At 65.4% G+C, this 113,550-nt stretch carries 105 protein-coding genes and 1 pseudogene (1 of these 106 only partly in view); 54 read left to right on the forward strand and 52 right to left on the reverse strand.

Going from position 1 to position 113,550, the window contains the following annotated elements; translation table 11 throughout:
• On the reverse strand, window positions 1-266 hold a 266-nt coding region (locus tag MUU56_RS27465; RefSeq protein ID WP_244770459.1), incomplete at its 3' end, for a GntR family transcriptional regulator.
• A gap of 233 nt (window positions 267-499) precedes the next feature.
• On the opposite strand from MUU56_RS27465, the pseudogene MUU56_RS27470 reads away from it, so the two are divergent.
• The 15 genes and pseudogenes from MUU56_RS27470 to MUU56_RS27540 all read left to right on the forward strand — a co-directional run.
• Window positions 500-805: pseudogene (locus tag MUU56_RS27470) on the forward strand (amino acid ABC transporter permease); the annotation flags it as partial.
• A gap of 33 nt (window positions 806-838) precedes the next feature.
• Entirely contained in the window at window positions 839-1,717 is an 879-nt protein-coding gene (gene dapA, locus MUU56_RS27475) for a 4-hydroxy-tetrahydrodipicolinate synthase (protein ID WP_244770461.1), read from the forward strand.
• 63 nt (window positions 1,718-1,780) lie between these two features.
• Window positions 1,781-3,013: an NAD(P)/FAD-dependent oxidoreductase gene (locus tag MUU56_RS27480; protein WP_244770462.1), complete on the forward strand. Its 1,233-nt coding sequence runs from the start codon at window positions 1,781-1,783 to the stop codon at window positions 3,011-3,013.
• A 36-nt stretch (window positions 3,014-3,049) separates the two neighbouring features.
• Window positions 3,050-4,519, forward strand: coding sequence for an aldehyde dehydrogenase family protein (locus tag MUU56_RS27485; RefSeq protein WP_244770463.1), 1,470 nt, complete (start codon window positions 3,050-3,052; stop codon window positions 4,517-4,519).
• Window positions 4,504-5,547 carry a proline racemase family protein gene (locus tag MUU56_RS27490; RefSeq protein WP_280531200.1) on the forward strand — a complete coding sequence of 348 codons (1,044 nt, stop codon included), beginning with the start codon at window positions 4,504-4,506 and terminating at the stop codon, window positions 5,545-5,547. The genes MUU56_RS27485 and MUU56_RS27490 overlap by 16 nt, the downstream gene beginning before the upstream one ends.
• Window positions 5,544-6,296, forward strand: coding sequence for an SDR family NAD(P)-dependent oxidoreductase (locus MUU56_RS27495; RefSeq protein WP_244770464.1), 753 nt, complete (start codon window positions 5,544-5,546; stop codon window positions 6,294-6,296). Before MUU56_RS27490 ends, MUU56_RS27495 begins: the two co-directional genes overlap by 4 nt.
• Before the next feature lie 5 nt (window positions 6,297-6,301).
• Window positions 6,302-7,054 (forward strand): SDR family NAD(P)-dependent oxidoreductase, encoded by a 753-nt coding sequence (locus MUU56_RS27500; protein ID WP_244770465.1) that lies wholly within the window; start codon window positions 6,302-6,304, stop codon window positions 7,052-7,054.
• Between the two features lie 273 nt (window positions 7,055-7,327).
• A complete protein-coding gene (locus MUU56_RS27505; RefSeq protein ID WP_244770466.1) occupies window positions 7,328-8,287 on the forward strand; it encodes an ABC transporter substrate-binding protein in 960 nt (319 codons plus the stop codon).
• Between the two features lie 46 nt (window positions 8,288-8,333).
• Complete coding sequence (locus MUU56_RS27510) at window positions 8,334-9,317, forward strand: ABC transporter permease (RefSeq protein ID WP_244770467.1); 984 nt, start codon at window positions 8,334-8,336, stop codon at window positions 9,315-9,317.
• Window positions 9,317-10,075, forward strand: a complete 759-nt coding sequence (locus tag MUU56_RS27515; protein ID WP_244770468.1) for an ATP-binding cassette domain-containing protein — start codon at window positions 9,317-9,319, stop codon at window positions 10,073-10,075. The genes MUU56_RS27510 and MUU56_RS27515 overlap by 1 nt, the downstream gene beginning before the upstream one ends.
• 13 nt (window positions 10,076-10,088) lie before the next feature.
• Entirely contained in the window at window positions 10,089-10,748 is a 660-nt protein-coding gene (locus MUU56_RS27520; RefSeq protein WP_244770469.1) for an orotidine 5'-phosphate decarboxylase / HUMPS family protein, read from the forward strand.
• The gene (locus MUU56_RS27525; protein WP_244770470.1) at window positions 10,733-11,239 is read left to right on the forward strand and encodes an SIS domain-containing protein; all 507 of its coding nucleotides are present in this window, start codon (window positions 10,733-10,735) and stop codon (window positions 11,237-11,239) included. Before MUU56_RS27520 ends, MUU56_RS27525 begins: the two co-directional genes overlap by 16 nt.
• Before the next feature lie 7 nt (window positions 11,240-11,246).
• Entirely contained in the window at window positions 11,247-12,128 is an 882-nt protein-coding gene (locus MUU56_RS27530; protein WP_244770471.1) for a PfkB family carbohydrate kinase, read from the forward strand.
• A 121-nt stretch (window positions 12,129-12,249) separates the two neighbouring features.
• Window positions 12,250-13,284, forward strand: coding sequence for a LacI family DNA-binding transcriptional regulator (locus MUU56_RS27535; RefSeq protein WP_244770472.1), 1,035 nt, complete (start codon window positions 12,250-12,252; stop codon window positions 13,282-13,284).
• Between the two features lie 403 nt (window positions 13,285-13,687).
• On the forward strand, window positions 13,688-14,050 hold the full coding sequence (locus MUU56_RS27540) for a hypothetical protein (RefSeq protein ID WP_244770473.1): 363 nt from the start codon (window positions 13,688-13,690) through the stop codon (window positions 14,048-14,050).
• A 71-nt stretch (window positions 14,051-14,121) separates the two neighbouring features.
• On the opposite strand, the gene MUU56_RS27545 is transcribed toward MUU56_RS27540, so the two are convergent.
• The 9 genes from MUU56_RS27545 to bglB form a co-directional block, all read right to left on the reverse strand.
• Complete coding sequence (locus tag MUU56_RS27545) at window positions 14,122-15,012, reverse strand: alpha/beta hydrolase family protein (RefSeq protein ID WP_244770474.1); 891 nt, start codon at window positions 15,010-15,012, stop codon at window positions 14,122-14,124.
• Between the two features lie 12 nt (window positions 15,013-15,024).
• Entirely contained in the window at window positions 15,025-15,783 is a 759-nt protein-coding gene (kduD, locus tag MUU56_RS27550; RefSeq protein WP_244770475.1) for a 2-dehydro-3-deoxy-D-gluconate 5-dehydrogenase KduD, read from the reverse strand.
• A 13-nt stretch (window positions 15,784-15,796) separates the two neighbouring features.
• On the reverse strand, window positions 15,797-16,843 hold the full coding sequence (locus tag MUU56_RS27555; protein ID WP_244770476.1) for an ABC transporter ATP-binding protein: 1,047 nt from the start codon (window positions 16,841-16,843) through the stop codon (window positions 15,797-15,799).
• A gap of 9 nt (window positions 16,844-16,852) precedes the next feature.
• A complete protein-coding gene (locus tag MUU56_RS27560) occupies window positions 16,853-17,905 on the reverse strand; it encodes a carbohydrate ABC transporter permease (protein ID WP_244770477.1) in 1,053 nt (350 codons plus the stop codon).
• Entirely contained in the window at window positions 17,902-18,876 is a 975-nt protein-coding gene (locus tag MUU56_RS27565) for a carbohydrate ABC transporter permease (RefSeq protein ID WP_398432865.1), read from the reverse strand. The genes MUU56_RS27560 and MUU56_RS27565 overlap by 4 nt, the downstream gene beginning before the upstream one ends.
• Window positions 18,877-19,135: 259 nt before the next feature.
• On the reverse strand, window positions 19,136-20,404 hold the full coding sequence (locus MUU56_RS27570) for an ABC transporter substrate-binding protein (RefSeq protein WP_244770479.1): 1,269 nt from the start codon (window positions 20,402-20,404) through the stop codon (window positions 19,136-19,138).
• Window positions 20,405-20,481: 77 nt separating this feature from the next.
• A complete protein-coding gene (locus tag MUU56_RS27575; RefSeq protein WP_244770480.1) occupies window positions 20,482-22,965 on the reverse strand; it encodes a hypothetical protein in 2,484 nt (827 codons plus the stop codon).
• The gene (gene kduI, locus MUU56_RS27580; RefSeq protein ID WP_244770481.1) at window positions 22,962-23,798 is read right to left on the reverse strand and encodes a 5-dehydro-4-deoxy-D-glucuronate isomerase; all 837 of its coding nucleotides are present in this window, start codon (window positions 23,796-23,798) and stop codon (window positions 22,962-22,964) included. The genes MUU56_RS27575 and kduI overlap by 4 nt, the downstream gene beginning before the upstream one ends.
• Window positions 23,795-24,895: a beta-galactosidase BglB gene (gene bglB / locus MUU56_RS27585; protein ID WP_244770482.1), complete on the reverse strand. Its 1,101-nt coding sequence runs from the start codon at window positions 24,893-24,895 to the stop codon at window positions 23,795-23,797. Before bglB ends, kduI begins: the two co-directional genes overlap by 4 nt.
• 110 nt (window positions 24,896-25,005) lie before the next feature.
• On the opposite strand from bglB, the gene MUU56_RS27590 reads away from it, so the two are divergent.
• The 3 genes from MUU56_RS27590 (at window position 25,006) to MUU56_RS27600 (ending at window position 28,286) form a co-directional block, all read left to right on the forward strand.
• The gene (locus tag MUU56_RS27590; protein ID WP_244770483.1) at window positions 25,006-26,052 is read left to right on the forward strand and encodes a LacI family DNA-binding transcriptional regulator; all 1,047 of its coding nucleotides are present in this window, start codon (window positions 25,006-25,008) and stop codon (window positions 26,050-26,052) included.
• A 116-nt stretch (window positions 26,053-26,168) separates the two neighbouring features.
• Window positions 26,169-27,404, forward strand: coding sequence for a cysteine desulfurase-like protein (locus tag MUU56_RS27595; RefSeq protein ID WP_244770484.1), 1,236 nt, complete (start codon window positions 26,169-26,171; stop codon window positions 27,402-27,404).
• A 60-nt stretch (window positions 27,405-27,464) separates the two neighbouring features.
• Window positions 27,465-28,286 (forward strand): helix-turn-helix transcriptional regulator, encoded by an 822-nt coding sequence (locus MUU56_RS27600; RefSeq protein ID WP_244770485.1) that lies wholly within the window; start codon window positions 27,465-27,467, stop codon window positions 28,284-28,286.
• 36 nt (window positions 28,287-28,322) lie between these two features.
• Here MUU56_RS27600 and MUU56_RS27605 read toward each other — a convergent pair whose 3' ends face one another.
• Entirely contained in the window at window positions 28,323-29,435 is a 1,113-nt protein-coding gene (locus MUU56_RS27605) for an aminotransferase class I/II-fold pyridoxal phosphate-dependent enzyme (protein ID WP_244770486.1), read from the reverse strand.
• 186 nt (window positions 29,436-29,621) lie between these two features.
• On the opposite strand from MUU56_RS27605, the gene MUU56_RS27610 reads away from it, so the two are divergent.
• From MUU56_RS27610 to MUU56_RS27630, 5 genes are all read left to right on the forward strand, one after another.
• Complete coding sequence (locus MUU56_RS27610) at window positions 29,622-30,434, forward strand: transporter substrate-binding domain-containing protein (RefSeq protein WP_244770487.1); 813 nt, start codon at window positions 29,622-29,624, stop codon at window positions 30,432-30,434.
• 66 nt (window positions 30,435-30,500) lie between these two features.
• Window positions 30,501-31,196, forward strand: a complete 696-nt coding sequence (locus MUU56_RS27615; protein WP_244770488.1) for an ABC transporter permease — start codon at window positions 30,501-30,503, stop codon at window positions 31,194-31,196.
• Complete coding sequence (locus MUU56_RS27620; protein WP_244770489.1) at window positions 31,193-31,885, forward strand: ABC transporter permease; 693 nt, start codon at window positions 31,193-31,195, stop codon at window positions 31,883-31,885. Before MUU56_RS27615 ends, MUU56_RS27620 begins: the two co-directional genes overlap by 4 nt.
• The gene (locus tag MUU56_RS27625; RefSeq protein WP_280531202.1) at window positions 31,885-32,622 is read left to right on the forward strand and encodes an amino acid ABC transporter ATP-binding protein; all 738 of its coding nucleotides are present in this window, start codon (window positions 31,885-31,887) and stop codon (window positions 32,620-32,622) included. The genes MUU56_RS27620 and MUU56_RS27625 overlap by 1 nt, the downstream gene beginning before the upstream one ends.
• 8 nt (window positions 32,623-32,630) lie before the next feature.
• Window positions 32,631-33,413: an inositol monophosphatase family protein gene (locus MUU56_RS27630; protein WP_244770490.1), complete on the forward strand. Its 783-nt coding sequence runs from the start codon at window positions 32,631-32,633 to the stop codon at window positions 33,411-33,413.
• A gap of 143 nt (window positions 33,414-33,556) precedes the next feature.
• Here the strand turns inward: MUU56_RS27630 and MUU56_RS27635 are convergent, their stop codons facing one another.
• The gene (locus tag MUU56_RS27635) at window positions 33,557-33,862 is read right to left on the reverse strand and encodes a hypothetical protein (protein WP_244770491.1); all 306 of its coding nucleotides are present in this window, start codon (window positions 33,860-33,862) and stop codon (window positions 33,557-33,559) included.
• 145 nt (window positions 33,863-34,007) lie between these two features.
• On the opposite strand from MUU56_RS27635, the gene MUU56_RS27640 reads away from it, so the two are divergent.
• Window positions 34,008-34,538 (forward strand): dihydrofolate reductase family protein, encoded by a 531-nt coding sequence (locus tag MUU56_RS27640; protein WP_244770492.1) that lies wholly within the window; start codon window positions 34,008-34,010, stop codon window positions 34,536-34,538.
• A gap of 59 nt (window positions 34,539-34,597) precedes the next feature.
• Here the strand turns inward: MUU56_RS27640 and MUU56_RS27645 are convergent, their stop codons facing one another.
• Both MUU56_RS27645 and MUU56_RS27650 read right to left on the reverse strand, forming a co-directional pair.
• A complete protein-coding gene (locus MUU56_RS27645; RefSeq protein WP_244770493.1) occupies window positions 34,598-35,665 on the reverse strand; it encodes a linear amide C-N hydrolase in 1,068 nt (355 codons plus the stop codon).
• Window positions 35,666-35,741: 76 nt separating this feature from the next.
• Window positions 35,742-36,182: a hypothetical protein gene (locus MUU56_RS27650; RefSeq protein WP_244770494.1), complete on the reverse strand. Its 441-nt coding sequence runs from the start codon at window positions 36,180-36,182 to the stop codon at window positions 35,742-35,744.
• Between MUU56_RS27650 and MUU56_RS27655 the strand changes: the two genes are divergently transcribed.
• Window positions 36,168-37,256 (forward strand): metal-dependent hydrolase family protein, encoded by a 1,089-nt coding sequence (locus tag MUU56_RS27655; protein ID WP_244770495.1) that lies wholly within the window; start codon window positions 36,168-36,170, stop codon window positions 37,254-37,256. The genes MUU56_RS27650 and MUU56_RS27655 overlap by 15 nt on opposite strands.
• 90 nt (window positions 37,257-37,346) lie before the next feature.
• Entirely contained in the window at window positions 37,347-38,114 is a 768-nt protein-coding gene (locus MUU56_RS27660) for an opacity family porin (RefSeq protein ID WP_244770582.1), read from the forward strand.
• Window positions 38,115-38,242: 128 nt separating this feature from the next.
• Here MUU56_RS27660 and MUU56_RS27665 read toward each other — a convergent pair whose 3' ends face one another.
• The 7 genes from MUU56_RS27665 to MUU56_RS27695 form a co-directional block, all read right to left on the reverse strand.
• Complete coding sequence (locus MUU56_RS27665) at window positions 38,243-39,748, reverse strand: aldehyde dehydrogenase (RefSeq protein WP_244770496.1); 1,506 nt, start codon at window positions 39,746-39,748, stop codon at window positions 38,243-38,245.
• 21 nt (window positions 39,749-39,769) lie between these two features.
• Window positions 39,770-40,558: an ABC transporter permease gene (locus tag MUU56_RS27670; RefSeq protein ID WP_244770497.1), complete on the reverse strand. Its 789-nt coding sequence runs from the start codon at window positions 40,556-40,558 to the stop codon at window positions 39,770-39,772.
• 10 nt (window positions 40,559-40,568) lie between these two features.
• The gene (locus tag MUU56_RS27675; protein ID WP_244770498.1) at window positions 40,569-41,435 is read right to left on the reverse strand and encodes an ABC transporter permease; all 867 of its coding nucleotides are present in this window, start codon (window positions 41,433-41,435) and stop codon (window positions 40,569-40,571) included.
• On the reverse strand, window positions 41,432-42,541 hold the full coding sequence (locus tag MUU56_RS27680; protein WP_244770499.1) for an ABC transporter ATP-binding protein: 1,110 nt from the start codon (window positions 42,539-42,541) through the stop codon (window positions 41,432-41,434). The genes MUU56_RS27675 and MUU56_RS27680 overlap by 4 nt, the downstream gene beginning before the upstream one ends.
• 75 nt (window positions 42,542-42,616) lie before the next feature.
• Complete coding sequence (locus tag MUU56_RS27685) at window positions 42,617-43,675, reverse strand: ABC transporter substrate-binding protein (RefSeq protein ID WP_244770500.1); 1,059 nt, start codon at window positions 43,673-43,675, stop codon at window positions 42,617-42,619.
• 27 nt (window positions 43,676-43,702) lie between these two features.
• Window positions 43,703-45,103 (reverse strand): sigma 54-interacting transcriptional regulator, encoded by a 1,401-nt coding sequence (locus MUU56_RS27690; RefSeq protein WP_244770501.1) that lies wholly within the window; start codon window positions 45,101-45,103, stop codon window positions 43,703-43,705.
• Window positions 45,100-46,269 carry a PAS domain-containing protein gene (locus tag MUU56_RS27695; protein WP_244770502.1) on the reverse strand — a complete coding sequence of 390 codons (1,170 nt, stop codon included), beginning with the start codon at window positions 46,267-46,269 and terminating at the stop codon, window positions 45,100-45,102. Before MUU56_RS27695 ends, MUU56_RS27690 begins: the two co-directional genes overlap by 4 nt.
• Window positions 46,270-46,652: 383 nt before the next feature.
• On the opposite strand from MUU56_RS27695, the gene aztD reads away from it, so the two are divergent.
• On the forward strand, window positions 46,653-47,882 hold the full coding sequence (gene aztD, locus MUU56_RS27700; protein WP_244770503.1) for a zinc metallochaperone AztD: 1,230 nt from the start codon (window positions 46,653-46,655) through the stop codon (window positions 47,880-47,882).
• A 141-nt stretch (window positions 47,883-48,023) separates the two neighbouring features.
• On the opposite strand, the gene MUU56_RS27705 is transcribed toward aztD, so the two are convergent.
• From MUU56_RS27705 to MUU56_RS27725, 5 genes are all read right to left on the reverse strand, one after another.
• Window positions 48,024-49,046 (reverse strand): carbohydrate kinase family protein, encoded by a 1,023-nt coding sequence (locus MUU56_RS27705; protein WP_244770504.1) that lies wholly within the window; start codon window positions 49,044-49,046, stop codon window positions 48,024-48,026.
• A complete protein-coding gene (locus MUU56_RS27710) occupies window positions 49,043-50,074 on the reverse strand; it encodes a beta/alpha barrel domain-containing protein (RefSeq protein WP_244770505.1) in 1,032 nt (343 codons plus the stop codon). Before MUU56_RS27710 ends, MUU56_RS27705 begins: the two co-directional genes overlap by 4 nt.
• A gap of 23 nt (window positions 50,075-50,097) precedes the next feature.
• On the reverse strand, window positions 50,098-50,865 hold the full coding sequence (locus tag MUU56_RS27715; protein WP_244770506.1) for an ATP-binding cassette domain-containing protein: 768 nt from the start codon (window positions 50,863-50,865) through the stop codon (window positions 50,098-50,100).
• On the reverse strand, window positions 50,865-51,851 hold the full coding sequence (locus MUU56_RS27720) for an ABC transporter permease (protein ID WP_244770507.1): 987 nt from the start codon (window positions 51,849-51,851) through the stop codon (window positions 50,865-50,867). The genes MUU56_RS27715 and MUU56_RS27720 overlap by 1 nt, the downstream gene beginning before the upstream one ends.
• Window positions 51,852-51,944: 93 nt before the next feature.
• Window positions 51,945-52,916, reverse strand: coding sequence for a substrate-binding domain-containing protein (locus tag MUU56_RS27725; protein WP_244770583.1), 972 nt, complete (start codon window positions 52,914-52,916; stop codon window positions 51,945-51,947).
• A 448-nt stretch (window positions 52,917-53,364) separates the two neighbouring features.
• Between MUU56_RS27725 and MUU56_RS27730 the strand changes: the two genes are divergently transcribed.
• Window positions 53,365-54,609, forward strand: coding sequence for an ROK family transcriptional regulator (locus MUU56_RS27730; RefSeq protein WP_244770508.1), 1,245 nt, complete (start codon window positions 53,365-53,367; stop codon window positions 54,607-54,609).
• Between the two features lie 66 nt (window positions 54,610-54,675).
• Here MUU56_RS27730 and MUU56_RS27735 read toward each other — a convergent pair whose 3' ends face one another.
• From MUU56_RS27735 to MUU56_RS27790, 12 genes are all read right to left on the reverse strand, one after another.
• Window positions 54,676-55,008 carry a TonB-dependent receptor domain-containing protein gene (locus MUU56_RS27735; protein ID WP_244770584.1) on the reverse strand — a complete coding sequence of 111 codons (333 nt, stop codon included), beginning with the start codon at window positions 55,006-55,008 and terminating at the stop codon, window positions 54,676-54,678.
• Complete coding sequence (locus tag MUU56_RS27740) at window positions 54,954-56,423, reverse strand: NAD-dependent succinate-semialdehyde dehydrogenase (RefSeq protein WP_244770509.1); 1,470 nt, start codon at window positions 56,421-56,423, stop codon at window positions 54,954-54,956. Before MUU56_RS27740 ends, MUU56_RS27735 begins: the two co-directional genes overlap by 55 nt.
• Entirely contained in the window at window positions 56,420-57,190 is a 771-nt protein-coding gene (locus tag MUU56_RS27745) for a TSUP family transporter (RefSeq protein WP_244770510.1), read from the reverse strand. Before MUU56_RS27745 ends, MUU56_RS27740 begins: the two co-directional genes overlap by 4 nt.
• Before the next feature lie 2 nt (window positions 57,191-57,192).
• Entirely contained in the window at window positions 57,193-59,184 is a 1,992-nt protein-coding gene (locus MUU56_RS27750) for an alpha-glucosidase (RefSeq protein ID WP_244770511.1), read from the reverse strand.
• Between the two features lie 11 nt (window positions 59,185-59,195).
• Window positions 59,196-59,960 carry an SDR family NAD(P)-dependent oxidoreductase gene (locus MUU56_RS27755; protein WP_244770512.1) on the reverse strand — a complete coding sequence of 255 codons (765 nt, stop codon included), beginning with the start codon at window positions 59,958-59,960 and terminating at the stop codon, window positions 59,196-59,198.
• A 3-nt stretch (window positions 59,961-59,963) separates the two neighbouring features.
• The gene (locus MUU56_RS27760) at window positions 59,964-60,848 is read right to left on the reverse strand and encodes an SMP-30/gluconolactonase/LRE family protein (RefSeq protein ID WP_244770513.1); all 885 of its coding nucleotides are present in this window, start codon (window positions 60,846-60,848) and stop codon (window positions 59,964-59,966) included.
• Window positions 60,849-60,858: 10 nt separating this feature from the next.
• The gene (locus MUU56_RS27765; RefSeq protein ID WP_244770514.1) at window positions 60,859-61,662 is read right to left on the reverse strand and encodes an HpcH/HpaI aldolase family protein; all 804 of its coding nucleotides are present in this window, start codon (window positions 61,660-61,662) and stop codon (window positions 60,859-60,861) included.
• 11 nt (window positions 61,663-61,673) lie between these two features.
• Window positions 61,674-63,407, reverse strand: a complete 1,734-nt coding sequence (gene araD, locus MUU56_RS27770) for an L-arabinonate dehydratase (protein ID WP_244770515.1) — start codon at window positions 63,405-63,407, stop codon at window positions 61,674-61,676.
• Window positions 63,404-64,258, reverse strand: coding sequence for a carbohydrate ABC transporter permease (locus MUU56_RS27775; protein WP_244770516.1), 855 nt, complete (start codon window positions 64,256-64,258; stop codon window positions 63,404-63,406). Before MUU56_RS27775 ends, araD begins: the two co-directional genes overlap by 4 nt.
• 3 nt (window positions 64,259-64,261) lie before the next feature.
• Window positions 64,262-65,197 (reverse strand): carbohydrate ABC transporter permease, encoded by a 936-nt coding sequence (locus MUU56_RS27780; protein WP_244770517.1) that lies wholly within the window; start codon window positions 65,195-65,197, stop codon window positions 64,262-64,264.
• An 80-nt stretch (window positions 65,198-65,277) separates the two neighbouring features.
• Window positions 65,278-66,513 (reverse strand): ABC transporter substrate-binding protein, encoded by a 1,236-nt coding sequence (locus MUU56_RS27785; RefSeq protein WP_244770518.1) that lies wholly within the window; start codon window positions 66,511-66,513, stop codon window positions 65,278-65,280.
• Between the two features lie 40 nt (window positions 66,514-66,553).
• Window positions 66,554-67,630 carry an ABC transporter ATP-binding protein gene (locus MUU56_RS27790; protein ID WP_244770519.1) on the reverse strand — a complete coding sequence of 359 codons (1,077 nt, stop codon included), beginning with the start codon at window positions 67,628-67,630 and terminating at the stop codon, window positions 66,554-66,556.
• A 240-nt stretch (window positions 67,631-67,870) separates the two neighbouring features.
• Here MUU56_RS27790 and MUU56_RS27795 point away from each other — a divergent pair, with 240 nt between their 5' ends.
• On the forward strand, window positions 67,871-68,911 hold the full coding sequence (locus MUU56_RS27795) for a LacI family DNA-binding transcriptional regulator (protein ID WP_244770520.1): 1,041 nt from the start codon (window positions 67,871-67,873) through the stop codon (window positions 68,909-68,911).
• 170 nt (window positions 68,912-69,081) lie between these two features.
• Here MUU56_RS27795 and MUU56_RS27800 read toward each other — a convergent pair whose 3' ends face one another.
• On the reverse strand, window positions 69,082-70,191 hold the full coding sequence (locus MUU56_RS27800) for a Gfo/Idh/MocA family protein (protein WP_244770521.1): 1,110 nt from the start codon (window positions 70,189-70,191) through the stop codon (window positions 69,082-69,084).
• A gap of 261 nt (window positions 70,192-70,452) precedes the next feature.
• Here MUU56_RS27800 and MUU56_RS27805 point away from each other — a divergent pair, with 261 nt between their 5' ends.
• The 6 genes from MUU56_RS27805 (at window position 70,453) to MUU56_RS27830 (ending at window position 77,901) form a co-directional block, all read left to right on the forward strand.
• Window positions 70,453-71,700, forward strand: a complete 1,248-nt coding sequence (locus tag MUU56_RS27805) for an ABC transporter substrate-binding protein (protein ID WP_244770522.1) — start codon at window positions 70,453-70,455, stop codon at window positions 71,698-71,700.
• A 252-nt stretch (window positions 71,701-71,952) separates the two neighbouring features.
• A complete protein-coding gene (locus MUU56_RS27810; RefSeq protein WP_244770523.1) occupies window positions 71,953-72,978 on the forward strand; it encodes a BMP family protein in 1,026 nt (341 codons plus the stop codon).
• Between the two features lie 124 nt (window positions 72,979-73,102).
• Window positions 73,103-74,629 (forward strand): ABC transporter ATP-binding protein, encoded by a 1,527-nt coding sequence (locus MUU56_RS27815; RefSeq protein ID WP_244770524.1) that lies wholly within the window; start codon window positions 73,103-73,105, stop codon window positions 74,627-74,629.
• Window positions 74,619-75,668: an ABC transporter permease gene (locus MUU56_RS27820; RefSeq protein WP_244770525.1), complete on the forward strand. Its 1,050-nt coding sequence runs from the start codon at window positions 74,619-74,621 to the stop codon at window positions 75,666-75,668. The genes MUU56_RS27815 and MUU56_RS27820 overlap by 11 nt, the downstream gene beginning before the upstream one ends.
• Before the next feature lie 2 nt (window positions 75,669-75,670).
• The gene (locus tag MUU56_RS27825; protein WP_244770526.1) at window positions 75,671-76,612 is read left to right on the forward strand and encodes an ABC transporter permease; all 942 of its coding nucleotides are present in this window, start codon (window positions 75,671-75,673) and stop codon (window positions 76,610-76,612) included.
• Window positions 76,609-77,901: an amidohydrolase family protein gene (locus tag MUU56_RS27830; protein WP_244770527.1), complete on the forward strand. Its 1,293-nt coding sequence runs from the start codon at window positions 76,609-76,611 to the stop codon at window positions 77,899-77,901. Before MUU56_RS27825 ends, MUU56_RS27830 begins: the two co-directional genes overlap by 4 nt.
• A 12-nt stretch (window positions 77,902-77,913) precedes the next feature.
• Here MUU56_RS27830 and MUU56_RS27835 read toward each other — a convergent pair whose 3' ends face one another.
• The 5 genes from MUU56_RS27835 to MUU56_RS27855 all read right to left on the reverse strand — a co-directional run bounded on the left by MUU56_RS27835 (window position 77,914) and on the right by MUU56_RS27855 (window position 83,841).
• The gene (locus MUU56_RS27835; protein ID WP_244770528.1) at window positions 77,914-78,795 is read right to left on the reverse strand and encodes a dihydrodipicolinate synthase family protein; all 882 of its coding nucleotides are present in this window, start codon (window positions 78,793-78,795) and stop codon (window positions 77,914-77,916) included.
• Window positions 78,796-78,821: 26 nt separating this feature from the next.
• Window positions 78,822-80,441 (reverse strand): ABC transporter ATP-binding protein, encoded by a 1,620-nt coding sequence (locus tag MUU56_RS27840; protein ID WP_244770529.1) that lies wholly within the window; start codon window positions 80,439-80,441, stop codon window positions 78,822-78,824.
• Window positions 80,434-81,357 (reverse strand): ABC transporter permease, encoded by a 924-nt coding sequence (locus tag MUU56_RS27845; protein WP_244770530.1) that lies wholly within the window; start codon window positions 81,355-81,357, stop codon window positions 80,434-80,436. Before MUU56_RS27845 ends, MUU56_RS27840 begins: the two co-directional genes overlap by 8 nt.
• Before the next feature lie 11 nt (window positions 81,358-81,368).
• The gene (locus tag MUU56_RS27850; protein ID WP_244770531.1) at window positions 81,369-82,283 is read right to left on the reverse strand and encodes an ABC transporter permease; all 915 of its coding nucleotides are present in this window, start codon (window positions 82,281-82,283) and stop codon (window positions 81,369-81,371) included.
• Between the two features lie 88 nt (window positions 82,284-82,371).
• Window positions 82,372-83,841 (reverse strand): ABC transporter substrate-binding protein, encoded by a 1,470-nt coding sequence (locus MUU56_RS27855; protein ID WP_280531207.1) that lies wholly within the window; start codon window positions 83,839-83,841, stop codon window positions 82,372-82,374.
• A gap of 367 nt (window positions 83,842-84,208) precedes the next feature.
• On the opposite strand from MUU56_RS27855, the gene MUU56_RS27860 reads away from it, so the two are divergent.
• The 3 genes from MUU56_RS27860 to MUU56_RS27870 are packed head-to-tail and all read left to right on the forward strand — an operon-like array spanning window position 84,209 to window position 87,478.
• Window positions 84,209-85,402, forward strand: coding sequence for a sialidase family protein (locus MUU56_RS27860; RefSeq protein WP_244770533.1), 1,194 nt, complete (start codon window positions 84,209-84,211; stop codon window positions 85,400-85,402).
• On the forward strand, window positions 85,399-86,355 hold the full coding sequence (gene pdxA / locus MUU56_RS27865; protein WP_244770534.1) for a 4-hydroxythreonine-4-phosphate dehydrogenase PdxA: 957 nt from the start codon (window positions 85,399-85,401) through the stop codon (window positions 86,353-86,355). The genes MUU56_RS27860 and pdxA overlap by 4 nt, the downstream gene beginning before the upstream one ends.
• A 4-nt stretch (window positions 86,356-86,359) precedes the next feature.
• Window positions 86,360-87,478, forward strand: coding sequence for an iron-containing alcohol dehydrogenase (locus MUU56_RS27870; RefSeq protein WP_244770535.1), 1,119 nt, complete (start codon window positions 86,360-86,362; stop codon window positions 87,476-87,478).
• 164 nt (window positions 87,479-87,642) lie between these two features.
• Here the strand turns inward: MUU56_RS27870 and MUU56_RS27875 are convergent, their stop codons facing one another.
• The 4 genes from MUU56_RS27875 to MUU56_RS27890 form a co-directional block, all read right to left on the reverse strand.
• Window positions 87,643-88,344 carry a FadR/GntR family transcriptional regulator gene (locus MUU56_RS27875; protein WP_244770536.1) on the reverse strand — a complete coding sequence of 234 codons (702 nt, stop codon included), beginning with the start codon at window positions 88,342-88,344 and terminating at the stop codon, window positions 87,643-87,645.
• 3 nt (window positions 88,345-88,347) lie between these two features.
• A complete protein-coding gene (locus MUU56_RS27880) occupies window positions 88,348-89,376 on the reverse strand; it encodes a four-carbon acid sugar kinase family protein (protein WP_244770537.1) in 1,029 nt (342 codons plus the stop codon).
• Between the two features lie 489 nt (window positions 89,377-89,865).
• A complete protein-coding gene (locus MUU56_RS27885) occupies window positions 89,866-90,321 on the reverse strand; it encodes a DUF3597 domain-containing protein (protein ID WP_244770538.1) in 456 nt (151 codons plus the stop codon).
• Between the two features lie 178 nt (window positions 90,322-90,499).
• Window positions 90,500-91,378 (reverse strand): LysR substrate-binding domain-containing protein, encoded by an 879-nt coding sequence (locus MUU56_RS27890; protein ID WP_244770539.1) that lies wholly within the window; start codon window positions 91,376-91,378, stop codon window positions 90,500-90,502.
• 154 nt (window positions 91,379-91,532) lie between these two features.
• Here MUU56_RS27890 and argH point away from each other — a divergent pair, with 154 nt between their 5' ends.
• The 8 genes from argH (at window position 91,533) to MUU56_RS27930 (ending at window position 99,987) form a co-directional block, all read left to right on the forward strand.
• A complete protein-coding gene (gene argH, locus MUU56_RS27895; RefSeq protein ID WP_244770540.1) occupies window positions 91,533-92,987 on the forward strand; it encodes an argininosuccinate lyase in 1,455 nt (484 codons plus the stop codon).
• Window positions 92,984-93,850, forward strand: coding sequence for an amino acid ABC transporter permease (locus MUU56_RS27900; protein ID WP_244770541.1), 867 nt, complete (start codon window positions 92,984-92,986; stop codon window positions 93,848-93,850). The genes argH and MUU56_RS27900 overlap by 4 nt, the downstream gene beginning before the upstream one ends.
• A 14-nt stretch (window positions 93,851-93,864) precedes the next feature.
• On the forward strand, window positions 93,865-94,635 hold the full coding sequence (locus MUU56_RS27905) for an amino acid ABC transporter ATP-binding protein (RefSeq protein ID WP_018099103.1): 771 nt from the start codon (window positions 93,865-93,867) through the stop codon (window positions 94,633-94,635).
• A gap of 29 nt (window positions 94,636-94,664) precedes the next feature.
• On the forward strand, window positions 94,665-95,492 hold the full coding sequence (locus MUU56_RS27910; protein ID WP_244770542.1) for an ABC transporter substrate-binding protein: 828 nt from the start codon (window positions 94,665-94,667) through the stop codon (window positions 95,490-95,492).
• Between the two features lie 64 nt (window positions 95,493-95,556).
• On the forward strand, window positions 95,557-96,963 hold the full coding sequence (locus MUU56_RS27915) for an MmgE/PrpD family protein (RefSeq protein ID WP_244770543.1): 1,407 nt from the start codon (window positions 95,557-95,559) through the stop codon (window positions 96,961-96,963).
• Between the two features lie 12 nt (window positions 96,964-96,975).
• Window positions 96,976-97,845 carry a polysaccharide deacetylase family protein gene (locus tag MUU56_RS27920; protein WP_244770544.1) on the forward strand — a complete coding sequence of 290 codons (870 nt, stop codon included), beginning with the start codon at window positions 96,976-96,978 and terminating at the stop codon, window positions 97,843-97,845.
• A 325-nt stretch (window positions 97,846-98,170) separates the two neighbouring features.
• Window positions 98,171-98,995 carry an ABC transporter substrate-binding protein gene (locus tag MUU56_RS27925; RefSeq protein WP_244770545.1) on the forward strand — a complete coding sequence of 275 codons (825 nt, stop codon included), beginning with the start codon at window positions 98,171-98,173 and terminating at the stop codon, window positions 98,993-98,995.
• A 14-nt stretch (window positions 98,996-99,009) separates the two neighbouring features.
• Complete coding sequence (locus tag MUU56_RS27930; RefSeq protein ID WP_244770546.1) at window positions 99,010-99,987, forward strand: NAD(P)H-quinone oxidoreductase; 978 nt, start codon at window positions 99,010-99,012, stop codon at window positions 99,985-99,987.
• 41 nt (window positions 99,988-100,028) lie between these two features.
• Here MUU56_RS27930 and MUU56_RS27935 read toward each other — a convergent pair whose 3' ends face one another.
• The 3 genes from MUU56_RS27935 to MUU56_RS27945 all read right to left on the reverse strand — a co-directional run bounded on the left by MUU56_RS27935 (window position 100,029) and on the right by MUU56_RS27945 (window position 102,525).
• Window positions 100,029-100,529, reverse strand: coding sequence for a GNAT family N-acetyltransferase (locus MUU56_RS27935; protein ID WP_398432820.1), 501 nt, complete (start codon window positions 100,527-100,529; stop codon window positions 100,029-100,031).
• Between the two features lie 115 nt (window positions 100,530-100,644).
• Window positions 100,645-101,301, reverse strand: a complete 657-nt coding sequence (locus MUU56_RS27940; RefSeq protein ID WP_244770586.1) for a pentapeptide repeat-containing protein — start codon at window positions 101,299-101,301, stop codon at window positions 100,645-100,647.
• A gap of 225 nt (window positions 101,302-101,526) precedes the next feature.
• Window positions 101,527-102,525, reverse strand: coding sequence for a helix-turn-helix transcriptional regulator (locus MUU56_RS27945; RefSeq protein ID WP_244770547.1), 999 nt, complete (start codon window positions 102,523-102,525; stop codon window positions 101,527-101,529).
• Between the two features lie 107 nt (window positions 102,526-102,632).
• On the opposite strand from MUU56_RS27945, the gene MUU56_RS27950 reads away from it, so the two are divergent.
• From MUU56_RS27950 to MUU56_RS27985, 8 genes are all read left to right on the forward strand, one after another.
• On the forward strand, window positions 102,633-103,889 hold the full coding sequence (locus MUU56_RS27950) for an MFS transporter (RefSeq protein WP_244770548.1): 1,257 nt from the start codon (window positions 102,633-102,635) through the stop codon (window positions 103,887-103,889).
• Window positions 103,886-105,883, forward strand: coding sequence for a TonB-dependent receptor (locus tag MUU56_RS27955; RefSeq protein WP_244770549.1), 1,998 nt, complete (start codon window positions 103,886-103,888; stop codon window positions 105,881-105,883). The genes MUU56_RS27950 and MUU56_RS27955 overlap by 4 nt, the downstream gene beginning before the upstream one ends.
• 10 nt (window positions 105,884-105,893) lie before the next feature.
• Entirely contained in the window at window positions 105,894-107,048 is a 1,155-nt protein-coding gene (locus tag MUU56_RS27960) for an FAD-dependent monooxygenase (protein ID WP_244770550.1), read from the forward strand.
• Between the two features lie 123 nt (window positions 107,049-107,171).
• Window positions 107,172-107,999, forward strand: coding sequence for a helix-turn-helix transcriptional regulator (locus tag MUU56_RS32880; protein ID WP_244770551.1), 828 nt, complete (start codon window positions 107,172-107,174; stop codon window positions 107,997-107,999).
• A 108-nt stretch (window positions 108,000-108,107) separates the two neighbouring features.
• Window positions 108,108-110,213: a TonB-dependent receptor gene (locus MUU56_RS27970; protein ID WP_244770552.1), complete on the forward strand. Its 2,106-nt coding sequence runs from the start codon at window positions 108,108-108,110 to the stop codon at window positions 110,211-110,213.
• Window position 110,214: 1 nt separating this feature from the next.
• The gene (locus MUU56_RS27975; RefSeq protein ID WP_244770553.1) at window positions 110,215-111,477 is read left to right on the forward strand and encodes an MFS transporter; all 1,263 of its coding nucleotides are present in this window, start codon (window positions 110,215-110,217) and stop codon (window positions 111,475-111,477) included.
• A 12-nt stretch (window positions 111,478-111,489) separates the two neighbouring features.
• Window positions 111,490-112,122: a class I SAM-dependent methyltransferase gene (locus MUU56_RS27980; protein WP_244770554.1), complete on the forward strand. Its 633-nt coding sequence runs from the start codon at window positions 111,490-111,492 to the stop codon at window positions 112,120-112,122.
• Window positions 112,119-112,400: a cupin domain-containing protein gene (locus MUU56_RS27985; RefSeq protein ID WP_244770555.1), complete on the forward strand. Its 282-nt coding sequence runs from the start codon at window positions 112,119-112,121 to the stop codon at window positions 112,398-112,400. The genes MUU56_RS27980 and MUU56_RS27985 overlap by 4 nt, the downstream gene beginning before the upstream one ends.
• A 19-nt stretch (window positions 112,401-112,419) precedes the next feature.
• Here MUU56_RS27985 and MUU56_RS27990 read toward each other — a convergent pair whose 3' ends face one another.
• On the reverse strand, window positions 112,420-113,550 hold the 3' portion of the coding sequence (locus MUU56_RS27990) for an NAD-dependent succinate-semialdehyde dehydrogenase (RefSeq protein ID WP_244770556.1). 306 nt of this gene lie beyond the right edge of the window; only the last 1,131 of its 1,437 coding nucleotides appear in the window; the start codon falls outside the window, past its right edge — the gene reads right to left on this strand; its stop codon occupies window positions 112,420-112,422.

Below are 113,550 nucleotides of genomic sequence, written 5' to 3' on the forward strand. Positions count from 1 at the left end.
TCGACATATTTCGGAAAGCTCGCCACCTCGATCGGCGCGACGATGGTGCTGCGATTGGAGAGCGTCACCACCAGCTCTTCGCCGGCAAGCCGGATCAACGCTTCGCGGATCGGCGAGCGGGACATGTCGAAACGTTCGGCCAGTGTCGTCTCGTCGAGCAGCTGGCCGGGCGGCAGGGTGAGCGCCAGGATTTCGGTGCGCAGCGTGTCGTACACGCTCTTCGAGCCCATGCCACGCACGCGTTTCGCTTCAATTTCCTCAGACACTTAACGTCCCTTTCCGCATTTCGTGCCCATTGGGCCAGAAAATCAGCGTCGCAGCAATCGTAAAATACCCACTTGACTTTGTCGACACGGAGGCGACATAATTCATAAAGTCGACACGAAGACGACAGAGAAGGGCTGTAGAAAAACCGGCCGAAGCCGACGGGAACTGCGCTTTCAGCGCTCAAGATTGGGGAAATGCACATGCTTCGAAATGTGATGATGTCCGCTTTGCGGTCGACGCCGGCGTGGCGCCGGGGCTTTCCCCCTTCGCGTGCACGACGAGCGTCGTTCTTCCGCAGGCCGTGCTGTGCGCCGCGCCGACGCTCTTGTCCAATTGCGTCAGCCTCTTCAAGGAAAGAGCTCTCTCGGTGGTCGGCATGGCTGACCTGATGTTCGTCGGTCGGACCATTTCCAACACCACGGCCCGCACCATCGAGGTGCTGACCACCGTCGCCCTTGTCTGCTTCGCCATTGCCTTCCCGCTGACGCGGGCCGTCACGGTCATTGAACAATGCATCCTCAATCGGCTGGCCGCCTGACGCGCCCACCCCGATCCTCGAATGGAGACTCTCATGAAACTCTCAGGCGTCATGCCCGCCCTCGTCACCCCCTTCGATGCCAATGGCCGTGTCGATTTCAAGGCCTTCGAAAAGCTGCTCACGCATCTGCGCGAGGCCGGGGTAACCGGCTGGGTGCCGAACGGCTCGACCGGAGAATATTTCAGCCAGTCGAAGGAGGAGCGACGCGATGTTCTCCAGTTCGTCAAGGACTTCGCCAGGTCGGGCGAAACCCTGATCGCCGGCACCAATGCACCGGCCACGCGCGAGGTCATCGAACAGACCACCATGGCAAAGGACATCGGCTACGACACGGTCCTGCTCGCGTCGCCCTTCTACACCCGCCCGACCCAGGCCGAGCTCATCAGGCACTACGAGACCGTGCTCGCTGCCGTCGACGTCAATCTCGTGCTTTACAGCTATCCTGCCAAGGACGGGTCGGACATCAGCTTCGAACTGATGGATCACTTCGCCGACAATGCGCGCGTCGTCGGCATCAAGGAGAGTTCGGGCGTGCTGCAACGCGCGATCGATATCGCCAGCCGCTACGAGGGCAGGATCCAGCTCGTCTCTGGTTCTGACGACATCGCGCTCGACTTCATGTTCTGGGGCGCGGAGAGCTGGATATGCGGTCCGGCAAACTGCATGGCAAAGGCCTGCTGCGATCTCGACCGGGTCTACAGGTCGGGGGATCTCGGCAAGGCCCGGGAGATGATGAAGACCCTTTACCGGGCGATGAACATCCTCGAATCCGGCAAGTTCGTCCAGAAGATCAAGTACGGCTGCGAATTGCAGGGCCTGCCGGTCGGCGAATGCCGCGCGCCCCTCGGCCCGCTGACGGATGAGGAAAAGGCCGAGTTCCGTGCGGCCATGCAGCCGATCCTAACCTGGTAAGCCGGCGCGGCCGGGCGGATGGGCCGTCCGGCCAACGTGAAGCCTGACGGAGCGAGGATACGCATGACCACCGTGGTTGTCGGCGCAGGGATCATCGGCACGGCCATCGCCTACGAACTGCAAAAGCGCGGCCGGCCGGTCGTTCTCCTCGACAGGGACGAGGTCGGGCGCGGCGCGTCCTACGGCAACATGGCCTCGATTGCCGTGACCGAGTTCATGCCGGCCTCGCGCCCCTCGATCTGGCGGCAGATTCCGGGCTGGATGCTCGATCCGGAGGGGCCGGTGCGCATTCGCCCTGGCTATATGCCGAAGCTCCTTCCCTGGTTCTTGCGTTTCGTCGCCGCCTCGCGGCCGGGCAAGCTGCGACGTCTCGAAGCCGAGGGGGCGGTTCTGTGCAGGCGCGTCTATGACGACCTCTTGCCCCTGCTGCGGGAAACGGGACTGGAAGGCGAGTTGACGGAAGAAGGCTGCCTTTCACTCTACAGCGACGAGGCGGAGTTCCGTGCCGACCGCGAGCATATCGAAATCCTGGAGCGCTTCGGCTTCCCGCACCGGCGGCTGACGGGCGCGGAGGCGCGTGAACTGGAACCGGAACTGTCGGGCAGCATCGGCATCGCCGTGCTCTTCCCCCAGAACCGCAGCCTGCGCGACCCGTTCCGTCTGGTGAACAGACTTGCGCAGCGCTTCGCCGCGCTCGGTGGTGAAATCCGGCGCGGCGCGGTGGCGGGCTTCGAGCGGTCCGGCCGCATCGCCGCCGTGCGGCTTGCGGACGGCGGTCGCATCGTCGCCGATGAGGTCGTGATCTCGGCAGGCGCCTATAGCGGCCTGCTTTCGAAAATGCTGGGAGAACCGATGCCGCTGGAGACCGAGCGCGGCTATCATACGCAGATCATGTCGCCGGGTATTTCCATGCGCCATTCGATCATCTGGCCGGCCCGGGCGTTCATGGTCACGCCGACGGCGGGCGGCATCCGTGTCGGCGGGACGGTGGAAATGGCGGGCCTTGATGCCGCGCCCGACTACCGCCGCTCGAAGGTGACCGTGCGCCGGGCGCAGTCGGCGTTGCCGAACCTGCGCTGCGAGAAATTTTCCGAATGGATGGGCCATCGCCCCGCCTTTCCCGATACTGTGCCGGTCATGTCGGCTTCGGCAAGGACGCCGGGCGTCTTCTATGCCACCGGCCACGGCCATCTGGGCGTCACCTATGCTGCGACGACCGCGCGTCTGATGGGCGACCTCATCACCGGTGCAACGCCGCCCGTCGACATGCACCCCTATCGGGTCGACCGCTTCTGAAGGCGGCCGATCAAACTTATCCCATGTGAGGACACCATGCAGAACAAGCTTTTCATCGATGGCCAATGGGTCGCTCCGGCCGACGGAACCATGCTCCCGGTGATCGATCCGGCAACCGAAGAGGTCTTCCACCACATCGCCGCCGCCGGCGCGGCGGAGGCCGAGGCGGCCGTGAAGGCGGCCCGCGAGGCCTTCGACAACGGACCCTGGCCGCGCCTTTCCGGCAAGGAACGCGCAAAATACCTCCGCGCCATGGCGCAGGGCATCCGTGGCCGGCTGCCGGAACTGGCGCGCATGGAGACCCGCGACAACGGCAAGCCGCTTGCCGAATCCGAATGGGACCTGGCTGATGCCGCCGGCTGCTTCGATTTCTATGCCGATCTTGCCGAGGAGCTGGATGGCGAGGTGGAAGAGGTGAAGCTGGCGGATGCGCGTTTCGTCTCCAAGGCCGTGCGCGAGCCGCTCGGCGTCGCCGTCGCCATCGTCCCCTGGAATTACCCGCTGCTCATGGCCTCGTGGAAGGTCGCGCCGGCGCTTGCGGCCGGCTGCACGGTGATCCTGAAGCCCGCCGAAACCACCTCGCTGACGGCGCTGGAGCTCGGCGTCATCGCCGAGGCCGCCGGCCTTCCGAAGGGTGTTCTGAACATCCTTTCCGGCAAGGGTTCGGTCGTCGGGCAGGCGCTGGTCGAGCATCCCGCCGTCGACAAGGTCGCCTTTACCGGCTCGGGGCCGGTCGGCGCGCGCATCATGGCCGCCGGCGCGAAGGACATCAAGCGCGTCAGCCTGGAACTCGGCGGCAAGTCGCCCTTCGTCGTCTTCGCCGACAGCGATATCGAGAAGGCCGTCGAATGGATCATGTTCGGCATCTTCTGGAACCAGGGCCAGGTCTGCTCGGCCACGTCGCGGGTTCTGGTTGAGGCCCCGCTCTATCCCAAGCTGCTGGAACGGCTGGTGGAGGAAGCGGGGAAGATCACGATCGGCAACGGCCTCGACGCCGGCACGCTTCTTGGCCCGCTCGTCAACAAGGGCCAGTACGAGGATGTGCTTCGCCATATCGACCGCGCCGTCGAACAAGGGGCGACCGTCGCCTGCGGCGGGCGGCATGACGGTTTCGACAAGGGCTTCTGGGTTGCCCCGACGATCCTCACCGGCATGGCGCTCGACAGCGATGCCTGGGTGGAGGAGATCTTCGGCCCGGTCGTCTGCATCCGCCCCTTCGAGACGGAGGAAGAGGCGGTCCGCCTTGCCAACGATTCGCGCTTCGGCCTCGCCGCCGCGGTCATGTCGGCGGACGATGAACGCTGCGAGCGCGTCGCGGCCGCCTTCCGCGCCGGCATCGTCTGGATCAATTGCTCGCAGCCGACCTTCACCGAGGCGCCCTGGGGCGGCTACAAGCAGTCCGGCATCGGCCGCGAACTCGGCCGTTGGGGCCTCGACAACTATCTGGAGACAAAGCAGATCACCCGCCTCGTCAGCGACGAGCCCTGGGGATGGTACCTGAAGTGACCTTCGACAAGGCGCTCGATATCCTGCTCGTCCATTGCCAGGGCGAAAGCGGCAATGTCCTCGTCGATGGCGCGCCCGATATTCCGGGCGCGACCATCCTCGACAAGATGAACCACCTCAATGAGGTGGACCCGTCGCTGCGTCTCTTCCTGACGCGCGAGCCACGGGCGCAGGTCGTCCACACGACAAACCTGCTCCTGCCGCCGACCCGGCCGGATGCCGATGCCGCCTTCATCGTGCTGCAGCCGGACCGCGCCCATCCGATGTCGGGTTCCAACTGCATCTGCGTGGTGACGGCGCTGCTGGAAACCGGCCGTGTCGCGATGACGGAGCCGGAAACGGTCGTCCGGCTGGATACGGCAGCCGGGTTGATCGTCGCCCGTGCACGATGCGAGAACGGCCGCTGCCTGTCGGTCAGCCTCGACAATGTGCCGGCCTTCGTCCAGCAGCTCGATGTCGTGATCGATACGCCGAAATGGGGGCGGATCACCGGCGACATTGCCTTCGGCGGCGTCTTCTATGCCCAGATCGACGTGGGTCGGGTGGGATTGCGCATCGTGCCGGAGGCGGCCCGGGCTCTGGCCGAAGCGGGTACGGAGATCAAGGCGCTGCTGGCCAGACAGGTGGCGGTGAACCACCCGGAGATCCCCGGCCTTACCGAGATCGCCTATGTGATGTTCCGCGACTACCAACCTGACGGCTCCGTCGTCACCTGCACGACGCTGAAGCCGGGCCGGGTGGATCGCTCCCCCTGCGGCACGGGCTCCTCGGCCAACCTTGCGATCCTGCACGCGCGGGGCCAGGCCAAAACCGGCGACAAGCGGGTTTCGCGCAGCATCATCGGCGGAACCTTCACGGCGGAAATCCTGGGTGAGACGACGGTCGCCGGTCGTGTCGCAGTGCTGCCGCGCATCACCGGCCAGGGCTACGTCTTCGGCCGCCAGCAGCTGCGGCTCGATGCGCAGGATCCTTTTGCCCGGGGATTTGCCATGTCGGACACCTGGGGTCCGCAAGTGGGGGAATTATGAAGCTCTCCGGGCAATCCATCCTCGTGACCGGCGCGACGGGTGCCATCGGGCAGGCCATCTGCCATGCCCTCGTGGCGGATGGAGCCAATGTCGTCGTGCACTACGGTCGCAACCGCGAGGCCGCGGAAGCACTCGTGAAGAGGCTCGATGGCAGGGGCTCGTGCGTGTCAGCCGATCTGTCGGATCCGGCTGGACCGCAGGCCTTGTGGGATCAGGCCCTGGCCGTTGCCGGCCGGCTGACGGGCCTGGTCAACAATGCGGGTATCCGCTCAGAGGTCGCGATCGATGCGCCCATGGAGGAATGGCAGCGCGTCTGGGCGCGCGAGATGCGGGTCAACTTCCTGTCGACCGTCGATCTGTCGAAGCTTGCCATTCAGCATTTTCGTGCGCATGGCGGCGGTCGGATCGTCAACATGGCGAGCCGGGCCGGCCAGCGCGGCTACATCTCCGGCGCCATGGCCTATGGCGCCTCGAAGGCCGCCCTGATCAACCTTACCAAGTCCATCGCGCAGAGCCATGGGCATGAAGGCGTTACCGCGGTCGCGCTGGCGCCCGGCTGGGTGCGCACCGAAATGGCCGAAGCCTATATCGCCGAGCACGGCGAAGCCGCGGCTTTGGCCGGCATTCCGATCGCCCGGATGGCCGCGCCGGAGGAGATCGGCGAGATCACCGCCTTTGCCTTCCGTTCCTCACTGGCCTCGCTCAACGGCGCCGTGCTGGATGTGAACGGCGGCAGCTATATGAGGTAAGTCCCATGCGCTTCAGGAACAGGATTGTCATCGTCACCGGCGCCGCCGGCGGCATCGGAGCTGCGATCAGCACCCGCTTCGCCGCCGAGGGGGCCACGGTCATCGTCACGGACATGAATGGCGAAGGCGCGGAAGCGACCGTCGCTGAGATCGCGGCCAAAGGTGGCAGCGCGCGTGCGCTGGCCAGTGATATCTCGACGGCCGAAGGCTGCGGGGCGATCATCGAGAACGTCATCACCAGGGAAGGGCGCATTGATGTGCTCTGCAACAATGCCGGTATCAACCGGCGCGGCAATCTCCTGTCGCTGACGCCGGAGGACTGGCGGGTGAGCTTCGCGGTCAATGTCGATGCGATGTTCCACCTGTGCCAGGCGGCGCTGCCGCACATGATCGCGGCAGGCGGCGGCGCCATCGTCAACACGGCTTCCCAATGGGGGCTTCATCCGGCGCCGAACCACATCGCCTACAATGTGACGAAGGCGGCGGTGGCGAGCTTCACGCAGAACCTTGCCCGCGACTATGCGCCGGACAGGATCCGCGTCAATGCCGTCTGCCCTGGTGAAATTCATACACCCATGCTGGAGGCGGGCGTGAAGCGCTCCGGGCGTACCATCGCCGATCTCGACAGGCTTGTGCCGTTCGGCCGCATCGGCAAGCCCGAGGAAGTCGCCGCTCTCGTCGCCTTTCTGGCATCCGACGAGGCGGCCTTCATGTGCGGCTCGCTGGTGGAGATTACGGGCGCGCAAGCGGTAGCCTGACCGGAAGCGGACCGAAGACCTTCGCCGCTGAGACCGATCGGATCGGCGGCTCATCCCTTCAAGACCGTCCATGTGCGAGTTGACGATGGCGCGGATATGCCCGGTATCCTCAGCTCCATCCCTCTCCAAAGAGGCTTGGTACAGGAATCTCGGCGTCCTTCCATAGTGAAGACCATTCCGAGTTAATGAGATCGATCTCTTTTTTGGTTGACAGGCCGATAAAGCATGATATCTCTCGATGAGATCGATCTCATTTTCACGGAGGAGAGAAAAATGAGCCGCATCCGTCGCATGGTGATTGCTGCAGCCGTATCCGTGCTTGCCATTGGCGCGCACGCCGCAAATGCACAGGACAAGCTGAAGATCGCCTTCATTCCCGGCATTGCTTCCGACCCGTTCTTCCTGGCGATGGAAAAGGGCGCCCGCGCGGCGGCTGACAAGCTCGGCGTCGAACTCGTCTGGCAGGGCAGCGCTTCGGAATACTCGCCGCAGTCTCAGATGCCGTTTGTCGATGCGGCGCTTGCCGACGACATCGATGCGCTCATCCTCGTGCCGACCGATCCGGACTCGCTGCAGCCGGCCGTCGTGCGGGCGGAAGCCGCGGGCATTCCCGTCATCACCGTCGACACGACGGTCTCCGACCAGGCCTATCTGACCGCGCATATCACCGGCGACAATGTCGACGGCGGGCGGCAGGCGGCCAAGACGCTGGCGGAGCAGATCGGCGGCGAGGGCAAGGTCTTCATCATGTCGGGTTCGCCGGGTGCGACGACCAACACGTTGCGCGAACAGGGCTTCCGTGAGGAGTTGGCCTCGAATTTCCCGAAGATCGAGATCGTCGGCCGCGAATATGCCAACAGCCAGCCGGCCAATGCGACCTCCGCCGTCAACACCGTGCTGCTGAACCATCCCGATCTCGCCGGCATCTTCGCGATCGACGGCACGAGCGGTACGGGTACGATCGCCGCACTGCGCAACAACAATGCCGTCGGCAAGGTCAAGCTCGTCGGCTACGACGCCTACAAGGCGCAGGTCGACGCGTTGCAGGAGGGTGTCTTTACCGCGCTCGTCGCCCAGCAGCCTGCCAAGGAAGCCGAGCTGGCCCTCGAATATGCCAAGGCGAAAGTCACCGGCGAGGGGGCCGACAAGATCGAGAAGTCCGTGGTCATTCCGAATGTGGTCATGACCAGGGAGAACTTCGCGGAGACCGGCTCCTCCATGTACTCGGAGTAAGCCGGCGGCCTTCCCCACGTCCCGCGCGGAGATCTACGAAATGGACATGCAAGGAAAGTTGGCCCGCCTGAAGGCGACCGGCCTGCGGCAGGATGTCGTTCTGTTGCTGCTGTTCTGCGTGATGGTGCTTGCATTCTCGCTTGCCAATCCCCGGTTCTTCTCGATCCGGGCCATGGCGAACATCCTTCAGGATTTTTCGCCCGTCGTCCTGATGGCGATCGGCCAGACCTTCGTGATCGCATCGAGGGGCATCGATCTTTCCGTGGGCTCCGTTCTCGGGCTGGCGGGCGTCTCCATGGCGCTCGTCATCCGCGCGGCGAACGAGGCGGGCCTCGATCCGTGGCTGGCGATCTCGCTGGGGCTGGCGGTCGCGGTGGGCGTCGGCGTCGTGGCCGGGTTGATCAACGGGATCCTGATCACCTATTGCCGGCTCGTGCCCTTCGTGGCGACGCTGGCGACGATGGGCGCGGCGGCCGGCATGAGCCTCGTCCTCACCGGCGGCACGCAGATCGCCGGCGCGCCGAAGGAAGTCATCCTCCTTGGCAACGCCACCTATCTCGGCGCGCTGACCGTGCCCGTCATCGCCGTTTTCGTCATCATCGTGGTCTCCTGGGCCTTCCTGTCCCGGGCGCGGTTCGGCCGCTGGACCTATGCGATCGGCTCCAATCCCTTCGCAGCCCGCGGCGCCGGGATCGATGTCGAGCGGCATCTCATCAAGCTCTATCTGCTTTCCGGTGTCCTGGCGGCGCTTGCCGGCGCGTTCGTCTACTTCCGGCTCGGATCCGGTTCGCCGCTCTCCGGGCGGGGCGGCGAACTGAATGCCATCGCGGCGACGGTGATCGGCGGCGTCAGCCTGCTCGGTGGCACCGGCAAACTGACGGGCGTCGTCATTGGCGCGCTGATCACGACGGCGGTGCTGAGCGGTCTCATCCTGATCGGTGTCCAGCCCAACTGGCAGCAGATCGTCGTGGCAGCGCTCATCGCGCTCGCCGTCGGAATCCAGGGACTTGGCGCCAGGGGAGGCCGCTGATGGAAAACGCTTCCGTTCTCTACGAAGTCCGCGGCGTCGGAAAGCGCTACGGCGGCGTCGTGGCCCTCGACAATGTCGACTTCACCCTGCGCGCCGGCGAAGTGGTCGGTCTTGTCGGCGACAACGGCGCGGGCAAGTCGACCCTGGTCAAGGTGCTTTCCGGGGCGCACGAGCCAGACAGCGGCGAGATCTACCTCGACGGCCAGCGCCGGGTCTGGAAATCGCCGCACGACGCGCTGGAAGCAGGGGTGGAGACGCTCTACCAGGATTCCGGCATCGCGCCGGACCTCACGGTGGCGGCGAATGTCTTCCTCGGCCGCGAGATCGTGCGAAAGGGCTTTCTCGGCAAACTTGGTTTTCTCGACGAAAAGGCCATGCGCCGCGATGCCCATGCCGAACTCGAGCGTGTCGGCATTGCCGTGCCGGCGAGCGATCGCCCGGTCGCGCGTCTTTCCGGCGGCCAGCGCCAGGCCGTCGCGATCGGCCGGGCCGTGGCCTGGGCGAACAAGGTCATCATCCTCGACGAGCCGACCAACCATCTGGGCGCGCGCCAGGCGGGAGAAGTGCTGGAGATCATCCGCCATGCCCGCACGAAGGGCTTCGGCGTCATCTTCATCTCCCACACGCTGCCGCATGTGCTGGAGGTGACGGACCGCATCGTCGTGCTGCGCCTCGGCCGGGTGGTCGCGGACGCTCCGTCCTCCTCGTTCACGCCAGACAGCCTGCTGAAGGCGATCACCGGTCTTGGCCAATCCTGAAGGGAACAGCTCAATGCTGCTGCAAGTCGCGCTCGACAAGCCCGAGCATCTCGCAATCCTGCCCGCCCTCACGGGCGTCGCCGACATCATCGAGGTTGGCACCCCGCTTCTCAAGCGCTTCGGCATCGCCGCCATCACGACGGTGCGCGAAATCTGCCCCGGCGTGCCCGTTCTCGCCGACACCAAGACGGTCGACGGCGGTTCGTTCGAGGCGAACATGGTGTTCGGCGCCGGCGCGTCCTTCATGACCGTCCTGTCCTGCGCCTCCTCGGCGACGCATGAGACAGTCGGCAAGTGTGCCACCGCCTTCGGCGCGTCCGTCATCGTCGACACGATCACGGAATCCGGCAAGCCTGTGCTGCTGCCGCCCGATTTCGTTCTGCCGGAAGGTTTTGCCTATGTCGCCGTTCATTCGCCGACGGACGCCCGCCTCGCCGGCGACAGCTCGACCGGCCATATCGACGCCGTTGCCGCCATGCACGCGCGCGGCTTCCGCGTCTCGCTCGCCGGAGGGATAGGCCCGGCGACGCTGGAATCGGTCATCGCCGTCAAGCCCGAGATTCTCGTCGTCGGCAGCGCCATCACGGAATCGGAAACCCCTGGAAAGGTAGCATCATGGATCAAGGAACGGCTCCCGGAACAAGGCCTTGGCTGGCCGTGGGACAAGAAATAGGCGAACTGCTCGAACGCATCGACCCGCAGGCCTTCGCCGCCGTCGCCGATGCCTTCCGCGAGGAAGGGCGCCGGTGGTTCTTCTCCGGCCAGGGGCGCTCGGGGCTTGCCGCCCAGATGGCGGCGATGCGGTTCATGCATCTCGGCAGGCCCGTGCATTTCGTCGGCGAGGTGACGGCACCTTCCGTGCGCAACGGCGACGGCCTGCTGATCATCTCGGGCTCAGGCGAGACGCCTGTCAGCCTCAGCTACGCGAAGATCGCCAAGGCCGAGGGGGCCAGGGTGATAACGCTGACGCATAAGCCCAAGGGGACGCTTGCCGGCATCGCCGACGTCGTCCTGCCGGTTCCCGTGAGCGAGACGAAGCAGTTCGGGGGGAGCCTCTTCGAGCAGGCGTGCCTGCTGCTTCTCGATGCGGTGGTCATGCAACTCGCGTCCGGCATGGCAGACGCCCACGGGACGATGGCCTATCGGCACACCAATCTGCAGTGAGCCTCGCATGCACGGTGTCGTAACCATCGGCGATTGCATCGTCGACGAAGTCCGGGCCGAGGGGCGGGAGCCCGAGCGGTTCGCCGGCGGGGCGGGGCTCAACCTCGCCGCCGGCATCGCACGCCTCGGCCTGACCTCGACGCTTGTCACGCGTGTCGGCCAGGATCGGGACGGATACTATCTCCTGCGTTATGCGCGGGAGCGTGGAATCCGCATCGTCAACACGCCGACGGTGGATCCGACGGGTGTCGTGAGCTCGACCCGGTCGAATGGCGAGCCGAGCTATGCCTTCGCGCCGGCCATGTACCGCCGCCGGATCGCGTTCGGGGTGGAGGCACTGCATGCGCTGTCGAATGCCGCCGCCGCAGTCGTCAACTCGTATCCGCTGGACAACCCCGCATATGCCGACGATCTGGTGCAGGCCCTTTCCGTCGTGCCGGGCCTGCGGATCGCCGATCCCAATCCCCGTCCGCGCTTGATTTCCTCTCTATCCGCCTATCGCCAGGGCTTCGAGACGGTTCTCCGCGTCGCGAACCTCGTGAAGCTCAGCGATGAGGATGTGCAGCTTCTCTATGGAACGGACTGGCCGTCGGTGGGTGAACATCTGTTCGGCATGGGGGTCGAAACCATCCTGTTCTCCCATGGCGCAAACGGAGCAACATTGGCCGACCGGTCGGGCCTTCGTGTCGAGGTTCCGATCGCGAGCAGGCCGGAACCGATCATCGATACGATGGGAGCGGGGGATGCGACGTTGGCAAGCCTCGTTGCGTCCATCCTGCGAGGCGGCCGGTCGGCCGGCGAGGAGGCCTGGCGGGTGTATCTTGCCGACGCGATGATGGTTGCAGCCGCGACGTGCCGGCGGGCGGGCGCCGAGCTGGTCCTTCCATAGATTGTGCGCGTCCTCCGGCCCCGGTTTTCCATGTCGGGGCCAATCCATTATGTGATATCGACAGCCGGTCGAGAAATCGGGACGTGAGATGACGCAGGCACCGAGTGAGAAGGCAGCGAGATTGATCGACGTAGCGCAACGCGCCAAGGTGTCCCGCGCCACGGCCGCCCGCGCCCTCGGCGGCTACGGCCTTGTCACGCAGGCGACCCGCGAACGCGTCATGGCGGCGGCGGCCGAGCTGAACTACCGGGTGAACGAGCTCGCCCGGTCGATGCGATCCGGCCGCTCCCTGACGATCGGCGTCGTCGTCGCCGACATCTCGAACTCGTTCTTCACCAGTGCGATCCGCTCCATCATCGAAACGGCCTCCAAGGCTGGCTACCAGATACTCGTCCTCAACACGGACGACGACCTCGAGCGTGAGCGTGATGCCGTCAGGGTGCTGATCGAGAAGCGTGTCGATGGGCTGATTGTCGTGCCGGCCTCGCAGAACGAGACCGAGCATCTGATCGTTCAAAGCGAGCCGGAAGTACCGGTCGTGCTGCTCGACCGGCGGGTCGATTCGCATGAAATAGACTTCGTCACCACGGACGATCGCGCGGCCGCGGGCGCGGCGGTCCGGCATTTCGCTGCTGCGGGTCACAAGCGGATCGGTTTGCTGGTGGCCACGGCCAGTGTCGAAAAGTACAGCCTGACCATGCCCGCCCATGTGGTCGGCACGGTTCTGGATCGCGTGGAAGGGGCGAGGGCTGCACTTGCCGGGCTGGGATTTGTGACGAAGCCCGAATGGAGCCGCTACTGCCACAGCAGCGTGGAGACCGCACATGAAGCAATGGCCGAGATCCTTTCAGGCCCCGAACCACCGACGGCCATTCTCGCCACGAACGAGGAAATGGCCCTGGGCGCGCTGGGAGCGGCCCAAGAACTCGGATTCCAGGTCCCCGAGGATCTCTCGATCATCGCTTTTGACGATGCCCCATGGGCTGTCGTGTTCCGGCCGCCGCTGTCCGTCGTAAGACGACCGGTCGCCAAGCTCGGCGCGACTGCGGTGGAACTGTTGCTCAAGAAGATCGAGGACGGCTCGTATCGGGATTCTCAGGTCCTGGAGGCAGAGCTCGTCGTTCGGCGCTCGGTGGCCGCGCCACCGGGTCGGTAGGCGCGAAGACTTCGGGCTTTCGTTGCCGGCAAGCGCTTGAGCGCGGGCTGCTCAGATTTAGCCCTTCTGGACGGTAGGCTTGCTGTGTTTAAGCAGCAGGCAAGGCGCGGCTGACGGACATGGTTGTTTTCGCGCGGTGCCTGGCCCATTCTACAGTCGTCGCGGCAGTAACATGGCCGGCCGGCGGCCGAGGAACGAGGAGGCGATAACGCGATGGGCATCCTGCTCCAAGGCGCTGTGGCAGTTGTTTTCTCGATGCTCCTGTTGTTCCTGCTCCTGCTGATCTGGCCGCGCCGCGCGGGCCTTCGCAGGATACTGGGCGGCGGCAGTGCCGGCGGGTCGAATGCAGGCGCCTTTGGTGCCTCCCCGGATGGTTGCAGCGGCCACGACAGCGGCGGAGGGGATGGATGCTGAAGCGGGTTCTTCCGCCAGACCCGTCCGGCTGCCGATGCCCAATCGGACAGAAAGCCCGATGAGACAGCTTTACCATGTCGGCACCTGCCCGCTCTGCAACCAGGGGCGGCTCTGGCTTCAGAAGAACCTGACGACGTCGGCGATCTATGCGCATTGCGAGGAGTGCGAGCAGGGATACCTGTCTCCGGAGGATATCAAAATCGCAAGCGGCGGTTTCCTGACCTTGATGGAAGACTATGAAACCGAGGATCCGACCGGCGAGGATGTCGAGAATTCGGTATGGGCCAGGGTGGTGACATTCGTGCAGTCCAGCGGCACGGGCGCGGCAACACCGAAAGACCCCTCACGTTAAGTCCGCAATACGCACTTGTCCCGCTTCCAGGAAAGCATAGGCCCTCAGTTGGACCTACTCGCCTTCTGCACTCAAAGATGTTCCTTGAAGAAATCCAGCACCGCCGCGCGCATGCGCGCTGTTTCGCGGTGACCGATGCCCGTCTCCGTGAGAAGCGCGAGACGCCCGCGGACGGCGGCGCGGGAATAGGCGGCGGCGGTCTCGCGGAAGGCACGCTCGACGGCGAGCGGCGGGGTCAACCGGTCTTCCGAGCCGATGCAGATGAGTTGGGGACGCGGCGCGACGCGTCCGGCGATCTCGCCGGTCGAGGTTTCCGCAAGGAGCCCCGGCATGGTGAGGTAGTGGCCATGCAGGTCATGTGCGCCGGTTCCCACCAGCGTCGCGAAATCGGCGTAGCAGCACAGATGCGCCACCGCGGCGACGCGCGTGTCGAGGGCGGCGAGGAAATAGGCGAGCGTCGCGCCCATGGAAAGGCCTGTCATGCCGATACGGGCAGGATCGACATCCGGCCGTGCGGCAAGCCAGGTGAGGGCGGCCGCCTGCTCCCCCAGCATCTGGCCGAACAGTGTCCGCCCCTGCCAGAGCGCCGCCTTGGCTGCCGCGCTTTCCGTCACGCCTGTGCGTTCGCCAAAAGTCGGCATGTCGATGCAAAGCGTCATGTAACCCTCGCCTGCCAGCACCGGCCCCGGCGGGTCCAGCAGAGCAGGGCGGCCCTCCGTCAATTCGCTGGCGCCCATCTCGTAGCGGTTGCCGTGGGCGTGGGCATAGAGGATGGCGGGACGCGCCCCTTCGCTTGAGAGCGGCCGGGCCAGCAGCCCCCGCACGGCGGTGCCGTCGGACAGACGGAAGCGCAGGTGCTCGATAGCATGGTCCTCGTGCGTCTCGACACGGCTTTCCTCCAGCCGCAGCTCGGTTTCGGCAAAGCCGATGAGAGACCGGAGCCGTTCGGAGGAGATCGGCATGATAGGGCACCCCTACCGGACGAGCCAGCCGCCGTCGACGGGCAGCACCGTGCCCGTGACATAGCCGGAAGCGGGCGAGGCGAAGAACAGGACGGCCGTGTCGAGATCGCCGGGACTGCCCCAGCGGCCCATGGGAATGCGGGCGGAGATCTGGGCGCTGCGGTCCGGGTCGCCCCGCAGCGCTTCGGTATTGTCGGTCGCCATGTAGCCGGGAGCAATGGCATTGACGGTGATGCCATGCGGGGCGAGTTCATTCGCCATCGCCTTGGTGAGGCCGGCAATGCCGTGCTTGGAGGCCGTATAGGCCGGCACGCGGATGCCGCCCTGGAAGCTCAGCATGGAGGCGACATTGACGATGCGGCCAGGCCGCTTCGTCGCCACCATGTGGCGGGCCGCGGCCTGTGACAGCCGGAAGGCGGCCTTGAGGTTGACGTCGATGACGCTGTCCCAGTCGTCCTCGGCATAGTCGAGCAGATCGGCGCGACGGATGATGCCGGCATTGTTGACGAGAATGTCGATACCGCTGGCCGTCGCGACGGTCTCGGCGATGACGGCGCCGGCATCGAACGGTTTCGAGAGATCGACCGTCATGGCATGGAAGCGGCGGCCTGCCGCGGCCACCCGCTCAGCCGTCTCCGGCATGGCGGAGGAGCCGAGCGCGACGATATCCGCGCCGGCCCTTGCGAGCGCCAGCGCCATGGCCTTGCCGAGACCGGTGCGCGCGCCGGTGACGAGCGCGACCTTGCCCGTGAGGTCAAACAAGGTGTTCAAGGCGCAGCCCCTTTTAGTCAAAGAGATGGATGGGCGCGGCGGCCAGCGAGAGATCGATACTTTCGCCCGGCGCAAGGTCGTGTTGCCCCGGCGCGACGACGAGGATCTTTTGCCCCGAAAGATCGGCATGCAGCACCGTCTCGGCGCCGAGCGCCTCGACGAGGGTCAGCTTTGCCGAAAGGCTGCTTTCGCTGCGGCCGAGCGTGATGTGGTGTGGGCGCACGCCGAGCGTCACGCGCGCGCCGGCCATGCCGGTCGAAGGCAGTTCCAGCTTCTGGCCGCCGGCCAGTGCCACGACGCTCCGGCCCGGTCCGGCCGCCTCGACCGTGCCTTCGAGAAAGTTCATGTGCGGCGAGCCGATGAAACCGGCGACGAAACGGTTGGCGGGGCGGTTGTAGAGGTCGAGCGGCGTGCCGACCTGCTCGATGCGCCCGGCGCGCAGCACGACGATGCGGTCCGCCAGCGTCATCGCCTCGACCTGGTCGTGGGTCACGTAGATCATCGTGGCGGCAAGCCGGGCGTGGAGGGCCGCAAGCTCCGCACGGGTGGAGCCGCGCAGCTCCGCGTCGAGGTTCGACAGCGGCTCGTCGAGCAGGAACGCGACGGGCCGGCGCACGATGGCCCGGCCGATGGCGACGCGCTGGCGCTGGCCGCCCGAGAGCTGGCCCGGTCGGCGGTCGAGGTAGGCCTCGATCTCCAGCATGCGCGCGGCCTCGGCGATGCGGGCGGCGATCTCGTCCTTCGGCATGCGGGTGTTTTCGAGGCCGAAGGCGAGGTTCTGGCGCACGCTCATATGCGGATAGAGCGCATAGGACTGGAAGACCATGGCAAGGCCGCGGTCGGCGGCCGGCACGGTGTTGACCACCTTGCCGTCGATGGCAAGGTCGCCGCTGGTCGGCCGGTCGAGCCCGGCGATCATGCGCAGCAGCGTGGACTTGCCGCAACCCGACGGGCCGACGAAGACGACGAACTCGCCGTCTTCGATCTCCAGGTTGACGTCGTGGATGACGTCGACGGCGCCGAACGATTTCTTCACATTGGTGAGCTTGATATGGCCCATGGAGCCCCCCTATTTCAGTCCGGTGCCGGCGATGCCGGTGGTGATGAAGCGCTGCAGGAAGATGAAGACCAGCACGACCGGGATCATGGTCACGACGGTCATGGCGAGGATGAAGTGCCATTGCACGTTCAGTTCGCCGGAATAGATGCTGAGGCCGACCTGCAGCGTGTAGAGCTCCTTGCGCGAGAGCACGATGAGCGGCCACAGGAAGTCGTTCCAGCGCCAGACGACGGAGAAGATCGCCAGCACCGCCAGCGCCGGCGCCGTCAGCGGCAGGATGATGCGCCAGTAGATCTGCCATTCGGAGGCCTTGTCCATGCGCGCGGCGTCGACCAGCTCGTCCGGAATGGTAAGCATGTACTGGCGCAGGATGAAGACGCCGGTGGGCGTCGCCACCGTCGGCAGGATCACGCCCCAGAGGTTGTTGAAGAGGCCGAGCGCCGAGACGATGGAATAGAGCGGCACCATGATGACCGAGAGCGGCACCATCAGCGTGGCGAGGATCAGCAGCATCGCCATCGTGCGGCCGCGGAACTCGTATTTGCTGAGCGCGAAGGCGGCCATGGAGTTGACGACGAGCGTGATCAGCGTTGCCGTCACCGTTACGAAGACGGAGTTCCAGAGGTAGCGCACGAAATCGAAATGGGTGAAGGGCTCGGTGTAGTTGTCCGTCGCGAAGGACATTTCCCTGACCGGCGTGCGCTTGGCGATGTTGACCTTGACGATCTCGCCGGGATCCTTCGGGTCCACCATCTGGCTGACCACGCCGATGCGGCGCACTTCCGCCAGCACCGCCGTCGAGCCGTCCTCCAGCGTCGCCTCGTAGAGGTCGAGCGGCTTGTCGTAACCCTCGACCGTCACCTTCTGCGTGACATAGGGAAGGATGGTGGGCGGGAACTCGGCAAGCGCGGCAGGCGACTTGAAGGATGAGCCGACCAGCCAGACGGCCGGACCGAACATGACGAGGAGGCCGCCGATAAGCCAGGCCCAGGTGACGATATCGGTCCAGTGCCAGCCCTTGCCGCCCCTTCGGCGCGTGAGGAAGCGTACGATCCCGCTCATTTGCGGCCTCCCTTCTTTTCGGAGCGGCCGAGGCCGAGCTGAAGCAATGTGAGCACGACGAGCACGGCACCCATGAGGATGGAGGCAGCCGCGGCAAGGCCCGGATTGCGCAGCTGCGCGGCAAAGCCCGTCTCGTAGATATATTGCGTGAGATAGAGCGTGCTGGTGCCCGGCCCGCCGCCGGTCAGGACATAGACTTCATCGAAGATCTGCACGGCACGGATGAGGACGAGCACGACGACGACGAGCAGGTTGGGCATCAGGAGCGGCAGCGTGATGCGCCAGAAGGCCCGCGCCGGACGGGTGCCGTCCATTTCGGCGGCCTCGTAGAGGTCCTTCGGGATCGCTTGCAGGCCGGCGAGCAGGATGAGGGTGTAGAAGCCCATATGCGCCCAGATCGACACGCCGATGGTGGCGGCGAAGGCCCAGTTGCGGTCGTTGAGCCAGACATGGGGGTCGAAGCCGAGCCCGTAGAGACCGAAATTCAGAAGGCCCTGACGCTGCAGGATCCACTTCCAGATGAGGCCGACGACGACGGGCGACAGCAGCACGGGGAAGAAGAAGACCGCCCGCCAGAAGCTGCGCGCCGCAAGGTCACGGTTGAGGATGAGGGCCGTCACGAGCGAGACGAGGATCATCAGCGTGACCTGGAGCACGACGAACCAGGCGGTGTTCTTCACCGCGGTCCAGAACGTGTCCTCCGCGCAGCTGCCCGGATCGAGATAGCTGCGGCAGTCGAAGAGCCGCGCATATTGCCCGGCCCCGACGAAGGTGCGGTCGGGCAGGAAGAGTGCCGTGCCTCCGGTCATCGAATAGGCGAAGTTGATGAAGAAGGGCAGCAGCACGAAAATACCGAAGATCAGCATGTTCGGCATCAGGAAGAAGGCCGCCATGCCGCCGATGCCGGTCGCCCGCTGCAGCCAGCGCAACGGCGCATCGAGAATGCCCATGAGGAAATGTATCGGCGCCATGACAAGCGCGCCCAGGCTGGATTTGCCGGAATTGTGCGTTCTCATTCTGTCCCTCCCATGCCGGCGAGATCGCCCGGCGGCGGTAAGGCCGGGCTCCATCTGCGGCGAGCGGCGGGGGAGGCGCCCCGCCGCAGATGGCGGCCCATGCCGCCGGCATCGCGTATCCGCGCCTGTCCTGCCGGCGGCGCTCCGTTCCGGTCCTCAAGCATTCCCGCATTTCCTCGAATCGCGAAAAGGCTCTAACGCTTTTGGAAGTGCCCTAGAGGCCGGAATCCTTCACCTTGGCGGCGATATCCGCGTCGATGCGGGTGAAGGCTTCCTCCACCGGCATTTCGCCGGCCGCCGCCTGGCTGATGCGCGTGACCATGGCGCCGTAGAACGTATCGGACCAGAACCAGCCCGGCAGCTTCTGCGCGAGATCGGAGAGCGAGCCCGTGGCGGCGACGAAGGCATTGAGTGCCTCCTTGGCCTGCGCGTCGTCAGTCTTGAAGTCGAGCCCCTTGGCGAGCAGTCCCTTGTGCGCGGGCAGGAACAGCGTGCGCTCGGAGAATTCCTTCACGATGTCCTCGCGGGCGAGGTAGTCCATGACCTTGGCCACTTCCGTCGGGTTCTTGGTGTATTTGATGGCCACCAGGCCCGCGCCGCCCGGCATGCCGGTGCAGTTGACAGGTCCGCAGGGGCTGCCCGTCGCCACCCAATCGAAGTTCGAGCCGATCTTCGTCGAGAAGTTCGGCACCTGCCAGGAGCCGGAATAGTAGTAGACGAGCTGGCCGTTGATGAAGTCGTCGGCGGCCGCGCGGTAGGTGGAACCGGCCGCGGAGACCCAGACGTCCTTGCTCATCGTGCCGTCCTCGATCCAGCCGATGAATTTCTTCAGGAAGTCCTTGGTGCCCTGGTCGAGGGGAGCCGGCTTGCCATCGGCGCCGATATAGTTCGCGCCATAGGAAAGGACCGGGCCGGTCAGGCGGTGGCCGGAGCGGTCGAGCGCCATGGCAAAGGGCACCTGCTGGTTCTCGGCGACCGCTTTTGCGGCTTTTGCCCAGTCGTCCCAGGTGGCATCCTTGCCGGGAATGGCAACGCCTGCCTGCTCGAACAGCGTCTTGTTGGCAAAGCCGCCGGCGAGCGTGATCTGCGTCATGAAGCCGGAAATCTGGCTGGAGCCGTCAGGGCGCATCCAGTCTGCCTGCGCACCGAAATTCTCGTCCCAGTAGGCGGCGTCCGCGACGAGCGGACGCAAGTCCAGCCAGTGCTGGCTCTGTGCCTTGAGGTTGGTGACACGGGCGATGTCGGGGCCGTCGCCGGCTTCGAGCTGCACCGGGAGCTGCTCGCGCACGACGCTGTAGGAGACGTTGTCGAGGATGACGTTGATCCCCGGATTCTCCTTCATGAAACGGTCGACGAGATCCTTCAGGACCTCGCCTTCGACGCCGTCGGAATACCACATGATGCGCACGTCGCCGGCCAGCGCCGACGTGGATGCCAGAAGCCCGGCGGCGAGCGCCGCCAGAATGGTCTTGGTCTTCGTCATGGTCGTTCTCCTCCTAGAGACGGGCCTCCCGCCCGCCATGTTCCAAACCGCCTGCCTCATGCAGGCGGGCATGCCGGCTATGCTGCCGATAGCATTGTCGTCGTGCCGGCGACGGTGAATGTCCCGGGCACGATGGTGCGGCCTTCCGCCTCGGTGGAACCGTCCGCGCGGAACCGTACGGCGCCATATTGGGGGTCATCGATGACGAACGTGCCGTCGGCGTCCTCATGTACCGTAAGGGCGGAGAACCATCCTTCGACGGAGGCGAGGTCGGAGGCCTCGCACACGCGTATGATCCACCTTGTCTTGCGGCCGCGCTGGCGCAGCTCCACATTGGCCGAAGGCCCTTCCTTGACGCTCTCGAAGGGTGCGCTGCCCTTGAGGAACAGAGCACCGGCGCCGCTGCGGGCAAGCGCGATGTTGCCGACAATGCGGCTCTCGTCGAACTCGGCGACCGGGAACCAGGCGTGGCTGAAGTCGGCCTGTTCGTCGACCGTGGTGAAATCCAGCACGGCAAGCCCGCGATACTGGTGGGTGCGGGGAACGGCGCCGCAGCCGCCCCAATAGGACGGACGGCCGTAGCCGAACTGGATCGTCTCGCCGGGATGGTTGATCCAGACGGCCGCTTCCGGGCTTTTGCCGAGGCGCAGGTGCAATACCGTTTCCTGGTAACCCCATTCGTTCCAGCGGTAGTGCGCGGTCGAGCCCATGGCGAAGGCACGTCCCTTGTAGTGATAGAGCGCGGCGAAGCGGTTCTCGCCCTGCGAGAAGCACCATTCCTGGTGCGCCTCGGCCTGATGGTTGGCGATTGCGGAGAACTCCTCGGGCACGACGAGGCCGTGGTCGCGCAGGCAGACGGCGAGCTGCGGCAGCGCATGGACGCGCCGGCCATACCAGCCGCGGCGCCAGAGCAGGCGCGCGACGGCGGAGAGCTCCAGCGAGCGGCCGGCGCAGAGCGTATGCTCGTAGGAACGCCCCTGCGCGGCGGTGACCATGCCGTGATGGGCCGAGCGTGCGATGATCTCGCAGAGCCGGACGATGCCCTTTCTGGCGCGCTCGGCGATGTCGGCATCGGGGGCGAGGGCGGCAAGCGCCGTCAGGCCCTTGAGATCGATCGGGAAATAGGGGGCGGAGTTGAACTCCGCCATCTCCCAGGCCTCGAAATGGTCGAGCCAGGCACGCACCCGGGCCGCGCCGACGGCCCGCTGCTCGGCCCCCTTGCGGCCGGAGCGAACGAAGGTCGCTTCGGCATGCAGGTCGCCGGCGAGATAGGCCGACGTGTGGAAGAGCAGCGCGTGGTTTTCGGAGAAGTACCACTGCACGTCATTGCCCGGCTCGTCCATCCAGTAGCGGAAGCCGAGGATGGCGGCGTCGATGCGTTTGCGGGTCGCTTCGCCGATATCGCCACCCCAGGCGATACGCGACCAGATGAGCGGCACCAGCGAGAAGTCGGCGCAGTCGTGGCAATCCTCGATGGAGGGCAGGATCTCCTCGATCATCGTGTCGGTATCCACCCCGCCGCGTCCGCTCGCGAGCCGCGCGAAGGCGCGTACCGTATCCCGCTCGGAAAATTCCGAGATTTCATCGAGGGTTTCCGTGATGCGGGCGGCAAGCGAGGCGGGCGCCTCGCCCTGGCGCTTCGCATGGCAGATCTCCACGCCAATCGAGCGGGCCGCGACGAAGCCGTCCGCGTCGAGCGTCACGCGGAAATGCCGGAAATCGGCGGGCAGGGCGCTGGAGGAGCCGACGAGCAGGCGGGTTTCACCGGCCCGCAGCGTGAAGCCGTAGTCGAAGCGCTCGGTGGACATGAAATCGCCCTCGACCGCGACATCGACCGTGACGTCCATCGGCAGCGGCGCGGCGAAGATCAGCGTCATGTCGCCGTCGAAATAGGCCGGCCGGTCGAAATGCATGCCGTCGAGAGCCGCTTCCACCGCATCCGCCGCTTCGCCGGGGCAGGGCACCGGCACGGCGACCGCGGCCTCCGGGCCGGAGAGGTAGTCGAGCTGGATGAAATAGCGGGCATCGCGCTCGGCGAGATCGTCGAAGAACAGGGTGACCTCGTTGAGACCGGCCTTCAGCGGCAGGTCGAACTCGGCCTTGGCTTCGAGATTGCGGCTGTAGGGCGCCATCCAGCCGGCTTCCGCGCCGTTGAGGAGGAGCACTGCGCCGCCGCAGGTCCCGAGGCGCACCCTTGCCGTGCCGGCGACGGCCGCCTCGATGAAGGTCCGCGCCCAGGTGGCAAGGCGTGTCGGGCGGAACCAGAAGCCGGAAAGATCGAGCCGTGGCGAGCCGAAGGGCAGCCACCAGCGCGCGGCATGGAACGTGCCGCGCACATCCGGCCGCGCATCGCGATAACGCTCGGCGAAGATGGTGCGGCAGGGATATTCGTGCGGAATGAAGTTCTTGTGCTTCGTCAGGAAGAAGAAGGGATCCATCTCGCCCTTCATCGGCTGGTCGGGCACGTCGAAGCGCTCCCCGGCTGTCATGCCGAGCTGCCAGTAGCGGATGGCGTCGCCCGCCGCGAGAGGCTTCTTCATATGGAAGGTCGTATCGGTCATTTCAGGTCAGCCACGGGTACGGGAGAAACGTCGTTGTATTCCTGGTTCTCGCCGGTCATGCCCCAGACGAAGGCATAGGGACCGGTCCCGGCGCCCATGTGGACCGACCAGGCGGGCGAGAGCACCGCATCGCCATTGGCGACGACGAGATGGCGGGTTTCCTCGGGCCGGCCCATCACATGCAGCACGCGGTCTTCCGGGGCGAGGTCGAAGTAGCAGTAGGCCTCCATGCGGCGCTCGTGCAGGTGGGGCGGCATGGTGTTCCAGACGCTGCCCTCGGCAAGGTCGGTGATGCCCATGAGGAGCAGGCAGGAGGGCGAGACCTCGGGATGGATGTACATCGCGAGCCGGCGCTTGTTGGAGCGGCGCATCTCGCCGAGATCGAGGGCCTTGGCTTCCTTGCGGGTGATCAGCCGGTGTGGGAAACCGGCGCCGGCAGGCACGGAGTTCATGTAGAAGCGGGCCGGTGCGTCCGCCGAAAGGCTGGAGGCGGTGATCTCTTTGGCACCCCGGCCGACATAGAGCACGTCGCGGTTCTCCAGCGTGAAGCGCTGGCCGTCCACCTCGATCGTGCCCGTGCCGCCGAGATTTGCGATGCCCATTTCGCGGGCGGACAGCAGGTAAGCCGTGCCGATATCCTCGCCGGAGCCGAAGGTGAGGCTCGTCGTGACCGGCATCGCGCCGCCAAGGATGAGGCGATCGACATGGGTATAGGTGAAGTTGACCCGGTCGGCGGCAAAGAGGTCCGTCATCAGGAACGCGTCGCGCAGGCGCTGCGTGTCGTAGCCCTTCACGTCATCCGGCGCCGCGCCGTAGAGTACCTTCATCGTCATGCTGCCTGTCCTTCTCTGTCGACATGTTCCAGCGCCTCGGCAAGGCAGAGGATCGCCAATGCCTGGCCGTAGCCGGTCGGCTGGATCGGGATGTCCTTGTAAAACTGGAGATCGTGGCCCATGCGCGTGCCGTAGGAGACGTTCAGCACCGTGCCGCTTTCATCGATATTGCGCATCACCGCTTCGAGCGCCTTCATGCCCGCCGCGCGCCAGGCCGGCGTTCCGAGGCCGAGGCGATAGCCCTTGAGCAAGCCGTAGCCGATGCCGGCGGTCGCCGAGATTTCCTCGTAGGAGGAGGCGTCGTCCAGCAGCGTGCGCCAGGCGCCGGACGGCGCCTGGAGGGCGAGAAGGGCATCGACCTGCGCGACCAGCACGCCCTCGAGGAATTGCCGCACCGGGCGGTCGAGTTCGGCGAGGTCGAAAAGGTCGAGCACGCCGGCGGTGATCCAGGCGTTGCCGCGCGCCCAGCGGGCACGGGCGAAATTGTGCCGGCCGTCGAAGGTCCAGCCGTGGAACCAGAGGCCGGTCTGGGGGTCGGCAAGGTAGCGCGCATGCACGAGGAACTGGCGCGAGGCTTCGTCGACGAGCTCGCGCCGGCCGCTGGCCTGCCCGTAGGAGGCCAGGAACAGCGCGACCATGTAGAGCGTGTCGTCCCACAATTCGTGGTCGTTGATCTTGTCCGAGACGTGGTGCTCGAAGCCGCCTTCCGGCGTGCGGCCCATGTCCGACAGGACGCGGTTCGCCCAGGCGTCGAGCACGGGTTGCCAGCGGGGATCGCGTGTCTTCGCCCAGAGCAGGGAGAGCCCGAGCATGGGCGCGGTCGTGTTGACGTTGAGCCCTGGCAGGCCGGCGGCGATCTGGGTGTAATACCAGTCCTCCACCAGCGTGCGCAGGTCTTCGCGGCCCGTCAGCAGCCAGAGCCGCACGAGACCATAGAGGCCGACGCCCTGGGGCCATTCCCAGCTGTCGAAACTGATGTAGTCACCGGCCGTGCCGTCGAGGTTCGGTTCATGAAAACGGCCGCTGTGCCTGAGGCCGGTCATGCCGGCGACAAGGCGATCGAGTCCGGTGCTGATGTCATGGCCGGTCAGGCCCATGGCGCTCCTCCCTGCGGTCACCGATGGACGATTTAGGGTGGATAATGCATGGTGATTTTTCTTGCGCAATCTGAAAATTTTTCTCATGACTGGTGCGAGAGAGGTGGCCGATGACTGTCAAACCCCTGCCCGGAAAACGCGGAAAGAAGAGCAAGAAGGTTCGGCTGGAGGATATTGCCGCGCGCTGCGGCGTTTCGCTCAGCACCGTTTCGCGGGCTTTGGCGGGGGAGAAGGGCGTGCGGCCGGAAATCCGCCAGCAAGTGCTGGAAGCGGCGAAGACGGCGAATTATGTCGTGCCGACGGCCGTTGCCGGACAGAAGGTCATCCTTGCCGCTTCCAGCGCCGCGATGATCGACTATGTGCGCAACCAGTTCACGCTCTACGTGCTGGACGGGCTGAAAGAACGGGCGCAGGCGCTCGGCCTCGAGATCATCACGCGACCGATCGCCGACAAGAGCGAGGAGCTGTCGCTGCTCAAGGAGGCGAAGGATGATCCGGAAATCCTCGGCCTGCTCTTCCTCACCGTCGACGACGAGGCGCTGCTGGCGGCAACGCGCGGCTTCGAAAAGCCCGTCGTGCTGCTCAATGGCGACGATCCCTTCATGCGGCTTTCGAGCGTGACCCCGTGCAACCGGTCGAGCGCGCGGCTTGCCGCCGATCACCTGATCGGTCTTGGCCACGAACGCATCCTCTTCTTCATGCGGCCCGGCCGCCGCACCATCGAGCGGCGCTACGAGGGCTGGCGCGATGCGCTGCTTCATCACGGCCTTCCCGCCGATCCCGATCTCGTCGTGCCGGTCGACGACTGGCTGCCGGAGCTGGCGACGCAGGCCATCGTCTCGCGCATCCGGGCGCGCGGGCTGGATTTCACCGCGGTGCTCGCCGCTGGCGACAGCCTTGCCGTCGGCGCCATGATGGGCGTGCAGCAGGCGGGCTATGGCGTGCCGAAGGACGTCTCCGTCATGGGCATGGACGACCTGCCGCAGGCCGCCTTCCTCAATCCGCCGCTGACGACCATGCATATTCCCATGCGCGAAATCGGCTCGGCGGCGCTCGATCTCCTGCGCGACAGCCTCGGCGGCCTGCCGTTCCCGCCGCGCCGGCTGGAGCTTGCCTGTCATCTGGTCGAGCGTTCGTCGACAGGGCCGGCCGCTTGAGGCTCCGGGCGTGTCATGCGCAAGGCGGAGGGGGCCTCATCTCCTAGGGGGATGGCGAGGCATGGCGGAAAGCGGCACACAGGGGCGACAACAGCGTTCTGCAAAGGGTGCCGCCCATGACTGCCTATCCGATCGACCTGATCCGCGCCTCCTTCCCCGCTCTGGAGAATTCCCGCACCGCCTATCTCGACAACCCGGCGGGAACGCTTGTTCCAAGAACGGTCATCGCGGCCGTGGCGGATGCGATGGCGACGGCGTCGGCCAATCTCGGCGGACGGTTCGCCGCCTCCCAGCGGGCGGATGCCGTCTGGCGCGCGGCGCACGAGGCGGCGGCGGAGTTCGTCAACGCCGCTTCCTGGCAGGAGATGGTGATCGGCCCGAACATGACGACGCTGGCCTTCCAGATGGGCCGGGTCATCGGCAAGACCTTCTCGCCGGGCGACGAGATCATCGTCACCCGCATGGACCACGAGGGCAACGTCTCGCCCTGGCTTTCCATGGCCGAGGAATACGGCCTGGTGGTCAAGTGGCTGCCGTTCAACACGGAAAGCTGGCGCATCGAGCCTGAAGACCTTGCTGCTCTTCTCACGCTGCGCACAAGGTTCCTCGCGCTCAACTATGCCTCCAACATGACCGGCAGCATCAACGACGTCGCCGCGCTGACGGCGATGGCGCGGGCGGCGGGTGCGCTCGTCTGGATCGACGCGGTGCAGCTTGCGCCGCATCGCCTGCCGGACGTGCAGGCGACCGGCTGCGATTTCCTCGTCTGCTCGTCCTACAAGTTCTTCGGCCCGCATCTCGGCGTGCTGTGGGGACGCGGCGACCTGCTGCGGGCGCTGCCGCCGCACCGCGTGCGCTGCCAGAGCGACGACATTCCGGATCGCTTCTGCACCGGCACGCCGCAGACCGAGCTTCTGGCAGGCCTGACGGCGACGATCGACTATCTCGCCTCGGCCGGGGAGGCGACCGGCAGCACGGGCACGCGGCGCGAGAAGATGGCGGGCGCCTACCAGGCCTTCGATGCCTATGAAGCAGGCCTCACGCGGCGGCTGATCGGCGGGCTGACGGCGCTGCCGGGCATCCGGCTGATCGGCATCGCCAACCCCAATCTCTTTGCCCATCGCGTGCCGACGATCTCCTTCACGCATGAGCGCGTCTCCACCCATCGCTTCGCCGATGCCCTGGCCGCCGAGGACGTCAATGTCTGGTCCGGGCACAATTACGCGCTGGAGCCGGCGCGCCATCTCGGCCTTTCCGAGGAGGAAGGGGTGGTCCGCATCGGCATCGCCCATTACAACTCCGTCGAGGAGATCGAGCGCACGCTTGCGGCAATCGACAAGCTTGTCGCTTAAGCCGGGGTGTCGTAAGGCGTATAAGTAATCGTTTTCCTTGGGAATCTTGCAGATGGCCCCATGACAGAAACCGCCGCCGCCAGTTGGATCGCGCCCTTTGCGCATGCGCTCGACCGCTACGACCAGCCCGATAGCGTGCCGGCGCTTCTGGCGGCGATCGGTTCGGTCGCCCGGTTCCATCTGGCCCTGTCGGTCGTGCACCGCAAGAACGGTGGCCCGAGCTATGTCTTCGACACGTTCTCGGGGCCGCGGGCCAAGCGCGCGGTGCAGCTCTTCATCGCCGGCACCTATCTGCTCAACCCCTTCTACAATGCCTATCTCGCGGGCCTTCCCGCCGGGGTCTACCTGATGCGCGATCTCGCGCCCGACGATTATCTCGGTTCCGATCTCTATCGCGGTCTCGACATCCGCCGCCACGAGGACGAGGAACTAGGCTACCGTACGCATGGCTGGCCTGAGGGTATGGAGGAACTGCTGATAGCCATAGAGCTGCCGAACGGGGACATGGCGGAGATCAGCCTGTCGCGCATCCGCAGCGAGGGCGGCTTCGACGCGGCGTCCATCGCCCGGCTGCGCGAGGCGCATCCGATGATCGCCGCAATCTTCCGGCGACTCTGGACACATCTTTCACGCAACGAGAATGCACCGCAGGCGCGTCCGATCGATCACCTCTTCAGCGATTTCGGCCGTGATCTCCTAAGCCCCCGGGAACGGGAAGTGGCCCTCCTCATCCTGAAGGGCCATTCCAGCGAGTCGATCAGCTATCACCTGGGCATTTCGATCGCGACGGTGAAGACCCACCGCCAGAAGCTTTACGCGAAGCTCAATCTGTCCACGCAGCAGGAACTGTTTTCGACGTTTCTGCGCAGCCTCAACCTTTGAGGCGGGGCGAACAGGCTCGCCCCCCGCCTTTTCCTTTCAACCCTTCAGGCTGTCGCGGATCGCGGCGGAGATGGCGGCGAGGCCCTTGCGCAGCTCGTCCTCGGTGGGCCAGGCATAGCCGATGCGGAAATGCCGGTCGTCCTGCTCGAACCAGCTGCCGCGGCCGACATAGGCCTGGTGGCGGCTGTAGAGGCTTTCGTGGAAGCCGGCGAGATCGACATTGGCCGAGGGCACGATGCGCGGGAAACAGACGCAGCCGCCCGACGGCTCGACCCATTCGACGAGCGGTTCTGAGGCAATCCAGTCCTTGACGATGGCAAAGGCGCTGGCGATGCGGGCATTGTTGTAGGCGAGCCATTCGTCACGCTGGCTGAGCGCGACATAGGCGATGTATTCATCCACCGTGCTGCCGGAAATGCCGATCTGCTCGCGTGCGGCGAGGAAGGTTTCCATGAGGTCGGCATCGCGCGTGATCAGCCAGCCGATGCGGATGCCGGGAATGCCGTAGGTCTTGGAGAGCGAAGAGACACTGATCACCCGGTCCGACAGGCTTGCGGCAACCGGCAGCATCGGCCCCGAGGTCATCTCGCGATAGGTCTCGTCGAAGAGGAGGCGCGTGCCCTTGCGCTCGACCAGCGCCACCAGCGCCCTCATCTCGTCCTCGGAGATCATCACCCCGGTCGGATTGTGCGGATAGGTGACGGAGACATATCTGGTCTCGGGCCGGATCGCCGCCTCGATCGCCTCGAGGTCGAGGCGATAGCCGGCCTCGAAGGTGAGGTCTACGATGCTCATGTCCGCGCCGATGGTGCGTGGCGTTTCGAGGTTCGTGGCATAGTTCGGGCGCACCACGACGATGTGGTCGCCGGCCTCGATCATCGAGGTCGCGATGATGAAGAGCGCGCCTGCTGCGCCGGCGGTCACGAGCACGTCGTCGGCCGCAAGGCCTTCCCCCGTGCCGGCGATCAGGCCGCGCAGGTCCGGCGCGCCGCGATGGTCACCATAGCACAGGAGGATGTCGTCCAGCTTCAGTTTCAGCTCGCCGAGGCGCCGGTCGGCGACGGAGCTTTCCGAGAGGTTGTAGCGGATCGTGTCGTAGCCGAGCTGTTCGGGCGATTCCAGCTCGATGGGCATGCGGACATATTTCATGGGGCTCTCCTCTGGCCTGCATGTGACAGGGCTAGATCAACCGCGCGTCACATTCCATCCTCCCCGAGGGTGATGACGGCCATCATCCCCTAGGTGGATTTCCTCGCCCTTCCGCCCGGCGCATCGTTCCCCATCGGCGGAGTGAGGACCGTCGCAAGGACTGACCTAACAAAGAAGGGGAATGCCATGAAATTCATGACCGGTCTGTTGTCTGCCGCAATCGTCGGCCTGGCGGTTGCCATGCCTGCCCAAGCCGAAACGCTGCGCGTCGGCATGGAATGCACCTACGCGCCCTTCAACTACCGCACGCCCGAGGGCGAGATGGCGGGCTACGACGTCGACGTCGCCAAGGGCATCGCCGAGCGCATCGGTGTCGATCTCGACTATGTCTGCCAGGAATGGGACGGCATGATCCCGTCGCTGCTTGCCAACAAGTTCGACCTCATCGTCGCCTCCATGTCGATCACCGAGGAACGCAAGCAGAAGATCGACTTCTCGATCCCCTACCGCGTTTCGGTCGGCCGCATCCTCGGTTCGAAGGAAGCGGGCCTCAAGCTGTTCGACGAGGCCGGCAAGCCGATCCCCGATGCCTTCAACGGCTTGCGCTTCGGCGTGGAGCGCGCCTCGACCTATGCGAAATGGGTGGAAGCCAAGCTGCCGGGTGCCGAGATCTCCCTTTATGACGGCGCCCAGCCGATGCTGCTCGACCTGCAGAACGGCCGCATCGACATCGCCATCACCAACCCGATGAAGGCCTATCTCGACTTCCTCAGCAAGGAGAACGGCGCCGGCTTCGAATTCGTCTCGCCGCCGATCGACGAGGCCGAGTATTTCGGCCCGGGCGTCGGCGTCGGCCTGCGCAAGGGCAATGACGAGCTGCTCGTCAAGATCGACAAGGCGCTGGACGAGATGATCAAGGACGGCTCTCTCGAAAAATACAGCCTGAAATACTTCCCCTTCTCCATCCATCCGTCGAACTGGAAGGGTGTCGGCCAGTAAGCATGACCTCCGGGCGCCGCGCCTGGCGCGACGCCCGATCTCGCATGAAGATTACGGAGGTATAGCATGTCGGTTCTCGACGGCTGGTGGGACGACTTCTTCTTCGGCCTGATGACGGTGTTGCAGGTCTTTTTCGTGGCCCTGGTGATTGCCGTCGCCTGCGGGCTGCTCGGCGCCTCGGCCAAGCTTTCCAAAAGCCGCATCCTGCGTGCCATCGCCCAGGCCTATACGGTGGTGTTCCGCGGCGCTCCCGAGCTCCTGGTGCTGCTGCTCTTCTATTTCGGCATGGCCATCACGCTCACCTCGATCGTGCAGGCCTTCGATCCCTCGGTGAAATTCATCGATCTTCCGCCGTTCTGGGCCGGCTCCATCGCGATCGGCCTGATCGTCGGGGCCTATATGACCGAGACCTTCCGCGGCGCCTTCCTCGGCGTCGACCGCGGGCAGATCGAGGCCGCGCGGGCGCTCAGCCTCAAGCGCCACCAGATCTTCCGCTATGTGCGCCTGCCGCAGATGTGGCGGCTCGCCTTGCCGAACTTCGGCAATCACATGCTCTCCATCATGAAGGACACGGCGCTCGTCTCCATCATCGGGCTGGAAGAAATCCTTTTCGTCGCCAAGATGGCGAACTCGCTCATCCACCGTCCCTTCCTGCTCTACATGACCGTCGCCCTGATCTACCTCGCGATGACGACGGTGATCACCTTTGCCGTCGGCTGGCTGGAGCAGCGTGCCAATCGCCACCTGAGAGGTGCCCGATGAGCTTCGACCTCTCGCTGATCGCCGTCAGTCTTCCGAAGATCCTGCAAGGCCTCGGGCTGACGCTCAACCTGCTCGCCGTCTCGACCCTGTTCGGGCTGATCCTGGCCGTCGGAATCCTGCTGATGCGGCTGTCGCGCCGGGCCTGGCTGATCTGGCCGGCCAAGGCCTATATCTACTTCTTCCGCGGCACGCCGCTGCTCGTGCAGCTCTTCGTCATCTATCACGGCCTGCCGCAGTTCGGCTTCATCAGGCAGAGCGTGCTCTGGCCGCTCCTGCGCGAGCCCTACTGGTGCTCTGTCATCGCGCTGTCGCTCAACACGGCGGCCTATGTCTCGGAAATCCTGCGCGGCGGCGTGCTCGGTGTCGACAAGGGCCTCATCGAGGCGGGCAAGGCGCTCGGCCTCAGCAAGTTCCAGCGCACGAGCCGCATCACTGCCCCCCTCGCCGTCAGGCTGGCGCTTCCGGCCTACAGCAACGAGATTGTCTCGATGCTGAAGTCCACCGCGCTCGCCTCCACCGTCACGCTGATGGAAATGACGGGCGTCGCCCGCACCATCGTGGCCGACACCTTCGCCCCATACGAGATCTTCATCGCCGCGACGATCATCTACCTCGTGCTCGTCTGGATCATCCAGACCGGCTTCACGCTGGTCGAGACCTACGCGAACCGCCATGTGAGAAAGACCTGATGGCCGATATCATTGTCCTCGAAAAGATGAACAAGTTCTACGGCACCTATCACGCGCTGAAGGATGTCGATCTCACGATCGCCAAGGGCGAGAAGGTCGTGGTTTGTGGCCCCTCGGGCTCCGGTAAGTCCACCATGATCCGCTGCATCAACCGGCTGGAAGAGCATGACAGCGGGCGCATCGTCGTGGGCGGGCAAGAGCTGACCGACGACGAGAAGAAGATCGATCTCGTCCGCCGCGAGGTCGGCATGGTGTTCCAGAGCTTCAACCTTTTCCCGCACATGACCGTGCTGGAGAACCTGACGCTCGCGCCGCGGCTGGTGCGCAAGATGGCGACGGGGGAGGCCGAGGCGATCGCCATGAAATACCTCACCCGCGTGCGCATCCCCGACCAGGCGAACAAATATCCCTCCCAGCTTTCGGGCGGCCAGCAGCAGCGCGTCGCCATCGCCCGGGCGCTGTGCATGAACCCGGAGGTGATGCTCTTCGACGAACCCACCTCCGCGCTCGATCCGGAGATGATCTCCGAAGTGCTCGACGTGATGACCGACCTCGCCCGCGAGGGCATGACGATGGTCTGCGTGACGCACGAGATGGGTTTTGCCCGCTCGGTCGCCGACCGCATCGTCTTCATGGACCAGGGCGAGATCGTCGAGGTCTCCACCCCCGCCGAATTCTTCGCAGCCCCGAAATCCGAGCGTGCCCGCACCTTCCTCGGCCAGATCCTCGCCCATTGAGAAGCACCATGACCGATCATACCGAAACCTTCCTCGCCTTTGCCCAGGCGATCGCCGACAGCTCCCGCGCCCTGCTTCTGGCGGCGACCGAAGAAGCGCCCCGCGTCGACCTCAAGCAGGATGCGAGCTTCGTCACCGCAACCGACCGGGCCGTGGAAGCACGTCTGCGCGAACAGATTCGCGCGGCCTTTCCCGATCACGGCATCATGGGGGAGGAATATGGCAGCGAGCGGCTCGACGCCGAATTCGTCTGGGTGCTCGACCCGATCGACGGCACGGCGGCCTGGGTCGCCGGCATTCCTGTCTATGGCACGCTGATCTCGCTGGCGCACGGCGGCAAGCCCCTGCTCGGCGTCATCGATCTCCCGGCGACGGCCGAGCGCCTCACCGGCATTTCCGGGCAAGGTGCGTGGCATAACGGCAAGCCGATCCGCTGCCGCAAAGGCACGGCCCTCGCCGACGCCTACATGACCTCATCGAATCCCCGCTTCATTCCCGAAGCCGACCGCGCGCCTTTTGCGCGTCTCGACGGGGCCGTGCAGTTCACCCAGTACGGCGGCAGCTGCTACAGCTATGCCTGCCTTGCCCGCGGCCGCACGGACCTTGCCGTCGATGCCGGGTTCGACGCCTATGACCTCTTTGCCCCCACCGCGATCATCGAAGGCGCCGGCGGCGTCGTCACCGACTGGCAGGGCGGCCCGCTCGACCTCGGCTGGCGGGGCTGCGTCATCGCGGCCGGTGACCGGGCGCTCCATGAAAGCGCGCTCGAGGCGCTCGCCGTAAGGGAATAAGCACCGTTTTTCACGCCGGCCTGCCCGGGCCTCACGCTGGACCATCCGCTTTCGGCGGGCCGCACCGGTCTGATGAATCGCTGGAAGCGATGACGGGGTATGTCCCTTCCAATGGAGCTTTGCCATACGGCGGAGCGGGGTCGTTAAATCCCCGACCCGTCAAGCTGCTGGGCGTCGTCGCCTTCCCAGGGGGAGGGCACGGAGGCACGGCTGAGATTGGCCGAGGGCATCGGCATCCAGCACTTCAGCTCCGGCTCGGCATATTCAATGATACGGCCGGGAGAGGAATCCGACGCGCGCCAGCCTTCCGCGCCGAACTGATCGCCATTCGACCAGTAGGCGACGTCAACTTCCGCAGGCCCCTGTTCGGACGGGCGGACTGTGACGAGGATCCGGCTCCCGTCCTTCGGCGCACCTGCCATATGGCGCCACCGGTCTGGCTCGTCCATCGTTTTCCTCCTGCCTTGCCACGGATCGAAGTGTCGCCTTGCCATCGAAAGCGGTCAACCCCATTCTTATGCGCCCAAAAACCAGTTGCAATATGAAATCAGTCAAACTAGCTTGGATCGGCTTTTCAAGGAAAAGGAGGCGGATATGGCCAAGCTCGTGTTCGGAATGAACCAGTCCCTGGACGGCTATGTCGACCATATGGCGTTCGGGCCGGACCGCACGCTCTTCCGCCATTTCATCGAGGAGGCTCGGGGGCAGGCGGGCAGTGTGTACGGCCGCCGAATGTATGAGATCATGCGTTACTGGGACGACGATCATCCCGAATGGGATGCAGAGGAACAGGCCTTCGCGGCGGCATGGCGGAACCAGACGAAATGGGTCGTCTCGCGCTCGTTGGCGTCTGTCGGCCCCAATGCCATTCTTGTTCAGGGCGATCTCGAGGGTGCGATCCGTGCGTTGAAGGCCGAACACGACGGGGAGATCGAAGTTGCCGGCCCGGACCTGGCGCAAAGCCTTACCGAACTCGGCCTGATCGACGAGTATCGAATCTACCTGCACCCCGTCGTGCTTGGTCACGGCAAGCCGTATTTCGCCGGGCCCCGGCCGCCGCTCCGCCTTCTGACCCATGAGCGGATAGGTGAGGACGTGATCAGGCTGACCTACGTTCCTGCCTGATCGGTCCCGACTGCCGGCGCTTTAATCCCTCTACGGTTGTCGGCTCGGCCATGTTCTGATCACCGCGGCCCAAGGAACGTAAATGGTTGGCTGTCCTTGAACTGATCGTTGACCATTCCGGAATGGATATGGCTCTGGTTCGGACCGAGGTCGAGTTTCCTTACCGTTCCCGTTTCTCTCGACAGATCCAGCTTCGTGAGGTCGATCCAGAATACGTTCGGCGTCACCGCGGATTCAAAGAAGTAGAGTCTGCGCTTGTGGTCGACGACCGTCCGCCAGCGTGTCGAGGAAATGTTGGGCTGGTCGGGCGTGGTGATGCCGTAGGGGACGGAGACGTTGCGGATCACGCTGAAGACGCTTGCGATCGCCTCGACGGCGTCTTCGCTTTTCGGGATGGCGTTCACATAGAACGAGGCACGCGCGAACCTGTCCGACGCGCGGTTCGTGCCGGGCAACATGACGGTCCCGCCGATCTGCTTCCAATATGCGTTGAGGGCCAGTTGCTGGTCGAAGACCGGCGAGTTTGTCATCACCTGATAATCGCGGCTGTGATGGATGACCTGCCTGCCGTCGATATATTCGATGATCGCGCTGTCGCCGCTGCCATCCGAAAGCGAGAGATGCAGCGTTGCCAGCCGCTCTTCTCCCGGCACAGTGTCGGTGACGATGGTGAAGGGGTTTTTCTCCAGCGTGGCGACAGCCTCCTCGACGGTCGCGAAATTGTCGAGGACATATTGTGCCCAGGCGGCAAGCGACAGGGCGGGCGACGTGCCGTCATAGGCCGGATAGTCGGATTCGACGAGCCACAGCACATTGGCTACGAGGCCCGCCTCGTTCATTCCGTCGGTCGTGGAAATATCGTAGCCCGAAGCGATGACGCTGCCATATTTCGAGGTCCACTTGACGGAATTCGGCCCGGCCTGCCCGGTGCGCTCCATGCCGCGCGGGAATATCCAGAGGTTTGTTCCGACATCGGTTTTCCAGTCCATGGAGCGTGCCGTGATGACTTGGCCGCCGGCACCATGGTAGACGAAACGCGTGCAGGCCTGCGCGGCCGGTGTCGTCAGCATGGCGGTGGAAAGCAGGATGGCGGCGCAGGTGGCCGAAAGCGACGTCCGCAAGCGCATCGGTTGTCCTCCGTTCCGCGATCGGGAATGCAACCTATACTAGGAGATCGTGCTTGTTGGAGGAAGTCAAATCGGCTTAACTGGTCGGCAGGCATTTGACCGGCCGCATACCGGGAAGGTGGGAGGGGATATCTTGGCGTTTCGTTTCGGAGACAAGTATCGCCACCTTGTCCATGGTGGTGCATGCGCCTGTCATGGCCAGCAGGCCGGGCAGCTTTTCGCGCGCATAAACGAAGGCCTGTCGCGCCGTTCCGTCCTGAAGGGCATCGCGGCCAGCCTTGCAGCCCCGGCGCTTGGTGCGGTGAGCCCCGCTTTCGCGCAGGCGCCCGCAAGGCCCGTACGGCTGCAAAACGTCAATATTTTCGATGGAAAGAGCAGTACGCTCCTGCAAGGGTGGGACGTGCTTGTCGAAGGCAATCGCATCAAGGCGCTGGTCCCGGTCGCGGATGCCGTTTCCGATGTGCAGGTGATCGATTGCGGCGGGCGCACATTGATGCCCGGCATGATCGACGCCCACTGGCATTCCATCCTCGCCGGCATCTCCCAGGTCGCTGCCATGACAGCGGATATCCCCTATGTGCATCTCGTTGCCGCGCAGGAAGCCGAGCGCACCGTGCTGCGCGGTTTCACGACGGTCCGGGATGTCGGGGGACCTGCCTTTGCCTTGAAGCGGGCCATCGACGAAGGCCGCATCGCCGGCCCTCGCATCTATCCCGCCGGCGCCATGATCTCGCAGACGTCCGGTCACGGCGATTTCCGCATGCGGACGGACCTGCCCCGTACGGCGCAAAGCGATCTCAGCGTGGCCGAGCGGGCGGGCATATCGGCCATCGCCGATGGCGAAGCCGAAGTGCTGCGCCGGGTGCGCGAGCAGCTCATGCTCGGCGCCAGCCAGATCAAGATCATGGGCGGTGGCGGCGTTGCCTCCGCCTTCGATCCGATCGATGCGCTCCAGTATTCCGATGCCGAAATGCGGGCGGCGGTTTCGGCGGCGGCGGATTGGGGCACCTATGTGTGCATTCATGCCTATACGTCCGCTGCCATCCGCCGCGCCCTCGACTGCGGCGTCAAGTCGATCGAGCACGGCCAGCTTGCCGACGAGGAGACGGTCAAGCGTATCGCGGGGGCCGGGGCATGGTGGAGCATACAGCCCTTTCTCGCGGACGAGGATTCGAACAGCTATCCCTCGCCGGAACAGCGCGCCCATCAGCAGCAGATCGCCGATGGAACGGCGCGCGCTGTCGAGCTCGGGCGCAAGCATCAGGTGAAAATGGCGCTTGGAACCGATATTCTCTTCAGCCCGAAGGGGACTGCGACGCAGGGCCGGCAACTCGCCAAGTTTGCGCGATGGTATGACAATGCCGACGTGCTGCGGCTGCTGACCAGTGGGAATGCGGAGCTTGCCGGCCTTTGCGGGGCACGCAATCCTTACCCGGCAAAGCTCGGCGTCATCGAGGCCGGCGCTTATGCCGATCTGCTGGTGGTCGACGGCGACCCGCTCCGGGACATTGCGCTGATCGCCGATCCCGACCGCACGCTTGTGATGGTGATGAAGGATGGGCGTATCCACAAGAACACGCTGCCGGCGTGAGAGGAGGCTTGCTTGAACAGATTGGCTGCTGCCGTTTTCCTGACGTTGTGCGCCGCGCCTGTCGCCCATGCTGCGGATGATCTTCCCGGGATGGCGACCGATCCGGCTGCGGGTGCAGCCGGGCACCCGGGCTGGGCGCTGCAGGTGACGCCTTATCTGTGGGCCACCGGTATCGAGGGGGATATATCACCCTTCCGTCGCGCGCCGACCCTTCACGTCGAGAAGTCCTTCTCCGATGTGATGGACGATTTCAATTTCGGAGGGTTCATCAATATCTGGGGACGTCACGACAACTTCGTCCTTTCCGGCGATATCATGTATGTCGATACGACGGAGAGTCACGCGACAGGCCCGCTGGCGGCTTTCCAGATTCCCGGGCTGGGCAGGATACCGGCAGGGGCGAGCGTCGATGCGGATGTCGATACGCAGGAGTTCATGGCGACGCTGCAGGGCGGCTACCGCGTCCTCGACACGCCGGAGTTCACCCTCGACGCCCTCGGCGGTGCACGCTTCTGGTACATTTCCAATGACGTGTCGGTCACGGCACGCCATCCGCTGATCGGGACGGTCACCGCCAGTCACGAAGAGAGCTTCGGCTGGGTGGATCCGATCATCGGTGCCCGCCTGTTTGTCAGCCTGACGGACAAGCTCTCGCTGCACGGGCAGGCCGATATCGGCGGCTTCGGTGCGGGATCCGACCTCACCTGGTCCGTATTGGCGACGGTGAACTACACGTTCACCGACAACTTGTCCGTTTCGGCCGGGTATAAGGTTCTGGACGTCGATTATAAACATGACGGCCATGTCTTCGACACGCGCCTCAGTGGCCCCGTGCTCGGCCTGACCTACCGGTTTTAGATCCGGAGGCCGCAAGGCAGACAAGCACACGCGGATCTTCGCCAGGGATGAAATGCCTGTCCCCGGGCAGATGTCGGGCCGCATGGGCGGCGCGAGGCGCGCCGCCTCCGGCAATCAGCTTTCAGATACTAATCCAGATTGACCCAGACGGACTTCGTCTGCGTGTATTGGGTGAGGGCTTCGAGGCATTTGTCGCGGCCGTTGCCGGTCTGCTTGTAGCCGCCCCAGATCGAGGTCATGTCGCCGTGGTCGAAGCAGTTGACCCAGACCACGCCGGCCTCGATGTCGCGGGCGAAGCGGTGCGCCTTGGAAATGTCGCGCGTCCAGACCGAGGCGGCAAGGCCGTAGATCGAATCGTTGGCGATCCCGATGGCATCATCGATCCCGTCGACCGGGATGATGGCGGCGACGGGGCCGAATATTTCTTCTCGGGCGATACGCATGCCGTTGTCGACGCCGGTGAAGAGCGTCGGCTCGACATAGGCGCCTGCCGGCGCGGGGGTGAATGTGCCGCCGCCGAAGCGCAATGCCGCGCCTTCCTTTCGGCCGATGTCGATATAGTCCAGGACACGTTTCTGGTGCGAGGCGGTGACAAGCGGGCCGATGGTCGTCGACGGATCGAGCGGATCGCCCAGCACGAAGTTTTCCCGGGTGCGGGCGGTGAAACGCTCGACGAAATCGTCGTGGATGCTCTTTTCGACCAGGATGCGCGAACCGGCATTGCAGACCTCGCCCTGGTTGCCGTAGATGCCGTTGACGGCATAGGTGACGGCGGTGTCGAGGTCGTCATAGTCACCGAGCACGATCTGCGGGGTCTTGCCGCCGCACTCCGTCGAGACGCGCTTCATGTTCGACTGGCCGGCATAGATCATCAGGAGCTTGCCGACCTCGGTTGAGCCGGTGAAACCGATCTTGTCGACGTCGTCGTGCAGCGCCAACGCCTTGCCGGCCTCCTCGCCGAGCCCGTGCACGACGTTGAGCACGCCCGCCGGCCCGCCGGCCTCGATGAAGAGTTCGGCCAGCAGGTTGGCCGACAGCGGCGATTGCTCGGCCGGCTTCAGCACGACGGCGTTGCCGGTGGCGAGCGCCGGGCCGAGCTTCCAGGCGGCCATCATCAGCGGATAGTTCCACGGCACGATGAGGCCGACGACGCCGAGCGGCTGGCGCAGGATGTAGTGCAGCGCATTCGCCGCCGTCGCCGTCACCGCGCCCTCGATCTTGTCGATCGTCTCGGAGAAGAACTTCAGCGACATGACCGAGCCGGGAATGTCGATGTTCATCATGTCCATCACCGGCTTGCCCATGTCGAGGCTGTCGAGCACGGCGAATTCCTCCGCATGCGCCTCGACGAGGGCGGAGAATTTTTCCAGCACCGCCATCCGGGCGCGCGGGTCCATGCGCGACCAGACGCCGGAGCGGAAGGCCTTGCGCGCGGCGGCGACGGCCCGGTCGATTTCGGCCGCCCCGCCGCGCGCGACCTCGGTGATGGTTTCGCCGGTCGCCGGATTGATCGTCGGAAAGGTGCGCCCATCGGCGGAAGCGACATAGGCCCCGTCGATGAAGTGTTGCGTGCGGAATGTCAGCGATCCGGCCTTGCTGCGCCAGAAGTCACGGGTGTAGGTCGAGGCGTCCATGCTTGTTCTCCCTTCCATGGATCAGGATCGCTCCCGCTCGCGCAGAAGCGTGACCGAGAGGACGATGAGGACGAAGGACACGGCGACGATCACCGTGCCGATGGCGTTGATCTCCGGCGTGATGCCGCGCCGGAGCGTCGAATAGATGTAGATCGGCAACGTCACCTCGCGCCCCGTCAGGAAATAGGTGACGGGGATCTCGTCGAAGGAGAGCGTGAAGCAGAGCAGCGCCGAGCCGAGGACAGCGCTGCGGATGCTGGGAAGCGTGACGTGGCGGAAGGTCTCGAAGGGCGTGGCGCCGAGATCGGCGGAGGCCTCGAACTGGCGGCGGTTGATCTTGGCAAGCCGCGCCATCACCTGTGAGACGACGACGCCGAGCAGCGCCGTCGCATGACCGATCACCACCGCCGTCAGGCTCTGCGGGATGCCGATCTGCTTGTAGAAGTTCAACATGGCGATGCCGGTGACGATGCCCGGCAGGCTGAGGGGCAGGAGGATGACGTTCTGGAACAGCCGCTTGCCGGGAAAGTCGTAGCGGTCGAGCGCGAGCGCCGCCGTCACGCCGATGACGACGGAAAGCGCGGTGGCGAAAAGGGCAACCCACAGGCTGTTGGCGAGCGCCCGGAGCATCTGTGCATTGGCGAGGAAGGCCTCGTACCAATGCAGCGTGAAGCCCGCGAGCGGGAAGGAGGTCACCTTGCTGTCGTTGAAGGAGAAGATCACCAGCATGACGATCGGCAGGTAGAGGAAGGTGAGGACGCCGAGGCTCACCCCCACCATGCCCTTCTGCCACCATCTCAAGCGCAGCATGCCCGCCTCCTCAAAGGTCGATCCGGCCGGCCCGGTCGAGGCGGCTGGAGAGTTGCAGGAGGATCAGCACCAGCGCGAGAACGAGCGTCGCCAGCGCGGAGCCGAGCGGCCAGTTGAGCGCGGCGCCGAACTGCGTCTGCAGGAGGTTCGCCACCATCGTCCCGTCCGGCCCGCCGACGAGCACGGGAGCGACGAAATCGCCGAAGGACAGGCAGAAGGTCATGGTCGCCCCCGCAACGACGCCGCCGAGCGACAGCGGAAAGATCACTTTCCAGAAGGTCATGAACGGCCCGACGCCTAGGTCTTCCGAGGCTTCGAGAAGGCGGCGCGGAATGTTGTCGAGCACGGTGAAGAGCGGCATCACCATGAACGGCACGAAGATATAGACGAGCGTCACCACCATGGCGGTCTGGTTGTAGAGGAAGATATCGAGCGGCGCGGAGACCAGGCCGGTGGAGACGAGCAGCGAGTTCAGCGCGCCATCCGTGCCGAGGATGATCTTCCACGTATAGGCGCGCAGCAGGTAGGACACCCACAAGGGCACGATCACCGACATGTAGAGGAGGTTGCGCACCTTCTGCGAGCGGATGGTGAAGACGAGGAAGTAGGCGAGCGGATAGCCGAGCAGCAGCGCGCAGACGGTGACGAGGGCGGCGATCTTCAGCGTGCGCAGGATGACGGTCGTGTATTGCGGGTCGGCGAGGATCTGCGCGTAGTTGCCGAACTGGAAATCCGGATAGAACAGCGGAAACTGCCGCGTCCAGAAGCCCACCGCCACCATGATGGCATAGGGCACGACCATCAGCAGCAGCACCCAGGCGAGCGGCAGCGAAAACAGGGCGGCAAAGCCCGGGAAGGTGCGGCGCGTCAACGTCATTTGCCGCCTCCCGCATCAAAGACCATCACGTCGTCCGGATCGATATGCACGGCAAGGCGGCTGCCGGCGGAAACCGTTGCCGGAAGCGCCGTGCGGGCGAGTTCGGCGAAGAGCGGTTTTCCGCCCCCCTCCGGCGCAAGTTCGATCCGCAGGCAGTCGCCATGGAAGAGCCGTTCCATGACGATGCAATCGAGAGCATTCGCGGCCCCTGTCTCCGGGCGTGCCGCCATCATCCGCTCCGGCCGCACGCCGAGGGTTACGCGGCTTCCCGTCGTCGCCCCTGCGGCTTCCCGGCGCCGGCTGCGCAGCGTGGCGCCGTTGACAAGCCGGAAGGCACATACATCGCCCTCGCGACCCAGCGCTTCGGCCTCCAGCAGGTTTGCCGCGCCGATGAAATCGGCGACATAGGGCGTTGCCGGATGGTCGTAGAGATCGGTCGGCGAACCGATCTGGGCGATGCGGCCCTCCCGCATCACGACGATGCGGTCGGAAAGGGCGAGCGCTTCGGTCTGGTCGTGCGTGACCATCAGGAAGGTGATGCCGAGTTCGCGGTGCAGCCGCTTCAGCTCCACCTGCATGCCCTCGCGCAGCTTCACGTCGAGCGCCGAAAGCGGTTCGTCGAGCAGCAGGACGCGCGGGCGGCGTACGACGGCGCGCGCCATGGCGACCCTCTGGCGCTGGCCGCCCGAAAGGGCGCCGGGCCGGCGGTCCGCCATGCCTTCCAGCCCGACAAGGGCCAGTGCCTCGGCGACGCGCCGCCGCCGCTCCGTCTTCTCCAGGCGGCCCGAGCGGACGGAGAGGCCGTAGCCGATGTTCTCCGCCACGCTCATGTGCGGGAAGAGCGCGTAGTCCTGGAACACCGTGTTGACCGGCCGGCGATAGGGCGGGCTCTCCGTCACGTCCTGCCCTGCAATGGCGATGCGGCCGTCGCTTGCCTGCTCGAAGCCGCCGATCAGCCGCAGCGTCGTCGTCTTGCCGCAGCCGGAGGGGCCGAGCAGGGTGACGAACTCCCCCTCGGCGATGGCAAGGTCGGTCTCGTGAAGGGCGACGAATGCGCCGTATCGTTTCGCAACGCCGTCAAGCGCCACAATCGGGCTGGAGGTCATCGGGTCCCCGCGTCGTGTGAACTGTCTCGTGCAACCGCGGAAAGCGCCGCCCGTCGCGACGCTTTCCGCCCGGCCTTACGGAGCCGCCTTCACGGCGTTCCAGGTCTCGAGATACTTGTCGAGACGCGCCGGCTGCTGCCACATGACGAGGCTCTTGACGAACTCGACATTGTCGACCTGCCGCTCCTTCTTGAGCGCATCGCTCATGCAGCCCTGGACGGCCTTCGGGTTGACCGGGAAATAGCCGGTGGCCTCGGCGAGACCGCACTGGCCGTCGGCCGACTGCATGAAGCTCATGAACTTGTAGGCGCAGTCCTCGTTCGGCGAATCCTTCACCAGCATCATCGAATCCATCCAGCCCTCGGCCTTCTCCTTCGGTGTGAATTCGACGACCTCGAAGCCCTTCTTGAGGTTGTTGACATCCTTGCTGGTCAGACCCGTCCAGGCGTTGGAGACATAGACCTCCTGGTTGGCCATCAGCTCCGTCAGCTCGCCGGCCGATGCCCAGTATTTGCGGATCAGCGGCTTTTGTTCGATAAGCTTGGCCTTCACGGCCTCCAGCTGCTCGTCTGTGAGGTCGAAAACGTTGTCGTAGCCAAGGTAGCGCGCTGTCCAGTAGAGCGCGGACTTGTCGTCCCACAGCGAGATCTTGCCCTTCAGTGCTGGGTCGAAGAGGACGGAAATGGAATCCGGCGTGGCTGCGAGCTTGTCCGGGCGGTAGATCAATGAGACCGAGCCCCAGATCAGCGGCACGGCCCAGGTCTCGCCATCGGCCACGACGTCGCTTTCCTTCGAGAATTCCGGATAGATGCCGTCGAAGCCCTCGACCTTCGCCGTGTCGATCGGCGCGACGAAACCGGCCAGCCGCAGCATCGGCACGGTGTCCAGCGAGGGGGTGATGACATCGTAGACGCCGCCACCGGCGGCAAGTTTGGCGGCGAAATCATCGTTCGAGCCGACATAGGAGGCCGTTACCTTGCAGCCCGAGGCCGCCTCGAACTTCGAGATGAAGCCATCGACGGCATAACCTTCCCAGGTGAGGTAGTTGAGTTCGGCAGCCCGGGCGGCCAGCGCCTGCGGCAGGAGGCTTGCGGCGGCAAGGGCGAGAATTGCGGATCTGCGCACGATCGACATGTGTGTTCCCCTTCATGTCTTTGTTGGTCATCTCGTCCGCTTCGTCTTGCGGACGAGGGTGGCGATATCGATACCGAGCGCCTTGGCGGCGCTTCTCTTGCTTCCATGCTCTGCGATGGATTTTTCCAGGACCCAGCTTTCGAAGGCCTGCACCAAGTCCCGGAAACTCGCCGGCGCGGTCTCCCCGCCGCTGGCCGAGGGAGCGGGGGAAGGACGCGGCGCGGCATCCGGGGCCACGATGAAATGTTCGGCGAGCGCAATATCCTCGGTGCTCGCCGCCGCGCGCTCGAGGATGTTGGTCAGCTCGCGCACATTGCCCGGATAGGCATGGGCGGCGAGCCGCTTCGTGAAGGCCGGGGAAAGCTGCAAGGCCGGCGTGCGCCCGGCATTCAGCCTGCGCAGGACATGTGCCGTCAGCGCGGTGACGAGCTCCGGCTGGTCGCGCAGCGTCGGCAGCTCCAGCGTTACGACGGCGATGCGGTAATAAAGGTCGCGGCGAAAAGCGCCGCTCTCGATCAGGTCCGGCAGCCCGGCATTGGTGGCGGTGACGAGGCTGATGCGCGCCTTGCGCCGCTGCATCGAGCCGAGGCGGCTGAAAGTCTGGCTTTCGAGAAAGGCGACGAGCTTCATCTGGGAGACGGGCGAAAGATCCGTCACCTGGTCGAGGAAGAGCGTGCCGCCATCGGCGGCCTCCACGAAACCGAGCTTGCCGCGCGTCGACGTATCCAGCGCCGAACCCGGCTCGATGCCGAACATCTCCGCGTCGAACTGCGCGTCGGCCAGCATGCCGCAATTGACATGCACGAAGGGCGGGGCGTCGGGTGCGCCGGCCTTGCCGATGAAGCGGGCAAGCTCCGTCTTGCCCGTTCCGGTTTCACCGGTCAGGAGAACGGCGCTACCGCGCTCGATGGCGGTCGCCGCCCGGCGGGCGATGGTGCTGAGACGCGGCGTAAGAAGGGGACCGCCGCCGCCAGCGGCCGGCAGCGGCTCGGCCTCGAAGCGGAAATGGTCACTGCGCTCGTAGCCGCGGTGATGCCGGCCGGTCTCGCGCATCGTCAGAAGCGCGCCATAGGCGCCGCCGTCCGGGGTCCGCAGGATGCCGATCGAGGCGGTGACATTGCGCTGCGAATTGAGCGTGCCGGAGACCTCGATGCGCTTGAGCTGCCGCAGGGCGCTTGCGAGCTTCTGCACCAGGGTGCCGGCGGTCTTGGCGTGTTTTGCAAGGTCCGAGCCGACGAGGTCGCCGCGCGCGAGGTTGAGCAGCAGTTCGAGCTTGCCGTTGACGAGCTTGATGGTTCCGTCGGTTTCCAGAAGGGCGACGCCATCGGGAAAGGCGTCGAGGAACGCGCCGAACTGCGGCTCGTCGATGAAGGCGGGGCGGAGGCGCCGCTGGCCGGGGGCGGTAAGGTCGTTGGCGTAGAATTTCACGAAATGGCCTCCTGCGTGGAACCCCGCGCCCTGCGGCGGCTCTTGCGCCGGGCGGTCAGCACATAGCGGCGCATCTCGCCTTCGATGCGTGCGGCCCGGAAGCGCCAGACATCCCGGCTTGCATCGGCGGCGATGACGGCAAGGTCGCACTCGCCGTCGCTGTCCTCGCCGGCAAGGGCCGCCTGCCGGAGCTTGTCGAGGGCGTGGCGCGTTTCGATGAACTGCTGCAGCGGGCGACCGAGAACCTGTTCGGCGGTGCGTCCCCAGACGCTTTCCGCCGCCGGATTGGCTGCCAGGAGCAACCCGTCCTCGGAGATGACGAGGATCGGATCCGGGACGGCGCTCAAGATGTCCTGCATCGTGTCGGCGCGGTCGGCGAGCTGCTGCTCACGCTGGCGGTGCGCACCGATGTCGCGCGTCGTGCCCCAGAGGCGCACGAGGAAGCCGTCCTTGATCGCGGCACGGAAATCGTTCTCGACCAGCATCTCGCTGTCGTCATGCCGGCGGTCGACGGCGGCGGCGCGGTCGAGCCGGTAGCCGGCGCGCACGAGATCGCGCACCATGCGGCGGTTGATCTCGGTTGCGGGGAAATAGCGCGAGACCGGCTGGACGTTGAAATCGAGCCCCTCGGGCACGCGATAGAGCCGCGCCATCGCCTCGTTGCAGGCACGCCACCGGCTCTGGTTGGAGAAGATGCGCTCGACGATCTCGTCTTCGGCCAGTGCGGTATCGACCGGCTCGAGGAATTCGATGCACCAGCAGGCCTCCGTCGCCGCGCCGATCATTTGTGAAAGGATCTCCACGCGCTCGGCAAGCTCTGGTCCGATGCCGAGCACGCTTTCCGGCAGCGGCTGCTTGATGACGGCGATCCCGCGGGCCGGATCGGGAACCACGGTGGCGATCATGGGGACTTCGCTATATTGCGGCGAATTCACCCAGACGGCGAGCCCGGAGGCGAACGGCTGGCCTTCGCGGGCGAGGCCGCGCAGCATCTGTGCCGAGGTGCTGCTGTAGATGCGCTCCAGCGGCAGGCTTTCCTTTTCCTCGAGCGAGATGGCGAGTTCGCGCGCTTCCGCCGCGTTGACGGCGCAGATACGGCCGTCGCCGTCGATCCAGTCGACCAGCAGGGCGTCGAAATGGGCGGTGCCTGGCACATGTATCTTCATTCTTCATCCCGATCCGAAGGAAACCCTCATCGCGAGGGCCGCGCCAGAAGACACGGGCAATCCCGTCACAATCGCAGCCGGAAGCAACCCTTAATCGAAAGGGAAGCGAGAAAATGCGCCGGAATACCTTCGGAAATGCGCAGAACTGCAGCATTCGCTGCGGTGTTGCGCAATGTCGCAGTCCCGCTCAACGCGCTCTGTCCGGCCGCACAGATTGAATGCAGGACATTACTGACAAGCACGTCGCCGCAGCGGCCGCGATATCCCGAGGCCGCCAGTCCCCTCGGCCCCGCCTTTGAAGACGAGGGTCTGACGGTGCTGGACAAGCAAGGTGTAACACTATAACACAGCATTGTTACGTTATTACATTAATAGGAGATTGCATGTTCCGCTCCGGTTCCGGCGTCCTTTTCGCCACCACCATCCTCGCGACCCTCACCTTTCCATTGGCAGCCCATGCCGAAGAAGAGCAGAAGGAGACCTGGCGGCTGTTCGTCGCCGATCACACCCAGCCCGTGGTTCGCGCCATCGATCTGGGCACGGACAAGGAAATCGGCCGCTTCGACCTGACTGGCTATGCCGCGCTGTCCCTGAGCGACACGGGACGCACGGTTTTCGCCGTCCAAGGTGACCAGAACGTGGTCCACGCGATCGACACCGGCATTGCGCTCTCGGACCATGGCGAACATCGGGACATCGAGATCACGGAGCCACGGCTTCTTGAAACGACGATCACCGGCGAGAAGCCCGGCCATGTGGTGGCCCATGGCGATGATCTCGCAGTCTTCTACGATCGCGGCGGCAAGTTCGACCTCCTCCAGGAAAGTGCGCTGCTGGAAGGCAAGGCGGACCTGAAGCCCTATGACACGACTGCCGCGCATCACGGCGTCGCTGTCCCGATGGGCAACCACCTCCTCGTCTCCGTGCCGAACATGGAGGCGACGGTTAAGGAAGGCGAACTGCCGCCCCGCCTTGGCCTGCGCGTACTGGACAGGGACGGCAGGCAGGTGGGCGATGTCGCGACCTGCACGGGCCTGCATGGAGAAGCGGCTTCGGCGCGCCTGGTGGCTTTCGGCTGCGCCGAGGGCGTACTCGTTGCCCGCCCGGGGGGCATGGATGGCCCGAAGCTGGAAATGCTCGCCTATGGCGGCACGCTGCCGGAGGGCAAGGTATCCACCCTGCTCGGCGGCACCTCCATGCAGTTCTTTCTGGGGAACTATGGAGAAGACAAGGTCGTCCTCATCGACGCCGATGCCAAGGAACCCTACCGCCTCGTCGAGCTGCCGCTTCGGCGGGTCGATTTCATCCTCGATCCCGCCAAGCCCCGTAACGGCTATATCCTGACAGAAGACGGCAAGCTCCATCTGCTGGACGTCGTGGATGGCGTGATCACCAGATCCGAGACCGTCACCGAGCCCTACAGCAAGGACGGGCATTGGCGCGACCCGCGCCCGCGCCTGGCGGTTGCCGGGAACCATATTGCGATTACCGACCCGCGCAAGAGCCTGGTGCGTCTCGTCGATCCAGAGACATTGAAGGAGACCCGCACCATCGCTGTCGAAGGGCAGCCCTTCGCGATCGTCGCCGCCGGCGGATCGGGCGCGTCTCACTGAGCCCATTTTGCGGGTGGGAGTGCCGGCTGGTGCCGGCACTCCGTCAAGGGACAGGCTTCGCCGGGCCTGCTGACCGCCATTTCCAAGATCGACAGGCCGAGTCCGTGTTGTATCGCAGTCGCATCCACCGTCACCGTCCGGTCAGGTGCCGCTGCGCGGCCCCCAATGCCGGGCAAGCGAAAGACATTCGCGCCAGAACAGCATGGCCCCCGTCGTCGATACGCTGCGCAGCGAGACGGCGGCGGCGGCGTGGGCGAGTTCGAGGCATTGGACCAGGGGCCACTCCTCGTGAAGGCCGTAGAGCATGCCGGCCGCAAAGGCGTCGCCCGCACCGTTCGCGCCCCTGATCTCCGCCTCCGGAATGGCGACCGAGGGCAGGATCGCGCTTTCTCCCGTGCGGGTGATGGCGATGGCGAAGGCGGGGCAGTGCACGGTCACCAGTTTCAACGCGCCGCGCTGCAAGACGGCATGTGCGGCGCGCAGGCAGGCGTCCTTGTCGGATGTGCCGTCCAGGATGGTCTCGACACCGGCGATCGCCCCGATCTCCATGTCGTTGACGATCAGGAAGTCGAGATGCGGCAGGCAGGGTGCGACGAGCCGGGCCATCAGGCCGCGGTCGATGCTCGCCAGCTCCAGGTTGGTCTGAAGCCCTGCCGCGCGTGCCTTCTTCAACACCGCCACCCAGCCGTTCGGCTCGTCTTGCCAGGGCGCGTCGAGAATGCGGTGCACGCCCGGCAGACCGAGATGCAGGTAGCGCATGCGCGTTTCGGAAAAGTCGAAATGGTCCGGCGTCAGCAGCGCCCCGGTTCCGGCGTGGAAGATGTGGGTGCGCCGATGCGAGCGCAGCGAGACATAGGCGTCGCAGAATTGCGTGGCGGCGTCGGGCGTCACCGCCATCCGGCGCGTGTCGATACCCGCTGCGGCGGCCGTCTCCCTGAGGTAGCGACCGTCGTCGTCATCCCCGACGAGGCCGATCGTCTCGACGGGGATACTCGGATCGAGGCGTTTGATGTCGAGTGCCAGGTTGCAGCTCGAACCGCCGCCGTGGCGCTCCTCCTCGAAGAGCTCGGCGAGGCCGTCCTCGCCCGGCCAGTGGCTGACCGTGCGATTGTAGTCCGCGCACCAGGTTCCGCCGGTGAGGATGCCCCGCCGTCCGCCCGTCATCTGCTCTCTTCCGGCTTGAGCACGGCTTCCGTGACGACGTTGTCTGCGGAGAGATCGCGCAGCGGCTTGATCCCGTCCCTGGAAAGGCTCGCGTGATAGGCCTTCACTGCCTCCGACGGAGAGATCGACCCGGACGCGACCTCACGCATGAAACGCACCATCGCCAGCGGATCCTCGGCGAGGTTGATCTTGCGCCCGAACAGCGCGACGCGGGCGCCGAACCGTTCGGCCTGGTGGAGAAGCTCGAAGCAGTCACGCGTCGTGCCCGCGCCACCGCCGAGGACGCCGACGATGACACTCGGATCATAGGCGGCGAGCTCGTCCAGCGCCTTGGCGCCGTTGAACGGGATTTTCAGGAACTGTGGCCGGTCCGCCTTGGTGACACCGGCGAGGCAGCGCATCAACACGTCGTTGACGTAGTGTGGAACCAGCTCGGGATCGATGCCGCACGCCACATTTGGATTGAACACTTCGAGGAAGTATTTGAAATTGTTGCGTGCCGCATCCTCGCGGAACCAATGGAAGGCTTCCAGCGCCTCATAGTCGCGGTCGAGATCGTTGTTGAAGGTGATGGAATAGAGGCCGAGATCCGTACCCGTTATCGGCGCGCCGGGCGCGGGATCGATCGTGCCGGTGGCGACGCGCGAAAGCGAGGCCGTGCGGAACGGACGCGAGGGCTGTTTTGAATAGGTCGCGCCGCGGCAGACCCAGACGTCCGTCGTGTCGTTGGCGCGGATCGCCGGCTTGACGGCGCTGCCCCTGAAGACGCCCATATCCTTCAGCGCCTCCATGTTGGAGGCGGAGGTGAGCATGATGTCGACGATGTCCTGCTCGACGATGGCGCGGATGTTCTCCAGGAATTCCGGGCGGGTATAGTGGCGCGACCAACTGCCGTCCTTCGCGCGCTTCGGCCCGCAGGAGGTGATGGACGGCCCCATGTCGCCGTCCTTGGCGTCGGCGATGATGAAATCGCTGCGGGTGTAGTTTCCGGCGCGGATGCGCGCGAGCTTCTGGTCGAGGCGGTACATGTCTTGCTCCGTTCGGGACAGGGTCAGGCGGTTGCCGCGCCGGTCATGATGGCGACGACGTCGTTCATGGAATGGGTTTTGGGGGTGACCACGGCCGCGCGCCGGCCAAGGCGCATGATGTGGATGCGGTCGGCGATGTCGAAGACGTTCGGCATGTTGTGGCTGATCAGGGCGACGGGCAGGCCGCGGTCGCGGATCGAGCGGATGAGCTCCAGCACCTGCCCCGTCTCGCGCACGCCGAGCGCCGCGGTCGGCTCGTCCATGATGACGAGCTTGCGGGCAAAGAGCGCCGCGCGCGCGACGGCGACGCCCTGCCGCTGGCCGCCCGACAGCGACTCCACCGGATTGTCGATCGCCGGCAGGCGGAACTTCAGCTCGCCCATGGCGCGGCGGGCCTCCTCGCGCATGCGCGTCTTGTCGAGGCGGCGGAAGAGGCGGCCGAGCAGGCCCGGCGCGCGCAATTCGCGACCGAGGAAGAGATTAGCGGCGATGTCGAGCGCAGGAGCGACGGCGAGGTCCTGGTAGACCGTCTCGATGCCGGCATGGCGCGCGTCGAGCGGCCCCTTGAAATGCACCGGCGCGCCATCGAGCAGGATGTCGCCGCTGGTCGGGTGCACGGCTCCGGTCAGTGTCTTGATGAGCGTCGACTTGCCGGCGCCATTGTCGCCGACGACGGCGAGGATCTCGCCGGCGCGAAGCTCGAAGTCGACGCCGTCGAGCGCGGTGACATGGCCGTAGGTCTTCACCACGTTGCGCGCTTCGAGAACGACATGCGGGGGATTGTCGGCCATCAGCTCTTCCTCCGGGACATCTGGTCGAGCGCGACGGCGATGATGACGAGGATGCCGGTCACGAGATCCTGCCAGAGCGGGTCGATGCCGGCAAGCGTCAGGCCGTTGCGCAAAACGCCGACGATGAGCGCGCCGATCAATGTGCCGATGAGCCCGCCGCGCCCGCCGAACAGGCTGGTGCCGCCGATCACCACGGCGGTGATGGAATCGAGGTTGGCGCTCTGCATGGCGTTCGGATCGGCATTGGGAATGCGCCCGAGCGCCAGCCAGGCGGCGATGCCGTAGATGAGGCCGGCGAGCACATAGACCGAGAGCAGGTGGCGGCGCACCGGAATGCCGACGAGGCGGGCGGCCTCGGCATTGTTGCCGATGGCATAGGTGTGCCGGCCCCATTTCGTCTGGTTCAGGAGATACCAGACAGCGGCGTAGAGCGTGAACATGATCAGCACGCCATAGGTCAGCACGAAGCCGCCGAGCTTCATCGTGTTGCCCGTCCAGGCGAGGAAGGGGTCACGCACCGGAAAGGCGCCGCCTTCCGAGATCAGCCGCAGCGCGGCGGTCAGGATGCCGAGAATGCCGAGCGTGACGATGAAGGGCGGCAATCTCAGGCCGGACACGAGGCCGCCCGCCGCAAGGCCGGCAGCCGTGCAGAGCAGGATGGCAAAACCCATGGAGAGCACGGGATCGTAGCCCAGATTGACCAGCTTGCCGGCGACGATGGTGCCGAGCACGCAGATGGCGCCCACGGCAAGGTCGATGCCGGCGGTCAGGATCACCAGCGTCTGGCCGATCGCCAGAACGCCGATGATGACCGTCTGCTGCAGGATGATCGACAGGTTGTGCGTGGCGAGAAAGCGGGGATTGGTCAGCGCGAAGATCACGCAGAAGCCGAGAAGGACCAGAAGCGGGCCCACCGAGGGCGTCCCCAGGATGCGGGCCTTCAGGCTCCGCGGCGTCTCGGCGTCGGAAACGGTGGCTGTGTTCATGGGCATCCCGTGCATCAGGTTTTGCGCGGCCGGTCGCCCGGTCGGGACCGCGGCGGCGCGTGGCCACGCACGGTCCCGCCGGGAGGTAGAGGATCAGTCACCCCAGCAGTTTTCAAGGCCCCAGGCGGTGTCCTTCGATTCCAGGCCCTCGACCGGCTTGTCGGTGATCAGGAAGGAACCGGTGTTGACGAACCCACTCGGCTTCTTGCCGGAGGCCGCATATTCCACCACCGCGTCGACGCCCATGGAGGCCATCTTGTAGGGGAACTGCATCACGGTTGCGGCGATCTTGCCATCCTTCACGTCGCGCACGCCGGCGCAGCCGCCGTCGATCGAGGTCAGCATCACGTCGGCCTCCTTGCCGAAGGATTTCAGCGCGGCATAGGCGCCGGCCGCGGCCGGCTCGTTGATCGTGTAGACGGCGTTGATGTCGCCGTTCTTGGAGAGCAGGTTCTCCATGCCGACCTGGCCCTTGTCCTGCGCGCCGTTGGTGATGGCCGCGCCCGCGATCGACGGGTCACCCTCGGCGATGCCGAAACCCTTCAGGTAGCCGTCATGGCGGAAGGTGTCGACCGTACCGCCGGGCGTGCCGTCCAGCATGGCGACGACCGCCTGCTTGTCGCCCATCGCCTTGCGGGCATAGGCGCCCTGCTGCACGCCGGCCTCGAAATTGTCCGTGGCGAACGTGGCGTCGACGGCGTCGGCCGGGTCCGTCGCCGTGTCGAGCGCGATGACGAGCACGCCGGCCTCGCGGGCCTTCTTGATGACGTCGAGCATGCCGGACGAGTTGTTCGGCGTGACCAGGATGCCCTTGGCTCCTGCGCTGATCAGGTCCTCGATCGCGGCGACCTGGCCCTCGTTGTCGCCGTCGAACTTTCCGGCGCGGGCGATCAGCTTGACGCCTTTCTCCGCGGCGCGGGCCTCGGCGGCCTGGCGCATCTTGACGAAGAACGGATTGACCTCGGTTTTCGTGACGAGGCCGATGATGACCTCCTCGGCGGTGGCGGAGCCTGCGCCAAGGGCAAGGCCGAGGGCGAGCCCGGCGGCGGCAAAACCGGTCCGCATGGCGGTGGAATATACGGATGCGCGAATGCGATGAAGCGACATGGAATCCTCCCAAATCCGACGATGCCGTAGAGCCCCTCCGGCTCTTTTGGCGGGCACGGCCTCTCCTCAAAGGCCGCAGGGATTAGCGCATCTCTTTTGGATGAAGTCAAATGGCTATTGCTTATCTTTTGTAAATTTCTATCCAAAATTAAATCCGCGATACCGAGGGGGCGGTTTCCGGGCGACGCGCAACGTTCTTTTTTCCGCCCAGACCAACCTTTCGCTCTCGACCTTGGCCGGCATGCCCCGCTACGCCGCGCTTTGCGGGATCAGGCGGCGCCGCACAGGCGCATATATAACGGTGATCTTATGTACATCGCCATGCATAAGTTCTCATGACGGTGGAACTGCGTGCTTTATCTCATGCGCCTTTGTCGCTAAACCGGTCTGAAAACAGGAGTTTTGCATGGTGCGCGGGGACGAGGGGCACGACAGAACAACGCTTGATGGCGCGGGGGGCATCCTTTCGCTGATCGCGACGGGCGCTGCCGCCTCGCGGGCCGAGCTGCTTGCCGCCTCCGGCCTGTCACGCGTGACGGTGACGCAGCGGCTGAACGCACTGCTTGCGAGCGGCTTGGTGCGCGAGACCGAAAAAACCCTGCCGAGCGGCGGCCGGCCGACCCGGGTGCTGGCGATCAACCCGGCGAGCGGCTTTCTGCTCGTCGCCAATATCGGCGAGACGCACATCCACCTCGCCGCCATGGACCTGACGCCGGCGATCCTTTCCCAGACGACGCTGCCCTTTTCCGTGGCGAGCGGGCCTGAGGCGACGCTGGCGCAGATCGGCGACGCTTTCGCTATCCTGACGGCGGAAACGGAAAAGACGCACGGCTTCTTCCTCGGCATCAGTCTCAGCCTGCCGACACCGGTCGATTTCAAGCGGGGCTGCGTCGTCGGCCCCTCGGTCCTGCCCGGCTGGGACGAGTTCGACATCATCGGCCGCCTCAAGGCGCGATTCGATGTACCTGTCTATGTCGAGAACGACGTGAACCTGATGACGATCTGCGAGCACAAACGCCGCGTCCCGGCGGTCGACGACATGCTCTTCGTGAAGGTCGGCACGGGCATGGGCAGCGGCATGATCGCCGGCGGGCGGCTCTTCCGCGGTGCGCAAGGCGCAGCCGGCGATATCGGCCACATCCAGTTTCTGTCCGATGACGCGCCGCTCTGCCGCTGCGGCAAGTTCGGCTGCGTGGAGGCGCGCGCCGCCGGCTGGGCGATCGCCCGCGATCTTTCGGCCCGCGGCTTTCGCGCCGAGACCGCCCGCGACGTGATCGACCTCGTCGAGCAGCGCAAGCCTGAAGCGCTGATGCTGCTGCGGGCCGCCGGCCGCACGATCGGCGAGGTCATCTCCGACGTCGTCAGCATCATCAATCCGAGCCTGATCGTCATCGGGGGCACCCTGGCGCGGGGTGGGGACCTGATGCTGTCGGGTATCCGCGAACTCGTCTACCAACGCTGTCTTCCCCTTGCCACCCGCGACCTTTCCATCGTGCTTTCCACGGTGCGCGAGGACGGCGCGCTGTTCGGCGCGGCGCATTTGCTGCTGGACGACCTTTTCGCTTCGGCAAAGGCTGACCGCTTGCTGGAGCGTTATGACTTTGCCCGGCAACGGCACGTTCCGGCGCCAAAAAGGCGGCAATCGCTCTGACAGGTCCGGATATCCAGAAGCGTTCGCTCGAACCGTCTGGCCCCGTTAAACCTGGACCAGAGAAGCCTACCGGGTTGAAAGACGACAGGGTATTGCATGAAATAGATCACCATCCCTTCCTCCGGGATTCTGGATGTTGCTGGCGACGTCGTCAACGTCCGTCTCGACCCAGTCGTAGCGGCCGGCGAAGGAAAGCACCCAGTTGTCGATCCTGACCTGGTCCTGCGCATAGAGGCCGACCTGGGTCTGGAAGACAGTCTCCAGGCTATCGGCAGAGGGGTTTCCGGCCCTCGTTGAAAGCGCTTCTTGCGAGCCGGAAAGAGATGCTTGCGCTGCCGCGATGATCAGAGCCCGGCGACGCAGACATATTTCAGTTCGAGAAAGCCCTCGATGCCGTATTTGGAGCCCTCGCGGCCGAGGCCGGACTGCTTGATGCCGCCGAAGGGTGCCATCTCGTTGGCGATCATGCCCGTGTTGACCCCTACCATGCCCGCCTCCAGCGCCTCGGCGACGCGGAAGACGCGCGCCATATCCTTGGCGTAGAAATACGAAGCGAGGCCATATTCGCTGTCGTTGGCCATGGCGATCACGTCGTCCTCGTCCCTGAAGGTGATGATCGGGGCAAGCGGGGCGAAGGTCTCCTCGCTCGCGACCTTCATCGCCTGCGTGACGCCGGCAATGACGGTCGGCTCGTAGAAGGTGCCGCCGAGGGCGCTGCGCCTGCCGCCGGCCAGGAGCCGGCCGCCCTTTTCCAGCGCGTCGGCCACATGCTCCTCCATCTTGGCCACCGCCTTCTCGTCGATCAGCGGCCCCTGCGTGGTGCCGGCCTGCGTGCCGCGGCCGAGCTTCAGTCCCGCGACCTTGGCGAGCAGCTTTTCCGTGAAGGCTTCGGCCACGTTCGACTGCACATAGATGCGGTTGGCGCACACGCAGGTCTGGCCGGCATTGCGGAATTTCGAGATCATCGCGCCCTCCACGGCCGCATCGAGATCGGCATCGTCGAAGACGATGAAGGGCGCGTTGCCGCCAAGCTCCAGCGACAGGCGCTTGATGCCGTCGGCGGCCTCCTTCATCAGCCAGCGGCCGACGCCGGTGGAGCCGGTGAAGGTGATCTTCGCGACCTTCGGGTTGTGGCAGAATTCCGCACCGATCGGCCGCGCCTCGCCGGTGACGACGGAGAAGACGCCCGCCGGGACCCCGGCCCGCTCGGCGAGCACGGCAAGCGCAAGCGCGGAGAGCGGCGTCTGTGAGGCGGGCTTCAGCAGCATGCTGCAACCGGCGGCAAGCGCGGGTCCCGCCTTGCGGGTGATCATGCCGTTCGGGAAGTTCCAAGGCGTGATGGCGGCACAGACGCCGACCGGCTGCTTCAAGACCATGATGCGCTGGCCGGCATTGGCGCCGGGAATGATATCGCCGTCGATGCGCTTGGCCTCTTCGGCGAACCATTCGAGATAGGCGGCGTTCGAGACCACCTCGCCCCTTGCCTCCGCCAGCGGCTTGCCCTGCTCCGAGGAGAGGATCAGCGCGAGGTCGTCGGCATTGTCGAGGATGAGCTGGAACCAGGCTTTCAGCACCGTGGCGCGCTCCTTGGCCGTGCGTTTCGCCCAGAGTTTCTGCGCGACGTCCGCCGCATCGATGGTGGCGGCGACCTCTTCCCGCGAGAGCGAGGGCACATCGGCGATCGGCGACCCGTCGAAGGGATCGGTGACGGCGAAGGTGCGGCCATCGGCGGCCGGGACCCAGCGTCCGCCGACAAAGGCCTTGTCGGCAAGCAGGCTCGCATCCTTGAGCGCGGTTTTGAGCGGGTGCGTCATGAAATATCTCCGAAAAGCTTGAGAAAGGCGGGACCGGCAAGGGAGATGCCGGAGAGGAAAAGCAGGCAGAAGGCGACGCGCCGGAGCCCCATCGGCGTCAGCGGCGGCGGATAGCGTCGGGCGAGCAGCGTGAAGGCCATGACGACCGGAATGCAGAGCAGCCCCCACCAGAAGGAGGCGGACGGCATGTTGCCGGCAAGCCCGACAAGCACCAGGCGCAGCAGGCCGTTGACGGCGAAGATGGCGACAAGCGTCTCGCGGATGGAGACGGCTCGCAGCGGCTGGCGGTAGAAATGATAGACCAGCGGCGGGCCGGCGGTGGAGAACAACCCGCCCATGACGCCGGCGATCGCGCCGAAGAAGACGAAGGAGCCCGGCCCAGAGGGGGTTGCGAACGGCGTGGGGCGAAGGAGAAGCTGGAGGCTGGAGAGGATGATGATCGCGCCCAGCACCAGCTTCAGCCAGTCGAGCGAGGCGGCGAGCAGCAGGCCGAGCAGCCAGTAGCCGAGAACGAGGAAGGCGAGGCTGACGAAGATGACGAGCAGGAATTCGCGCCGGGCGATATCCCGCCAGCCCTTTGCCAGCACCTGCGTCGCATTGACGAGCCCGAGGATGCCGACCAGCACGGCCGCATCCGGCAGCGGCACGACGCCGGTCAGCCCCACGCCGCCCATCATCAGCAGGCCGAGCGCGAAGCCCGTCAGCGTCTGCACATAGGAGGCGCCCGCCGCAAGCAGCAAGAGGACGACGAGGCTCGCCGTGTCCATAATCAGAGCGTCCCGATACCCGCGAAAAGGTCCGCCTGCGCCGCATCCTCGCGGTAGAACACGGCCGGCTGGCCGAGCGCGGCGGCGATGGTTACTTCACGGCCGCCTTCGTGCGTCTCGCCGCTCCAGACATGCACCCAGTTCGCGCCCTTCGGCAGGTAGACGGTGCGTTCCTCCTCGCCCGCCTTCCAGACGGGGGCGACGAGCAGGTCCGCGCCGTAGAGATAGGCGTCCTGGATGGCATAGGTGGCGCGGTCGTGCTCGTGGTGCAGGAAGAGCGGGCGCTGGACGGGCAGGCCCGTTTCGGCCGCTTCCGAGGAAAGCGCCTTGAGGTAGGGTGCAAGGTGCACGTAGATCGCCGTCATGCGGGCGAAATGGGCGAGCACCGCCTCGTCCTGGTCGATCTGCACGTTATCGCGCGGGCGGTTGCCCTCGTGGCTGCGCATGACGGGCGTGAAGGCCGCCATCTCGGCCCAGCGCATCAGCAGTTCCGGCGTGCGGACATTGCCGAAGAGGCTGGTATAGCCGCCGATATCGGAATGGTGATAGGCATTGCCGAGGAGGCCGGAGGAGAGCGCGCCGGAGATGACCGTGACGAGACCGTCATGGCGCGAGAAATCCACCGACTGGTCGCCGCCCCACAGGAGCGGGCAATGGGCCTGCACGCCGGTATAGCCGGCGCGCATGAAGAACAGCGTGTCGCCCGTCTTGCCGCGGCTTTCCACCGCCTTGGCGTTCACCTCGGCCCAGAGCGTCGGCCAGGCATTGTGCATCAGCTTGGCGTCGACGCCATTCGAAAGCTTCACGTCGATCGGCAGGTATTCGCCGAAATCCGCCATCCAGCCGGAGAGGCCGAAATCCAGCATGTTCTGGCCGATCACCCGCTCGGCGAACCAGGCAGCCGCGGCCGGATTGGTGAAATCGACCACGCCGCAATCGAACTCGCCGAAATCGACCAGCGCGGTCTTGCCCTCGGCATCCGTCGCGAAATAGCCGCTCGCTTCCGCCTCCGGGAAGAGCGAGCCGTCGACGCACAGATAGGGGTTCACATAGCCGAGGAAGCGGATGCCGTCGTCGGCAAGCTCCGCGATCTTCTGGCGCAGGTGCGGATAGCGCTCCTCGTTGCCGACCCAGTCCCAGAAGAGGCGCGCGCCGAACGTGGTGTGGCGCAGCCCCACCCAGTCCTCGCACCACAGGCCCGAAACCTTCACGCCGGCGGCGCGCATCTTCTCCAGCCGCTCGAACGAGCCCTTGCCGTCCTTGAGGCCGATGATCGCGCCCTGGTAGACCCAATCCGGCAATTGCGGCTGGCGGCCGAAGCGCAGCGAGAGTTTGCCGACGAGATCGCGGAAGGTGGCGGCGGCGAAGAATTCGATACGCTCCGGCACTTCCCAGACTTCCACCTCGTGAAAACCGTCGCGGCGGAAGTCGAAGACGGCATAGGCGGTCGTATCGACATGCAGCGCATAGCGCCGGGAGGAGATGTAGGTCGGCTGTGGATAGTTGGTGTTGTAATAGTCGCCGCCGGCCTTGCCGGTCACGTCGGACTGGAAGGTGATCTCCGTCGTCTTGTCGCGGCCGACGCCGGGTTCGGAGGTCCAGAGCGGGAAGCGGCGGCCCCGCAGGTCGAAATAGGACATCTGCTCGCCGCCGCCCCAGACATGCTCGTCCTTCTCCGCGACGGTGCGCAGCCAGAGGCGGTTGACGGAGGCATCGGGCGCTTCGAGCCGCAGGTTGTCGCCCTCCACCTTGAGGATGAGGCGCACCGGCTGGCCGGGCGCATTGGAAAGACGGATCGTCTCGCCTTCGATCTCGGCATGGGCGAGCGCCACGCGCTCCACCACATAGTCCTCGATATCGAAATTGCCGCGATACATGTCCATGCGCTCCTCGCCGCGGCCGGCGAAGAGGGCGGGATTTTCCGCGCTGTGGCTGAGGATCTTGCGGCCATCGAGGGAAAGCGTGAAGCCGCTGGCGGTCTTTTCGAGGAGCATGGTGAAAACCTTCAGTTCTGCGTGAGGCCGGCGTCGACGATGAAATTGGCGCCGGTGCAGCCGTTGCTTTCATCCGAGCCGAGGAAAAGCGCGAGGCGGGCGACATGGCCGGCGTCGAGGCGGAATTTCAGCGATTGCAGGTCGATGAACTTCTGGCTCTCCTCCGGCCCCGCCCAGAGCGCCTTCTGCCGCTCGGTGACGATGGCACCCGGCACGATGCAGTTGACGCGGATGCCATCGGGACCAAGGTCGCGGGCCAGCGTGCGCGTCATGCCGTTGATCGCGGCCTTGGCCGTCGTGTAGCCGACCATGACCGGATTGCCGCGCATCCACGACACCGAGCCCATCATGACGACGGAGCCCCCGCCCTTCCTGCGCATGCCCTTGGCGACCGCTTGCGTGGCGAAGAACTGGTGGTCGAGATTGAGCGCCAGCATGCGCCGCCAGTAGTCCGGTTCCACCTCGTCCATGCGATGGCGGTCGTCCTTGCCGGCATTGTTGACCAGCACATCGACGGCCCCATGCTTCGCCTCGACCTTCGCCACCGCATCGCGGAGCGCCGGGATATCGGTGAGGTCGCAGGCGTAAAAATCCGCGCCGGTCGCCTGCGCCGTCGCCTTGCCGGCCTTCTCGTCGATATCGAGGAAGGAGACGCGCGCGCCCTGCGCGCGGAAGGCACGCACCATGGCCTCGCCGATGCCGGAGGCGCCGCCGGTGATCAGCACGTTGCGGCCTTCGAGCGAATGGTAGCGGACGGTATCGTAGGTCATGGGCATGCCTCAGCGGGCTGGGTTGAACAGGGGCCGGGCGAGGCCGGCGACGTTGGTGCGCATGGAGAAGAGCGCGCCGGAGAGCGGGTATTCCGTCAGTTCCTCGTCGGGCCGGCCGATGGAGGCGCTGGTGCAATAGAGCGTCTTCAGGTCCGGCCCGCCGAAGGCGATCATGGTCGGGCATTTCGCCGGGACCGGATATTCGGCGAGAAGTTTTCCGTCCGGCGCATAGCGCTGCACCCGGCCGCCCTCGAAAAGCGCCGTCCAGTAGCAGCCCTCGGCATCGACCGCGCCGCCATCCGGCCGGCCCTTGTCGGTCTCGCTGCCGAAGCGGGCGAAGACCTGCCGGTTCGTTGCCTCGCCCGTCGCGGCATCGTAGTCGCAGGCATAGAGCGTGTAGCGCAGCGTGTCGGAATGATAGAGCCGCCGCCCGTCCGGCGAGAAGGCGACGCCGTTGGAGGTGAGCAGTCCTCCGGCGAGGCGCGCCAGGCCGCGCCTGTCGTAGCGGTAGAGGCTGGCAATGCCCTTCTCGCGCGTCTCGTCCACCGTGCCGGCGATGAAGCGGCCGACCGGATCGACGCCGCCGTCGTTGAAGCGGCTGATCGCCTGGTCCTCGGGATTGTCCGCGAGCTTCCTCAGTAGCTTGCCGTCCGCATCGATGAGCCAGAGGCCGGAGCGCAGGCCGGCGATAAAACCGCCGCCCTCGGCAAGGCCGATGCAGCCGACCTCCTCGGGCAACTCCATCGTGCGGAGCGCACCCGTCGCCGGATCGTGGCGGTGGATGCGGCAGCGCTTGATATCGACGAAATAGAGCGCCTGTTCGGCGACCGACCAGAGCGGGCATTCGCCGAGCGCGGCCGAAAAATCGAGGACGGGGGCGAAAGCGTGCTGCACGGCCCTGCCCTCAGTAAGCTGCCATCGGCGTGGCCGGGGCCTTCTCGACGCCCTTCATCTGGCCGAGCCATTCGCTGGCGCGGCCGGTCATCAGGGCGATGTCGGAGGCGATGGCGGCGAAATCGTAGCCGTAGCCGATGAAGCGCTTCACCATGTCCGGGTTCGGGCCGACGATGCCGACCGGCTTGCCGGCCGCATGCGCGTCCTTCGCGGCCTTCTCGATCAGCGCCTGCACCTCCGGATGGGCGATGTTGCCGATATGGCCCATGGCGGCGGAGAGGTCGCCCGGGCCGACGAACAGCGCGTCGATGCCCTCGACGGCGGCGATCTCCGGCAGGCGCTCGATGGCCTCCGGCGTTTCGAGCTGCACGATGGTGCAGATGTCGTCATTGGCGGATTTCAGGTAGTTCGGGATCGTGCCGAAGCGCGAGCCACGATGGACGGCCGCGACGCCCCGGATGCCATGCGGCGGATAGCGCGTATAGGACGCGGCGGCCTTGGCCTCCTCGGCATTCTGCACGAAGGGCAGCATGACGGTGCGCGCGCCGGCATCGAGCGCGCGCTTGACCAGCACCTGGTCGTTCCAGGCAAGCCGCACCACGGCGTCGGCCGGCGTGCAGCCGATGGCGCGCAGGATATGGGCGAGATCGGTGAACTCGACCGGCACATGCTCCATGTCGACCACGAGGAAATCGAAGCCGCCATAGCCGAGGGCTTCCGCCGTCGCGGGGGCTGCGGCCATCAGCCAGGTGCCGAGCGGGGTGGCGCGCGAAGCGTCGCCGAGCCAGGACTTGAAGGGGTTGTTGCTGCTCATGGGTCTTTCCCTCAATAGATCGGCGGTTCGGGCACGGGCTGCGTGCCGGTCAGGAAGTCGAAATCGCAGCCCTCGTGCGCCTGGCTGACATGGCGCTGGTAGAGGGCGGCGAAGGAGCGTTCGTAGATGGGGGCGGTCGGCTTCCATTCGGCGCGGCGGCGAGCCAGCTCCTCCTCGGAAACGCGCATGTTGATCGTGGCGGCGGCGACGTCGAGTTCGATCAGGTCGCCGGTCCTCACCAGCGCCAGCGGCCCGCCGACGGCGGCTTCCGGCGAGACGTGCAGGATGCAGGTGCCGTAGTGGGTGCCGCTCATGCGCCCGTCGCAGATGCGCACCATGTCGCGCACGCCTTGCTTCAGGAGCTTCTTCGGGATCGGCAGGTTGCCCCATTCCGGCATGCCGGGCGCGCCGACCGGGCCGGCATTGCGCAGGACGATCACCGTGTCCTCGGTGATATCGAGGTCCGGGTCGTCCAGCGTCCGGTTCATGGTGCGCGGATCGTCGAAGACGATGGCCGGGCCGACATGCTTCAGGAACTTCGGGTTGGCGGCGGAGGATTTCATCACCGCGCCGTTCGGCGCGAGATTGCCGCGCAGCACTTCCAGCGTCTTGCCGCGCGCAAGCGGCACGACGGGATTGTCCTCGCCGCGGATAACCTCGTCGTTCCAGCAGTCGGCGTCGGCGATGTTCTCGCCGAGCGTCCGGCCGTTGACGGTCGGCCGGTCGAGCTTCAGGTGCCGCGACAGCTTTTTCAGCATCGCATTGACGCCACCGGCGAAGTAGAAATCCTCCATGAGGTATTCGCCGGAGGGGAAGACATTGGCGACGACCGGCACCTTGCCGGCCATCTCCGCCATGTCGTCCAGCGTCAGCGATACGCCGACGCGCTTTGCCATGGCGATGAGGTGCACGGCCGCGTTTGTCGAGCCGCCGAGCGCCATGTAGGCGACGAGGCCGTTGAGGAAGCTGTCGCGGTCAAGGATCTTCGAGGGCTTCAGGTCCTCCCAGACCATGTCGACGATGCGCGCGCCGCAGGCGGACGCCATGCGCGAATGGCCGGAATCGACGGCAGGGATGGAGGAGGCGCCGGAGAGCGTCATGCCCATCGCGTCGACGATGGAGGTCATGGTGGAGGCGGTGCCGATGGTGTTGCAGGTGCCGGGCGAGCGCGTCATGCGGCTTTCGAGGTCCACCCAGTCCTCGCGGGTGATGTTGCCGGCGCGCAGCTCGTCCCAGTATTTCTTGGTATGGGTGCCGGCGCCGGTCTTGATGCCGCGCCACTGGCCGTTCGACATCGGCCCGGCGGGGCAGAAGATCACCGGGATATCCATCGAGAAGGCGCCCATCAGCAGCGCCGGGGTGGACTTGTCGCAGCCGCCGAGGAGGACGGCGCCGTCGATCGGGTGACAGCGCAGCAGCTCCTCGCATTCCATGGCGAGGAAATTGCGGTAGAGCATGGTGGTGGGCTTCACCATGACCTCGCCGACGGAGATCGCCGGAAGCTCGACGGGATAGCCGCCCATCTGCCAGACGCCGCGCTTGACGGCCTCGGCCCGGTCGCGCAGATGCGCATGGCAGGGGCTCATCTCGCTCCAGGTGTTGATGATGCCGATCACCGGCCGGCCCATGAACTCCTCGCGGCGCATGCCCATCTGCTGCGTGCGCTGGCGGTGCGCAAAGGCCCGCATGTCGTCGGCGGCGAACCAGCGCTGGCTGCGCAGTTCGGAAAGCTCGCGTTTCGTCATCCCTTGATCCCCCCGGCGGTGAGGCCCGAGACGACGCGCTCCTGGAAGATGACGATCAGCACGGCGACCGGAACAATGCCGACGACGAGGGCGGCGGAGATGACCGGCCAGGGGAAGGCGAACTCACCCTGGTAGAGCTGGATGCCCACGGGCAGCGTGCGCAGCGCCGGATTGGAATTGAAGGACAGCGCCAGCAGGAACTCGTCCCAGGCATTGACGAAGGCGAGGATGCCCGCGGTGAAGACGCCCGGCGCGCAGAGCGGCACGACCACCTTGAAGAGCGCGCCCATCCGCGTGCAGCCGTCGATCATCGCGGCGTTCTCCAGATCGCGCGGGATGCCCTCGAAGAAGGAGACCAGCATCAGCGTGCAGACCGGCAGCGAGAGTACCGTATAGGGCAGCACCAGCGCGATCCAGGTGTTGAGCAGGTTCAGCGTCCTCATGATCTCGAAGAGCGGCACGAGCAGCGTCACCAGCGGGAAGGTCGAGACCGCGATGATCAGCGACAGGATGAGGCCGCGGTAGCGCAGGTTCAGCCGCGCCAGCGCATAGGCCGCCAGCACCGAGACGAGCAGCGTCAGGCAGGTGGAGAGCAGCGCCACCATGAAGCTGTTGAACAGGAACAGATGCAACGGCTGGTCGGAAAACGCCTGCATGTAGTTCGAGAGCGTCGGGGCGTGCGGCACCCAGGTGATCGGCTTGGCGGTCAGTTCGGCTTCCGTCTTCAGCGAGGTGAAGAGAATCCACAGCGCCGGGAACATACCGTTGACGATCAGCACGCCGCCGGCGATGAGGCGCAGCGGGCGGCCGGAGAGAAGGCCGGAAAATCCGGGAGAGGCGGCGGCGCTCATGGCTTACTCCTTGGTCCGGATGGCGCGGAGATAGACGGCGGTCACGCACATCGACAGGGCGAACATCACGACGGCGAGCGCCGAGCCGTAGCCGAGGTCGAGGAAGGAGACCGTGTTCTGGTGGATGTACATGGCGAGCGTGGCGGTGGAGGTGCCGGGGCCGCCGCCGGTCATCATGTAGGGAATGTCGAAGGTCTGGAGCGCGGTGATGGTGCGGAAGATCAGCGCGACGACGATGGAGGGCTTCAGAAGCGGCAGCGTGATCTCGAAGAACTGGCGGATACGGCCCGCGCCGTCGACATCGGCGGCCTCGTAGAGCGAGCGCGGGATCGTCTGCAGGCCGGCGAGGATGATCAGCGCCATGAAGGAGGAGGTCTTCCAGATGATCGTCAGACAGATCGCGGCGAAGGCCCAGTTCGGCGAGTTGAACCAGATGATGCCTTCGAAGCCGAGGCGCATGAGCACGTCGTTGACGACGCCGTATTCGGAATGGAAGAACCAGGCGAAGATCAGGCCGGCGAAGGAGAGCGGCAGCGCCCACGGGATCAGCAGGGAAAGACGCACCGGCCACTGCACGCCGAAGGGGAGGTTGGCTAGCAGGGCCAGTGCCAGCCCGACCAGGAGGGCGCCGGGCACGGTGATGAGCGTGATGAGGACGGTGTTCCAGGTGGTTTCCCAGAACACCGGATCCTCCAGCATCAGGCTGTAGTTTTCGAAGCCGACGAACTCCGCCGGCAGGCCGGAGGTCAGCGACAGGCTGAAGAAGCTGGTATAGCCGAGGCGTAGCACCGGATAGACGATGATCAGCGCGAGGAGGATCGCGGCGGGTGCCAGCAGGACGACGGCGAGCGCCCGGTCGCCGAGATCGAGCCAGTGCGTCCAGGCCGGCGGGCCGCGGTCAGCAGGGCGTGCTGCATTGAGGGTAGAGGTCGTCGACAAAGGGCAACTCCCGGCAATTCAGGTTGGGGAGGCGGAAGGGCAGGCAAGCCGCCCTGCCCTTCCGGCGATGGCGATCGCGATCAGCGCAGGATGCGCTTGAGGCGCGCCTCGATCTGGCTCGCGCCGTCCTCCGGCGTGGTGACGCCGGCGAGCACCGCGTTGACCGTGGTGCGGATGACCTCGCTCACCTCGTTGTAGCGCGGCGTCACCGGGCGGGCCTTGGCGGTCTCGACCACCTGGAGCGCGTCGGCGAACCACGGCACAGCCTTGAGCACCTCGTCGTTCTTGTAAGCGGCCGCATAGGTCGGCAGCAGCGAGCCGTTGGCGGCCATGAAGATGGAGACATCCTCGCTGGAAAGGTATTCGACCAGCTTCTTCGCCTCGTCCTGATGGGTGGAATAGGCCGAAACGCCCCATTCCCAGCCGCCGAGGCAGCTTGCCTGCTCGCCGGAGCCGAGCGCCGGCAGGCGCGCCACGCCGACATTGTCCTTGACGGCCGATTCCGCGCCCTGGAAATGCGTCCAGGCATAGGACCAGTTGACCGCAAAGAGCGCACTGCCGGCCTGGAATTCCTTGCGCGTATCGTCGGTGGCGACTTCCGCGATGTTCTTCTTGGCCGTGCCCTCGTCGACAAAGCCCTTCCACAGCGACAGCGCCGTGACGGCGGCGTCATGATCGAAGGTCAGCTTGCCGTTCTCGACGAGGTTCTTGCCCTGGCTCCAGTAGGGCAGCAGGAAGGTGCAGACCGCGCCTTCGATGGCCTTGCCCTGGAAGGAGAGGCCCTGCAAATCGGGATTCTTCTCGCCCTCGGCGACCGTCTTGGCGGCGGCGGCGAGCTCTTCCCAGGTCTTCGGCGGGGTAATGCCGTATTTGTCGAGCAGGTCCTTGCGGTAGTAGAGGAACATGGCGTCGGCAAAGGCCGGCAGCGCGACGACCTTGCCGTCCACCGTATTGGCCTCGACATAGGCCGGCAGGTAGACCGACATGTCCTTGCCCTCGAAGGCGGAGGTCCAGCCGGCGGCGGCATATTGCGCCGGGCGGATGACATCGAGCATCAGCACGTCGAGATTGGTGTCCTTGGCGGACATGACGGTGTTGAGGTACTGTGCCTGCGCTTCCGAGGTATTGCCGCCGGTCTCGATGGCCACCTTGACGCCTGGATTTTCGGCCTCGTACTTGTCGAGCACCTTTCGCCAGACATCCGGCTGGTGCTGGCTGGAAACGAAGATCTTCAGATCCGTGTCGGCGAAGGCCGGCGCGGCGAAGGCAAGCATGGTGGCAGTGGCGAGCGCGCCCGCCAGGGTTCTGGTGTTCATTCTATCCTCCCGTTGATGGAGCGCGCAAAGCGCCCGGCATTCAGTTGATGACGCGTTCGCTTGCGGCATCGAAAAGATGGATTTTCGTGGGATCGACGCCGATCCGGAATTCCGAGCCGGGCTCCGGCCGCATCTCCGGGGGCATGCGCGCGGTCAGAACGTCGCCGCCGACGGCAAAGTGCACCAGCGTGTCCGAGCCGAGCGGTTCGACGACCTGCACGCGGGCGACAAGCGCAGCCGCCGGATCGGCTGCCGTGCCAAAATGCTCCGGCCGTATGCCGACGACCACGTCGCGACCCTCCACGCCGGTCTCGCGCCCGGCCCGCACGCCCGCCAGCCCCAGCTTGTTGCCGTCGGCAAAGGCAAGACAGCCCGCCTCGACCTTCGCCTTGGCGAAGTTCATCGCCGGCGAGCCGACGAAGCCGCCGACGAAGACGCTCTGCGGCCGGTTGTAGACCTCGTCCGGCGTGCCGACCTGCTCGATATCGCCCCCCTTGAGGATGACGATGCGATCGGCGAGCGTCATGGCCTCGACCTGGTCGTGCGTGACATAGATGATCGTCGTGCCGATCTGCTGGTGCAGGCGCTTGATCTCGGTGCGGACCTGGCCGCGCAGCTTGGCGTCGAGGTTGGACAGCGGTTCGTCGAACAGAAAGACCTTCGGCCGGCGCACGATGGCGCGCCCCATGGCGACGCGCTGGCGCTGGCCGCCGGAGAGTTGGCCGGGGCGGCGCTCGAGCAGATGGGAAATGCCGAGCATCTCGGCGGCCTCGTTGATGCGGACATCCGCTTCGCGCGCCGGCACGCCATGAACCTTCAGGCTGAACCCCATGTTCTCGCGCACCGTCTTGTGCGGGTAGAGCGCATAGTCCTGAAAGACCATGGCGATGTCGCGCTCGCGCGGCGGCAGGCGGTTGACCATCTTCTCGCCGATGCGGATCTCGCCGCCGCTGATGCTTTCGAGGCCGGCGACCATGCGCAGCGTCGTGGACTTGCCGCAGCCCGAGGGGCCGACGAAGACGACGAACTCGCCATCGGCGATTTCGAGGTCGACGCCTTTCACGATGCGCAGCGAACCGTAACTTTTTTCCAGCTTTCGCAGGCTGACAGAAGCCATTCCTCTCTCCCAAGCGTGGCCGGGCATCCGGCTCATCTCTGTCAATAATAGCGCTACGATTTATTTGACGCAAGACGCACTTGGAAAATGTTTTTTGGTGCGCGGGATGGCATAATTTCCATGGCGTTTGACAAAAGTCTCTTTATTTTCAGAATATTACATATTTGCATGCCTGCGATTGTCGTTGCGACATGATCAAAAGTGTGCTATTTATGCAATAATAGCGCTATGGAGTTGACCATGGACAACACAATGCGAAAGCCGCCGCGCAATCGCCGCAAGATGCAGTCCGTCACGATGTCCGACGTGGCCGAGCTCGCCAATGTCTCCCCCTCCACCGTGTCGCTCTTCCTGCGCAAGCCCGAGGCGGTTTCGGCGGCTGCGAGCCAGGCGATCAGCCGGGCGATCGACAAGCTCAACTATGTGCCGAACCTCATGGCGGGCGGCCTGGCCGCCGCGTCCTCCCGCGCCGTCAGCATTCTCGTGCCTTCGGTGCGCAACGCCTTCTTCGCCGAGACGGTCTCTTCCATGCAGACGGCACTCAAGAAGCAGCGCCTGCAGCTCATTCTCGGCCATACCGAATATGACGAGCAGGAAGAGGAGGAGCTGGTCCGCATGGCGCTCTCCTGGGCGCCGGCGGCGATCGTCCTGACCGGCCTTTCGCACAGCGCGGCGACGCGCCGGCTGCTGGCCAATGTCGCCATCCCCGTCATCGAGATCTGGGAGCTGGGCGGCCCGCAGATCGACGCCGCCATCGGCTTCCATCACGATCAGGTCGGCATCGCGGCGGCGGAGCACCTGATCCGGCAGGACCGCCGCAACCTTCTCTTCCTCGGCGCGCGCATGCACCAGGACCGCCGCGCCAGGCAGCGTTGCAACGGCTTCCTGCAGGCGGCCAAGGCGACCGGAGCGGCCGCGAAAGTCGTCGAGCATCCCGACACGGCCTCCGCCGAAATCGGCGCGATGCTGCTGGCGGAAGCCTTGCGGCTCCATCCCGAGGCCGATGGCATCGCCTGCTCGAACGACCATATCGCGCTCGGCGTGCTCTTTGCCTGCGAGCGCCAGAAGATCGCCGTGCCGGACCGGCTCGCCGTGATCGGCTTCGGCGATCTCAGCTTCAGTGCCGCCTGCAACCCGCCGCTCACCACGATCCGTCCGTCCGGCGACCTGATCGGCCGGGAGGCTGCAAGGCTGATCGAAGAGCACCTGCACGGCGAAAAAGCGGACGCACACCGCACGATCGACACCCGCTTCACGCTGCAGCATCGCCGCAGCAGCTAGGGCATTTCCGGCGGGAGTGTGGTCGCTACCGATAGCCGATTGCGCGGAAACGAAGAGTTGCCCTTCGCAAGAAGGGCCATTGCCCCTTGGCGCGAACGGAGCTGGCTTTTCAACGGGGCACGAAGGATCGGCGGCACCGCCGATCCATTCCCCTGCCGCCGTCATGCCCGTCAGTTCAGCGTCAGTCCGTCGATGGTGACGACGCGTTTTTCCTTGGCGGAACGTTCCGCCGCCAGCCCGATGGCAACTGCCTTCAGGCCGTCCAGCAACGTCACCTCGACCGGACCGGCACCCAGGATCGCCTTGCGGAACTTCTGGTGCGCGTAGAAGGTCGCGCCGTGATGTGCGCCGGCATGCAGCACTTCCGCGTCCACCTCGACGATGCGGCGTTCGGGCTGGCGCTTTTCCTGCCGAAAGCTGATTTCGATTTCGGAATGCCTGCCGGCCTCCTCGCCGCGATACCCCGGCACGAAGCATTCGACCCGGCCGAGCGAGCCGGTCGCGGCGAACTCCTCCTGCCAGAGAGCGCCTTCGGCGAACATGCAAAGATCGAGCGAGGCGCGGATTCCCGACTTGAAGTCGACCGTGACGAAGGCATTGTCGATGATGTCGGGCCGCTCGCCGTCCTCGCGCCGCTCGTCGGCATGGTTGACGTCGATGCCGGCGGAGGCATGGACGCGCACCGCCTCGTCCTCGGCGATCAGCCGCATGAGATCGAAGAAATGGCAGCACTTCTCGACGAGTGTGCCGCCCGTGCGCGCCGCGTAGCGGTTCCAGTTGCCAACCTTCTGCTTGAAGGGAAAGCGGTGTTCGCGCAGTGCGATCATCTTGAGGTCGCCGACCGTTCCCTTGCGAACCTCTTCCACGAGTTCCGTGACCGGCGGCATGTAACGGTACTCCATGCCGATCCATAGCGGCGCCGTGTAGCCGGCAAGCGCCGTCGACATCCAGGTGAGTTGTTCGGCGGAGGTGCAGGCGGGCTTTTCCAGAAGGATCGGCAGGCTGAGGCCCCGGTCGAGAATCCTTGCCAGCACATCCGCATGCGTGTCGTTCGGCGTTGCGATCACCAGCGCGTCGACGGCGTTGCTGGCAAGGAGCGCATCGGCCGAGTCGAACAGCTGGGCCGTTTCGGGAACGCATTCGGCGGCCAGCGCACGCGACCGGGCATCCGGATCCGCGATGGCCGTAATCCTTGAGCCCGGCGTCATCGCGATATTGCGAAGATGCTCGCGTCCCATCATGCCGGCCCCGATCAGGCCGTAGCGTATAAGGTCTGACAATCTCATTCCTCCTCTCGATTGTGTCGATGCCGACGGCATACCGACGGCTTTGGACCGGGAAACGTTACGCAGCAGTCCGCACGAAATCAAATAAAATCGTAGCGCTATTATACAGCGGCATGCCGCCGCTTTTAATAAGATATTGGTAAAAAAGGAATAATTAGAAAATTCTCTAGGGTATCACGCTTTCTTCGCGATAATTGACGTCACTTAATGTAGCGCTATTATAGGCTTGGGAGAAACTTGGAGGAGGAACCAAACATGAAAAGCCCCATCATTGCCTGGACGGTGGCAGCGTTCGCAATCGGATCGCAGGCGCCGGCCCATGCCGACACGACGCTGCGCATGTTCGTCTCGAGCCAGGGAAGCCCGAGCGTTCACCGCAAGATCGCCGATCTCTACGAGCAGCGGAATCCCGGCATCAAGATCGAGATCGAACTCGGCGGCGCGACGTCGGAACTGCAGGCGCAATATCTCAACACGGTCCTGTCGAGCCGCGATCCCTCACTGGACGTCCTGATCCTCGACATCATCCGTCCCGCGCAGTTCAGCGCGGCCGGCTGGATCTCGCCGCTCGGTGAAGCGGCGGCCGACGCGCCGATGCTCGAGGGCTATATCAAGGCCTATGCCGACGCGAACACGGTCGATGGCAAGCTCGTCGCGCTGCCGGCGCATGCCGATGCGCTGTTGCTCTACTATCGCAAGGACCTCCTGGACAAATACGGCCTTCCCGTGCCGAAGACCTGGGCGGAGCTTGCCGAGACGACGAAGACGGTCCTGGCCGGGGAGGGTGACCCGAACCTGCAAGGCTTGAGCTTCCAGGGAAAAGCGATCGAAGGCGCCGTCTGTACCTTTCTCCTGCCCTATTGGAGTGCCGGCCACGACCTGACGAGGAACGGTGACTTTTCCTTCGACAAGGACGGTGCGGTCGCGGCCTTCGACCTCTGGAAGGGTTTCGTCGATCAGGGTATCGCCAAGAAGAACATATCGGAGGTCGGGACCGACGATACGCGGCGGGAGTTCCAAGCCGGAAAGGCGGTGTTCGCCGCACTGTGGGGCTACGGCTGGAGCAATTTTCAGGGTGAGGATTCCGCCGTGCGGGACAAGGTCGGCGTAGCAACCCTTCCCGCGGTGGAAGGCGGCAAGCCGGTCAGCTGCCTAGGTGGCTGGGAATGGGCGGTGTCCGCCTATTCACGCCATCAGGAGGAAGCAAAGAAGCTCGTGACCTTCCTTGCGAGTGCCGAAGCGACCAAGATCAAGGCCATCGAGGCTTCCTATCTTCCGCCGCAGACGGCGCTCTACGCCGATCCGGATGTCCAGGAGGCGATGCCCTGGATCGAAAACGCCCGCGCCGTCGTCGAAAGCGCGCTCCCGAGGCCCGTGACGCCGCGTTACAACGAAGTGAGCGAAATCATCCGCACGCTCTTCAACGCCGTGATCGGTGGTTCCATGACGCCGGACGAGGCCGCGGCACAGATGGAAGCACGGCTGCGCCGCGTATTGCGATAGGATCAGGCCGGACATCACAGCCATGAACCCTGCAAATCGGGGAGCATGGCTGCGCCCATATGGCAGTCCCCCCAAGCCGCACCGCAGCCTTCGCGCCGGCGCCGATGCAGATCCGGATGGATGGCGCCGAGGCCGGCGGGGTGAACTTTCGGCTATGCCCAATTGCCGCAACAAGAGATTTCACCTATGTTGACCAAGTGGTAAAAAAAGACGCTTTTCAATGAATTGCGCGATAAGCCAAAGGGGAATCGAATGCATCGCAATCCGTTCAATTTCGGCATTTCCAGACGAACCCTGATCAAGGCCGCCGGGGCGTCCGCAGCGGTCGCCGCCGTTGGCCTGCCGGGTCGCGTGATCGCCGCCGATCCGCTCAAGGTCGCGGCCATCTATACCGTGCCGGTCGAGCAGCAGTGGGTCAGCCGCATCCACAAGGCGGCCAATGCCGCCAAGGAGCGCGGGGACATCGAATATGTCTATTCGGAGAACACCGCCAACAACGACTATGAGCGCGTCATGCGCGAATATTGCGAGGCCGGCCACAAGCTGATCCTGGGAGAGGTCTTCGGCGTGGAGGACGCCGCCCGTGCCGTCGCCAGGGACTATCCGGATGTCGCCTTCCTGATGGGCTCGAGCTTCAAGCCCGATGCCGCCGTGCCGAACTTCTCGGTTTTCGACAACTACATCCAGGATGCCTCCTATCTCTCCGGCCTCGTCGCCGGCGCGATGACCAAGTCGAAGAACATCGGCATGGTCGGCGGCTATCCGATCCCGGAGGTCAACCGCCTGATGAACGCCTTCATGGCGGGTGTGAAGGAAGTGGCTCCGGACACCAGGTTCCAGATCGCCTTCATCGGCTCGTGGTTCGATCCGCCCAAGGCCAAGGAAACCGCCTTCGCCCAGATCGATGGCGGTGCGGACCTGCTCTATGCCGAACGTTTCGGCGTGTCCGATGCGGCGAAGGAAAAGAACGTCCTGGCCATCGGCAATGTCATCGATACCCAGGCGGACTATCCGGAGACCGTGGTCGCCTCCGCGCTGTGGCACTTCGAGCCGACGCTGGACAAGGCGATCGCGGAAGTGAAGGCCGGTGCCTTCAAGGCGGACGACTATGGCGTCTATTCCCTCATGAAGAACGGCGGCTGTTCGCTCGCGCCGCTCGGCACCTTCGACGCCAAAGTTCCCGACGACGTGAAGGCCAGGGTCACCGAGAAGGAAAAGGCGATCAAGGACGGTTCGTTCACCGTCGAGATCAACGACGCAGAGCCGAAATCGAGCTAGCCTTCCGCGTTCTGATGATCGCGGGGAGAAATGGCTGGCGGCAGGAGGATATTTCCCTTGCCGCGGCTGCTTTTCCCTGCGAGCAGAACAACCCTGCCCTCAAAGTCCTTTCCCGGTCGCCAACGTGTCCGATACACCCGTCCTCCGTCTTTCCGGCATCAGCAAGCGTTTCGGTCCGCTCCGGGCCAACGACGACATTTCCTTCGACCTGAAGCGCGGCGAGGTCATTGCGCTGCTCGGGGAGAACGGTGCCGGCAAGACGACGCTGATGAACATTCTCTTCGGCCACTATGTCGCCGACGCCGGAACCGTGGAGGCCTTTGGCGAGCCGTTGCCGCCGGGCGATCCGCGTGCCGCGCTCGATGCCGGCATCGGCATGGTGCACCAGCATTTCACCCTCGCCGACAACATGACGGTGCAGGAGAACATCGCGCTGGGCACGCAAAGCCTCTGGCGTGCGCGGCTCGACAGGGCGTCGGTACGGCAGCGCATTGCGCAGCTCTCCGCCGATTTCGGCCTGGCCGTCGATCCCGCGGCCACCGTCTCCACGCTTTCGGTCGGCGAACGCCAGCGCGTCGAGATCCTCAAGGCGCTTTATCGCGATGCCCGTATCCTGATCCTCGACGAGCCGACGGCCGTTCTAACCCCGGCCGAGACCGATGCGCTGTTTCGCACCTTGAAGCTGCTTGTCGCCAAGGGCCTGTCGATCATCTTCATCTCCCACAAGCTGCACGAGGTGATGGCCGTCAGCGATCGCGTGCTGGTGCTGCGCGCGGGCCGGCTTGTCGGCGAATGCGAAACGGCATCGACCGATCGCAAGGAACTGGCCGCGCTCATGGTCGGCCAGGAGGTGAAGCCGGCGGAGGTCAGCCCGGCCAATGTCGGGGCGCCGCTCCTCGTGCTCGAAGGCGTCTCCACCGCGCCCTATAACGGCGCTGCGCTGGATGACGTGTCGCTCACCCTCAGCGCCGGCGAGATCACCGGCCTTGCCGGCGTTTCCGGCAATGGCCAGGCAGCCCTTGCCGCGCTCATCGCCGGCACCCAGCGCGCCACCGGCGGTCGCATTTCCGTCGCCGGGCGGGAGGTTGCCGGCTGGTCGCCGCGCGTCGCGCTCGACCACGGCGTGGCGCGCATACCGGAAGACCGCCATGCCGTCGGCACCATCGGCGACATGAGCGTCACCGAGAATGTGATCGCCGAGCGTTACGGCAGTCCGCGCTTCAGCCGCATGGGTTTCCTCGACTGGAAGGCCGCCCGCCATTTCGCCGAAAAGATCATCGCCGACTATGACGTGAAGTGTCCCTCGCCCGAGGCGCGCATACGCCTGCTGTCGGGTGGCAACATGCAGAAGCTCATCCTGGGCCGTGCGCTTGATCCGGAGCCGGCGGTCATCCTTGCGAGCCAGCCGACGCGCGGCCTCGATGTCGGTGCCGTCGCCTATGTCCACCGCATGCTGCTCGCAGCGCGGGAGCGGGGCGCCGCCGTGCTGCTGATTTCGGAAGACCTTGAGGAAATCCTGGCCTTGTCCGACCGCATCATCGTCATGTCGAAGGGGCGCCTGTCGACCCCCTCCGCGCGCGGCGAACGCAGCATTCGCGAGCTGGGGGAATTGATGGCCGGCCACAGCGGGGAGCGCAGCGATGCGGCTTGAGGCGAAACCCGCGCCGACGCTGGCGGTCACCCTCCTGTTTCCGCTGGCGGCCATCGTCGCCACGCTGCTGTTGGTCTCGCTTCTGGTCCTGGCGGCCGGCGCCTCGCCGTTCTCGGTCTTCTATCTCGTTGCCAGGGGCGCGGCCGGCTCGCAATTCGCTCTGCTGGAAACCTTGACCCGCGCGACGCCGCTGATCTTCACGGGCCTTGCCGTCGCCGTCGCCTTTCGCGCCAAGCTCTGGAACATCGGCGCCGAGGCGCAGCTCTATATCGGCGGCGTGCTCACCGTGGTGCTTGGCACCGGCGCCCTGCCCCTGCCCTCGGCCATCCTGATCCCCGTGCTGATGGCCGCGGCGATGGCGGCCGGGGCGCTGTTGCTGCTCGGCCCCGCCGTGCTGAAGACGCGCTTCGGCGTCGACGAGGTGGTCACCACGCTGCTCTTGAACTTCATCGTCCTGCTCTTCGTGTCGATGCTGCTCGAGGGCGTGCTGAAGGATCCGATGGGGCTGGGCTGGCCGCAATCCCAGAAGGTCGTCGCGGAGGCGCAGCTGCCGCGCCTCATCCAGGGCAAGCGCCTGCATCTCGGCTTCGTCATCGCAATCATCGCGGCCGTCGTGGTGTGGATCGTCACGAAGAAGACCAAGCTCGGCTACGAGATGCGTGCCGTCGGCCACAACCCGGAAGGCGCGCGTTTCGTCGGCATCCCTGTCAACCTCGTGCTGATGAAGACGGCGTTGCTCTCCGGCGGGCTGGCCGCGCTTGCCGGCTTTTCCGAAGTGTCCGGGCTCAAGGGTAACCTGACGCTCGACCTGTCGGCCGGCTACGGCTACACCGGCATCGTCGTCGCCATGCTGGCGATGCTCAATCCGCTCGGCGTCATCGCCTCGGCCATCTTCGTCGCCGGCATCTTCGTCGGTGCCGATGCGATGAGCCGCGCCGCCAAGGTGCCGAGCTACATCGCCGACGTCATGGTGGCCACCTCGCTGTTGACCATGGTGGTGGCGATCCTTCTGACGCGCTACAGGATCAGGTGGAGGTGATGATGGACGCGCTTGAAATCCTCTTCACCGCCTCCTTCTGGGTCGCCGTTATCCGCATCGCCTCGCCGCTGATCTTCGCGACCATGGGTGAACTGATCTGCGAGCGCGCCGGTGTGCTCAATCTCGGCATCGAGGGCATCATGACCGTCGGTGCCTTCGCCGGCTGGTTCACCGTCTATAGCGGCGGCGACCTGTGGGCCGGCGTGCTGGTGGCCGCCCTTGCCGGCGCGTTGTTCGGCCTGCTGCACGCCACGCTCACCGTGCCGCTCGGCCTGTCGCAGCATGTCGTCGGCATCGGCGTCACGCTGCTGGCGACCAGCCTCACCTATTTCACCTATCGCCTCGCGCTGCCGGAGGTGACGTCGCCGCCGAAGATCGAGCCGTTCCAGCCGCTGGCGATCCCCGGTCTGTCGAATATCCCCGTGCTCGGCGAGGCGCTGTTCACGCAGACGCCGCTGACCTATCTCGCCTTCCTGGCCGTCGTGCTCGTCACCTGGGTGCTCTATCGCACGCCTGTCGGCCTTGCTGTGCGCGCGGCGGGCGAAAACCCGTCCGCCGTGGAAGCGCAGGGCATTTCGGTCACCGGCATCCGCATGGGCGCGGTTGTCGCCGGCAGTGCGCTGATGGCGGTCGGCGGTGCCTTCCTCACCATGTCGGCGTTCAACTCGTTCTTCTTCCAGATGATCAACGGCCGCGGCTGGATTTGCATCGCGCTCGTCGTCTTCGGCTCGTGGCGGCCGGGCAAGGCGCTGGTCGGCGCCATTCTGTTCGCCGCCTTCGATGCCTATCAGATCCGCCTGCAGCAGATATCGGGCGGCATCGTGCCCTACCAGGTGTTCCTGATGATGCCCTATGCGCTGTCGATCCTGGCGCTGATCCTGGTGGCGCGCCGCACCACCTATCCCAAGGCTTTGATGATACCCTACCAGAAAGGCGAAAGATGAGCTTCGACCTGATCGTCAAGGGCGGCACGCTGCCCGATGGAACCGTCGCCGATATCGGCATCAAGGGCGAGACGATCGCCGCGATTGAGCCGCGTCTCGACGCTGCCGCCGGCCGTGTCGTCGATACGTCGGGCAACCTCGTCAGCCAGCCTTTCGTCGATCCGCATTTCCACATGGATGCGACGCTCTCCTACGGCCTGCCGCGCATCAACGCCTCGGGCACGCTGCTCGAAGGCATTGCGCTCTGGGGCGAGCTCAAGCCGCTCCTGACACACGAGGCCGTCAAGGAGCGCGCGCTCGCCTATTGCGACTGGGCGGTTTCCATGGGCCTGCTCGCCATCCGCACCCATGTCGATACCTGCGACGATCGCCTGCTGGCGGTGGAAGCCCTGCTCGAGGTGAAGAGGGAGATCGCCCCCTATATCGACCTCCAGCTCGTCGCCTTCCCGCAGGACGGTCTCTACCGCTCGCCCAATGCCCGCGAGAACACCCTGCGCGCCCTCGACATGGGCGTCGATGTCGTCGGCGGCATCCCGCATTTCGAGCGCACCATGGCGGATGGCACACGGTCGGTCACCGAACTCTGCGAGATCGCGGCCGAGCGCGGCCTGATGGTCGACCTGCACTGCGACGAGACGGACGATCCGCTGTCCCGCCACATCGAACAGCTCGCCTACGAGACCCAGCGGCTCGGCCTGCAGGGCCGGGTGGCCGGCTCGCATCTCACCTCGATGCATTCGATGGACAATTATTACGTCTCCAAGCTGCTGCCGCTGATTGCCGAGGCGGGCGTGTCGGCGATCCCCAACCCGCTCATCAACATCATGCTGCAGGGCCGCCACGACACCTATCCGAAGCGCCGCGGCATGACGCGCGTGCCCGAGATGCTGAAGGCCGGCATCCGTGTCGGCTGGGGGCAGGACTGCGTGCTCGATCCCTGGTATTCGCTCGGCACCGCCGACATGCTCGATGTCGCCTTCATGGGGCTGCACGTCGCCCAGATGTCCTCGCCCGCGGACATGCGCGCCTGCTTCGACATGGTGACGCGGGTCAATGCCGAGATCATGGGCCTCGACCATCTCGGCCTCGCCGTCGGCAAATCGGCAAGCCTCGTCGTGCTCGACGCGGGCAATCCCATCGAGGCGGTGCGCCTGCGCGCCGAGCGGCTCTGCGTCGTCTCGAAGGGCAAGGTCGTGGCCGAGCGCGAGAAGCGCGAGACCGCCCTGTCGATCAGGGGGCGCCCGGCAAGCATCAACCGTCGCCACGTCGTGCCGCCGCAAGCGCGGTGAAGCAGGCGGGGATCAGAGCAGGCCGTATCGGGTCAGAATTTCCGCAATACGGCCGTCCTGCTCCGCATTCGGCAGCAAGGCCGGCTGCCGGCTGGCGCCGACGGACGCGTCCTGCAGGTAAAGGGCGCGTTTGACCATGGCCGGTGCAAAGCCAAGGGCATAGAGATCCGTGCGGAAGGCGGTGAATGTGGCCTGCTGTCGTTCCGCCTCGGCGTTGTCGCCCGCGTTGTAGGCCTTCAGGATGCCGGAGAGCACCTCAGGCATGGCGTTGCCGAGGCCAGAGATGCAGCCCGCTGCCCCGTTCTGCAGCGACCAGAGCACCAGATGGTCCGGCCCGGAATACACCTCGAACCCCTCCACGTCCCTGGCGACGGTAAGATAGGCCTCCAATGTCTCCTTCGCCCCGCCCGAATCCTTGATGCCGGCGATGTTGCCATGGCCGGCGAGCAGGCGCGCGGTATCCGGCTCGATATGGTTCTGCGTTCGGGCCGGGATGTCGTAGAGATAGACGGGCGTTGTCACCGCATCGGCGACGGTCGAGAAATGGCGGACGAGACCGTCCTGTGTGCAGGCGATGAAGAAGGGCGTGATGACGGCGATGCCATCGACACCGATGCGGTCGAATTCGCGCGCCAGCTTCAGCGTCTCGAAGGTGGCCGGCATGCCGGCATTGACGATGACCCGTACGCGCCCGCCCACCTCATCGACCACCTCTTCCGTCAACCGCACCTTCTCCTCGAAAGTCAGGGCGGTGAAATCGCCGTTGGTGCCGGCGCACATGATGCTGTTGCCGGCTTCGACCTGCCGGCGGACCTGGGCGCGCGTTGCCGCGTAATTGATGGTCTCGTCTTCGTTGAAGCAGGTCACGAGGGCGACGAAGGCTTGTTTCGACACGGGAGCTTCCTTTGAGAAAACGGCGCCTACGAGGCGCGCTGGAGACGGGCGGCGCGATGGGCGGCCTGCACGTCGGGATCGGGATCAAGGCCGGCGGCAAGCAGGGCGCGCGTATAATCCTCGCGCGGCGTCTCGAACACCGCGCGCACCGTGCCGAACTCGACGACGTTGCCCTTCCGCATGACCATGACATGGTCGGCGAAGTCCCGCACGACCGGCAGGTCATGGGCGATGAAGATGAAGGCGATGCCCATTTCCCTGCGCAGCTTGTCGAGCAGCGCGATGACTTGCGCCTGCACCGAGACGTCGAGGGCCGAGACCGCTTCGTCGCAGATGATGAGCTGCGGTTCGAGTGCGAGCGCCCGGGCAATGGCGATGCGCTGGCGCTGCCCGCCGGAGAACTGGTGCGGATAGCGCCCCATATGTTCGGGGCCGAGGCCGACCTGCACGAGGAGCTCGGCGACACGTTCACGCCATTTCGCCTTGGGCAGGATATCCGGATGGATGATCCAGGTCTCGGAGACGAGCTGGTAGACGGTCATGCGCGGGTTGAGCGACTGCGTCGGATCCTGGAACACCATCTGCAGGTCGCGGCGCAGCTTGTAGAGTTCGCCGGGCGAGAGCGTGAAGAGGTCGCGCCCCTTCCAGTGGGCGCTGCCCGCATCCGGTTCGTCGAGGCGCAGCAGAATGCGCGCGAGGGTCGACTTGCCCGAGCCGCTTTCGCCGACCACGGCCATCGTCTCGCCGGGCATGAGATCGAAGGAGACGCCCTTCAGGGCCTCGAAGGCGCCATAGCGCTTGCGCACGTCGCGCACCGAAAGCACCGGCGCGGTGCGGGCGGCAGGCTCGTGCATCTCACCCTTGCCGGGCGCGGCGGCGATGAGTTTGCGGGTATAGGGGTGCTGCGGGTTCCGGTAGACCTCCCGCACCGTGCCGGCCTCGACCAGCTCGCCCTTCTCCATTACCACGACGCGATCGGCGATCTCGGCGACCACGCCAAGATCGTGCGTGATGATGAGCACCGCCATGCCGGTTTCCTGCTGCAGCTCCTCAAGCAGCGCGAGCACTTCGGCCTGCACGGTCACGTCGAGTGCCGTCGTCGGCTCGTCGGCGATCAGGAGGTCCGGGCGCAGCGCGAGCGCCATGGCGATCATCACGCGCTGGCGCTGGCCGCCGGAAAATTCGTGCGGGTACTTGCCGAGCGCATGTTCCGGCTCGGGAATGCCGACGCGTGTCAGGAGCCGCAGCGCTTCGGCCCGTGCCTGCGCGGAGGCCGTCCCGTGCGTGGTCAGCGCCTCGCGGATCTGCCACCCGATGGTATAGACCGGATTGAGATGGCTCAGCGGGTCCTGGAAGATCATGGCGATGCGGCGGCCGTTCACCTCGCGGCGCTGGTTCGCCGGCATCGTGAGCAGGTCCACGCCGTCGAGCAGGATTTCGCCCGCGCTGATGCGGCCCGGCGGCATGTCGATGAGGTTCATGATCGCCGAGGAGGAGACCGATTTGCCAGAGCCGCTCTCCCCGAGGATTGCCAGCGTCTCGCCGCGGTCAAGGTGGTAGGAGATGTTGCGCACCGCCTTGACCACGCCTGCGGCGGTGTGGAACTCGACCGAGAGGTTGCGGACTTCCAGAAGATGCTCAGCCATTCTTGCGGCCCTTCATTTCGAGACGCCAGCGCTGAACCGGGTCGAGCGCGATGCGCAGCCAGTTCGACAGGAGGTTCAGCGACAGGGTGGTGAGAATGATGGCAAGCCCCGGCCAGAACGACAGCCACCAGGCGTTGGTGAGGTATTGCCGGCCCTGCGAGATCATCAGGCCCCAGGTGATTTCCGGCGGCTGGATGCCGATGCCCAGGAAGGAGAGCGCGCTTTCGGCGAGCATCACATAGGCAAAGTCGAGCGTTGCCAGCGTCGTCAGTGTGGGCAAGACGACGGGCAGGATATGGCGGAAGAGGATGCGCTTCGAGGAGGCGCCCATGACGCGCGCGGCCTGCACGAACATGCGCTCGCGGATTTCCAGCACTTCCGCCCGGGTGGTGCGCAGATAGACGGGAATACGGGTGATCGCGAGAACCAGCATGAGATTGAGGATCGAGGAGCCGAGGATGTAGAGCACGATCACCGCGATCAATAGCGAGGGGAAGGACATGATGACGTCGGCAAGTCGCATGATGATCTGGTTGACGCGTGCCGAGGAGAAACCCGCGACAAGCCCGAGGACAGTGCCCACGACCGCCGAGAGCGCCACCGCGCCGGCCGCAACCATCAACGTGTTCTGCGTGGCGACGATGATGCGGGCGAGCAGCGGGCGCCCGAGCGCATCGGCGCCCATCCACCAGACCCAGCCGCGCTCCCAGTCGAAGGGCGCAGCATTGCGGCCCCTGAGGTTCTGTTTGGTCGCGAGGTCCCCGAGCCAGCTCGGGCCGACGATCGCGAGGACCAGGATGACGAGAAGGAAGATCGCGGCGCAGAGCGCGAACCTGTCGGCCAGCAGCATGCGCACCATGCGCCGGGCAAAATGCGGCTCTTCGGCAAGGGCGGTGTCTGTCGTCTGAAGGGTCATGGCCATGCTCCTCAGTGGCGGATCCGCGGATCGAGCAGAGCATAGGCAAGGTCGATCAGCAGGTTCATGAGGAAGATCGCCAGCGCGGTGACGAGGATCGCGGCGAGAACCACGTTGAAATCGCGCTGCAGGATGGAATCGATCATCAGCTTTCCGACGCCGGGAAAGCCGAAGATCGTCTCGATGATGACCGCGCCGTTGAGCAGGCTCGCCGCCTGGTCGCCGATGACGGTGATGACCGGCAGCATGGCGTTGCGCAGCGCATGCACGAAGATGATCGGCCCGGATTTGACGCCCTTTGCCCGTGCGGTCTTCACATAGGCGGAGGAAAGCGCGCCGATCATCGAGCCGCGCACCACCTGGACGATGATGCCGAACGGGCGGATGAAAAGCACGGAGATCGGCAGGATCCAGTGGAGCAGCGAGCCGGTGCCCGAGGTGGGCAGCCAGGCAAGGTTCACCGAGAAGACGACGATCGCGACAATGGCGACCCAGAAATCCGGCACCGAGGCGCCGAGAAGCGAGATGACGGAGGACAGGCGGTCGAAGAAGCCGCCGGCGCGGAAGGCGGCAAGCGATCCGACGACGATGGCGGCCCCCGTGACGAGCGTCATGGTGACGAGCGCGAGCCAGAGGGTCCAGGTGAAGGCTTCGAGCACGACGTCGAGCGCGGGCCGCGCCTTGCGCAGGGATTCGCCGAAATCGCCGGTGACGACATCGCCGACATAGCGGGCGAACTGCACGAGGAGAGGATCGTTCAGGCCATGCAATTCACGGAACTGCGCCTTCATCTCCGCCGAAGCCTCGACAGGGAGGAAAAGTGCAGCCGGATCCCCCGTCAGCCGCGAGAGAAAGAAGACCATGACGATCAGTCCGACGAGAGAGATCAGACTGGCCACGGCGCGTTTTCGAATGAATCTCAGCATGGCACCCTCGGGGGAATCGGGCGGCGGGATCATCCCGCCGCCTTTATTGCTGTTGTGACCGGCAAATGCAGGCTTTGCCAGCGCGCGCTTACTTGATCTTGATTTCCGAAAGCTGCAGCGTCCCGTTGGTCGCCATGGTCGGTTTGAAATCGAGGCGTTCGGAAACGCGCGAGAAGCCGACCATATGGAACAGCAGCACGTCCGCGACGACCTCGTCATGGACATAGGCGATGACCTCGGACCAGAGCTTGGCGCGTTCATCGCCGACGGCGGCCGAGGCGCGCTTGATCAGGTCGTCGACCTTCGGATCGGAGAAGCCGGACTGCGTGCCTTCGGTCGCATATTTGAAGAACATCGAGAACGACGGGTCGCCCTTTGAGTTGTCATGCATGGCGGCGACGATCTGCGGGCCGCGGCCTTCCTTGAAGGGCTTGGAGTAGTATTGCTCGTGCTCGGCGACCTCGACGAACTTCAGCTCGACCTTAAAGCCGACTTCCTGGAGCTGCGCCTGAATGGCTTCCATGATCTCCGTGACGTTCGGGAAGTTTGCCGAACGGGCGATGATGGTGATCGGCGTGTCGACCTTCACGCCGTCGGCCTTGGCTTCCTCCAGCAGCGTCCTTGCGCCATCGGGATCATAGGGGAAGACCTTGACGTCGGGGTTCCAGCCGAGCGTCGGCGGCGGCACGATGGCGGTGGCGAGCAGCGCGCTGTCGGGAACGAGCGTTCCGAGGAAGGCCTGCCGGTCGATCGCGAGGTTCAGGGCGCGGCGGACGCGCACGTCGTTCAGCGGCTCGATGTTATGGTCGATCCGTAGATAGACGGTCTCGCTGTCGAGATAGGAGAAATCCGTCGCCGGGTTGGTGGCGTCGAGTTGCGAGATCGAGGGCGAGAGATCCGCCTCGCCGGCCTGCACCATGGCCGCGCGAACCGAAGGATCGGCACGGAAGAGATAGGTCGCCTCCGTGACCTCGGGCTTGGCGCCCCAGTAGTCCTCGCGGCCAGTCAGCACGATCTGCTGGCCCGGCGTCCAGTTCGTCAGTTTGTAGGGACCGGTGCCGATGGGCTCGCGCACGAATTCCAAGGGCGTCTCCTCCGGCACGATGGTGACGAGCGAGAGCAGCAGCGGCAGGATCGGCTGGACCGGATCGGCCTTGAAGTCGATCGTGAAGTCGTCGACGACGGTCGGCGTCACGGTCATGCCGCCGAAGTAGCGGCGCGACTCGCAGGCGTTCTTGTCGCTCATGATACGGTCGAAGCTGTGCTTGACATCCTTCGCGTCGAAGGTCGTGCCGTCGGAGAATTTTACGCCCTGGCGCAAGTGGAAGCGCCAGCTGCCGTCGGCGTTCTGCTCCCACTTTTCGGCAAGGCGTGGCATCACGCCCTTGTCGCCGCGAACGTCGAGCTCGGTCAGCGTCTCGCTGACATTCTGCATGATGACGCGGCCGATGTTGGAGCGGGTTGCCATGCAGGGCTCGAGCAGGTCCGCCTCCTCGGCAAGCACGATCTTGATCGGCCCCGAGCCGGCAAAGGCGGGGGACAAGGCGGAACCCAGCATGAGGGCACCCAGAACCAATATTCTCTTCACGATATTTCCTCCCTGGTGAAATCGTATCAGGCTGATGCCGCCTTTCCGGATCGCGCGGCGACCAGCGCGGCACCGATCGCAAAGAGCGCAGTGCCCCTCCGGTATGAATTTCTCCCCCGGCATCCGTTTGCCGGCCAGCTCAAACCATCCTATTTCCATCAAAGTTTGTCAAATTATTTTGCAATGTAAATTTTATGGGCGTCATTTGAGAAGAAAATTGATTCGTAAAATCAATAAGATTTTTCTTTTCTAGAAGAAAAATTGGTGATTTGGTAACATTCTAAAACTTGACAACTTTGGGATTTGGGTGATTTTCAACGCGATGCAGGAGGAGCCAATGCGCCCAGAGGAAATCGCCCGCCACATGAATGGCCGGCTTCAGATCGTGTCGCCGGGACGTGCCGAGGCATTGTTGCCGTCGCCCATGATCCAGAATCACGCCGCGTTTCTGCATCCGCTCGCTGACGGTGCGCTCGCCTGCGCCTGGTTCGGCGGCACGCTGGAAGGCAAGTCGGACATATCGATCTTCGCCTGCGTGCTGGCGAAGGGTGCGGAAAGCTGGGGCCCGCCGCAGCGGCTGAGTTTCGATCCCGCCCATTCGGAACAGAACCCGGTGTTCTTCACCGCGCCGGACGGCCGGCTATGGCTCTTCCATACCTCGCAGCCCTCGGGCAACCAGGACGAATGCCGGATCCGCATGGTCGAAATCCGGCGGGGCGCCGCTCCCCTCGTGCTGACTGCCGGGGAGGGACGCTATCTCGATCTGCCGCGTGGCTGCTTCGTGCGTGCGCCGCTGGTGGTGCGGGCAGACGGGGCATGGCTGCTCCCGATCTTCCGCTGCGTCCAGCGCCCCGGGCAGAAATGGAACGGCAGCCACGACACCGCCGCCCTCGGCGTCTCGCTTGATGAAGGCAAGTCGTGGCGGCTCGAAGCGCTTTCCCGGTCCGTCGGCTGCGTGCACATGTCGCCGGTCGCCCTGGGCGGACAGCACCTTGCCGCCTTCTTCCGCCGTCGTCAGGCGGATTTCGTCTACCGAACGGAGAGCCGGGACGGTGGCCGGTCGTGGTCCGCGCCTGAGGCGACCGACGTGCCGAACAACAATTCCTCCCTGGCTGCAATCCGCCTGGCGGACGGCCGTGTCGCGATGATCTGCAATCCGGTGAATGCGGCCCAATCTTCCGATCGCCGCGCCTCGCTTTATGACGAGCTCGGCGAGAACGACGAGCGTCCCGACGCCGACCCCACGGGCGGCTGCGTTCCGGTCTGGGGCGCGCCGCGCGCGCCCGTCGCCCTCTGCCTGTCGGAGGACGGGGGCAGGACCTTCCCCGTCCGGCTGCTCATAGAGGACGGGCCAGGCACCTGCCTTTCCAACGATTCCATCGACGGCCGGAACAAGGAGATGTCCTATCCCTGGCTGCTGGCAGACGCCGGCGGCACCCTCCACCTCGCCTACACCTATCACCGGCGCGCGATCAAATATGTCCGCCTGGCTCCCGGCTGGGACAGCGCCGACGCACGGAGACCTTCATGAGCACCATTATCGGCATCACCATGGGCGACCCGTGCGGCGTCGGCCCGGAGATCTCGGTTCGCGCGCTTGCCGGCATGACGCCGGAGGAGCGCGCGACCATCCGCATCTACGGCAATCTCGCGACGCTCGAGGCAGCCCGCGCGGCCCTCGGCATCACGATCGACCTCACCCCCCATGTCGTGGACCTGCCCATCGAAGGGGCGCCGCTGGCCTTCGGACAGCTGAGCCCGATTGCCGGCGATGCCGCCTTCCGCTTCATCGAGAAGGCGGTGCGCGATGCCGAAGCCGGCGCCATCGGCTGCATCGTCACTGCGCCGATCAACAAGGAGGCCCTGAACCTTGCCGGCCATCACTATGACGGCCATACCGGCATGCTGCGCAGTCTCACCGGCTCCAAGGCCGCCTATATGCTGCTCGCCTCGGACCGGCTCAAGGTCATCCACGTATCGACCCATGTCTCCCTGCAGGAGGCGATCCGCCGCTCGACGACGGAGCGCGTGCTGGCGACCATCCGCGCGGGCGACGCCCACCTGAAGCGCATCGGTTATGCGGCGCCGAAGATCGCCGTCGCGGGCATCAATCCCCATTGCGGCGAGAACGGCCTGTTCGGCACCGAGGATGACGACCAGATCGCGCCGGCCGTCGAGGCGGCCCGTGCGGAGGGCATCGACGCCCATGGGCCGATTTCCGCCGATACGGTGTTCTACCGCGCCTATGCCGGTGCCTTCGACCTCGTCGTCGCGCAGTATCACGACCAGGGACATATCCCGGTCAAGCTCGTCGCCTTCGACACCGCTGTGAACGTCTCCGTGGACCTGCCGATCGACCGGACTTCGGTCGACCACGGCACGGCCTTCGACATTGCCGGCAAGGGCATTGCCGACCACGGCAACATGAATTCCGCCATCGCCTACGCCCGCAAGCTGGTGTCGGGCGCCGCCAAGCGAGGATGACGCCATGACAATCGCCCCTATCACGCTCCATCAGCCGAACCGGCTCGCCGTCGGCGCCGGCACGACCGGCGAGGTCGGTGCCTGGGCTGCCGGCGCCGCCTCGGTGCTGGTGATCGCGACACCCTTCACGGCCGGCTTCGTCGATCGCCTGAAGCTGGCCGGCCGCATCGCCGTCTTCGACGCGATCCCGGGCGAGCCCGACGTCGCCACGCTGGATGCCGCGCTCGAAGCCGCCCGCCAAAGCCGGCCGGACCTCGTCGTCGGTCTCGGCGGCGGATCCGTTCTCGACGTCGCCAAGCTCGTTGCCGCCCTCTGGGACAGCGAACAGACGCTTGCCGATGTTGCCGGCCCGAACCGGGTCGCCGGCCGCCGCACGCGCCTCGCGCAGGTCGCCACCACGGCCGGCACGGGCTCGGAGGCGGGCATCCGTGCGCTCATCACCGATCCCGGCAAGGGCAACAAGATTGCGGTCGAGAGCCCGCACTTGATCGCCGATTTCGCCGTGCTCGATCCGGAGCTCACCTATTCCGTCCCGCCGGCCGTGACGGCGGCGACCGGCGTCGATGCCATGGCGCACTGCGTCGAGGCCTTCACCAACCGCCGCGCGCATCCGATGATCGACGGCTTCGCCCGCATGGGCTTCCGGCTCGTCGGCAAATACCTTGCCCGCGCCGTGCGCGACGGAGCCGACACCGAGGCGCGCGAAGGCATGATGCTCGCCTCCTATTACGGCGGTATCTGCCTCGGCCCGGTCAACACCGCCGCCGGCCACGCCATCGCCTATCCGCTCGGCACACGGCTGCGCCTGCCGCATGGCCTTGCCAACGCGATCGTCTTCCCGCATGTGCTGGCCTTCAACCGGCAGGTCACGGCGGCGAAGACGGCGGAAGTCGCGATGGCGCTCGGCCTTGGCGAGGATCTAACCACGCAAGGCCTGCTCGCCGCCGCCCACGGCTTCTGCCGCGGCCTCGGCATCGAGATGTCGCTGGCTGCCCATGGTGCGACGGCGGACGACCTGCTGCTCTACGCCAGCGAGGCGCACGCCAATCGCCGCCTGATGGACAACAACCCGATCGACATGAGCGTCGAGGAGGTGCTCGGTGTCTACCGGGCGGCTTTCTAGAGCATTTCCGGTGAACTCCGGCTCATCGGAAATGCTCTAGATTTTTGTTCTTGCCGCATTATCCGACGCCGAAGCGATCTCGCTTCGGCTGGAAATGCTCCAACGTCGCGCAAGCGCGAACATTCCATCGACATCAAAACCCCGGTGCTGCCGGGGTTCTGCGTCTATTTGGTCGCCTGGAACAGGCGATCGCGTGAGCCGGTGAGGTGGTCGTGCATGCATTGCCGTGCCTTCGCGCCGTCCCGCGCGGCAATGGCTTCGGCGATGGCCTCGTGCTCGCCGAAGACCCGTGTGAGGCCGGTCGTCTCGCGCTTCACCGAGGCGCCGTGAAACCGCATGCCGACGGCGATATGGTCCTTCAGCGCTTCCATGGCGGTGAAGAAGTAGCTGTTCTGCGCGGCTCGGGCGATGGCGAGATGGAACTGGAAATCGGCGTCCTCGCGGTGCGACTGCCGGTTGGTGGCGTCCCGCATCAGTTCCAGCGCCTGGCGGATTGCGGCAAGCGTCGCCGCATCATGGCGCTCCGCTGCGGCTGCCGCCGCGGCCGGCTCTACGGTCAGGCGGAATTCATAGCAGTTGAGGAGGTCGGCGACGTTCTCGAGCTGCCCGAAGCCAAGCGGCTCGCGCATGCCGACGGCGCGCACGAAACTGCCCGCCCCGCGCCGGGAATAGATGAAACCCTGCTCGCGCAGCCGCCGCAGGGCCTCCCGGATGATCGGCCGCGAAACCTCGAACTCGATCGCCAGGTCATGCTCGGTCGGCAGGCGCTCGTCCGGCTTGTAGGCACCGGACTTGATGGCACGGTGCATGCGCTCGAAGACGAGATCGCCAAGGCTCCTGCGTGCTGTTCCGTTCTCCAGTCCCATCTCTTACCCTGTCCTGCCGCGCAGCCGTTCTGCGATCTTTCTCAGCGTGTCCGGCAGCCCGAAGCCCCCTGATTTGGCGATAATGCAATGTCCTTGGGCATGCGCCAAGCCCAGTCCCGGCAGGCATTCGCCCAGCAGCCGGAACCGCACGATCCCCATCTTGCCGAGCACCGCTTCCGCTGTCGCGCCACCAGAAAGCAAGAGTGTCGATGCCGCGGCCGCAAGGTCGGGACAGACGCTTTCCGCCAGCGCCCGGGAAACCTCCAGCGGCGTCGTGACATCCGCGCTGGGCACTGCCTGCACGAGCGTCAGCACGCTGTCATCGGCGCGCGTTTCGGCAAGGCGGCCGTTGGGCGCCGGCAGGTAGCGCAGACCGCCGTCGCCCAGCAGCGTCTCGACCTGCGCGAGGGTGATCGGGTCACGCGAGCCCACGACGAAGAGGCCCGGCCCCGCGGGAATGTCCGCCATCCGCGCCGGTGCTTGCCCGCTCATCTTTTCGGCCAGCGCCTCCGCAAGGCCGCGTGCGCCGACGAGAAGGTCGACGCCCGCCATGTCTGCCCGCTCGAGCCAGAGGGCCATCTCGCTCTGGCTGGCAATATCCGGGATCGTCGCGCGGGCCGCATGGGACCCGAGCCTTTCGGCAATGGAAATCGGCGCATCCACACCAAAGCCTGTTACGCAGCCATCCTTCACGACGCGGTCGAAGGCGGGAACCGCCGGTGCCACCAGCGCTGCGCGATAGGACATCGCGTCGAGCTCGGCTGCGATATGCCCCTTGAGGCGTGAATCGACCTTCTTGAAAAGGCGCACTCCCGCAGGCAGCGCTTGAAGTGCTGTCGCCACCGCCTGCCGCGCGGCTTGCGCGCCGACCTCCCGTGAAGCCAGGTTGATCGACAGGACCTCCGGCGCCTCCCGCCGGGCCTCGTCGATGGCCGCGGTCGAGAGCGCCACCTCCACATGCATGCCACGCGCCGCGAACGGCGCGGCCGTATCCAGTGCGCCCGTCAGGTCGTCGGCAAGGATGGCCAGCATCGCACGCTCCAGTGATTGTTGTTATCTTTATAGCGTTTCTTTCTATTGAAATGTCAATATTTTTTGAGAGAATATAACAAATTCTCTGTGGCCGCCGGGGTGCAAGCCGCATGCTGCTGCAGGATCTCCCGGACGAGGGCGGCCCCGGCAACGGTTTGATGGTTCGCTACAGTGTGCGGTTCATGCTGATGCAAATGCCTGCCCTGCATGACGGCATGGCCAGGCGCGGCCGAGGCCGGGCAGCAGGGGAGACCGGTTATGTTCCGACGGGCGGCCTCAAAGCCTCGTTGCCGGTGCATTCGAGGCCGTACATGCCATTTATCCGGGAGGTCCGGTCCGTCTCATGGCAGCGTCCCCGCGATTGGCAACCTATTGGTGCCATTCGCAAGTCGCACCTCCTCCTTGAGGCATGCGCAACGTTTTATCCTGGAGAGAATGAGAATCGTAGAACGCGGGGCCCGCCAGTTTGCCTGGCGGGCCTGCTCGCATCTAGTCCAGCAGTTCGGCGGGAACCTTGCCGCCGTTTTCGGCCAGGGCCTTCATCAGTGCCTTGTGGAGCCAAATGTTCATCGTGGCGGAATCGTTCTTGTCGCCCGTATAGCCGAGTTCATCCGCCAGTTCCTTGCGTGCGGAAAGGCTGGAATCGAGGTCAAGCGCCTTCATCGTGTCCACGATGGAGCGGCGCCAATCGAGTTTCTGGCCATTTTTCTTGACCGCGGCGTCCATGATGGCAGCGACGTCAACGGGGCTTGAGGAGGCGGCAGGCGTGTTGTCGGCCGTCGTTGCCACGGCCTCATTGCTGGCCGTCGTCGCGGTTGCGGAGACATCCGCTGTCACCGGCTTCACGGCCTCGGCCGAAATGGTCTCGGCCGCAGCGGTTTCGACCGGCTTTTCCTCGGACGCCTTGCCGAAGAGCTTTTCCTTGATGGAACTGAAGATACCCATATCTGACTCCCTGTCCTTATCGCCGGCTTTCGTCCGGCGTGACGAGATAATAGGCTTGCCGTTCGTCTTTTCAATGAAAAGACGGCTCGTGAATCGGGAAGTTCAAGAGGTTGGCTCAATCCACGACATATCCAGCGAGTATTCCGGCACGGTCTTGAACGGCGTGGCCCATCCGCTGCTACGTCGCAACGACAGGCTCCTCGACTTGTTTCATGAGCCAGCGCTGGAATGCCTTCAGGGCCAGCGTCGGCTTGCGATCCGCCGGCGTCGAAAACCAGTACGCTGCTTTCGACGCATATCGGATACCGCCAGGATTGACGAGACTTCCGGCACGTAGCTCATCCTCTATGAGCTGCGGGGGAACGAGCGCCATGCCCTGGCCCGAAATCGCGGCACGCAGCACGAGCGTATAGTAATCGAAGCGCATCACGCCCTGCGGCTCCAGGTCCGGCTTCCCGTAGCCGTTCACGAGATCCGCCCAATGCAGAGGCGTTCCCGGATGTTCGATGATGATGCCGCGGGCTGCATCTTCGATGGTTTCGAGCGGACCCAGCCTCGCGAGATAGGCCGGAGAGCAGACCAGCCGGACATCCTTTCCGAACAGATAGATCGGATCCTCGCCGGGAAACGGTCCCCGGCCGAAACGGAAAACGGCATCGGGCTGCGCTGCAGGATTGTCCGTCGAGAACGTCGTGTACCGGACGTCGATATCCGGGTGCTTCTGGTTGAAATCGGAAAACCGCGGCAGAAGCCAGCGATCGCCCAGGATCGGCAGCACCTTCAGCCGGAGCGTATGGGAGTCCGACTGGAGCCGGGCGGCGCGGAATGCGGCCTCCTCCATCGCCTTCATCGCCACCTGCGCCTGCTCAAGATAGATGCGGCCAAGTTCCGTCGGCACCATGCCCGACGGCTTTCGCGTAAAGACCTGTGCGCCCAGAAGGTCTTCAAGGGTCAGCAGTTGTTTGCTGACGGCGCTCTGCGACAGGTTGATGCTTTCCGCCGCGGCCGTCGTCGAACCCCGCTCCGCGATCGCCAGCATCACGCGCAGCGCAGTCATGGAAGGCAGCGGCACAGAGGGATGAACCAATGGCATTCTCCGCGAGGGGGCTAGTCGGTTTCGTCATAACGTTAGCGCTTTTTCGCGTTTGTGCAAGCGATCCTTCGAAGGCAACCTGCGCTCGGGAACACATTCATCGACATGGGAGACTGACATGAAGGAACAAGCGACATTGCTTTGGGGAGGACGCTTTTCGAGTGGTCCATCTCCGGAGCTGGCGGCCCTTTCACGGAGCAATCCCAGCTTCTTCCGCCTGTCCCCCGAGGATATCGCCGGATCGCGCGCCCATGCGCGGGAACTTGCGCGCGCCGATGTCCTGACGGGAGACGAGCTGGCGACGATGCTGCAGGCGCTCGATGCCATCGCGGCAGATGTCGCCGCAGGGCGGGAGAAGCCGAAAGCTTCAGACGAGGACCTGCACACCTTCCATGAACGGCTGCTGGTCGAGCGGCTGGGCACATTGGGCGGGAAGTTGCGCGCCGGACGGTCGCGCAACGACCAGACTGCAAACAACACCCGTCTCTACCTGCGCCGCACCGCGCGCAGGCTCGTGAACCTTGTCCTCGTCGTGCAGGACGCGCTTGCGACGCAGGCGACGCAACACGTCGAGACGGTCATGCCGGGCTTTACCCACCTTCAGCCCGCCCAGCCGGTTTCGCTCGGCCATCACCTCATGGCCCACGCGCAGTCCCTCAGCCGCGATATCGAGCGCTTCATCGACTGGGATCGCCGCTTCGACCGTTCGCCGCTCGGCGCCGCCGCGCTGGCCGGCTCGGCCTTCGCCCGGGATACGGAAAGCTCCTCGCGCGATCTCGGCTATGCCCGCCCCTGCGAAAATTCCATCGACGCCGTGGCAAGCCGCGATGTCGTGTCGGAATTCCTGTTCGTCACGGCCATGCTCGGCGTCAACCTTTCGCGCCTTTCGGAGGAGATCTGCATCTGGGCTTCGCGCCAGTTCGCTTGGGTGAAGCTGCACGATTCCTATTCGACGGGCTCGTCGATCATGCCGCAGAAGAAGAACCCCGACATCGCGGAACTCGCGCGCGGCATGTCCGGCACGATGATCGGCAATCTTGCCGGCATCCTCGCCACGCTGAAGGCGATGCCGCTCGCCTACAACCGCGACCTTGCCGAAGACAAGCGGGCGCTGTTCGAGACGATCGACCTCCTCGATCTCATCCTGCCCGCCTTTGCCGGCATGGTGGCGACGATGACGTTCGACACCGGGCGCATGGCCGCCGATGCTCCGCGTGGCTTCACGCTGGCGACCGAGGTGGCGGACTGGCTGGTCCGGCAGGGCATCCCCTTCGCGCACGCCCATGAAATCTCCGGCGCCACCGTGCGCTATTGCGAGGAGCGGGGCATGGAGCTCGACGGGTTGACCGAAGCCGATCTGCCGAAGATCGACGCCGCGTTGACCGCCGACGTGCTGCGGACGATCGATCCCGTCCGGGCACTTGCCGAACGCTTCGGTCAGGGCGGAACGGCTCCTGCCCGGGTGCGCGAACAGATTGCCGCATTCGCCGACACCTGCGCGCGGCAGCACGCCTGGGCGGCGCGCGGCCTCGAGGGCGTGGCGCTGGAACCCTCGGCGGGGGTTGCCGCATGACGGACACCACCCTTCCTCAATCCAGCCGCGATGCCCATGACATCGCCCATCTCGAACTCGTCCCGCGCAGGCATGTGGGGCGAATGATCTTCGCCGCCATCGTGCTCCTCATGGTGGCGCTGCTGGTCCGCGCCTTCGTCGTCGGGCAGATCGAATGGCCGGTCGTCGGCCAGTTCCTGTTCGCTCCTGTCATCATCCAGGGTATCTGGAACACACTGCTGATGACGGTCGCGGCCATGTCGCTCGGCATCGCGCTCGGTGTGCTCATCGCGATCATGCGCATTTCCGGCAATCCGGTGCTCGAATATATCGCCCTGGTCTATGTCTGGATCTTCCGCGGTGCGCCGGCGCTGCTGCAATTGCTGCTCTGGTTCAACCTTGCCCTGATCTTCCCGACCATGGGCATTCCCGGCCTCTTCGAGTTCAACACCGTCGAGGTGATGACGCCCTTCGTTGCCGCCATGCTCGGCCTCGGCATCCAGCAGGGGGCCTATACGTCGGAAGTCGTGCGAAGCGGCTTGCTGTCGGTCGATGCCGGACAGTACGAGGCCGCCCGGACGATCGGCATGACAGGCATGCAGACGCTGCGCCGCATCGTGCTGCCGCAGGCCATGCGCGTCATGGTGCCGCCGGTCGGCAACGAGGTGATCAGCATGGTCAAGCTCACCTCGCTCGCCTCGGTGATCCAGTATTCGGAGATCCTGCACAATGCGCAGGTCATCTACTACGCCAACACCCGCGTGCTGGAGCTCCTGATGGTCGCCAGCTTCTGGTACCTCGCCATCGTCACGGTGCTCTCGCTGATCCAGTCCCGGATCGAACGCTACTACGCCCGCGGCACCCGCGGCCGCACGACGATCTGAGGGGAGGCCGCGACATGACAAGCGAGATTCTGGTCAAGGCCGTCGATGTCTGCAAGAGCTTCGGCACCTTCAAGGCGCTGCAGGACGTGAGCCTGGAGGTGCGGAAGGGCGAGGTGAGCTGCATCATCGGCCCCTCAGGCTCGGGCAAGAGTACGTTCCTGCGCTGCATCAACCTCCTGGAGCGCATCGATTCCGGCGCGATCTGGGCCAATGGCGAGCTGATCGGCTACCGCCGCGACGGCAACAAGCTCTACGAGATGAGCGACGCGGAGATCGCCCGCCAGCGCCGCGGCATCGGCATGGTCTTCCAGCGCTTCAACCTCTTTCCGCACAAGACCGCGCTGGAAAACGTGGTGGAAGGGCCGGTGCAGGTGCTCGGTGAAAGCCCGAAAGCCGCGCGCGACCATGCGCTGGAACTGCTCAAACGCGTCGGCCTTGCCGACAAGGCCGGCAGCTATCCGGCGGAGCTTTCCGGCGGGCAACAGCAGCGCGTCGCCATTGCCCGCGCGATGGGCATGCGTCCCTCGCTCATCCTGTTCGATGAGCCGACATCCGCACTCGACCCCGAGCTGGTGGCCGAGGTGCTCGACGTGATGAACGATCTCGCCGCCTCCGGCATGACGATGATCGTCGTCACCCACGAAATGGGCTTTGCCCGTAACGTCAGCAACACCGTCGCCTTCATGGATGGCGGGCGGCTGATCGAGCACGGCCCCTCGGCGCGGGTCCTGACCCAACCCGACAACCCCCGCACCGCTGATTTCCTCAAGGCCGTGCAACGATAACCGCAAGAACCGACAGGATGGGAACCACAATGCAAAAAGCAATTCTGGCCGCTTCGGCCTGCCTCTTCGCCATGACCGCACATGCGCAGGATCTGCCGGAAAAGTACAAGACCGCCGGCAAGCTGATCGTCGCCAACACGCCGAACTATCCGCCGATGGAATATCGCGACCCGGCGACGAACGAACTCGTCGGTGTCGATATCGACCTCGGCAAGGCGCTGGCAAAACAGCTCGGCACGGAAATCGAATGGTCCGAGATCGGCTTCGAGCAGATGGTCTCCTCGCTCAACACCGGCCGCGTCGATCTCGTGCTGAGCGGCATGAGCGACCTGCCGGCCCGCCGCGAGACCATGGACTTCGTCGACTACATGCGGTCCGGCGCGCAGTTCTACACCTCCGCCAAGCGCAAAGACGAGTTCAAGACCCTCACCGACTTCTGCGGCAAGACCGTCGGCATGAGCCGCCGCACCTCCTTCCCGGACGAAGCCGCCAAGTGGAGCGCGGCAAACTGCGAGGCGAACGGCAAGCCGGCGCTGAACATCGTCGGCACGGAAGGCTCGGCTGATGCCCGCACGCAGCTCAAGCAGGGCCGCCTCGACGGCGCGGTGCAGGGGTCGGAAACCCTGCCTTACCTGCTGACGCTCGAGAAGGACACCTACGCCATCGTCGGCGAGCCCTTTACGGAAGTCTATCAGGGCATCGGTTTCTCCAAGCAGACGCCGGAGCTGCGCGACGCCATCGCCGGCGCGCTGAAGGCCATCATGGCCTCGGGTGAATACAAGGCCATCTTCGAGAAATACGACCTTGCCGGCAGCACGCTGGACGGCGTGATGATCAACGGCGAAGCCGTGAAGTGATCGGTGAACGGCCCGGCGCGCCTGCCGGGCCGTTCTCCCCGCCTGCCCCAATGAGGATGTCATGATGTCCGATGCTGCCCGAAGCGGCCTGCCGGCGCTGCCGCATGTCGAGGCGCTTGCCGAATTCTGCGCCAGGCTGGCCCCTGCCGACCTGCCCGGCCGGATCGTCGCCCGCACGAAATCCCACCTTCTCGATACGCTCGGTGCCGCACTCGCCGGCACCCGATCCGCCGAATTCCGCAGGATGCGGGCGCTCGCCGCACCCGGCGGGCAGACGCCGCTTCTGGCCTCGTCCGAGCGGACGGCCCCGCGCGATGCGGCGCTTGTCAACGGCGTTGCCGCCCACGTCTTCGAGCTCGATGATTCCGGCGGCTGCGACCACACCGGCGCCGTCGTGTTGCCGGCGCTGCTGGCTGCCCTGCCCTCCTGCCCTGCGCCGGTCTCCGGCGGCGATCTCATCTGCGCGCTGACCGCCGGATACGAAGTCGGCCGGCGCGTGCTGGACGCCTCGGGCGGCTACGGCGCCCATAATGGCGCTGGCTGGCATTCCACCGGCACCTGCGGCACGCTGGCGTCGGCTGCCGCGGTCGCCCGGCTGCGCGGTTACGACAGTGCACTGTTTCGCCAGGCCGTGACGCTGGCGACCAGCTTCTCTTCCGGCCTGTGGGCCTTCAACCACGACGGCAGCCAGGCGAAGAAGATGCATGCCGGCCGGGCCGCCGAGGGCGGCCTGCTTGCCGCCGATCTCGCCGCTGCCGGCTTTTCCGGCCCCGCGCAGGTCTTCGAGGATGTCTGGGGTGGCTTCTTCCGTTCGTTCGTGCGCGATGCGGGCCGGCCGGAGGAGTTTTCCGCGGGTCTCGGCTCGGCCTGGAAGATCGAGCGGGCCTCGCTGAAGCCTTATGCCGCCTGCCGCGGCGCTCATTCTGCCATCGACGCCGTTCGCGATATCCTCACCGACACAGGCCGTACCGCTGCCGATGTCGTGAAAATCGAGTTGAGGCTAAGCCCTTTCCTGATGGACATGTGCGGCCGGGCGCGGCTGGAAACGCTGGCAGGCGCCCAAATGAGCCTCGGCTACGCGCTGGCCGCACTCTCGGTCTTCGGCTGCGTCGATCTCGAGCAGTATTCCGCCGCCGCGCGCAGCGACACGCGCATCGTCGATGCGTTCGGCCGCATCCGGCTTCATCCCGACCGGGACATGCCGCAGATGGCCGAACCCGAGGTGACCGTCACCTTCGCGGATGGCAGCAGCAGGACCGCCATGGTGCCGCGTGCCACCGGCTCCAGCGAACGCCCCATGACCGATGCGGCCATCCGCGCCAAGTTCGACAGTCTCGCGTCGATGGCGCTGCCCGCCGCCCGTGTTGCCGGTCTTGCGGCCTTCGTCGAGACGCTGGAACGGCAGGACGACTGCCGCAGCCTGCCCGAACTGCTGGTATCGGCGGAGCCCGAGCCGCCGGTCTTTGCCTGAAGAGGAGGTTTCATGACGTATGATCTCAGTCCCCGACCGCTCAACCCGGCGCCATCCGCGCCGCATTTCGACTGGCCGCACGGCAAGAAGAGCGCGCTGTTCATCGGCTTCGACGTCGATGCCGAAACCGCCTGGATCGGCAACAACCACGCCAATGTCGACCGGATGGTGACAACTTCGCTGGGCGGCTACGACGCGCGCGTGGGGATCGCCAAGATCCTCGACCTCATGGACGTGCTGAACCTCAAGGCGACCTTTTTCATTCCCGGCTGGACCGCCGAGGCCCATACGGCGGCTTGCGAGCCGATCGTCAGGGCCGGGCATGAGATTGCCCATCACGGTTACCTGCACAAATGCCCGGACCGCAACAAGCTGGATGAGGCCAGGGAGGAGATCGACCGCGGGCTGGCCGCGCTGAAATCCCGCCTCGGCGTCACGCCCGTCGGCTACCGGGCCCCGTCCGGCGAGAATTTCCCGGAGCTGCTCGCCTACCTCTCCGAACGCGGCCTGCGCTATTCCAGCTCGTTCCGCGACGATATCCGCCCCTATCGCCACAAGCTGGCCGACGGCCGGCCCGGCCCCGTGGAGATTCCGGTCAACTATGCGTTCGACGACTGGAACTTCGGTATCACCAGCCGCCTGGACGGCCGCCCGCTCTTCGGCAGGGACACCATCCTGCCCCTCTGGCGGGAGGAATTCGCCGGCACCCACGAATGGGGCGGAGTGAGCACCCTGGTCCTGCATCCGCAAGTCTCCGGCCGGCCGATGCGCTGGCGGATCCTCCACGATTTCCTCGCCGAGATCGCCGCGCGCGACGACGTCTGGATCGCGACGGGCGCTGAGATCCTGGCACATTACGAAGCCAGCGCCGCACCGGCCTAGAAGACCGGTCACGCGCTGCCGGCAAGTCGACCCGCAGGAAAGCCCGACGTGCTTTCCTGCGGGCGATCGCGTTTGTACATCCTGGCCCTAGTCGTTTTCCTCATACCCTTAGCCGATATTTGCGTTTGATCGCCGGCAGAACTCTGCCAACCTTGGAACCGTAATAAAAACAAGTAACTAGCTGGGCGGGAACGAGGAAGATCCCGCCACGCCCTGCCGCATCGGTATGGGGCCGCCAGCCTCTCTGGAAGAGCGGACCCGTGCACCGGCCGGACCAACGTCAACCACCATCAGAGGGATGAACATGTCGAAACGAAACGCAATTTTGAAAGCCCTGGCCCTCGCGGCCGCCATCACCCTTCCTGCCACGGCCGGCGCCGAGGACATCGCCATGCCGCAGGCCCTCAAGGACAAGGGTCGTCTGGTCGTCGGCATCGAATCCAGCTATCCGCCCATGGCCTATCGCGATACGGCGACCAACGAACGCATCGGCCTCAACATCGACCTGGTGACCGCTATCGGAAAGAAACTCGGCATCGAGGTGCAGTGGGAGGAGATGGGCTTCGAGCAGCTCATGACCTCGGTGGAAACCGGCCGCATCGACATGATCGGCGCCGCGATCAGCGATCTTCCCAAGCGCCGCGAGAAGATGACCTTCGTCGACTATCTCGTCACGGGCGCGCAGCCCTTCACGCTCAAGGACAAGGCCGAGACGCTGAAGACGAATCTCGACCTGTGCGGCCAGCGCGTCGGCGCGCCGAGCTTCACCAGCTACTTCCCCGAGGCGAAGAAGTGGAGCGACGAGAACTGCGTCGCGGCGGGCAAGCCGGCCATGACCGTCAACGGCACGAACGGCGCTACGGCAACGCGTCTCGACCTGAAGCAAGGCCGCCTCGATGCCGGCGTGCTCGGCCCGGAATTCGTCGTCCACCTGATGCGCGACGAGCCGGATACCTATGCGCTCGTCGGCGAGCCGCTGCTGACCAGCCTCTTCGGGCTCGCCTTCAAAAAGGACGACGTGGCGACAAGGGACGCCGTCGCCAAGGCGATCGACGCGCTGATCGCCGACGGCACCTATACCGAGATTCTCAAGAAACACGGCCTGGAGAAATGGGCGATGACCTCCACCAAGATCGACGCGGGCCAGTGAGCGGAGAACGATCGATGCACGCTATCCTGCTGCCGCGCACAGGCGGCCCGGATGTCCTGGAATGGCGCGAGGTGGAAACACCTCGCGCAGCACCGGGAGAGGTGGTGGTCGCCGTTGCGGCTGCCGCCCTCAATTATTCCGATCTGCTCCAGCGTCGGGGCACCTACAGCCTTGGAATTCCGCTGCCCCTGATCCTCGGCATCGAATGCTCCGGCACGATCGTCGAACTGGGCGACGGCGTCGAGGGCTGGCAGGTCGGAGAACGGGTCTGTGCGCTGGTCGCCGGCGGGGCGTATGCGGAGCAGGTGGCGGTGCCTGCAGCACAGCTCCTGTCGCTTCCCGCCAATGTCGATCCGATCGCCGCGGCCGGGCTTCCCGAGGCTGCCTGCACGGTCTGGTCCAATCTTCTCGATATCGCCCGGCTTCGGCCCGGCGAAACCGTGCTCGTCCATGGCGGTGCCGGCGGCATCGGTTCCTTCGCCATCCAGACGGCCCGCGCCATGGGCTGCCGTGTCTTCGCCACCGCGGGTGGAGAGGCGAAGCTGTCGCGCTGCAGCGCCTTCGGCGCCGACCGGGCGATCTCCTACCGCGACGAGGATTTCGTTGCCGTCGTTCGGGCGGAAACCGGCGGCAGGGGCGTGGATGTCATCTTGGACAATATGGGAGCGCCTTATCTCTCACGGAACATCTCCGCGCTGGCGCATGACGGCCGCATCACGATGATCGGTCTTCAGGGGGGACGATCGGCGGAGGTCAATCTCGGCCAGATGATGGGTCTTCGTGCTTCGCTGTTCACCACCTCGCTGCGCGACCGTCCGCTCGCCGAGAAGGCGCGGATCGTCGCGGGCGTGCGCCGCGACCTCTGGCCCCTCCTGGAAAACGGCCGGATCGCGCCGGTGATCGACCGGACCGTCCCGTTGCGGGAGGCGCGGGCAGCGCATGCCTATATGGAGGGCGGCGGTCATGTCGGGAAAATCCTCCTGACCGCATAACCAGGCACTGCCCCTTAGCGGGGCAGCGCCCGTTCCCGGCATCAATCCGCAAGCGCCTCGAGTGCCTCGTCCTCCAGGCGGAAGAACAGCTTTTCCGGTTTGGGCGCGCCACCGAGGCGCTCATAGAAGGCAATGAGACGCAGGTCGGACGAATCCGCCGTCCAGTCGATGCGGGAAAGGCCGCGGCTCGATGCAATGCGGGCCAACGCCCGCATCAGCGCCTTGCCGATGCCACGCTCGCGCTGCGCGTTTGAAACGTAAAGCTCTTTCAGGAAGATGCCCGGCTTCAGGCCGGGGCCGGGATAGATCGCGGAAAATGTGGCAAATCCCAGCATGGCCTCTTCATCCTCGCAGAGAAGAATCTCTGCTGCGGGCGGGCGGCGCGCCAGTCCGGCAATGATCTCTTCGTGTGGCGGACAATAGACCCCGTAATGCGTCTGCATTTCCTGCATCAATGCAGCCAGCCTGGGCAGCGCCGGGTCGTCCTGCAAGAGAAAGCGTATTTCGGTTTTCATGTGCGTCCCGATATCGATCGACTGCATCCTGCGCGTGCCGCGCTCCCCTATACCAGAAATGGCGGAGGCGAACGGCCACGGGTTCGCGAGCGTCTGAGCCGGACGATCCTATCGCGAAACGTATGGGTGGAGACGAGACGTCTCAGTCCCTCGGGCAAGGCCATGTCGCCGGCGTCGTGAGGCCTTTCGGAAGCCGCGTCGCGGTGTCGCCGCAGGCAATGTCGATTTGGGACTGGTCGAGGCCGGTCGCACGGGAAAGATCCAGGCCCTCGATCCGCGTCAGCAGCATGAACGCCCTGTCGAAGCCGACCGTTCCTTCCACGCTTGCCTTGCTCAGATCGGCACGAGAAAGGTTCGCATAGGCAAAGCTCGCGCCCGAGAGGATCGCCTGGTCGAAGGACGCGCGGCTGAGATCGGCCTTCTCGAAATTCGCGTAGCGCAGGTCGGCGCCATTGAACGCGGCGCGCTGAAGTTCTGCGGATGCAAACGAGGCTCCCTGTGCAACGACATTCTGCAGGTTGGATCGATAGGCTTCGACCCTTGCGAAATTCGCCTTGTTCAGACGGGCACCGTTGAACCAGGCCCGGATCAGGGTCGCCTTCTCCAGGACGGCCTCCGTCAGGTTCGTATCGCGCATGTCGGTGTAGCTCAGATCGGCATCGCGGAAATTGGCGCCGGTGAAGTCGCTGCCGCCCAGCATCAGGTTCTTCTTGCTGCAGGCGCTCCAATCAACCTCGGGCGCGGGGTCCGCCCGGCAATCCGCGGCGTCGGCATGACCAAGAGGAAGGCCCACGGTCATCGCCAGACATGCCGCGACGAAACCCAAAAGCATACCCTTCCGCAGTCCGCTCACCGACGTCACTCCCGTTGCAAAGACATTTTCCAATCCGACCGCACCTTAAATATGGCGATCAGAATCCGAATGTCATCAGCCAACCGCATATATGGACGCCGGATCGGGAACGCGCTTGCTGCCGGGGTTTGGGTATCTCCACATCGCCTTTGCCCCGCGGAGTGACCTTCGTCATGCCTCCCCGTCTTCGAGGCGAGCGGCAAGCGCGCGGGATGGCTGCATGCCGAAGCGGCGGAGGAAGAGCTGGGAAAAATGGCTCGGATTGCTGTAGCCGACGGCGATCGCCGCCTGGGTGACGTTCATTTCCCCCCGTTCGATCAGGCGGCGGGCTTCCAGAAGCCGCTGCTCCTTGAGGAAGGTGTAGACGGCGAAGCCATAGAGGCTCTTGAAGCCGGACTTCAATCGCTTCTGCGTCAGGCCGACCTCGCGGGCCAGTTCGTCGAGCGTCCAGGGGCGGGCGAGTTCGTCGACCAGCAGGTCGCGGGCACGCTGGAGCGGGCGGCGGTCGCGTGGCGGGATCGTCTGGGCCGGCTGCGTGCGGCGCATCGCGGCGATGGAGGCATTGATGATGTCGAGGGCGCGGGCCTCGAAGGCGAGGTCGTCCCCCTCCACCATGGCACTGTCGAAGAGCGCGCGCGCGACGGCGAGCAGATGCGGTGGCACGGGCAGAACGCCGACCCAGGTGCCGTTGCCGGACGCCATGTGCAGGGCGTGGTTCTCGTCGAGATCGGTAAGGAGGTCGCCGGCGCCGAGCCTTTGCCAGAGGCTGATGTCGACCCGTATGTCCATGCCCTTGAAGCGGGTGCCCACGGGCACGTCATAGAGGCCGAGGGCCCCGTGCGGCGCGGCCATGATGTAGATACGGCCCGGCCGGTAGGGGATCGATGACAACCGTTGCTCGGCGTCGCTTCCCAGCAGCCATCCCTGTCCCGACGCCTCGAAGAGGAAATCGATCGCGACACAGGGCTCCGTTGCGAAGCGGCCGACGAAATCGGCCCCGATCACCATGTCGAAGACGGAGATCGTGAGACCCGGCCGCACGCCGAGGATCTTGTAGGCGCCGTCCGTTGAGGTGGCGGAAAAGGTCGGGTCGGCAGGGCTCGGGCCAAGCACGACCACGTCGTCCTGATCGGACTGCGCCAGAACGCGCTGTTCCACACGGAGATTCATCTGCCTCACCAAATAATGGACCGGATCGCAATATCACTGAACCTGATTACAATAGTCAAGTTTTGCGCATCGGCCTAGTGAGGTCGCGAAATGCATTGCGAGGGTTGATGTCGACTGCTGTTGTGAATTTCGCCGGACGCTCGGCGAGCTGGGCCGTGCTGGGCCTGCTGGCCGGCCTCTACGCCGCCCAGTCGGTCACCGGCTCGATGGTACAGACCGCGCTGCCTGTGGTGCTGCGGGATGCCGGCATGCCGCTCGATCAGATCGGCTATCTGGCCGTGCTGTTCCTGCCTTGGGCGTTGAAGTTCCTGTGGGCGCCGCTGATCGACCGCTTCCTGAGCGAGCGCATTTGGATCCTTTCCTGCCAGCTTGGCATCATCCTGTGTTTCCTTGCTGCCACGGCACTGCCGCCGCAGACCCATATGGGCGCCCTTGCCGCGGTGCTGCTCGTCATGGGTTTCTTCGCCGCGACGCAGGATGTCGCGACCGATTCCCTAGCAGTCCGGGCTTCCGATGCCGAATCCCGCGGGCTTGCCAGCGGGGCATCGACGGCCGGCGCCTATCTCGGTTTCCTCATCGGCGGCGGTCTCTGGCTCGTCGTCTACCAGCATGCCGGCTGGGCGGTTTCCATGGCCGCCATGGCCGGCTTCGTCTGCCTGCTGACCATTCCGGTCTTCCTGTCCGGCGGTCTTGCGGCCCCGAGGAGCAAGATGGCTTCGACCAGCCGCATGGCGGGCCTCAGGCGGACGATCACGAACCGCGCCCTGATGCACGGCCTGGCCTTCCTCGTGGTCTATCAGGTCGGCCTCCGCATGGGATCGGCGCTTACCGGACCCTATCTCGTCGACAAGGGCATTGCACTCGACACGATCGGCCTTTTGCGCGGCGCCGGTGGTGCGGTCGCCGGCTTCATCGCCTCCTCGCTCGGTGCTCTCCTCGTGCAGGCGGCGGGCATCCCGCGGTCGATCGTGATCGCGGCCATGCTCAATGTCCTTCTGCTCGCAGCGCTCGGCCTTGCCGAATTTACCGGATCGGCCACGCCGATGTTCGCCCTCGGCCTCCTGCTCGTGCAGGTCGGGGCCGTCGCCTTCTCCTTCGTCGCGCTCTATGCGGCCATGATGAACTGGTGCAATCCGGAACAGACGGCGACGGACTTCGCCGCGCTCCAGAGCATCGACGCGATCCTTGCCATTGCCGCGTCCTCCGTTGCCGGCGTGCTCGGCAGCGCCTTCGGCTATGGCTGGCTGTTCGCCGCCTCGGCGGTCTTCATCCTCGCCGCCATTCTCCTCGCTCCCCGTACGCTCGGCGCCTCCGCCCGGATGGCGCAGGGCCTCGCACTTCCAGAAAAGGTATCGGAACCATGATACGTCACAGCCTGTCCGGCGTCTCCTTTCTCGCCCTCGCCGCCAGCCTCTCGCCTTACAGCGCGGTGGCGCAGGACGCTGCCGCGGCATCGACGCTCGAGCCGATCATCATCACCGCCACCAAGCGCAGCGAAGACTATTTCCTGCTGCCGTCCACGGCCGATATCGCCGATACGGACGTGCTTCTGTCACGCGACATCGATACCGTCGCCGATCTCGACCGCATCTTTCCGGACGTCAACATCCGCTCGCGCTCCAGCCGCGCCTATGCCAACTTCACCATACGCGGCCAGGCCTCGCTCGATTTCTACAATCCGAGCACGCAGGTCTATGTCGACGGCCTGCCGCAGGACAGCTTCAACCTGACCCGCGCCCTGCCCGGCGGCCTTGAAAGCGTCGAGCTGCTCTATGGTCCGCAGGGCTCGCTGTATGGCCGTGGTGCGATCGGCGGCGTCATCAACATCGTCACCCGTAAGCCGGACAACGAAGCGCGGTTCGGTTTCGACGCCAACCTGACGAATGAAGGCGGCGGCGGCACGTTCCATGCCAGCACGCCGCTGATCGAGGATGTGCTCTACGGCGATGCGAGCCTTTCGCTGCTGGACACCAAGGACATGTACACGACCACGACCGGCGCGGATGTCGGCGGCACGAGGGACGTCAACGGGCAGGTCCGCCTGCGTTATGCTCCGACAGACAGCCCCTGGGACGTGACTGTCAGCGCCGGCCGCGGCCATGTCTCCTCGACCGAGGAGTATTTCGTCCTGGAATCGATGCTGAACGACCGCATCGCCTTCGACGCGCCATCGGAATACGATCTCGACACCTGGAACCTTGGCATCAATGCCGCCTACGATCTCGGCTTTGCCACCATCACGGCGCTGACCGGCTACCAGAAGAGCGATCTCGACCGTACGGTCTTCGGCACATACACGCCGGAGAAGCAGTGGACGCTGAGCCAGGAACTGCGCATCGCCTCCAACCCCGATCAGGGCAGCCCCGTCGATTATGTGGCCGGCCTCTACTACCAGCATCTCGACTTCACGCGGACCGTGCCCATCGCCAACCAGACGTCGCGGCAGAAGATCGACTCCTATGCGCTTTTCGGCGATGTGACCTGGCACGCCACCGACCGCCTCGACATATCGCCCGGCCTGCGCCTCGACTACGAGCGGGCGACCGCCGAGGCAGTGGGCGGCGTGAATTTCAACGGCGACAACGCGTTCACCGCCCTCTCGCCGAAACTCGGCGCGAGCTACGGCCTGACCGACGAATGGCGCGTCTATGGTCTTCTCAGCACCGGCTTCAAGGCCGGCGGCTTCACCCGCAACGTGACGTCCGCCAACAACGCCTTCACCTATGACCCGCAGCACACCTACAATGGCGAGGTGGGGCTCAAGTACCGTGACGAGGCAGGCCTGCTGGAGGTGCAGCTTTCCGCCTATTACAACGTCACCAAGGACTACCAGATGTTCGTCGACGTGCAGCCGTGGCAGTACCTCCAGAATGTCGGCGAGGTGACGGCAAAGGGCATCGACCTCAAGGTCCGCGCGAAACCCACCGAGGAATTCGGCATCACCGCGGGCCTTGCCTATAACCACACGCGCTTTACGGACTACGACAATCCCGTGACGCCGGGCACGGACTTCACTGGCAACACCGTGCCCTATGCCCCGGAGTTCACCGCCAACCTCCTGCTTGACTATCGCTTCGAGCTGGAAAGCGGTCGCGGTGCGCTGGTCCCCTATGCCGGCCTCACCTATGTCAGCGAACACTATTTCGACGAGACGAACACGATCGGCCAGAAGGGCTATGCGCTGGTGGATCTCGGCGTCAAGTGGGAGCTGGACGACAAGGTCACCGCCGAGGCCTTCGTGACGAACGTCTTCGACAAGACCTATACGACCTATGGCTTCCAGTATCCCGGTCTTGGCAACCTCTACCAGCTCGGGCAGGGGCGCACGATCGGCGGCCGCATCAACATGACGTTCTGAGGAGCCCGGCATGCGTATCCTCATCGTCGGCGGCGGGCCTGCAGGCCTGACCTTCGCCGCCTGCCTGCTGCGGCACGGCATCGAACCGGTCGTCGTGGAAAAGGCTGTCCGTGGCCGTACCGGCGGCTATTCCATCGGGTTGCACATCAACGGCTGGCAGGTCGCCGAACGGCTCGGTCTCGTCGAGACCTTTCGGGCGAAGGCTATGCCGCTCGGCCCAGCCCATCATCTCGACCGGCGCGGCCGAAAGCTCTTTTCCTATGACTACCGCACCCTGGCGAAGGCGGCGGAGGGGCGGCTTCTCGCCATCATGCGGAGCGATTTTCACGAGATCCTGACCGATGCCGTCGAAGGCAGGTGCCCGATCCGCTACGAGACGACCGTCACCGCACTTGAGGACGACGGGGGCGGTGTCGACGCCACCTTCTCCGATGGCAGCAGCGAGCGCTTCGATCTCGTCGTCGGCGCGGACGGCTACCGCAGCGCGGTCCGCGCCCTTGCCTTCGGCCCGCACGACGAATTTCTCCGGCCGCTCGGCTACCGCGCCAGCGCCTGGCGCGTGCCGCTCGGTAAGCCGCTCGGGGCAAACTTCGTCGGCATGATGGACGTCGACCATCAGGGCGGCCTTTACGCCGTCGGCGACGGCACCGCCGCCACGCTCTTCTGTTGGCGCGACGCGCGGACCGGCCGGCTCGATCCGGAGGCACGGCGCGCCGTGCTGCAAAAGGAGTTCGGCCATTGGCCGGAGCCGGTGGCCTCCGCGCTCACATCGGCCATCGACTGGGACCAGGCCTTCTTCGACACGGTCGCGCAGATCGAGGTGCCGAAATGGTCGAAGGGCCGGATCGCGTTGCTCGGAGACGCCGCCTGGTGCCTGACGTTCCTTGCCGGCCAGGGCACGTCCACCGCGATGGCCGGCGCCTACATCCTTGCCGCCGAGCTCGCGCGCAAGAACCACAGGGAAGCCCTTGAGAGCTATGAGGCCCGGATGCGGCCGCTCGTGACACGGATGCAGTCCGTATCCCGCAAGATCGGCGGGCACTACATCCCGCAGAGCACGTTCGGCATGCGCCTGCAGTCCTGGATCCTGCCGGTCATGCTCTCGCGGCCCCTCATCCGGTTCACGTCCAGCCGGCTGGCCGCGCCATTGCTGGCGCTCGACTGAACAGGCGCACAAATAACTTGACTAACAAAGTCATATATTGTGATCGTTCTCCGGTCGAAACCGACACACGCGGAAGCCGGCCGCCGGCCGGCCGCGATGCTGCTCGTGCCTGCGGAGAATGCCGTGGAGATCATCCGCGCCTGTGGCCTCAACATTTTCCTGGAGACATCGAGCGTACGGCGGGAAATGGTCTGGGAAAGCACAACGCCGCCCGGCCATTGGCTCGGAACGCTGCTGGAAGGCAGCCTTTCGGTCCAGCAGGAGGGGTTCGGCGAACATCGCTGGGAGGGCGGCGGCGGAACGATCTTCTCCACCAGCGACAATGTCGCGACGCGCCATGTCGTCCTGCGTGATGGTAGCGTCGCAGCCGTCTTCGTGCAGATCGAGGCGGAAATGGCCGAACCGCTGATCGGCGGCGATATGCTGGCGCTCATCGCGCGCAAGACGCCCGATCCCCGCCCCGCCCTGCCGGAAGCGGCCCGGACGATCGCCTGGCAGATGCTCGGCTGCCCGCTGCGGGGGCCTGCCCGCCGTCTCTACATGACCGGCAAGGCGATGGAGATCGTCGCCCATGTGCTCGACGACGCCACCATGCCGGATCATGCTTGCGATCCCGGCGGATGGTCGGCCCGCGACATCGCCCGGCTGCACGAGGCGCGCAGCATCCTCCTGGCCGAACTCGCCGCGCCGCCGAGCGTACCGGAGCTGGCCCGCCGGGTGGGCACGAATGCGAAGAAGCTGGGGGCCGGCTTCCAGGCGCTGTTCGGCACCACCGTCTATGGCTTCGTCAAGGCGAGCCGGCTGGATGCCGCCCGGCTGATGCTCGAGGGCGGCGAAACGTCGATTACCCACGTTGCCCGTCAGGTCGGCTACCAGCCGCAGCATTTCGCCACCGAGTTCCGCCGCCGCTTCGGCGTGGCACCCACCACCATCGCCGGCAGGGCGCGCTGACCCGATAGTCCGATTCCCGAACGTCTTTGCCGCGATCCCGAACGGTCGCGCAATTGTGCCGCCGGCCGGGCGCATGCGAAGACCCTCACAAACATGAGGGATTTGATCATGAATAAAAAACGCCACGTCGTCCTGCATGCCGTCGTCCTTGCGACAGCCATGGATGCCGGCTCGCTTGCAGCCCAGGAGCGGGCGGCAGACGGAACCGCGTCCGCCGGGGCGACGGTCCTGGAGCAGATCGTCGTCACGGCCCGCCGGCGCGAGGAGAAAATCCAGAGCGCCCCGGTCGCGGTCACGGCCATTCCCGCCGATGCGCTCGGCAAGGGGCAGACGGACACGATGGAGGATGCGGCCTTCAAGGCACCGAACGTGCTCTTCAACGGCCAGGGCGGCCCGGTCAGCATCCGCGGCGTCACGTCGCTCGGCATTGCCGGCGGCGTCGACCGGCAGCCGGCGGTCGGCATGTTTCTCGATGACGTCTACCTCGCGCGGCCGATGGGCTATCCCTTCATCCTGGGAGATCTGGAGCGGGTCGAGGTCGTGCGCGGCTCGCAGGCGACGCTCTACGGCAAGAACACGATCGGCGGTGCGATCAACCTGATCTCGCGCATGCCGGGCGACACCGCCGGCGGCGAATTTTCCGCGACGATCGGCACGGATCTCGACAGCCGCTTCAAGGTGGCCTTCGAGACGCCGGTCGAGGGAACGGACTGGGCGGTGCGCGCCTCCGGCGCCTGGAGCGGCAATCGCGGCTATATCGAAAACCTCGTCACGGGGGAGGATGTCAGCGATACCGATCTCTTCTCCGGCCGCGTGGTCGCGACCGGGCAGGTGGGCGACGGCACGCGGATCAAGATCACCGGCGACTACACGCGCGACCGCAGCGATGGCGGGCTCTGGTACGCGCCCCTGCCGCTTGCCTTCGACCATAAGGCGACGCACGACTTCGAGCCGGAGAACCGTGTGGACAGCGGTGGGGTCTCCATGCGCATCGATCATGACTTCGAGACCATGCAACTGACCTCGGTCACTGCCCTGCGCGGCCATGAAATGCGCAGCTATCTCGACGGCGACTTCACCGCGACGCCCTATATCGGCCAGGCGCAGGAGGAGACGCAGCGCCAGTTCAGCCAGGAGTTCCGCCTCTCCTCGCTGAACGACGACGTCTTTCGCTGGAGCGGCGGCCTTTTCTATATGCATGAGCGCTTCGAAGGCACGCAATACTTCGATCTTGCCGCCTTCCCGCGCGATCTGTGGAGCCGCGATGTCTTCGAACAGTCGGCCGACACGGTCTCGGTCTTCGGCGAGGCGAGCTATTTCCTGACGCCGGAATGGGAGGTTTCGGCCGGCGGTCGCTACACCTTCGACCGCAAATCGACGACGAGCGAGATCTCCTCGCCGAGCGGCAGCTCCATGTTCGGTACGCCGGGCCGGGCGGAAGGCGACGCTACCTTCTCCAACTTCTCGCCGGAAGCGGCCCTTGCCTATCACCTGTCCGAAGGCAATCTGGTCTATGCCAAGATCAGCCGCGGCTACAAGTCGGGCGGCATCAGTCCCTATATCGAGGCGGACGGCTCGGCGAACCGCTATGATCCCGAAACCACCACCTCCTACGAGCTCGGCACCAAGGCGACCTCGGACGACGACCGGTTCACCCTGGCGGCCTCCCTCTTCTACATCGACTGGAAGGACCAGCAGGCGGTCATCTACACGACACCGTTCACCCGCGTCTATCGCAATGCCGCGGCCGCGACCTCGAAAGGCCTGGAGATCGAGGCGACGGCGCAACTGACCGAGGAAATCGGGCTGCGCGCCAGCTATGGCTATACCCATGCCAGATATGACGATTTCGTCGATACGGTGATGGGAGCGGTCTATACCGGCAACGACCTGCCCTTCGCGCCGCGCCACAGCATTGGTGCCGGCATGACCTTCGAACGCGAGCTTGCGGCCGGCGCCGTTCTCAAGGCCGGCATCGACTATACGTTCCGCAGCTCCTATGCCTTCACCGCCGACAACACGTACCGGCAGGAGCCGACGCATCTCGTCGATGCCCATATCAGCGTCGCGAAGGACGGCTGGAGCGCCAGTCTCTGGGCCAAGAACCTGACGGATGAGCGCTACCTGAAGAACTACTTCAGCTACAGCGGCACGGACATGGGCGTCGCCGCGCCGGGCCGCACGATCGGCATCACGCTTGCGAAGGTGTGGTGACATGACGGGACACGAAAATGCCGTGCCTCTCGCCCTCCCGCAAACCGACACCCCGGCGGAGACCGGCCAGCTGCGCTTCTTTCTGCTGATCGGTGCGCTCTATTTCACGCAGGGCCTGCCGATGGGGCTTTCCATGGAGGCCGTGCCCGTCCTCATGCGTCAGGGTGGGGCCTCGATGGATGTCATAGCGCTGGTGCCGCTTGCCGGCCTGCCCTGGATCATCAAGTTCCTGTGGGCACCCGTGGTCGACAACCACTGGAAGGCAGGGCTCGGCCGGCGCAGGAGCTGGATCGCGCCGATGCAGGTGATCCTTGCCGCCTGCCTGGTCGCGCTCGCCTTCCTGCCGCTCGAGGGACGGGGCCTGTCTTTCGCGGTGGTGGCACTCGCGCTCGGCTCGATCGCCAGCGCCACGCAGGATACCGCAACGGACGGCCTTGCCGCCGAGCAGCTCGCAGGTCGTGGCCTCGCCTATGCCAATGCCCTGCAGATCGGCGGCATGATGGCCGGTTTCATGGTCGGTGGCGGCGGGGTCCTGATGATCGCCGACACGCTCGGCCAGCAGGGCGTGTTTCTGCTGCTCGCCCTCTTCCCCGCCCTGACGGTCGGCCTCGCGCTTTCCTGGCGTGAACCCCCGCGGCCCGCCGCAGCCCGCGACGGCGACAGGGCGCGGCTTGCCGATACATTCCGCCGCCCGGGCATCCGGCTGCTTCTCGCGCTGGCGTTCATCTACGGCGGCGCCCATGCGGGCGGCCTCAGCGTCAGCAAGATCTTCCTGGTCGATCAGGGCTGGTCGAACCAGGATACCGGCCTTGTCGCGACTTTCAGCGGTTTTGTGATGCTGCTTGTCGGCTGCCCGCTCGGCAGTGCGCTGACCGCGCGCAACCGGTGGCTCGCCATGGCAGCGGGCATGGCGCTTGCCGCGATCTCCTTTGTCCTCTGGAGCCTGCTCGCCGGCGGCATTCTGCCTGCCGGGTGGTCCTCGGTCCTGCTCGCCATCGGCGTCCTGTCCGTCGCGAGCGGCTTCATCGCGGTGTCTGCCGCGACGATCATCATGGCCTTTGGCGGCGCCGGAAAACAGGCGGGCACGGATGGCACCGTGCTGCAAAGTGCCAACGTGCTCGGCGAGATGGCGATTGCCGGCCTCGTGGTCTGGGTGGTCGGACGCGCCGGTTATGGCCTAACCTTCGCAGGCGCCGCGCTCCTGCTCGTCCTGGCCCTTCTCTTCGTTTCGCGCGCTGCCCGCGCCATTCACCTTACCCGATAAGCGAGGCCCGTCATGTTCACCCTTTCCTCCGGCATGGTCGACCGCATCGCGCGTCGGCCGGGCGGCCTTCTCGGCTACCTGCTCTACCGCTTCCCCTTCGGCCACAAGACCGGCTTCGACCTTGCTTTCAGCCGGCTGCCGCCGGCGCGCGGCGATCTCGTCCTGGAAGTCGGCTGCGGTGGCGGCGTCTTCCTGCGCCGGCTCCTGAAATGCGGCTGTCGGGCGATTGCCGTCGACCACAGCCCGGAGATGATCGCCAATTCGGGCCATCTCAACGCCAAGGCGCTCGCCACGGGGCGGCTCTGCCTGCACGAGGCGGATGCGGCGGCCCTGCCCATCTCGACGGGTACGGTCGACAAGGTCTATTGCCTCAATGCCTTTTTCTTCTTTCCCCGGCCGGCCGAAAGCCTCGCCGAGATGGCGCGCGTGCTGAAGCCCGGCGGCAGGCTGGCCCTCATCACGTCCCCGCCGGCCTTCCGCCGGCAGATCGCCCGCTTTTCCGCCAGCATAGCCGCGAGCATGCGCTTTGACGAGCCGGAAGCGCTGGCCGGATGGGCGGAAGCCTCGGGTCTGGTGCCGATCGAGACACGCGAGGTCGCCGGCGCCGGCTATCTGTTTATCGCCGGCAAGGAGACCGCGGCATGAGCGACGATGCTATCATCGAAATGCCGGGCTTCCGTGGCCGTATCACCGGCAGGCTGGGCGACATGGTGGTCATCGACGCGGAGGTGGAGGCCGATATCCCGGCACATGCCTCCGAGACGGAGGAGTTCGCCGTCGTCATCGCCGGCCGTTTCGAACTCGACATGAACGGTGAAACGCTCTCCTGCGGCCCCGGCGATCATCTCGTCGTCGGGGCCGGCGTCGACCATGCCATCCGCGTCATCGAGCCGGGCCGACTCATTCTCATCGGCAGGATGTGAGTTCCCGGTCATCGGCGCATCAGCCCTTGCGGGTCACCAAGCGGGTATCGAGATAGGCCTGCAGCGCTTCTGCTCCTCCCTCCGTGCCGTGGCCCGAGTCCTTGATGCCGCCGAAGGGGACTTCGGGCAGGGCCAGGCCGAGATGGTTGATGGAGACCATTCCGGCTTCCACCTCGTTGCCGAGCCGCGTCGCGGTGGCGCTGCTGCGCGTGAAGGCGAAGGCGGCAAGGCCATAGGGCAGGCGGTTCGCCTCGCTGATCGCCTCGCCGAGATCGCCGAAGCGGTTGACGACCGCGACGGGGCCGAAGGGCTCCTCGTTCATGATGCGTGCCGCCACCGGCACGTCGGCCAGCACGGTCGGCTCGAAGAACCACCCTTCATTGCCGATGCGGCGGCCGCCCGTCTTCAGCGTCGCACCATGCTCAAGGGCGTCGCCGATCAGGCTTTCCAGCGCCGGGATGCGGCGGTCGTTCGCCAGCGGCCCCATCTCGATATCGGCATCGAGGCCGTTGCCGACCCGAACGGCCTTCGCCCCGGCCGTGAACCGCTCGGTGAAGGCATCGGCGATCTTCTCCTGCACGAGGAAGCGCGTGGGCGAGACGCAGACCTGCCCGGCATTGCGGAACTTGTTGCCGACCATCAGGTTCACGGCAAGGTCAAGGTCCGCATCCTCGGCGACGATGACCGGCGCATGGCCGCCGAGCTCCATCGTGGCGCGTTTCATATGCGCGCCGGCGAGCGCGGCAAGCTGTTTGCCGACCGGTGTCGATCCGGTGAAGCTGATCTTGCGGATGACCGGGTGCGGGATGAGATATTCCGAGATCTCGGCCGGAACGCCATAGACGAGATTGATGACGCCGGCCGGGATACCTGCATCGGCGAAGGCGCGGATAAGGGCCGCGGGCGATGCCGGGGTTTCCTCCGGTGCCTTGACGATGATCGTGCAGCCGGCGGCAAGCGCCGCGGAAAGCTTTCGGACGACCTGGTTGATGGGGAAGTTCCACGGCGTGAAGGCGGCAACCGGCCCGACGGGCCGCTTCAGGGTGATCTGCAGCACATCCGGCGCACGGGAGGGGATGACCTGCCCGTAGGCGCGCTGCGCCTCGCCGGCAAACCATTCGATGACATCGGCGCCGGCCAGCGTCTCCAT

Source organism: Shinella yambaruensis (genome assembly GCF_022899355.1).
Lineage (GTDB): Bacteria > Pseudomonadota > Alphaproteobacteria > Rhizobiales > Rhizobiaceae > Shinella > Shinella yambaruensis.

Coding starts and splice junctions, on each gene's coding strand:
- MUU56_RS27805 (WP_244770522.1), top strand. CDS start 70,453: ATGAAAAGCCCCATCATTGCCTGGACGGTGGCAGCGTTCGCAATCGGA.
- MUU56_RS27710 (WP_244770505.1), bottom strand. CDS start 50,074: ATGTACCGCCTCGACCAGAAGCTCGCGCGCATCCGCGCCGGAAACTAC.
- MUU56_RS27790 (WP_244770519.1), bottom strand. CDS start 67,630: ATGGCTTCTGTCAGCCTGCGAAAGCTGGAAAAAAGTTACGGTTCGCTG.
- MUU56_RS27855 (WP_280531207.1), bottom strand. CDS start 83,841: ATGCTGGGTTCCGCCTTGTCCCCCGCCTTTGCCGGCTCGGGGCCGATC.
- MUU56_RS27695 (WP_244770502.1), bottom strand. CDS start 46,269: ATGAAGATACATGTGCCAGGCACCGCCCATTTCGACGCCCTGCTGGTC.
- aztD (WP_244770503.1), top strand. CDS start 46,653: ATGTTCCGCTCCGGTTCCGGCGTCCTTTTCGCCACCACCATCCTCGCG.
- MUU56_RS27900 (WP_244770541.1), top strand. CDS start 92,984: ATGACGGACACCACCCTTCCTCAATCCAGCCGCGATGCCCATGACATC.
- MUU56_RS27795 (WP_244770520.1), top strand. CDS start 67,871: ATGGACAACACAATGCGAAAGCCGCCGCGCAATCGCCGCAAGATGCAG.
- MUU56_RS27500 (WP_244770465.1), top strand. CDS start 6,302: ATGCGCTTCAGGAACAGGATTGTCATCGTCACCGGCGCCGCCGGCGGC.
- MUU56_RS27845 (WP_244770530.1), bottom strand. CDS start 81,357: ATGACCCTTCAGACGACAGACACCGCCCTTGCCGAAGAGCCGCATTTT.
- pdxA (WP_244770534.1), top strand. CDS start 85,399: ATGAGCACCATTATCGGCATCACCATGGGCGACCCGTGCGGCGTCGGC.
- MUU56_RS27480 (WP_244770462.1), top strand. CDS start 1,781: ATGACCACCGTGGTTGTCGGCGCAGGGATCATCGGCACGGCCATCGCC.
- MUU56_RS27725 (WP_244770583.1), bottom strand. CDS start 52,916: ATGCGGACCGGTTTTGCCGCCGCCGGGCTCGCCCTCGGCCTTGCCCTT.
- MUU56_RS27930 (WP_244770546.1), top strand. CDS start 99,010: ATGCACGCTATCCTGCTGCCGCGCACAGGCGGCCCGGATGTCCTGGAA.
- MUU56_RS27875 (WP_244770536.1), bottom strand. CDS start 88,344: ATGGGACTGGAGAACGGAACAGCACGCAGGAGCCTTGGCGATCTCGTC.
- MUU56_RS27755 (WP_244770512.1), bottom strand. CDS start 59,960: ATGCCCATGACCTACGATACCGTCCGCTACCATTCGCTCGAAGGCCGC.
- MUU56_RS27565 (WP_398432865.1), bottom strand. CDS start 18,876: ATGGCGCCGATACATTTCCTCATGGGCATTCTCGATGCGCCGTTGCGC.
- MUU56_RS27495 (WP_244770464.1), top strand. CDS start 5,544: ATGAAGCTCTCCGGGCAATCCATCCTCGTGACCGGCGCGACGGGTGCC.
- MUU56_RS27605 (WP_244770486.1), bottom strand. CDS start 29,435: ATGAAATATGTCCGCATGCCCATCGAGCTGGAATCGCCCGAACAGCTC.
- dapA (WP_244770461.1), top strand. CDS start 839: ATGAAACTCTCAGGCGTCATGCCCGCCCTCGTCACCCCCTTCGATGCC.
- MUU56_RS27595 (WP_244770484.1), top strand. CDS start 26,169: ATGACTGCCTATCCGATCGACCTGATCCGCGCCTCCTTCCCCGCTCTG.
- MUU56_RS27665 (WP_244770496.1), bottom strand. CDS start 39,748: ATGGACGCCTCGACCTACACCCGTGACTTCTGGCGCAGCAAGGCCGGA.
- MUU56_RS27945 (WP_244770547.1), bottom strand. CDS start 102,525: ATGAATCTCCGTGTGGAACAGCGCGTTCTGGCGCAGTCCGATCAGGAC.
- kduI (WP_244770481.1), bottom strand. CDS start 23,798: ATGACGATGAAGGTACTCTACGGCGCGGCGCCGGATGACGTGAAGGGC.
- MUU56_RS27570 (WP_244770479.1), bottom strand. CDS start 20,404: ATGACGAAGACCAAGACCATTCTGGCGGCGCTCGCCGCCGGGCTTCTG.
- MUU56_RS27645 (WP_244770493.1), bottom strand. CDS start 35,665: ATGCGCTTGCGGACGTCGCTTTCGGCCACCTGCGCCGCCATCCTGCTT.
- MUU56_RS27960 (WP_244770550.1), top strand. CDS start 105,894: ATGCGTATCCTCATCGTCGGCGGCGGGCCTGCAGGCCTGACCTTCGCC.
- MUU56_RS27905 (WP_018099103.1), top strand. CDS start 93,865: ATGACAAGCGAGATTCTGGTCAAGGCCGTCGATGTCTGCAAGAGCTTC.
- MUU56_RS27485 (WP_244770463.1), top strand. CDS start 3,050: ATGCAGAACAAGCTTTTCATCGATGGCCAATGGGTCGCTCCGGCCGAC.
- MUU56_RS27545 (WP_244770474.1), bottom strand. CDS start 15,012: ATGCCGATCTCCTCCGAACGGCTCCGGTCTCTCATCGGCTTTGCCGAA.
- MUU56_RS27600 (WP_244770485.1), top strand. CDS start 27,465: ATGACAGAAACCGCCGCCGCCAGTTGGATCGCGCCCTTTGCGCATGCG.
- MUU56_RS27670 (WP_244770497.1), bottom strand. CDS start 40,558: ATGCTGCGCTTGAGATGGTGGCAGAAGGGCATGGTGGGGGTGAGCCTC.
- MUU56_RS27740 (WP_244770509.1), bottom strand. CDS start 56,423: ATGACGCACCCGCTCAAAACCGCGCTCAAGGATGCGAGCCTGCTTGCC.
- MUU56_RS27910 (WP_244770542.1), top strand. CDS start 94,665: ATGCAAAAAGCAATTCTGGCCGCTTCGGCCTGCCTCTTCGCCATGACC.
- MUU56_RS27625 (WP_280531202.1), top strand. CDS start 31,885: ATGGCCGATATCATTGTCCTCGAAAAGATGAACAAGTTCTACGGCACC.
- MUU56_RS27775 (WP_244770516.1), bottom strand. CDS start 64,258: ATGAGCGCCGCCGCCTCTCCCGGATTTTCCGGCCTTCTCTCCGGCCGC.
- MUU56_RS27635 (WP_244770491.1), bottom strand. CDS start 33,862: ATGGACGAGCCAGACCGGTGGCGCCATATGGCAGGTGCGCCGAAGGAC.
- MUU56_RS27940 (WP_244770586.1), bottom strand. CDS start 101,301: ATGACCGTGGGCCTTCCTCTTGGTCATGCCGACGCCGCGGATTGCCGG.
- MUU56_RS27590 (WP_244770483.1), top strand. CDS start 25,006: ATGACTGTCAAACCCCTGCCCGGAAAACGCGGAAAGAAGAGCAAGAAG.
- MUU56_RS27885 (WP_244770538.1), bottom strand. CDS start 90,321: ATGGGTATCTTCAGTTCCATCAAGGAAAAGCTCTTCGGCAAGGCGTCC.
- MUU56_RS27490 (WP_280531200.1), top strand. CDS start 4,504: ATGGTACCTGAAGTGACCTTCGACAAGGCGCTCGATATCCTGCTCGTC.
- MUU56_RS27510 (WP_244770467.1), top strand. CDS start 8,334: ATGCAAGGAAAGTTGGCCCGCCTGAAGGCGACCGGCCTGCGGCAGGAT.
- MUU56_RS27825 (WP_244770526.1), top strand. CDS start 75,671: ATGGACGCGCTTGAAATCCTCTTCACCGCCTCCTTCTGGGTCGCCGTT.
- MUU56_RS27685 (WP_244770500.1), bottom strand. CDS start 43,675: ATGTCGATCGTGCGCAGATCCGCAATTCTCGCCCTTGCCGCCGCAAGC.
- MUU56_RS27540 (WP_244770473.1), top strand. CDS start 13,688: ATGGATGCTGAAGCGGGTTCTTCCGCCAGACCCGTCCGGCTGCCGATG.
- MUU56_RS27505 (WP_244770466.1), top strand. CDS start 7,328: ATGAGCCGCATCCGTCGCATGGTGATTGCTGCAGCCGTATCCGTGCTT.
- MUU56_RS27560 (WP_244770477.1), bottom strand. CDS start 17,905: ATGAGCGGGATCGTACGCTTCCTCACGCGCCGAAGGGGCGGCAAGGGC.
- MUU56_RS27575 (WP_244770480.1), bottom strand. CDS start 22,965: ATGACCGATACGACCTTCCATATGAAGAAGCCTCTCGCGGCGGGCGAC.
- MUU56_RS27915 (WP_244770543.1), top strand. CDS start 95,557: ATGTCCGATGCTGCCCGAAGCGGCCTGCCGGCGCTGCCGCATGTCGAG.
- MUU56_RS27785 (WP_244770518.1), bottom strand. CDS start 66,513: ATGAACACCAGAACCCTGGCGGGCGCGCTCGCCACTGCCACCATGCTT.
- MUU56_RS27720 (WP_244770507.1), bottom strand. CDS start 51,851: ATGAACACAGCCACCGTTTCCGACGCCGAGACGCCGCGGAGCCTGAAG.
- MUU56_RS27820 (WP_244770525.1), top strand. CDS start 74,619: ATGCGGCTTGAGGCGAAACCCGCGCCGACGCTGGCGGTCACCCTCCTG.
- bglB (WP_244770482.1), bottom strand. CDS start 24,895: ATGGGCCTGACCGGCCATGACATCAGCACCGGACTCGATCGCCTTGTC.
- MUU56_RS27830 (WP_244770527.1), top strand. CDS start 76,609: ATGAGCTTCGACCTGATCGTCAAGGGCGGCACGCTGCCCGATGGAACC.
- MUU56_RS27680 (WP_244770499.1), bottom strand. CDS start 42,541: ATGACCTCCAGCCCGATTGTGGCGCTTGACGGCGTTGCGAAACGATAC.
- MUU56_RS27555 (WP_244770476.1), bottom strand. CDS start 16,843: ATGGGCCATATCAAGCTCACCAATGTGAAGAAATCGTTCGGCGCCGTC.
- MUU56_RS27705 (WP_244770504.1), bottom strand. CDS start 49,046: ATGACGGGCGGACGGCGGGGCATCCTCACCGGCGGAACCTGGTGCGCG.
- MUU56_RS27750 (WP_244770511.1), bottom strand. CDS start 59,184: ATGCTCCTCGAAAAGACCGCCAGCGGCTTCACGCTTTCCCTCGATGGC.
- MUU56_RS27955 (WP_244770549.1), top strand. CDS start 103,886: ATGATACGTCACAGCCTGTCCGGCGTCTCCTTTCTCGCCCTCGCCGCC.
- MUU56_RS27610 (WP_244770487.1), top strand. CDS start 29,622: ATGAAATTCATGACCGGTCTGTTGTCTGCCGCAATCGTCGGCCTGGCG.
- MUU56_RS27985 (WP_244770555.1), top strand. CDS start 112,119: ATGAGCGACGATGCTATCATCGAAATGCCGGGCTTCCGTGGCCGTATC.
- MUU56_RS27860 (WP_244770533.1), top strand. CDS start 84,209: ATGCGCCCAGAGGAAATCGCCCGCCACATGAATGGCCGGCTTCAGATC.
- MUU56_RS27880 (WP_244770537.1), bottom strand. CDS start 89,376: ATGCTGGCCATCCTTGCCGACGACCTGACGGGCGCACTGGATACGGCC.
- MUU56_RS27810 (WP_244770523.1), top strand. CDS start 71,953: ATGCATCGCAATCCGTTCAATTTCGGCATTTCCAGACGAACCCTGATC.
- MUU56_RS27890 (WP_244770539.1), bottom strand. CDS start 91,378: ATGACTGCGCTGCGCGTGATGCTGGCGATCGCGGAGCGGGGTTCGACG.
- MUU56_RS27980 (WP_244770554.1), top strand. CDS start 111,490: ATGTTCACCCTTTCCTCCGGCATGGTCGACCGCATCGCGCGTCGGCCG.
- MUU56_RS27765 (WP_244770514.1), bottom strand. CDS start 61,662: ATGAGCAGCAACAACCCCTTCAAGTCCTGGCTCGGCGACGCTTCGCGC.
- MUU56_RS27950 (WP_244770548.1), top strand. CDS start 102,633: ATGTCGACTGCTGTTGTGAATTTCGCCGGACGCTCGGCGAGCTGGGCC.
- MUU56_RS27850 (WP_244770531.1), bottom strand. CDS start 82,283: ATGCTGAGATTCATTCGAAAACGCGCCGTGGCCAGTCTGATCTCTCTC.
- MUU56_RS27975 (WP_244770553.1), top strand. CDS start 110,215: ATGACGGGACACGAAAATGCCGTGCCTCTCGCCCTCCCGCAAACCGAC.
- argH (WP_244770540.1), top strand. CDS start 91,533: ATGAAGGAACAAGCGACATTGCTTTGGGGAGGACGCTTTTCGAGTGGT.
- MUU56_RS27630 (WP_244770490.1), top strand. CDS start 32,631: ATGACCGATCATACCGAAACCTTCCTCGCCTTTGCCCAGGCGATCGCC.
- MUU56_RS27730 (WP_244770508.1), top strand. CDS start 53,365: ATGGTGCGCGGGGACGAGGGGCACGACAGAACAACGCTTGATGGCGCG.
- MUU56_RS27520 (WP_244770469.1), top strand. CDS start 10,089: ATGCTGCTGCAAGTCGCGCTCGACAAGCCCGAGCATCTCGCAATCCTG.
- MUU56_RS27620 (WP_244770489.1), top strand. CDS start 31,193: ATGAGCTTCGACCTCTCGCTGATCGCCGTCAGTCTTCCGAAGATCCTG.
- MUU56_RS27870 (WP_244770535.1), top strand. CDS start 86,360: ATGACAATCGCCCCTATCACGCTCCATCAGCCGAACCGGCTCGCCGTC.
- MUU56_RS27840 (WP_244770529.1), bottom strand. CDS start 80,441: ATGGCTGAGCATCTTCTGGAAGTCCGCAACCTCTCGGTCGAGTTCCAC.
- MUU56_RS27655 (WP_244770495.1), top strand. CDS start 36,168: ATGATCGACGCCCACTGGCATTCCATCCTCGCCGGCATCTCCCAGGTC.
- MUU56_RS27530 (WP_244770471.1), top strand. CDS start 11,247: ATGCACGGTGTCGTAACCATCGGCGATTGCATCGTCGACGAAGTCCGG.
- MUU56_RS27745 (WP_244770510.1), bottom strand. CDS start 57,190: ATGGACACGGCGAGCCTCGTCGTCCTCTTGCTGCTTGCGGCGGGCGCC.
- MUU56_RS27660 (WP_244770582.1), top strand. CDS start 37,347: ATGGCGACCGATCCGGCTGCGGGTGCAGCCGGGCACCCGGGCTGGGCG.
- MUU56_RS27640 (WP_244770492.1), top strand. CDS start 34,008: ATGGCCAAGCTCGTGTTCGGAATGAACCAGTCCCTGGACGGCTATGTC.
- MUU56_RS27515 (WP_244770468.1), top strand. CDS start 9,317: ATGGAAAACGCTTCCGTTCTCTACGAAGTCCGCGGCGTCGGAAAGCGC.
- MUU56_RS27935 (WP_398432820.1), bottom strand. CDS start 100,529: ATGCAGTCGATCGATATCGGGACGCACATGAAAACCGAAATACGCTTT.
- MUU56_RS27970 (WP_244770552.1), top strand. CDS start 108,108: ATGAATAAAAAACGCCACGTCGTCCTGCATGCCGTCGTCCTTGCGACA.
- MUU56_RS27920 (WP_244770544.1), top strand. CDS start 96,976: ATGACGTATGATCTCAGTCCCCGACCGCTCAACCCGGCGCCATCCGCG.
- araD (WP_244770515.1), bottom strand. CDS start 63,407: ATGACGAAACGCGAGCTTTCCGAACTGCGCAGCCAGCGCTGGTTCGCC.
- MUU56_RS27615 (WP_244770488.1), top strand. CDS start 30,501: ATGTCGGTTCTCGACGGCTGGTGGGACGACTTCTTCTTCGGCCTGATG.
- MUU56_RS27715 (WP_244770506.1), bottom strand. CDS start 50,865: ATGGCCGACAATCCCCCGCATGTCGTTCTCGAAGCGCGCAACGTGGTG.
- MUU56_RS27675 (WP_244770498.1), bottom strand. CDS start 41,435: ATGACGTTGACGCGCCGCACCTTCCCGGGCTTTGCCGCCCTGTTTTCG.